Annotated in this window: 94 protein-coding genes and 3 pseudogenes; 51 read left to right on the top strand and 46 right to left on the bottom strand. The window is 71.9% G+C overall.

The window, feature by feature from the left end:
* The first annotated feature begins 193 nt into the window (after positions 1–193).
* The 3 genes from ACIQRW_RS03325 to ACIQRW_RS03315 all read left to right on the top strand — a co-directional run bounded on the left by ACIQRW_RS03325 (position 194) and on the right by ACIQRW_RS03315 (position 1,179).
* Complete coding sequence (locus tag ACIQRW_RS03325; protein WP_403753715.1) at positions 194–373, top strand: hypothetical protein; 180 nt, start codon at positions 194–196, stop codon at positions 371–373.
* Positions 374–448: 75 nt separating this feature from the next.
* Positions 449–916, top strand: a complete 468-nt coding sequence (locus ACIQRW_RS03320) for a DUF3618 domain-containing protein (RefSeq protein ID WP_403753712.1) — start codon at positions 449–451, stop codon at positions 914–916.
* Entirely contained in the window at positions 913–1,179 is a 267-nt protein-coding gene (locus ACIQRW_RS03315; RefSeq protein ID WP_403753709.1) for a DUF4235 domain-containing protein, read from the top strand. Before ACIQRW_RS03320 ends, ACIQRW_RS03315 begins: the two co-directional genes overlap by 4 nt.
* 31 nt (positions 1,180–1,210) lie before the next feature.
* Here ACIQRW_RS03315 and ACIQRW_RS03310 read toward each other — a convergent pair whose 3' ends face one another.
* Positions 1,211–1,741 carry a MarR family winged helix-turn-helix transcriptional regulator gene (locus ACIQRW_RS03310; protein WP_403753706.1) on the bottom strand — a complete coding sequence of 177 codons (531 nt, stop codon included), beginning with the start codon at positions 1,739–1,741 and terminating at the stop codon, positions 1,211–1,213.
* Between the two features lie 157 nt (positions 1,742–1,898).
* On the opposite strand from ACIQRW_RS03310, the gene ilvA reads away from it, so the two are divergent.
* The 4 genes from ilvA (at position 1,899) to ACIQRW_RS03290 (ending at position 6,007) form a co-directional block, all read left to right on the top strand.
* Positions 1,899–3,128, top strand: coding sequence for a threonine ammonia-lyase (gene ilvA / locus ACIQRW_RS03305; RefSeq protein WP_403753703.1), 1,230 nt, complete (start codon positions 1,899–1,901; stop codon positions 3,126–3,128).
* A 150-nt stretch (positions 3,129–3,278) separates the two neighbouring features.
* Complete coding sequence (locus ACIQRW_RS03300) at positions 3,279–4,301, top strand: ATP-binding cassette domain-containing protein (protein ID WP_403753700.1); 1,023 nt, start codon at positions 3,279–3,281, stop codon at positions 4,299–4,301.
* Positions 4,298–5,161, top strand: coding sequence for an ABC transporter permease (locus tag ACIQRW_RS03295; protein WP_403753697.1), 864 nt, complete (start codon positions 4,298–4,300; stop codon positions 5,159–5,161). Before ACIQRW_RS03300 ends, ACIQRW_RS03295 begins: the two co-directional genes overlap by 4 nt.
* A 30-nt stretch (positions 5,162–5,191) precedes the next feature.
* A complete protein-coding gene (locus ACIQRW_RS03290) occupies positions 5,192–6,007 on the top strand; it encodes a DUF899 domain-containing protein (RefSeq protein ID WP_403753694.1) in 816 nt (271 codons plus the stop codon).
* Between the two features lie 173 nt (positions 6,008–6,180).
* On the opposite strand, the gene greA is transcribed toward ACIQRW_RS03290, so the two are convergent.
* Together greA and ACIQRW_RS03280 are read right to left on the bottom strand one after the other, a co-directional pair.
* Entirely contained in the window at positions 6,181–6,678 is a 498-nt protein-coding gene (gene greA, locus ACIQRW_RS03285; RefSeq protein WP_403753691.1) for a transcription elongation factor GreA, read from the bottom strand.
* A 183-nt stretch (positions 6,679–6,861) separates the two neighbouring features.
* On the bottom strand, positions 6,862–7,278 hold the full coding sequence (locus tag ACIQRW_RS03280) for a DUF4307 domain-containing protein (protein WP_403753688.1): 417 nt from the start codon (positions 7,276–7,278) through the stop codon (positions 6,862–6,864).
* A 214-nt stretch (positions 7,279–7,492) separates the two neighbouring features.
* Between ACIQRW_RS03280 and mca the strand changes: the two genes are divergently transcribed.
* A complete protein-coding gene (mca, locus tag ACIQRW_RS03275) occupies positions 7,493–8,374 on the top strand; it encodes a mycothiol conjugate amidase Mca (protein ID WP_265599659.1) in 882 nt (293 codons plus the stop codon).
* A 1-nt stretch (position 8,375) separates the two neighbouring features.
* Positions 8,376–8,615, top strand: a complete 240-nt coding sequence (locus ACIQRW_RS03270) for a hypothetical protein (RefSeq protein WP_403753685.1) — start codon at positions 8,376–8,378, stop codon at positions 8,613–8,615.
* A 184-nt stretch (positions 8,616–8,799) separates the two neighbouring features.
* Here the strand turns inward: ACIQRW_RS03270 and ACIQRW_RS03265 are convergent, their stop codons facing one another.
* The 8 genes and pseudogenes from ACIQRW_RS03265 to ACIQRW_RS03230 form a co-directional block, all read right to left on the bottom strand.
* Positions 8,800–12,021: a tetratricopeptide repeat protein gene (locus ACIQRW_RS03265; RefSeq protein WP_403753682.1), complete on the bottom strand. Its 3,222-nt coding sequence runs from the start codon at positions 12,019–12,021 to the stop codon at positions 8,800–8,802.
* Between the two features lie 249 nt (positions 12,022–12,270).
* Positions 12,271–13,722 (bottom strand): CBS domain-containing protein, encoded by a 1,452-nt coding sequence (locus ACIQRW_RS03260; protein WP_403753680.1) that lies wholly within the window; start codon positions 13,720–13,722, stop codon positions 12,271–12,273.
* Positions 13,723–13,887: 165 nt separating this feature from the next.
* A complete protein-coding gene (locus ACIQRW_RS03255) occupies positions 13,888–14,454 on the bottom strand; it encodes a Uma2 family endonuclease (RefSeq protein WP_403753677.1) in 567 nt (188 codons plus the stop codon).
* A 299-nt stretch (positions 14,455–14,753) separates the two neighbouring features.
* Complete coding sequence (locus tag ACIQRW_RS03250; RefSeq protein ID WP_403753674.1) at positions 14,754–15,161, bottom strand: type II toxin-antitoxin system VapC family toxin; 408 nt, start codon at positions 15,159–15,161, stop codon at positions 14,754–14,756.
* Positions 15,158–15,421 (bottom strand): hypothetical protein, encoded by a 264-nt coding sequence (locus ACIQRW_RS03245; protein WP_403753671.1) that lies wholly within the window; start codon positions 15,419–15,421, stop codon positions 15,158–15,160. Before ACIQRW_RS03245 ends, ACIQRW_RS03250 begins: the two co-directional genes overlap by 4 nt.
* Positions 15,422–15,605: 184 nt before the next feature.
* Positions 15,606–15,929 (bottom strand): annotated as a pseudogene (locus ACIQRW_RS03240) (hypothetical protein); the annotation flags it as partial.
* Positions 15,922–16,227: pseudogene (locus tag ACIQRW_RS03235) on the bottom strand (purine phosphorylase); the annotation flags it as partial. The pseudogenes ACIQRW_RS03235 and ACIQRW_RS03240, both read right to left, overlap by 8 nt.
* A complete protein-coding gene (locus tag ACIQRW_RS03230) occupies positions 16,228–16,971 on the bottom strand; it encodes an NrtR DNA-binding winged helix domain-containing protein (RefSeq protein WP_403753670.1) in 744 nt (247 codons plus the stop codon).
* A 183-nt stretch (positions 16,972–17,154) separates the two neighbouring features.
* Between ACIQRW_RS03230 and ACIQRW_RS03225 the strand changes: the two genes are divergently transcribed.
* Positions 17,155–19,176: a thioredoxin domain-containing protein gene (locus ACIQRW_RS03225; protein WP_403753667.1), complete on the top strand. Its 2,022-nt coding sequence runs from the start codon at positions 17,155–17,157 to the stop codon at positions 19,174–19,176.
* 69 nt (positions 19,177–19,245) lie between these two features.
* On the opposite strand, the gene ACIQRW_RS03220 is transcribed toward ACIQRW_RS03225, so the two are convergent.
* Positions 19,246–19,938 (bottom strand): hemolysin III family protein, encoded by a 693-nt coding sequence (locus tag ACIQRW_RS03220; protein ID WP_403753665.1) that lies wholly within the window; start codon positions 19,936–19,938, stop codon positions 19,246–19,248.
* Positions 19,939–20,161: 223 nt separating this feature from the next.
* Here ACIQRW_RS03220 and ACIQRW_RS03215 point away from each other — a divergent pair, with 223 nt between their 5' ends.
* Entirely contained in the window at positions 20,162–21,988 is a 1,827-nt protein-coding gene (locus ACIQRW_RS03215; RefSeq protein WP_403753662.1) for a phosphoenolpyruvate carboxykinase (GTP), read from the top strand.
* Positions 21,989–22,145: 157 nt separating this feature from the next.
* Here ACIQRW_RS03215 and ACIQRW_RS03210 read toward each other — a convergent pair whose 3' ends face one another.
* From ACIQRW_RS03210 to ACIQRW_RS03180, 7 genes and pseudogenes are all read right to left on the bottom strand, one after another.
* Positions 22,146–22,802 (bottom strand): hypothetical protein, encoded by a 657-nt coding sequence (locus ACIQRW_RS03210; protein ID WP_403753659.1) that lies wholly within the window; start codon positions 22,800–22,802, stop codon positions 22,146–22,148.
* A gap of 22 nt (positions 22,803–22,824) precedes the next feature.
* Positions 22,825–24,445 (bottom strand): annotated as a pseudogene (locus ACIQRW_RS03205) (substrate-binding domain-containing protein).
* Positions 24,442–25,677, bottom strand: coding sequence for a toxic anion resistance protein (locus tag ACIQRW_RS03200; RefSeq protein WP_403753655.1), 1,236 nt, complete (start codon positions 25,675–25,677; stop codon positions 24,442–24,444). The pseudogene ACIQRW_RS03205 and the gene ACIQRW_RS03200 overlap by 4 nt, the downstream one beginning before the upstream one ends.
* Before the next feature lie 66 nt (positions 25,678–25,743).
* On the bottom strand, positions 25,744–26,832 hold the full coding sequence (locus tag ACIQRW_RS03195; protein ID WP_403754397.1) for a hypothetical protein: 1,089 nt from the start codon (positions 26,830–26,832) through the stop codon (positions 25,744–25,746).
* 158 nt (positions 26,833–26,990) lie between these two features.
* Positions 26,991–27,389 (bottom strand): hypothetical protein, encoded by a 399-nt coding sequence (locus tag ACIQRW_RS03190; protein ID WP_403753652.1) that lies wholly within the window; start codon positions 27,387–27,389, stop codon positions 26,991–26,993.
* A 101-nt stretch (positions 27,390–27,490) separates the two neighbouring features.
* Entirely contained in the window at positions 27,491–28,702 is a 1,212-nt protein-coding gene (locus tag ACIQRW_RS03185; protein ID WP_403753649.1) for a pyridoxal phosphate-dependent aminotransferase, read from the bottom strand.
* A gap of 343 nt (positions 28,703–29,045) precedes the next feature.
* Positions 29,046–29,858, bottom strand: a complete 813-nt coding sequence (locus ACIQRW_RS03180) for an arylamine N-acetyltransferase (protein WP_403753646.1) — start codon at positions 29,856–29,858, stop codon at positions 29,046–29,048.
* Between the two features lie 179 nt (positions 29,859–30,037).
* Here ACIQRW_RS03180 and ACIQRW_RS03175 point away from each other — a divergent pair, with 179 nt between their 5' ends.
* The 3 genes from ACIQRW_RS03175 (at position 30,038) to ACIQRW_RS03165 (ending at position 31,950) form a co-directional block, all read left to right on the top strand.
* The gene (locus ACIQRW_RS03175; protein ID WP_403754394.1) at positions 30,038–30,385 is read left to right on the top strand and encodes a hypothetical protein; all 348 of its coding nucleotides are present in this window, start codon (positions 30,038–30,040) and stop codon (positions 30,383–30,385) included.
* 134 nt (positions 30,386–30,519) lie between these two features.
* Positions 30,520–30,954 (top strand): winged helix-turn-helix transcriptional regulator, encoded by a 435-nt coding sequence (locus ACIQRW_RS03170; protein ID WP_403753643.1) that lies wholly within the window; start codon positions 30,520–30,522, stop codon positions 30,952–30,954.
* A gap of 135 nt (positions 30,955–31,089) precedes the next feature.
* Positions 31,090–31,950 carry a serine protease gene (locus ACIQRW_RS03165; RefSeq protein ID WP_403753640.1) on the top strand — a complete coding sequence of 287 codons (861 nt, stop codon included), beginning with the start codon at positions 31,090–31,092 and terminating at the stop codon, positions 31,948–31,950.
* Here the strand turns inward: ACIQRW_RS03165 and ACIQRW_RS03160 are convergent.
* Complete coding sequence (locus ACIQRW_RS03160; protein WP_403753638.1) at positions 31,857–32,783, bottom strand: TetR/AcrR family transcriptional regulator; 927 nt, start codon at positions 32,781–32,783, stop codon at positions 31,857–31,859. The two genes, ACIQRW_RS03165 and ACIQRW_RS03160, sit on opposite strands and share 94 nt — an antisense overlap.
* 85 nt (positions 32,784–32,868) lie before the next feature.
* On the opposite strand from ACIQRW_RS03160, the gene ACIQRW_RS03155 reads away from it, so the two are divergent.
* On the top strand, positions 32,869–33,717 hold the full coding sequence (locus ACIQRW_RS03155; protein WP_403753636.1) for a siderophore-interacting protein: 849 nt from the start codon (positions 32,869–32,871) through the stop codon (positions 33,715–33,717).
* A gap of 16 nt (positions 33,718–33,733) precedes the next feature.
* Here ACIQRW_RS03155 and ACIQRW_RS03150 read toward each other — a convergent pair whose 3' ends face one another.
* Both ACIQRW_RS03150 and ACIQRW_RS03145 read right to left on the bottom strand, forming a co-directional pair.
* Positions 33,734–35,365, bottom strand: a complete 1,632-nt coding sequence (locus tag ACIQRW_RS03150; RefSeq protein WP_403753633.1) for an amidohydrolase family protein — start codon at positions 35,363–35,365, stop codon at positions 33,734–33,736.
* Between the two features lie 51 nt (positions 35,366–35,416).
* On the bottom strand, positions 35,417–36,754 hold the full coding sequence (locus tag ACIQRW_RS03145) for an alanine racemase (RefSeq protein WP_403753630.1): 1,338 nt from the start codon (positions 36,752–36,754) through the stop codon (positions 35,417–35,419).
* Positions 36,755–36,888: 134 nt separating this feature from the next.
* On the opposite strand from ACIQRW_RS03145, the gene ACIQRW_RS03140 reads away from it, so the two are divergent.
* The 5 genes from ACIQRW_RS03140 to ACIQRW_RS03120 all read left to right on the top strand — a co-directional run bounded on the left by ACIQRW_RS03140 (position 36,889) and on the right by ACIQRW_RS03120 (position 42,397).
* Positions 36,889–38,073: a sugar kinase gene (locus tag ACIQRW_RS03140; RefSeq protein WP_403753627.1), complete on the top strand. Its 1,185-nt coding sequence runs from the start codon at positions 36,889–36,891 to the stop codon at positions 38,071–38,073.
* Positions 38,070–38,828, top strand: a complete 759-nt coding sequence (locus ACIQRW_RS03135) for an IclR family transcriptional regulator (RefSeq protein ID WP_007460289.1) — start codon at positions 38,070–38,072, stop codon at positions 38,826–38,828. Before ACIQRW_RS03140 ends, ACIQRW_RS03135 begins: the two co-directional genes overlap by 4 nt.
* Before the next feature lie 6 nt (positions 38,829–38,834).
* Positions 38,835–39,245 (top strand): RidA family protein, encoded by a 411-nt coding sequence (locus tag ACIQRW_RS03130; protein WP_018490109.1) that lies wholly within the window; start codon positions 38,835–38,837, stop codon positions 39,243–39,245.
* 246 nt (positions 39,246–39,491) lie between these two features.
* Entirely contained in the window at positions 39,492–40,967 is a 1,476-nt protein-coding gene (locus tag ACIQRW_RS03125; RefSeq protein ID WP_403754391.1) for a GntP family permease, read from the top strand.
* A gap of 119 nt (positions 40,968–41,086) precedes the next feature.
* Complete coding sequence (locus ACIQRW_RS03120; protein WP_403753624.1) at positions 41,087–42,397, top strand: Nramp family divalent metal transporter; 1,311 nt, start codon at positions 41,087–41,089, stop codon at positions 42,395–42,397.
* Between the two features lie 133 nt (positions 42,398–42,530).
* Here the strand turns inward: ACIQRW_RS03120 and ACIQRW_RS03115 are convergent, their stop codons facing one another.
* A complete protein-coding gene (locus ACIQRW_RS03115; RefSeq protein WP_403753621.1) occupies positions 42,531–44,255 on the bottom strand; it encodes a chitinase in 1,725 nt (574 codons plus the stop codon).
* A gap of 753 nt (positions 44,256–45,008) precedes the next feature.
* Here ACIQRW_RS03115 and ACIQRW_RS03110 point away from each other — a divergent pair.
* The 16 genes from ACIQRW_RS03110 (at position 45,009) to ACIQRW_RS03035 (ending at position 60,411) form a co-directional block, all read left to right on the top strand.
* Complete coding sequence (locus tag ACIQRW_RS03110; RefSeq protein ID WP_403753618.1) at positions 45,009–45,875, top strand: hypothetical protein; 867 nt, start codon at positions 45,009–45,011, stop codon at positions 45,873–45,875.
* A 266-nt stretch (positions 45,876–46,141) separates the two neighbouring features.
* Positions 46,142–46,849, top strand: a complete 708-nt coding sequence (gene cpaB / locus ACIQRW_RS03105; RefSeq protein WP_403753615.1) for a Flp pilus assembly protein CpaB — start codon at positions 46,142–46,144, stop codon at positions 46,847–46,849.
* Positions 46,850–46,856: 7 nt separating this feature from the next.
* Complete coding sequence (locus tag ACIQRW_RS03100; protein ID WP_403753612.1) at positions 46,857–48,170, top strand: CpaE family protein; 1,314 nt, start codon at positions 46,857–46,859, stop codon at positions 48,168–48,170.
* A 3-nt stretch (positions 48,171–48,173) separates the two neighbouring features.
* On the top strand, positions 48,174–48,707 hold the full coding sequence (locus ACIQRW_RS03095) for a TadE family protein (RefSeq protein ID WP_403753609.1): 534 nt from the start codon (positions 48,174–48,176) through the stop codon (positions 48,705–48,707).
* Complete coding sequence (locus ACIQRW_RS03090) at positions 48,704–49,111, top strand: TadE/TadG family type IV pilus assembly protein (protein WP_403753606.1); 408 nt, start codon at positions 48,704–48,706, stop codon at positions 49,109–49,111. The genes ACIQRW_RS03095 and ACIQRW_RS03090 overlap by 4 nt, the downstream gene beginning before the upstream one ends.
* Before the next feature lie 101 nt (positions 49,112–49,212).
* Positions 49,213–50,550, top strand: a complete 1,338-nt coding sequence (locus tag ACIQRW_RS03085; protein WP_403753603.1) for a CpaF family protein — start codon at positions 49,213–49,215, stop codon at positions 50,548–50,550.
* 10 nt (positions 50,551–50,560) lie between these two features.
* Positions 50,561–51,505: a type II secretion system F family protein gene (locus tag ACIQRW_RS03080; protein WP_403753600.1), complete on the top strand. Its 945-nt coding sequence runs from the start codon at positions 50,561–50,563 to the stop codon at positions 51,503–51,505.
* A 54-nt stretch (positions 51,506–51,559) separates the two neighbouring features.
* Positions 51,560–52,447 carry a DUF5936 domain-containing protein gene (locus tag ACIQRW_RS03075; RefSeq protein WP_403753597.1) on the top strand — a complete coding sequence of 296 codons (888 nt, stop codon included), beginning with the start codon at positions 51,560–51,562 and terminating at the stop codon, positions 52,445–52,447.
* A gap of 133 nt (positions 52,448–52,580) precedes the next feature.
* The gene (locus ACIQRW_RS03070) at positions 52,581–54,011 is read left to right on the top strand and encodes a histidine kinase (protein WP_403753594.1); all 1,431 of its coding nucleotides are present in this window, start codon (positions 52,581–52,583) and stop codon (positions 54,009–54,011) included.
* Positions 54,012–54,037: 26 nt separating this feature from the next.
* Positions 54,038–55,072, top strand: a complete 1,035-nt coding sequence (locus ACIQRW_RS03065; RefSeq protein ID WP_403753591.1) for a response regulator — start codon at positions 54,038–54,040, stop codon at positions 55,070–55,072.
* A gap of 204 nt (positions 55,073–55,276) precedes the next feature.
* A complete protein-coding gene (locus ACIQRW_RS03060) occupies positions 55,277–55,507 on the top strand; it encodes a Flp family type IVb pilin (protein ID WP_403753589.1) in 231 nt (76 codons plus the stop codon).
* On the top strand, positions 55,507–56,115 hold the full coding sequence (locus ACIQRW_RS03055) for a pilus assembly protein TadG-related protein (protein WP_403753586.1): 609 nt from the start codon (positions 55,507–55,509) through the stop codon (positions 56,113–56,115). Before ACIQRW_RS03060 ends, ACIQRW_RS03055 begins: the two co-directional genes overlap by 1 nt.
* A 34-nt stretch (positions 56,116–56,149) precedes the next feature.
* Entirely contained in the window at positions 56,150–56,767 is a 618-nt protein-coding gene (locus ACIQRW_RS03050) for a hypothetical protein (protein ID WP_403753583.1), read from the top strand.
* A gap of 8 nt (positions 56,768–56,775) precedes the next feature.
* Complete coding sequence (locus ACIQRW_RS03045; protein WP_403753580.1) at positions 56,776–57,423, top strand: OmpA family protein; 648 nt, start codon at positions 56,776–56,778, stop codon at positions 57,421–57,423.
* A 346-nt stretch (positions 57,424–57,769) separates the two neighbouring features.
* On the top strand, positions 57,770–59,368 hold the full coding sequence (locus ACIQRW_RS03040) for a hypothetical protein (protein WP_403753577.1): 1,599 nt from the start codon (positions 57,770–57,772) through the stop codon (positions 59,366–59,368).
* A gap of 125 nt (positions 59,369–59,493) precedes the next feature.
* Positions 59,494–60,411 (top strand): aldo/keto reductase, encoded by a 918-nt coding sequence (locus ACIQRW_RS03035; protein ID WP_403753574.1) that lies wholly within the window; start codon positions 59,494–59,496, stop codon positions 60,409–60,411.
* Between the two features lie 30 nt (positions 60,412–60,441).
* Here ACIQRW_RS03035 and ACIQRW_RS03030 read toward each other — a convergent pair whose 3' ends face one another.
* Positions 60,442–61,350, bottom strand: coding sequence for a haloacid dehalogenase type II (locus tag ACIQRW_RS03030; protein WP_403753571.1), 909 nt, complete (start codon positions 61,348–61,350; stop codon positions 60,442–60,444).
* 64 nt (positions 61,351–61,414) lie between these two features.
* Positions 61,415–63,748 (bottom strand): hypothetical protein, encoded by a 2,334-nt coding sequence (locus ACIQRW_RS03025; protein WP_403753568.1) that lies wholly within the window; start codon positions 63,746–63,748, stop codon positions 61,415–61,417.
* 268 nt (positions 63,749–64,016) lie between these two features.
* Between ACIQRW_RS03025 and ACIQRW_RS03020 the strand changes: the two genes are divergently transcribed.
* Together ACIQRW_RS03020 and ACIQRW_RS03015 are read left to right on the top strand one after the other, a co-directional pair.
* Positions 64,017–64,610 (top strand): hypothetical protein, encoded by a 594-nt coding sequence (locus ACIQRW_RS03020; RefSeq protein ID WP_403754388.1) that lies wholly within the window; start codon positions 64,017–64,019, stop codon positions 64,608–64,610.
* 87 nt (positions 64,611–64,697) lie between these two features.
* Positions 64,698–65,897, top strand: a complete 1,200-nt coding sequence (locus tag ACIQRW_RS03015; RefSeq protein ID WP_403753565.1) for a hypothetical protein — start codon at positions 64,698–64,700, stop codon at positions 65,895–65,897.
* Between the two features lie 29 nt (positions 65,898–65,926).
* On the opposite strand, the gene ACIQRW_RS03010 is transcribed toward ACIQRW_RS03015, so the two are convergent.
* Positions 65,927–66,331: a DUF192 domain-containing protein gene (locus tag ACIQRW_RS03010; RefSeq protein ID WP_403753562.1), complete on the bottom strand. Its 405-nt coding sequence runs from the start codon at positions 66,329–66,331 to the stop codon at positions 65,927–65,929.
* A 104-nt stretch (positions 66,332–66,435) separates the two neighbouring features.
* On the opposite strand from ACIQRW_RS03010, the gene ACIQRW_RS03005 reads away from it, so the two are divergent.
* The 3 genes from ACIQRW_RS03005 (at position 66,436) to ACIQRW_RS02995 (ending at position 68,976) form a co-directional block, all read left to right on the top strand.
* Positions 66,436–67,461 (top strand): prepilin peptidase, encoded by a 1,026-nt coding sequence (locus ACIQRW_RS03005; RefSeq protein ID WP_403753559.1) that lies wholly within the window; start codon positions 66,436–66,438, stop codon positions 67,459–67,461.
* An 80-nt stretch (positions 67,462–67,541) separates the two neighbouring features.
* Positions 67,542–68,381, top strand: coding sequence for a class I SAM-dependent methyltransferase (locus ACIQRW_RS03000; RefSeq protein WP_403753556.1), 840 nt, complete (start codon positions 67,542–67,544; stop codon positions 68,379–68,381).
* 148 nt (positions 68,382–68,529) lie between these two features.
* Complete coding sequence (locus tag ACIQRW_RS02995; protein WP_215111852.1) at positions 68,530–68,976, top strand: hypothetical protein; 447 nt, start codon at positions 68,530–68,532, stop codon at positions 68,974–68,976.
* Positions 68,977–69,187: 211 nt separating this feature from the next.
* Here the strand turns inward: ACIQRW_RS02995 and ACIQRW_RS02990 are convergent, their stop codons facing one another.
* Complete coding sequence (locus ACIQRW_RS02990) at positions 69,188–70,378, bottom strand: winged helix DNA-binding domain-containing protein (RefSeq protein WP_403753553.1); 1,191 nt, start codon at positions 70,376–70,378, stop codon at positions 69,188–69,190.
* A gap of 359 nt (positions 70,379–70,737) precedes the next feature.
* Positions 70,738–71,787, bottom strand: a complete 1,050-nt coding sequence (gene mgrA, locus ACIQRW_RS02985; RefSeq protein ID WP_403753551.1) for an L-glyceraldehyde 3-phosphate reductase — start codon at positions 71,785–71,787, stop codon at positions 70,738–70,740.
* 262 nt (positions 71,788–72,049) lie between these two features.
* Here mgrA and ACIQRW_RS02980 point away from each other — a divergent pair, with 262 nt between their 5' ends.
* From ACIQRW_RS02980 to ACIQRW_RS02965, 4 genes are all read left to right on the top strand, one after another.
* A complete protein-coding gene (locus ACIQRW_RS02980) occupies positions 72,050–72,811 on the top strand; it encodes an isoprenyl transferase (RefSeq protein ID WP_073741104.1) in 762 nt (253 codons plus the stop codon).
* Between the two features lie 393 nt (positions 72,812–73,204).
* Positions 73,205–74,527: a PhoH family protein gene (locus tag ACIQRW_RS02975; RefSeq protein ID WP_403753548.1), complete on the top strand. Its 1,323-nt coding sequence runs from the start codon at positions 73,205–73,207 to the stop codon at positions 74,525–74,527.
* A 389-nt stretch (positions 74,528–74,916) separates the two neighbouring features.
* Entirely contained in the window at positions 74,917–75,630 is a 714-nt protein-coding gene (locus tag ACIQRW_RS02970) for a transglycosylase SLT domain-containing protein (RefSeq protein WP_403753545.1), read from the top strand.
* A gap of 166 nt (positions 75,631–75,796) precedes the next feature.
* A complete protein-coding gene (locus ACIQRW_RS02965; protein WP_403753542.1) occupies positions 75,797–77,197 on the top strand; it encodes an AI-2E family transporter in 1,401 nt (466 codons plus the stop codon).
* Between the two features lie 76 nt (positions 77,198–77,273).
* Here ACIQRW_RS02965 and ACIQRW_RS02960 read toward each other — a convergent pair whose 3' ends face one another.
* Both ACIQRW_RS02960 and ACIQRW_RS02955 read right to left on the bottom strand, forming a co-directional pair.
* Complete coding sequence (locus ACIQRW_RS02960) at positions 77,274–77,807, bottom strand: alkyl hydroperoxide reductase (protein WP_030561341.1); 534 nt, start codon at positions 77,805–77,807, stop codon at positions 77,274–77,276.
* A gap of 12 nt (positions 77,808–77,819) precedes the next feature.
* A complete protein-coding gene (locus ACIQRW_RS02955; RefSeq protein WP_007452441.1) occupies positions 77,820–78,374 on the bottom strand; it encodes a peroxiredoxin in 555 nt (184 codons plus the stop codon).
* Positions 78,375–78,507: 133 nt separating this feature from the next.
* Here ACIQRW_RS02955 and ACIQRW_RS02950 point away from each other — a divergent pair, with 133 nt between their 5' ends.
* Positions 78,508–79,494 carry a hydrogen peroxide-inducible genes activator gene (locus tag ACIQRW_RS02950; protein WP_403753538.1) on the top strand — a complete coding sequence of 329 codons (987 nt, stop codon included), beginning with the start codon at positions 78,508–78,510 and terminating at the stop codon, positions 79,492–79,494.
* A 68-nt stretch (positions 79,495–79,562) separates the two neighbouring features.
* On the opposite strand, the gene ACIQRW_RS02945 is transcribed toward ACIQRW_RS02950, so the two are convergent.
* From ACIQRW_RS02945 to ACIQRW_RS02925, 5 genes are all read right to left on the bottom strand, one after another.
* Positions 79,563–81,950, bottom strand: a complete 2,388-nt coding sequence (locus ACIQRW_RS02945) for an ABC transporter permease (RefSeq protein ID WP_403753535.1) — start codon at positions 81,948–81,950, stop codon at positions 79,563–79,565.
* Positions 81,947–82,633, bottom strand: coding sequence for an ABC transporter ATP-binding protein (locus tag ACIQRW_RS02940; RefSeq protein WP_097964847.1), 687 nt, complete (start codon positions 82,631–82,633; stop codon positions 81,947–81,949). The genes ACIQRW_RS02945 and ACIQRW_RS02940 overlap by 4 nt, the downstream gene beginning before the upstream one ends.
* Positions 82,630–83,154, bottom strand: coding sequence for a PadR family transcriptional regulator (locus tag ACIQRW_RS02935; protein ID WP_403753532.1), 525 nt, complete (start codon positions 83,152–83,154; stop codon positions 82,630–82,632). Before ACIQRW_RS02935 ends, ACIQRW_RS02940 begins: the two co-directional genes overlap by 4 nt.
* Positions 83,155–83,278: 124 nt before the next feature.
* Positions 83,279–83,563, bottom strand: a complete 285-nt coding sequence (locus tag ACIQRW_RS02930; protein WP_403753529.1) for a hypothetical protein — start codon at positions 83,561–83,563, stop codon at positions 83,279–83,281.
* On the bottom strand, positions 83,560–84,531 hold the full coding sequence (locus tag ACIQRW_RS02925; RefSeq protein WP_403753526.1) for an SPFH domain-containing protein: 972 nt from the start codon (positions 84,529–84,531) through the stop codon (positions 83,560–83,562). The genes ACIQRW_RS02930 and ACIQRW_RS02925 overlap by 4 nt, the downstream gene beginning before the upstream one ends.
* A gap of 239 nt (positions 84,532–84,770) precedes the next feature.
* Here ACIQRW_RS02925 and ACIQRW_RS02920 point away from each other — a divergent pair, with 239 nt between their 5' ends.
* Complete coding sequence (locus ACIQRW_RS02920) at positions 84,771–87,005, top strand: transglycosylase domain-containing protein (protein WP_403753523.1); 2,235 nt, start codon at positions 84,771–84,773, stop codon at positions 87,003–87,005.
* 68 nt (positions 87,006–87,073) lie between these two features.
* Here ACIQRW_RS02920 and ACIQRW_RS02915 read toward each other — a convergent pair whose 3' ends face one another.
* The 3 genes from ACIQRW_RS02915 to ACIQRW_RS02905 all read right to left on the bottom strand — a co-directional run bounded on the left by ACIQRW_RS02915 (position 87,074) and on the right by ACIQRW_RS02905 (position 91,609).
* Positions 87,074–88,981 (bottom strand): ATP-binding SpoIIE family protein phosphatase, encoded by a 1,908-nt coding sequence (locus ACIQRW_RS02915; RefSeq protein WP_210933612.1) that lies wholly within the window; start codon positions 88,979–88,981, stop codon positions 87,074–87,076.
* A gap of 384 nt (positions 88,982–89,365) precedes the next feature.
* Positions 89,366–90,052, bottom strand: coding sequence for a DUF402 domain-containing protein (locus ACIQRW_RS02910; RefSeq protein WP_403753520.1), 687 nt, complete (start codon positions 90,050–90,052; stop codon positions 89,366–89,368).
* Between the two features lie 141 nt (positions 90,053–90,193).
* Complete coding sequence (locus tag ACIQRW_RS02905) at positions 90,194–91,609, bottom strand: class II fumarate hydratase (RefSeq protein ID WP_403753517.1); 1,416 nt, start codon at positions 91,607–91,609, stop codon at positions 90,194–90,196.
* Between the two features lie 105 nt (positions 91,610–91,714).
* On the opposite strand from ACIQRW_RS02905, the gene ACIQRW_RS02900 reads away from it, so the two are divergent.
* A complete protein-coding gene (locus tag ACIQRW_RS02900) occupies positions 91,715–93,268 on the top strand; it encodes a ricin-type beta-trefoil lectin domain protein (protein WP_403753514.1) in 1,554 nt (517 codons plus the stop codon).
* Positions 93,269–93,327: 59 nt separating this feature from the next.
* Here ACIQRW_RS02900 and ACIQRW_RS02895 read toward each other — a convergent pair whose 3' ends face one another.
* The 7 genes from ACIQRW_RS02895 to ACIQRW_RS02865 all read right to left on the bottom strand — a co-directional run bounded on the left by ACIQRW_RS02895 (position 93,328) and on the right by ACIQRW_RS02865 (position 109,568).
* Complete coding sequence (locus ACIQRW_RS02895; RefSeq protein ID WP_403753511.1) at positions 93,328–95,958, bottom strand: amino acid adenylation domain-containing protein; 2,631 nt, start codon at positions 95,956–95,958, stop codon at positions 93,328–93,330.
* A gap of 46 nt (positions 95,959–96,004) precedes the next feature.
* Positions 96,005–96,805, bottom strand: a complete 801-nt coding sequence (locus tag ACIQRW_RS02890) for an SDR family oxidoreductase (protein WP_398069345.1) — start codon at positions 96,803–96,805, stop codon at positions 96,005–96,007.
* A gap of 155 nt (positions 96,806–96,960) precedes the next feature.
* Positions 96,961–97,695 carry a thioesterase II family protein gene (locus ACIQRW_RS02885; RefSeq protein ID WP_403753508.1) on the bottom strand — a complete coding sequence of 245 codons (735 nt, stop codon included), beginning with the start codon at positions 97,693–97,695 and terminating at the stop codon, positions 96,961–96,963.
* A 69-nt stretch (positions 97,696–97,764) separates the two neighbouring features.
* Positions 97,765–99,066, bottom strand: a complete 1,302-nt coding sequence (locus tag ACIQRW_RS02880) for a M18 family aminopeptidase (RefSeq protein WP_403753505.1) — start codon at positions 99,064–99,066, stop codon at positions 97,765–97,767.
* Complete coding sequence (locus ACIQRW_RS02875; RefSeq protein ID WP_403753502.1) at positions 99,063–104,921, bottom strand: MupA/Atu3671 family FMN-dependent luciferase-like monooxygenase; 5,859 nt, start codon at positions 104,919–104,921, stop codon at positions 99,063–99,065. Before ACIQRW_RS02875 ends, ACIQRW_RS02880 begins: the two co-directional genes overlap by 4 nt.
* Complete coding sequence (locus ACIQRW_RS02870) at positions 104,918–108,175, bottom strand: type I polyketide synthase (protein ID WP_403753499.1); 3,258 nt, start codon at positions 108,173–108,175, stop codon at positions 104,918–104,920. Before ACIQRW_RS02870 ends, ACIQRW_RS02875 begins: the two co-directional genes overlap by 4 nt.
* Positions 108,120–109,568 (bottom strand): MFS transporter, encoded by a 1,449-nt coding sequence (locus ACIQRW_RS02865; RefSeq protein ID WP_403754385.1) that lies wholly within the window; start codon positions 109,566–109,568, stop codon positions 108,120–108,122. Before ACIQRW_RS02865 ends, ACIQRW_RS02870 begins: the two co-directional genes overlap by 56 nt.
* Before the next feature lie 82 nt (positions 109,569–109,650).
* Between ACIQRW_RS02865 and ACIQRW_RS02860 the strand changes: the two genes are divergently transcribed.
* Positions 109,651–110,652 carry a LuxR C-terminal-related transcriptional regulator gene (locus ACIQRW_RS02860; protein ID WP_403753496.1) on the top strand — a complete coding sequence of 334 codons (1,002 nt, stop codon included), beginning with the start codon at positions 109,651–109,653 and terminating at the stop codon, positions 110,650–110,652.
* A 61-nt stretch (positions 110,653–110,713) separates the two neighbouring features.
* Here the strand turns inward: ACIQRW_RS02860 and ACIQRW_RS02855 are convergent, their stop codons facing one another.
* Complete coding sequence (locus ACIQRW_RS02855; protein ID WP_397920413.1) at positions 110,714–112,384, bottom strand: fumarate hydratase; 1,671 nt, start codon at positions 112,382–112,384, stop codon at positions 110,714–110,716.
* Between the two features lie 194 nt (positions 112,385–112,578).
* Here ACIQRW_RS02855 and ACIQRW_RS02850 point away from each other — a divergent pair, with 194 nt between their 5' ends.
* Positions 112,579–113,271 carry a DUF1707 domain-containing protein gene (locus ACIQRW_RS02850; RefSeq protein ID WP_403753493.1) on the top strand — a complete coding sequence of 231 codons (693 nt, stop codon included), beginning with the start codon at positions 112,579–112,581 and terminating at the stop codon, positions 113,269–113,271.
* Between the two features lie 184 nt (positions 113,272–113,455).
* Positions 113,456–113,830: a WhiB family transcriptional regulator gene (locus ACIQRW_RS02845; RefSeq protein ID WP_403753490.1), complete on the top strand. Its 375-nt coding sequence runs from the start codon at positions 113,456–113,458 to the stop codon at positions 113,828–113,830.
* The last annotated feature ends 237 nt before the right edge of the window (positions 113,831–114,067 follow it).

The following is a 114,067-nucleotide window of genomic DNA, read 5'->3' as shown; positions in this document are numbered from 1 at the left end:
CACGGAATCGGTTGTTTTCCGCCCCGATTTCAGGGAAGTCGGGCAACCTGCACCAGGTCGGTTCACGAGCCTCGTCGATCGACTCCGGCGCTGAGGATTTTTCCGTATCGAGGCCTACTTTTCCCGATGCCGGGCACCCGGATTTTCCCGATGCCGGGCACACGGACGAACACGACTCGAAGGAGCAACTCCCATGCTGGGTATAGCAGCCGCAGTTCTGTTCTTCGTCGCATTCCTTATCAACGCTGCCGACATTTCCACCAACGACGTGTTCGCGTCGGGCAATGTGATGCTGATCGGCCTCGCGCTCCTCGCCCTGCACGTCGCGGGCGTGGGCGCCGGAAGCAGGATCGGCGGCTCGCGCAGGCGCTGAGGCACCCGCAGGCACCACGGCCCCGGCCCAGCCCCGGCCCCCGGGAGAAGGCACACCGACGGAGAAGGCACACCGATGAACGACGCATCGCACGACAACACGGGCACGCCCACCCCTGAGGAACTGCGCGAACAGATGGAGCGAACGCGCGACAAGCTCGGGCAGACCGTCGAGGCGCTCGCGGCGAAGGCCGACCTCACGGGGCAGGCGAAGGACGAGGTCGCCGCGGTGCAGGAGCGGGCCGCCGGGAAGGCCGGGACGGCATCCGGCCGCATGCGCCACCTGACGGAACAGGCCGCGCAGCGGGTGAAGGACAGGACACCCGACGCCGTGCTGGAAGAGACCGCGCGGGTCACCGCGCAGCTGCGTGAGCGTACGGTGCGCGCCGGTCAGTACGCGGCGGTGAAGGCTCCCGATCCTCTGCGGGAAAGGGCGGAGCGAGCCGCGACGGCTGTCCGCGCCAACCGCGCCCCGCTCCTCACGGGCAGTGCCCTGCTGGTCGCCTTCCTGCTGGTACGCCACAGCCGCGGACGCAACCGATGAAGGGGACCAAGATCGCCTACAAGCCGGTCGGCCTGGTCCTGGGTGCTGTCAGCGGGATGATCGCGGGCGCCGCCTTCAAACAGACGTGGAAACTCATCGAGGGCGAGGGCGACGCGCCCGACGCTCTCGACGAGGGCCGCTCGTGGCGGCAGATCCTCCTCGCAGCCGCCGTACAGGGGGCGATCTTCTCCGTGGTCAAGGCCGCCGTCGAACGCTCGGGCGCCCAGGTGACCAGGCGCGTCACGGGCACCTGGCCGGCGTGACCCCCGGGGCTGGCCGCCGCCCGCGCCCCCGTCAGTCGGTCCCCGGCGGCTGGTACGCGGCCTGCCGGGCGGCCAACGACCCGTTGAAACGGGTGAGCAGGGCGCAGAACGTGTCCCGCTCCTCCTGCGACCAGCCGTCCGTCACCTGGGACATCAGCTCGCGCCGCGAGGCCCGGACCTCTTCCAGCCGGGCCTGACCGCGCGGCGAGAGCTGGAGCACCACGGCCCGGCCGTCCTCCGGATGCGACGTGCGCTTCACCAGACCGGTGTCGACGAGCGGCGCGACCTGTCGCGTCACCGTCGAGGAGTCGATGCCCATCCCGGCCGCCAGCGCCTTGACGCCCATCGGACCTTCCCGGTCCAGCCGGTTCAGCAGCAGGTACGCCGCCCGGTCCATCGAGTTGCGGACCTGGCCGACACCGCCGAGGCGGGTCTGCTCGGCACGGCGGGCGAAGACCGCCACCTGGTGCTGGAGGGAGTCCAGCAGGCGGTCGGGGCCCGGGTGTTCGGGGGCGGCGCCCCCGGAAGGAGACGCAGCAGTCGTCATGTCCTGAGGGGGCATGGCCGGGGGCTCTCTTCGTGCGGTGTCGGATGGGTGGGGGACAGAGTACGCGGCCCCGGGGCAACGCGTACCAGTGCCGCACAAACCTGCGGACACCACCGCAGGCCGCCATGAGACAAGTCCGCCGCGCCCGCTCGGAGCTGCAAGACTTGCGGACATGAGCTTCCGCGCGACCGCCCGCCACCCGGCCCTGATCCTCGACGACGTCCGGGGTGCGCAGAAGATGCTGTCCGGGGTGGCGCGGGTGACCGCCCTGGAGGGCAGCCGCCATCTGACCGAGCTGGTCGGCTCCCCGGTGCACCTCAAGTGCGAGAACCTCCAGCGCACCGGCTCCTTCAAACTGCGCGGCGCCTACGTCCGGATCTCCGGCCTCACCCCGGTGGAACGGGCGGCCGGGGTGGTCGCCGCCAGCGCCGGGAACCACGCCCAGGGCGTCGCCCTCGCCTCGTCGCTCCTCGGCGTACGCTCCACGGTCTTCATGCCCGTCGGGGCGCCCCTGCCCAAGGTCGCCGCGACCCGGGAGTACGGGGCCGAGGTGCGGCTGCACGGCCAGGTCGTCGACGAGACCCTCGCCGCCGCCGAGCGGTACGCGGAGGAGACCGGCGCGGTCTTCATCCACCCCTTCGACCACCCCGACATCATCGCGGGCCAGGGCACCGTCGGGCTGGAGATCCTGGAGCAGTGCCCCGAGGTCCGCACGATCGTCCTCGGCATCGGCGGCGGCGGGTTCGCCGCGGGCGTCGCCGTCGCGGTGAAGGCCCTGCGCCCCGACGTCCGGATCATCGGCGTCCAGGCCGAGGGGGCCGCCTGCTACCCGCCATCCCTGGCCGCCGGGCACCCCGTCTCGCTCGACTCCCCGACCACGATGGCCGACGGCATCAAGGTGGGCCGGCCCGGCGACGTACCGTATCGGCTGATCGAGGAGCTGGTCGACGAGGTCCGCACAGTCACCGAGGACGAGCTGTCCAGTGCGCTGCTGCTCTGCCTGGAGCGGGCCAAGCTGGTCGTCGAACCGGCCGGGGCCAGCCCGGTGGCAGCGCTGCTCAGCGACCCGAAGGCGTTCCGGGGGCCGGTGGTGGCCGTGCTGTCCGGCGGCAACGTCGACCCGCTGCTGATGCAGCGCATCCTGCGGCACGGGATGTCCGCCGCGGGCCGCTATCTGAGCCTGCGGCTGCGCCTCACCGACCGCCCGGGGGCGCTGGCCGCCCTGCTGGCCGCGCTGACCGTGGCCGACGCCAACGTCCTCGACATCAGCCATGTGCGCACCGACCCGCGCCTCGGCCTGACCGAGGCGGAGGTCGACCTGCATCTGGAGACCAAGGGGCCGCAGCACTGCGCGGAGGTCGAGGCGGCGCTGAGGGCGGCGGGCTTCCGGGTGATGGGCTGAGAAACCCGCCGCGGAAGGACTGATCGCGCCGTGGTGCGGCCGGGATGCGCCCGTTCACCGGGCGGTGGCGGCCCGCCGATCCTAGGATCGGAGCGGAAGGCCGCCACCGGCGACACCATCACCATCCGCGAGTGACGGGGGAGCCCCTCCATGCCAGGTGCGATCCACGCCGAAGGTCTGGTGAAGACCTTCGGCGACGTACGAGCCCTCGACGGCGTCGACCTCGACGTCCCCGAAGGCACGGTCCTCGGACTGCTCGGGCCCAACGGTGCGGGCAAGACCACCGCCGTACGGGTGCTGACCACGCTGCTGCGCCCGGACAGCGGCACCGCCGTCGTGGCCGGGATCGACGTACTGAAAAAGCCCAACGAGGTACGCCGCTCGATCGGGCTCTCCGGGCAGTTCGCCGCGGTCGACGAGTATCTGACCGGCCGGGAGAACCTCCAGATGGTCGGGCAGCTCTACCATCTGAGCGCCCGGGACGCGAAGGCCCGGGCGGGCGTCCTGCTGGACCGGTTCAACCTCGGCGACGCCGCCGACCGCACCGCCAAGACGTACTCCGGCGGTATGCGCCGGCGCCTCGACCTCGCGGCGGCGCTCGTCGTGTCGCCGCCCGTGATGTTCATGGACGAGCCGACGACCGGCCTCGACCCGCGCAACCGGCAGCAGCTCTGGGACGTGATCGAGGACCTGGTGGCGGGCGGTACGACCCTGCTGCTGACCACGCAGTACCTGGAGGAGGCCGACCGCCTCGCCCATGACATCTGCGTCATCGACCACGGCAAGGTCATCGCCCGCGGTACCTCCGACCAGCTCAAGGCCCGCACCGGCGGCGAGCGCGTCGAGGTCGTCGTGCACCGCCCGGACGAGATCGAGCGCGCCCGGTCCGTGCTGACCGCACTCGGCAAGGGAGAGGTCACCGTCGCCCAGCTCTCCCGCAAGCTGACCGCCCCGGTCAGCGGCGGGGCCAAGCTGCTGGCCGAGATCATCCGCGACCTGGACGCCCAGGGCGTGGAGATCGACGACATCGCCCTGCGCAGGCCCACCCTGGACGACGTCTTCCTCTCCCTCACCGGCCACGCCGCCGAGGTTCACGAGAACGGGGACGAGGAGCCCGACGGAGCGGTAGCGGAACGTTCCCCCGACCCCCGGAGCAAGGAGGACACCCGGTGAGCGAGATCGCCAAGGACGCCCCCTCGTTGCTCCCTCGCCCCGCCGGGGGCGTCACGCAGTCCGTGAAGGACTCCCTCGTCGTCGCCAAGCGGAATCTGATCCGGATGACCCGGATCCCCGAGATGGTGATCTTCGGACTGATCCAGCCGATCATGTTCGTGGTGCTCTTCACCTACGTTTTCGGCGGCTCCATCAGCATCGGCGGCTCGACCGACCCGCAGCTGTACAAGGAGTTCCTGATGGCGGGCATCTTCGCCCAGACCGTCACCTTCGCCACCGCGGGCGCCGGCGCCGGCATCGCCGACGACATGCACAAGGGGCTCATCGACCGCTTCCGGTCGCTGCCCATGGCCCGGGGCGCGGTCCTCACCGGACGGACGCTCGCCGACCTCGTCCAGACCACGCTCACCCTCGTCGTGCTCGCGGGAGTCGCCCTGATCGTCGGCTGGCGCACCCACGAGAACATCGGCAAGGTGATCTGCGGCTTCCTGCTGCTGCTCCTTCTCGGCTACGCGTTCTCCTGGATCGGCGCCCTGATCGGCCTGTCCGTGCGCACCCCGGAGGCGGCGACCTCCGGCGGCCTGATCTGGCTGTTCCCGCTGACGTTCATCTCGAACGCCTTCGTGCCGGTCACCGGCATGCCGACGTTCCTCCAGCACGTCGCCGAGTGGAACCCGTTCAGCGCCACGGTGGCCGGGGCCCGCGAGCTCTTCGGGAACACGATGCCGGGCGTGCCGCAGTCCGTCACCGGGGCCTGGCCGATGGAGCACCCGATCCTCGCCTCGGTCATCTGGTCGGTGCTGATCATCGTGGTCTTCCGCACCCTCGCGGTCCGCAAATACCGCTCGGCCGCCGTCTGACGCCCGCCACGTGACACCACGGAGGACACCATGACCAGCGCACCGGACGACCCGGCCACCGAGCTGCCAGGTGCCCCGCCCGTCGTCGACCAGGCCACCTGGCAGGCCGCCCGGGACGAGCTCCTGGCTCGGGAGAAGGCCCACACCCGCCAGGGCGACGCGCTCGCCGCGGCCCGCCGCCGGCTGCCGATGGTGGAGGTCGACGGGACGGTCGAGGTCGTCGGACCCGAGGGCCCCGTCCCCTTCCTGGACCTCTTCCAGGGCCGCCGGGAGCTCGTCGTCTACCAGCACATGTGGTACGACGGCGCACCGCACCAGGGCCAGTGCGAGGGCTGCACCGACGCGGTCTGGCACATGAGGGACGCCGTCTACCTCAACGCCCGGGGCGTCTCGTTCGCCGTCCTGACCACGGCCTCCTGGGACGAGGTGGCCGCCTACACCGCGTTCATGGGCTACACCCAGCCCTGGTACTCGGTGCGCGGCCTGGACGCGCCGATCGGCGGCGAGATGGGACACCTCGCCTGCTTCCTGCGCGAGGGCGGGCGCGTGTTCCTCACCTACTCCACGACCGGCCGCGGAATCGAGTCGGCCAACGGCTCCTTCGGCCTGCTCGATCTGACGCCCTACGGCCGCGGCGAGGCGTGGGAGGACCGGCCCGAGGGCCGGCCCGCGATCGGACGGGTCCGCGACGGCTATCCGGGCGAGGGCGGCCAGGTCTGCTGGTACTGGCGCACCGACGCGGACGGGACCGCGAGCTGGGGCCCGGCCAGCCGCCCCACCCCGCAGTGGACCCGCCCCGGCGTGACGCCCGAGGAGACCCTCGGCCGCACCGGCGACTGCTCCTGACCCGGCCCGCGGGAACGGCCCGGGTGCGTACGGCGGCCGGTGACGCGCGGGAGCCCCGGCCGTCCGACGTGCACGAAGCGCGGGAGCCCCGGCCGTACGACGTGCACGACGCGCGGGAGCCCCGGCCGTCCGTGGCCGGGGCTCCCGTGTCGTTCCGTCGTGATGCGGCCGGATCAGCCGGTGTAGGGCTTCGCCGCCAGGATCTTCACCGAGGCCGTCTTGCCGTTCGGCAGCTCGTAGTCCGCGTCGTCGCCCGTCCGCTTGCCGTTGACGCCGAGGCCGAGCGGGGACTGCGGGGAGTACGTCTCGATCTCCGTGCTGGCGTACTCACGGGAGGCGAGCAGGAAGGTCAGCGTGTCGCTCTCATCGCCGTCGAAGGCGATCGTGACGACCATTCCGGGCTCGACCACGCCGTCGTCGGCCGGCGCCTCGCCGACCTTCGCGTGCTCCAGGAGCTGGGTCAGCTGGCGCACCCGCAGCTCCATCTTGCCCTGCTCCTCCTTGGCCGCGTGGTACCCGCCGTTCTCCCGGAGGTCACCCTCCTCACGGGCCGCCGCGATCTTGACGGCGATCTCCGTGCGCGCGGGACCAGACAGGTACTCCAGCTCGGCCTTGAGCTGGTTGTACGCCTCCTGCGTGAGCCAGGTGACGTTTTCGCTGGTCTGGGTCACAGGTGCTCCTCGTCGGTGCTGGGAATACAAAGCATCGCCCTACCCAGAAGCATGTGCTTCTCCGGGTGGGCGAAACCACGAGCCTAACAATTCCGCAGGAAAAGGGGGAGAAGGTAAACCGTCACACCCCTCAACCGGCCGATGTGACCCGTATCGTCGCAGGTCACAGGGGTGCGACAGGAATCAGCCGGTCGGGCCGTCGTCGGCGGTGCAGCCCATCGGCTCGACCGCGGTCGCCCTGGACCGGGTCACCACGGTCACGACCTCGTCGATCCGGTCCTCGGCCCGGTCGAAGCGGACCTCCTTGCGGCCCACCTCGGAACCGTCCTCGCTGAGCGCCCGCACCAGGCAGTAGCCGTGGCCGTCGCGGTCCTTGCGAACCTCCAGGTGGACATCGGCCCGGGCGTCGGAGACGACCTTGAACTTGATCATCTCGGCGCTGATGCCCTGGCCGCCGACGTAGTCGAAGCCGATCCACCCGATCACGCCGAGCAGGGCGACGCCCAGGACCGATCCGACGATCTTCAGCTTGCGGTCCGCACGCTGATCCTCGGTCCGGCCGTACCGCCCCTCGGGCAGGGCCTCACGAACCGTCGTCATGATCGTTCCCTCCGGACCGGGCATCGAGGAATTTTCCGGCCCCTCGTTCAGTCACTATAGAAGCCGCCCGCCCGGCGTCCGACCGCGCCCCATATCGATGCCGCGCGGGCGCGGCACCTCTTGAGACAGAGACCCGGACCGGCTTCGACAGCGACCCGGATCGACCTGACCGACCCATGATCGACCAGAGCGACCAATGACTGAGGATCGAGCTTTGACTGAGCAGCTGCGACTGATGGCCGTTCACGCCCACCCCGACGACGAGTCGAGCAAGGGCGCGGCCACCATGGCCAAGTACGTGTCCGAGGGGGTGGACGTGCTGGTCGTGACCTGCACGGGAGGCGAGCGCGGCTCCATCCTCAACCCGAAGCTCCAGGGCGACGCGTACATCGAGAAGAACATCCACGAGGTGCGCAAGAAGGAGATGGACGAGGCCCGGGAGATCCTGGGCGTCCAGCAGGAGTGGCTCGGATTCGTCGACTCCGGGCTGCCCGAGGGCGACCCGCTGCCGCCGCTGCCCGAGGGCTGCTTCGCCCTGGAGGACCCCGAGGTCGCCGCAGGACGCCTGGTGGCGAAGATCCGCGCGTTCCGGCCGCAGGTCATCACCACGTACGACGAGAACGGCGGCTACCCGCACCCCGACCACATCATGACGCACACGATCTCGATGATCGCGTTCGACGGTGCGGCCGACGCGGAGCGGTTCCCGGAGGACGAGTTCGGCCCCGTCTGGGAGCCGAAGAAGCTCTACTACAACCAGGGCTTCAACCGGCCGCGCACCGTCGCCCTGCACGAGGCGCTCCTCGCCCGGGGCCTGGAGTCCCCGTACGGCGAGTGGCTGGAGCGCTGGGAGGAGTTCGAGCGCGTGGAACGCACGCTGACCACGCACGTTCCCTGCGACGAGTTCTACGAGATCCGCGACAAGGCGCTCATCGCGCACGCCACGCAGATCGACCCCGAGGGCGGCTGGTTCCGGGTCCCGATGGACATCCAGCGCGAGGTGTGGCCCACCGAGGAGTACGAGCTGGCGAAGTCTCTGGTCGATACCTCCCTCCCCGAGAGCGACCTCTTCGCGGGCATCCGCGACAATGCCTGATATGTACGCGACCCAGGCACTGACGCACCTCGTCCCGCTCGCCGCCGAAGAGCTCGACAAGAACAAGGTCACCCCCGGCGTCCTCGGCTTCCTCGTCTTCGCGGCGCTCGCCGTCGGCGTGTGGGCCCTGATGAAGTCGATGAACCGCCACATGGGCAAGGTCAACTTCGAGGAGGCCCCCGACCCGGACGCGGTGGCCGCCGAGCCCGCCGCCGACGGGGCGGCAGCACCCCGGAAGTAACCCGCGCCGGGGCCGCGCGTACGGGAAGGGCGTCCGGCCCCGGTGACGGACGCCCGTCGGCCCGTGACCGGACGGGCGCCGGTCTCCGACGCCCGTCCGCGAAGGTCTGTCCGCGCAGGTCCGCCCGGTCATGCCCGCCCGGTCACGCCCGTGTCGTGACGGGCGTGCCGTCACGGGCGTGTCGTCAAGGTCGGGCCGGCTCCGCCGTGACGCCCATGATCTGGCCGGCGGCGCGGGTCGGGGTCAGCCCGAGCCGCCACGCCTGCCAGCCGTCCTCCAGGTCCACGCCCCGCTCCAGCGCCACCGCGAACGCCGCCGCGGACTGCTCCAGCTTGCCGTCCCGCGCCGGATGCCGGCCCTCGATCAGCTCGGCCAGCTCCTGCTGCGCCACCACTGTGCCCACCTCGATGCCCCCGGGCGAGGCGTACGGCAGCAGCGTGCAGCGCAGGAACCGGGCCCAGTCGCCGCCCCGCGCGTCCCCGTACGAGGCGAACAGCTCCGCCGCCTCCCCGCACAGCTCCAGGGCCTGCGGCGCACGCCCGTTGCCCGCGTCGATCAACGCCAGCTCCACGCATGCCCACGCCTCCCCGTACGGCACCTTGATCCGCCGGAAGTCGGCCCGCGCGTCCATCAGCAACTGCCGGGCGAACCCCGAATTGCGCAGGTTGCCCGTCTGCGCGGCCCGCTGGTCCCGGGTCACCCGGCCCGAATGGTGCCGGGCGCACGCCAGCCCGTACACGTCCCGCATCCGCGAGAACATCGTGCGGGACCGCTCCAGCTCACGCACCGCCTGATCGGTGTCCCCCTCCTCCTCCAGCGCCTGCCCCAAGTAGTACAGGGTCCAGGCCTCGCCCCGCGCGTCCTCGTTGTCCCGGTGCCGGTCCAGCGCGTCGCGCAACTGCTCCAGGGCGGCCGCCGGATCGCCGTCCAGCAGCCGGGCCCGGGCCAGCTGGGTGAGCGCCCACGCCTCGCCGCGTCCGTCGCGGGTGCGCCCGTACAGCTCCAGGGCGATGTTCAGCGCCTCCTCGGCCGGGGCGACCTCGCCGGTCCGCAGCCGCACCTGCCCCAGCTGGAACTGCGTCCAGGCCTCACCGTGCAGCGACTCGCCCTCCCGGTGCAGCCGCAGAGCGTCGGCCAGCAGGGTCAGGGCCCGCGCCAGATCGCCCCGGTCGCGCTCCACGGCCGCCAGGGCGTGCAGGGTCCAGGCCCGGTCCTCCGCCTGCGCCTCGGACGACTGGAGCGCCAGCGCCTCGCCGAGCCGGGCCGCCGCCTCCGTCAGATTGCCCTGGTGGTGCAGGGTGATGCCGAGCGAGCACAGCGCCAACGCCTCGCCCGCGTCGTTCTGCGCCTCGTGGTACAGCCCGACGACGGAGGACAGCGTGGTGCGGGCCTTGTCCAGCTCGCCGAGCTGCCGGGCCGCGATACCCGTACGCCACTGCACCGACCGCCCCAGCAGCCCCTGGTCCACGGCCTGCGTCAGCTCGCTGATCTCACCCAGGCGGTACAGGTCGCCGCGGAGCAGGCAGTAGTCGCACAGGGCGCCCAGCAGATGCAGCACCGTCGCCTGGTCGACGCCCTCCGCGTGCCGCAGCGCCGCCGTGATGAAGCTCGACTCGTCGTCCAGCCAGCGCAGCGCCGAGTCCAGCGAACCGAAACCGTGCGAGCCGAACTGCCCGGCGCGGGTCGACATCTTCCCGTCGACCATCCGGATCACCGCGTCGGCCAACTCCGCGTAGTTCGTCAGCAGCCGCTCCTGCGCCGCCGCCCGCTCGGCCGGCTCCTCCTCGTCCAGCAGCCGGGCCAGCGCGAAGGCCCGCACCAGATCGTGCAGCCGGTAGCGCGACCCCCGTACGCGGGTGAGCAGCCCGGCCCGGGTCAGCACGGTGAGCAGCCGCTCCGCCTCCTGCTCGTCCGCCGCGAGCAGCGACGCCGCCGCTGCCGCCCCCAGGCTCGCCCGGCCCGCCAGCGCGAGCCGCCGCAGCAGCCGACGGGCCTGATCACCCTGGTCGGTGTAGCGCAGCCACAGCGCCCGCTCCACCGGGCCCACGGGCCCGTACGCCCCCAAGTCCTCCGCCAGTGTGTGCCGACTGCGCGCCCCCAGCGCGGAACCGGCCGCCCGCAGCGCCAGCGGCAGCCCGCCGCACAGCTCCACGACGGCGTCCGTGGACGGGTAGTCGTAGGGCCCGGCCTCCTCTTCCTCGGCGACCTCGCGCAGCAGCTCCTCCGCGCCCGCCGCGTCCAGCGGGCCGACCGGCAGGTGGTGCACCCAGGCCGGCAGGTCCTCGGGCAGCTCCAGCGGCTCCCGGGCGGTGACGATCACCAGACTGTCCGAGCGCTCCGGCACCAGGGCGCGGACCTGCCCGGCGTCCGTCGCGTCGTCGAGCACGATCGTGACCGGCGTCCCCGTGAGGTGCTGGTGGTACAGCTCACCGAGCCGCCGCACCTGCTGCTCGGCCGAAGCGCCTTCCCTGAACAGCAACTGCTCGCGCGGCGCGCCCAGCCGGTTCAACAGGTGCAGCAGGGCGTCCCGGGTCGGCAGCGGGCTCTCCCCGGCCACCTGGCCACGCAGATCGACCACGCACGCACCCCGGAACTGGTCCTTGAGCGCATGGGCGGCCCGCACCGCGAGCGCCGTACGCCCCGCCCCCGGCTCACCGTGCAGCACGACGACGGTCGGCCGGGTCCGCGTCGAGGCGCGGGCCGCGTGCACCCACTGGGCGATCTGCGCCAGCTCGGCCCGCCGCCCGGTGAACGGCCCCTCCGCCTTGGGGAGATGCCCGAAGGACTGCTCCAGCACCACCCGGGTGCGGGCCGCCGCGCTGCGGTCCCCGCCGCGCGACTGCCGCCCCACCGGGGCGGTCTGCTTCTTCGGGGTGCGCGCGGCGGGCGTCAGCATGCGCTGCTGGTCCAGGTACGGGCGGATGCCCCGTACCTCCAGGGCGGACAGCCACTGGAGGCGCAACTGCTCGGCCCCGCCCGGCTGTCCGGCCGCTCCGGCGCGGCGGTGGGCGGCCGGCCAGTGCGAGGCGGTCGCCTTCGCCACGGTCGTCGCCGTGCCGGCCACCGCGACGGCCGCGCCCGCGCCGAGCGCCAGGCCGGTGTTCGCGCCGAGCGCCAGATCCGCCCCGAACGCGGCAGCAGCGGCAACCCCCGTCACCAGCAGCGGCGTTCCGAGTGTCGCTCTGCTGAAGCGCTCCGAGAGCGGGCGCTCTCCCGCCGCCACCGAGTCCAGCGCCCGTGTGTACGCGGCGTACTCCTCGCCCGCGCTGGCGGCCATGGTGTCGAGCGCGGCCCGCGCCCGCGACATCAGCGCACCGGCATCGGTCCGTCCGCCGGTGCGCCGCGTCTCCTCCTCCACGGCGCGCACCAACAGCCTCTCGGCTTCCGCCCGATGGCTGTCCCGCATATGTGTCCCCCTCCGAGTGCCGCGCTCCGGACCTCGGGTTCCGGAGCGTCGGGTACCAAGCGTCAGATACCAAGCGTCGGGGTCAAGTGTCCTGCGTGGCGCGCCCCGGCGCGAGGGGCGCAGGGCAAGGGGAGAGTCAAGCCGCGGCCGGACGGCTCACCCCTGCGGCTCGCCGCCGCCCTCCTCCTGGTCCTCCACCGGGAGGCCCAGAACGACGCGGGTTGTCCCGGTGCGGCCGACAGCCTCGCCTCATCCCCCGTAGTTGCGCAGCAACTCGATCATGTGGCGGAGCTTCGGAATGGCGTCATCGCCAACCTTGTCCTTGTCGTTGAAGTGCATCAACTCGTTGCGGACCGCGCGCAGTTCATCGAGGTGAGCAGTGAAGGAATTGCGGTCCAGCGGCCAGCCGAGCCTGTCCCACTGCTTCGGATTGCTCAGCACCCGTTGGTAGTCGCCGTAGGACATCTGGCCGAAGGAGGTGAGGCCGCGGAGTCCCTCCGGATCACAGAGCTTGATCACTTCCGCAAGGTCGATGCCTTCCGAGATGATCCGACGCAGTTGCCGGTCGAGATCACCGATGAGCAGGAACGGCCTGGCCGTGGCACCGTATTCGGCTGCCACGTCGGCGATCGTGATGATTCCGGCGATCTGGTTCGTCTGGTCCCGCACCAAGAGGAAGCCGTGCTGCTCCAGATAGGGGAGAACATCGATCAGGTGGTCGGCGTAGCTGACGGCGTGGGCCTTGACGATGGCCCGGGTAAATGGAGCATTGCTGTCCGTGTGACGAGCCAGGGCCACGGATTCCCAGGTGACGGCCCCCTGAAGATTCCGCGTTCCTTGCAGGACGGGCAGCTGCGAGTACCCGTTGAGCTGCATCTTGGTGAAGACTTCCTCGAAGCTCGCCGATGAGGTGACCGACACGACTCCCCGGAGCGCCGAGGGCAGGTTGCCGACCGTCTGCCCCTGGATCGGTTCGCCTTTGTCCTCCTCATCGGAGGCGGCGGGTCCCGCCGCGCGGGTCGTCCTCGGCGTCTCTGTCTCTGTCGGCGCCTGCTGCTCGGGCGGCCCCTCCTCTTCAGCGACGTCCTCCGGGTCCACGGACGGCCCGGTCAAGGTGACCCGGTCGTCGATCCCCACGGCTGCGAAGTCCGGCATGGTGGACAGGCCGTGGTTGGCCAGCTCGGTGGCTATCTGCTCGCTCACCAGGTAGCCGCGGCGGGACGCTCCCCACCAGTCCAGCAGGTCGCGGACGGTGAGGGTGACGGGAGTGCCCGCGTCGGCCTGCTTCCGAGCCTCTTTGAGCCTGGCGTGCCGAGCCGCGGAGCTGTCCCCCGCAGGGCCGCTGTGAAGAGGTGGCTCCGCCACTGAGTCCAGGAGCTCCTGTCTCAGGATGTCCAGCAGGGCGCCGTTCTCCAGTTCCCAGGCGGTCCATCCGTCGTAGGGGCCCCGCCCAGTGGCTGCCGCAGCCGCAGTGGAAGGGGACTTGAAGCGGCGTCCGTCACTCAGTTCGATCCTGCCGTCTGCGGTCACCTCGGCGAGATGCACCTCCCCGGATCGCCTACGCGGGAAAGCGAGCCGTGTGCCTGCCTTCAGCAGCCCGACGGCAACGAGGTCGGAGACCAGGACCCGGCGCCCTTCGAACAGATAGGAGGCTCGCCCCAGAGGTTCTTCCGTACCGTCGCCCTGCGCGGAATCAGTCATCAGTCTCTCCCCCGGTGCGGTCCTGCCTCAAGACCTCCCGATCATCGCAGAGGCGGACTTCGTGGCGCCGGGTACGCCTCTCTCCGCTGATGTCACCGTACGAAGAACCTCGCACGGGCCCAGTGGCCCTGCGGATGCTCGCGCGCCGAACGAGTACGTCGTTCCTCACAACGTCCCGAGGTCGACGGCGACGGGGAAGGGCGCGGCGGCGTTGATCGCACCGGTGAACATCTCGCCGTCCCGGTACGCCTTGGTGGCAGGATCGAGAACGTAGGTGTAGACGATCGGGACACCCGTCGCGGCCTGCTCGATCCGCCAGTAGAAGGGGATGCCGGCCTTGGCGTACTGATCCACCTTCACGATGCGGTCCGTGGTCTCCGATCCGGGCGACACGACCTCGACGACCAGGAGTACGTGCTCGGGGCGGGTGGGCGTGAGGTCGATCGTTTCCGACTGGTAGACGATGACGTCAGGACGGCGGTTGGTGAGCGGAACGTCCTGCAGGCGGACGTCGAAGTCCGTGTCGGCGTTCCAGTCCGGGCCCGCAGCCGCGTCCAGGGCGTTGGCCAGGATGCGGGCCAGCCGGTTGTGGCGCTTGGAGGCGCTCGGGCTCACGACGACCATCCCGTCCACGATCTCGATGCCGGCGCACTGCTCCGCGGACCAGGAGTCGTACTGCTCCGCGCTGATCTGCGTATGCATCCACGCGGGCGCCACCATCTCGGCGGTCATGGTGTACCTCCTTCGAGAGGCCTCGGCAGGTCCGGCGCTGCTGCGCCAAGCGTACTGTTCCGAGGCGCCGGGCTGCCCGACTCGGAAGGGAAGGAGCCGCCCACCATGTCATGGCGCATAAGTGCCATTCGGCCGAGTGAGGTGGGCGCGTCAGTGTTTCACCGGTCGTGGCAGACGCTCTGAGAGGCTGGGCGTATGAACCGGTCGGCTGGTGTGAGCTCGCCTTATCTCCTCCAGCACGCCGGCATCCCCGTCGGCTGTTGGCTGTGATCGCCCGAGGCGGGATGTGGCCGTGCTGCCTATACGTCTCTGATGATCACGCGCTTACCGCAGAGCTTGGACCAATCGTCACGGTCGGAGGTCAGAACGATCGCGGGGGCCGGGACGCGGAGCGCGAGCGCGGCGACGAGGGCGTCGATCGCGTACTTGCGCCCATGCAGCCCGCCTGCGTCCTGAAGCAGCGCCACGGCGGTCAGGGAGTCCTCCTGGGTGACCGGTTCCACCCGCAGTCGGGAGAGCACCCACGTCAACCGCGCAGGATCGGTCTTGCCGTGTACGGCTTCGACGATGGTCAGCGCAGACACGAGGACGGGAACCCCGACCTGCCGGGATGCCTCGATGCGAGCCGCCATGCCGCGGTCGTTGCGCAGGAGCAGGGAGAGCGCCTCGGAGTCGAGCACCAGCGAGCGGGCCGACTGCTCCTTCACGCGGCGCCCCGCTCCGTGTTCTCGTCCGCGAACAGCTCGCGACGTGCGGCTTCGATCTCCTGCTCCGTGAGCGCGCCGTGCTCTTCTTCGTGGGCCGCGACGATCTCAGCGAGCCCGTCCATGGCGAGCTGGTGCCTGACAGCCTCGGTGACGTAGCCGGAGAGCCCCCGGCGGCCGGTCCTTGATCGGACTTCACTGACCAGCTCGGAAGGCATGGACACGGAGATGTTCTCAGTGACTCCCGAACGATTCTGCTTCATGGGATCAGTGTAAGACCATCTCTATTACATGCGCGAGATCGTCCGTGTACCCGCCGGACTGACGGCCGGCGGAGGCATCGCCGGAACCGCTGAAAGTCACTGTCCGGACCTAGGGCATGTTCGGCGGAAGCGCCGCCTTCGATCGAGTGATCAGATCGGAGCTCGCCCTGCGGCAGGGCAAGTGCTACGCCTCCGCACGGCGCAGGAACTGCCAGCCCAGCGCTGCCAGGGTGAGCGTCTGCACAAGTGAGGTGAGCACGAGTAAGAGGTGAACGGTGGGGGAGGACCAGAACGCGATCATGCAGACCATGGGCAGGATCAGAAACGTGAACAGGTCCACTGCTGTCTGAAGCCGCTTACGCATGGCGCGGCCCGCAACATCGCGGTTATAGACCTCCCACCCGAACAATGCGCCCCTGGCAGAGGCGAGTTCCCCCAGACGCGGCCCCAGCCGATCGCGGACGTAGCAGCCGATCGCCGAGATCTTCTCGTCATTGACCAAATAGGTGTGACGCCACAACCACGTCACCCAGCCTGGTGGCGTCCCATAAGGCGCCGGCGACCCCAACGAACAGCGCGGCCGCCGGCGAGAACTCCTGAATCGCGCGTTCGGCGATCACTGCGGCGGAGTGGTTTCCTTTGCTTGTCAGGCCAAGTGCGACACGGCACGACGTACCCTGCACGGTTCCCACTTCGAACCGGGTGCCACGCTCGTGGAGGTGCGCCTGCGGGCTCGCCAGCTTCTGGCGCACGGCCTGGTACTCGAGATTGAGGGCGGTGAGAATCACCACCGGGCCTTTCGGCATCTATTCCTCTTCCCCGTTCGGGTTCTCTTCCGTAGCGGACGGCGCGGGTTGGATCAGCGGTGGGAACAGGACGGTTTTTGGACCGGCCCGGTACAGCCGTGCCGGTCGCCCGCCCGTGCTCCTGCGGTCCGTCCCGACGGGAATGATGAATCCCTTCGCGGCTTGGACCTTCCGGTAGAAATTGCGAGTGTCGAGTTCGGTGCCCCAGACTGCCTCGTACACCTGTTGCAGCTCTGCGATGGTGAACTCCTCCCCGCAGAACGCCGTGGCCAGCGACGAGAACTCAAGCTTGGTACGGGCGTGTTCGATCCCGTCCGTGGCGATTCGACGGTGGTCGAAGGCGAGTTCCACCTCCCCCGACAGCACGGCTTCCGCGGGAACCCAGGAGGCATCGGTGGCATCCGTTCCCGCGACCGGGTCGGGTAGCCCTGGTGCGATCGCCAGGTGCGCCACGGAAACGACTCGGCCCCGGGGGTCGCGATTCGATTCTCCGTACACGGCCAACTGCTCAAGGTGTACCCAGCTGGATGCCAGGGCTGTTTCCTCGTTCAGTTCGCGGTGGGCGGCATCCAGGATCTCCTCGCGATCGTGGTTCAGGAATCCTCCGGGCAGGGCGGGCATGCTTCGGAAGGGGTCTTCACCCCGCTCCACCACGAGCACGTGGAGGCGGCCCTCCCGCAGCGTCAGGATCACGAGATCGACCGTCAGCAGTACAGGGGGCGGTGACCACGCGTCATCTTGCATGCTGTGTAAGGTACCTCAGTTATTGTCAACTTCACAATAAGGGGTGTGTGGTGCTTGCTGTCGCGCTCGACTCCGCAGTCCCGGTGCGGGTGATGGGGCTTCGCGGGCCGACCGGTTGGAACTGACTCCGCCAGTGCGTTCGGGTTTCGGGGTTCCCGCGGCCGGTGCTGCGATACTGCCCGCATGGTGAACCGCCTGGCCGATGCCATGTCCCCGTACCTCCTCCAGCACGCCGACAATCCCGTCGACTGGTGGCCCTGGTCGCCCGAGGCGTTCGAGGCGGCCAGAGAGCGGGATGTGCCCGTGCTGCTCAGCGTTGGGTACGCCAGCTGCCACTGGTGCCATGTGATGGCGCACGAGTCGTTCGAGGACGAGACCGTCGCCGCCTACCTCAACGCGCACTTCGTGCCCGTGAAGGTCGACCGGGAGGAGCGGCCCGACGTCGACGCCGTCTACATGGAGGCCGTCCAGGCGGCGACCGGGCACGGCGGGTGGCCGATGACCGTCTTCCTCACGGCGGACGCCGAACCCTTCTACTTCGGGACCTACTTCCCGCCCGAGGCCCGGCACGGCTCGCCCTCCTTCCAGCAGGTCCTGGAAGGTGTGGCGGCCGCCTGGACCGACCGGCGGGAGGAGGTCGCCGAGGTCGCCGGGCGGATCGTCGCGGATCTGGCGGGGCGTTCGCTGGTGCACGGTGGTGACGGGGTGCCGGGGGAGCAGGAGACCGCGCAGGCGCTGCTCGGGCTGACCCGGGAGTACGACGAACAGCACGGCGGGTTCGGGGGCGCGCCCAAGTTCCCGCCGTCCATGGTGGTGGAGTTCCTGTTGCGGCACTACGCCCGTACGGGGTCGGAGGGGGCGCTTCAGATGGCCGCCGACAGCTGTGCGGCGATGGCCCGGGGCGGGATCTACGACCAGCTCGGCGGGGGCTTCGCGCGCTACTCCGTGGACCGGGAGTGGGTGGTTCCGCACTTCGAGAAGATGCTGTACGACAACGCGCTGCTCTGCCGCGTGTACGCCCATCTGTGGCGTACCACCGGGTCGGACGAGGCCCGGCGGATCGCCCTGGAGACCGCCGACTTCATGGTGCGGGAGCTGCGGACCGCCGAGGGCGGCTTCGCCTCCGCGCTGGACGCGGACAGCGAGGACGCCGACGGCAAGCACGTCGAGGGCGCCTTCTACGTGTGGACGCCCGCCCAGCTCCGTGAGGTGCTGGGCGAGGAGGACGCCGCCTTCGCCGCCGCGTACTTCGGGGTGACGGAGGAGGGGACGTTCGAGGAGGGGTCCTCCGTGCTCCGGCTGCCGGGGGAGGCGGGGCCCGTGGACGCCGCCCGGGTCGCGGACGTACGGGCCCGGCTGCTGGCGGCCCGTGCGGAGCGGCCGCGCCCGGGGCTGGACGACAAGGTGGTCGCCGCCTGGAACGGGCTCGCCATCGCCGCGCTCGCCGAGACCGGAGCGTACTTCGACCGGCCGGATCTGGTGGAGCGGGCCACCGAGGCCGCCGATCTGCTGGTCCGGGTGCATCTGGGCGAGGTGGCCCGGCTGACCCGCACGTCCAGGGACGGGCGTGCCGGCGACAACGCCGGGGTGCTGGAGGACTACGGCGACGTCGCCGAGGGCTTCCTCGCCCTGGCGGCGGTGACCGGGGAGGGCGCCTGGCTGGAGTTCGCCGGGTTCCTGCTGGACATCGTGCTGGAGCAGTTCACCGGCGATGGCGGGCAGCTCTACGACACCGCCCACGACGCCGAGCAGCTCATCCGCCGGCCCCAGGACCCCACCGACAGCGCCACCCCGTCCGGGTGGACGGCAGCCGCCGGTGCGCTGCTCTCGTACGCCGCGTACACCGGGTCCGAGGCCCACCGGACGGCTGCCGAGGGTGCGCTCGGTGTGGTGAAGGCGCTGGGGCCGCGCGTGCCCCGGTTCGTCGGCTGGGGCCTCGCGGTGGCCGAGGCGCTGCTGGACGGGCCCCGTGAGGTCGCCGTCGCCGGGCCCGTCGGCGGGGAGCTGCACCGTACGGCGCTGCTGGGGCGGGCCCCGGGCGCGGTGGTCGCGGCCGGCGAGGGCCCGGGGGCGGGGGCCGAGTTCCCGCTGCTGGTGGACCGGCCGCCGGTGGGCGGGGAGCCGACCGCGTACGTCTGCCGCCACTTCGTGTGCGACGCGCCGACGACCGATGCCGGTGAGCTGGCGGGGAAGCTCGGGGGCTGAGCGCCGTCGTGGACTGCGGTGAGGGGCCGGTAGCCCGTGCGGCCGGCCCCTCGGTCGTCGGCGTACCGACTATCCGTGCTGGTACGCCACCATCGAGATGCCCACGTAGTGCGTGACGAAGGCCGCCAGCGTCAGCGAGTGGAAGACCTCGTGGAAGCCGAACCAGCGCGGCGACGGGTTCGGCTTCTTGATCCCGTAGATCACGCCGCCCGCGCTGTACAGCAGCCCGCCGACCACGACGAGGACCAGGACCGCGATGCCGCCGGTCCGCATGAAGTCGGGCAGGAAGAAGACCGCCGCCCAGCCCATCGCGATGTAGCACGGGGTGTAGAGCCAGCGCGGCGCGCCGACCCAGAACACCCGGAAGGCGATGCCCGCCGCCGCGGCCGCCCAGACCGCCCACAGCAGGGGCCGGGCGGTGGACTCGGGGAGCAGGAGCAGCGTCAGCGGCGTGTAGGTGCCCGCGATGATCAGGAAGATGTTCGCGTGGTCCAGGCGGCGGAGCACCGCCTCGCCCCGCGGCCCCCAGGTGCCGCGGTGGTAGACCGCGCTGACGCCGAACAGCAGACAGGCGCTGAGGACGTAGACGCCGCAGGCGATCCGGGCCACCGTGCTGTCGGTCAGGGCGATCAGGGTGATCCCGGCGATCACCACCGCTGGGAACATTCCGGCGTGCAGCCAGCCGCGCATGCGCGGTTTGGCGGGGACGGGGTCGAGTACGACGGGGCCCGGGGTCTGCGCGCTAGCGGCGGCGTCAGTCATATCCGCATGCTACCTACGCCACCGTAAGTAGTGGATTTGGGGCGCAAATGAGTGGCGATGCTCACGTGTGAGCCCCCCTGGACATATGGGCGGAACGGTCGGATGATCAAATGAGTGCAGTCGGCACCGGATGAGCGCCAGGGGATTTCGAAGGGTACGAAGCATCCGGGTCGCAGCCCCCACGGGGCCTTCAGACAACTGACACCCTCAACTAGGAGCGATCGTGGCGCGCGACATCGCGGCTCCCCTCACTGTCCCCACCCACCACCAGGAGCTGGTCTCCTGGGTCGACGAGATCGCAGCGATCACCCAGCCGGACCGGGTGGTCTGGTGCGACGGCTCCGAGGCCGAGTACGAGCGCCTGTGCGGGGAGCTCGTGGCCAAGGGCACGTTCACCAAGCTGGACGGGATCAAGCGGCCGAACTCGTACTACGCCGCGTCCGACCCGAGCGATGTCGCCCGCGTCGAGGACCGTACGTTCATCTGCTCCAAGGAGGAGAAGGACGCGGGTCCGACCAATCACTGGAAGGACCCCGCCGAGATGCGGGCCATCTTCACCGGTGCGGACGGTGTGTTCCGTGGGTCCATGCGCGGTCGCACCATGTACGTCGTGCCCTTCTGCATGGGGCCCGTCGGCTCGCCGCTCTCCGCGATCGGCGTCGAGATCACCGACTCCGCGTACGTCGCCGTCTCCATGCGCACCATGACCCGCATGGGCCAGGCCGTCCTGGACGAGCTGGGCACCGACGGCTTCTTCGTGAAGGCCGTCCACACCCTGGGCGCTCCCCTGGAGGAGGGCCAGGAGGACGTTCCGTGGCCCTGCAACACCACCAAGTACATCTCGCACTTCCCCGAGGACCGCGAGATCTGGTCGTACGGCTCCGGCTACGGCGGCAACGCCCTGCTCGGCAAGAAGTGCTACGCCCTGCGCATCGCGTCCGTCATGGCCCGCGACGAGGGTTGGCTCGCCGAGCACATGCTCATCCTGAAGCTGACGCCTCCGCGCGGTGAGTCCAAGTACGTCGCGGCCGCGTTCCCCTCGGCCTGCGGCAAGACCAACCTCGCCATGCTGGAGCCGACGATCCCCGGCTGGACCGTGGAGACCATCGGCGACGACATCGCCTGGATGCGGTTCGGCGAGGACGGCCGCCTCTACGCGATCAACCCCGAGGCCGGCTTCTTCGGCGTCGCGCCCGGCACCGGCGAGCACACCAACGCCAACGCCATGAAGACCATGTGGGGCAACTCCGTCTTCACCAACGTCGCGCTCACCGACGACGGCGACGTCTGGTGGGAGGGCATGACCGAGGAGGCGCCCGCGCACCTCACGGACTGGAAGGGCAACGACTGGACCCCCGAGTCCTCCACGCCCGCCGCCCACCCCAACGCCCGCTTCACCGTCCCCGCCGGACAGTGCCCGATCATCGCGCCCGAGTGGGAGGACCCCAAGGGCGTGCCGATCTCCGCGATCCTCTTCGGCGGTCGCCGCGCCTCCGCCGTCCCGCTGGTCACCGAGTCCTTCGACTGGCAGCACGGCGTCTTCCTCGGAGCCAACGTCGCCTCCGAGAAGACCGCCGCCGCCGAGGGCAAGGTCGGCGAGCTGCGCCGCGACCCGTTCGCCATGCTGCCGTTCTGCGGCTACAACATGGGCGACTACATGAACCACTGGGTCAAGGTGGGCGCCGACAAGGCCGACCAGTCGAAGCTCCCGAAGATCTACTACGTCAACTGGTTCCGCAAGAACGAGGCGGGCAAGTTCGTCTGGCCCGGCTTCGGCGAGAACAGCCGCGTCCTGAAGTGGATCGTGGAGCGCCTGGAGGGCAAGGGCGAGGGCGTCGAGTCCCCGATCGGCATCCTGCCGGCCAAGGGCGCGCTCGACACCGAGGGCCTGGACCTCTCCGAGGCCGACCTCGACTTCCTCCTCACGGTCGACAAGAAGGTCTGGCGCGAGGAGGCCGCCCTGGTCCCCGAGCACCTCAACACCTTCGGCGACCACACGCCCAAGGAGCTGTGGGATGAGTACCACGCGCTGGTGAAGCGCCTGGGCTGAGCCCGGCGCTCCCGCTGAACCCCGCGGCCGGGTCCGTCGGACATCCGCCCTGACCTGTGGGGCCGAACGACCCGCCGCGGTACGGGGCCTGTCCTCGCCGACAGCCCCGGAGGGCCTGTCCCCGACCAAGGACACCCTCCCGGCCCCCGGAACCCCCTCACGGTTCCGGGGGCCGCTCCTTCTCCGCGGGGGGCGTGCGCCGCAGACCGCCCACGCCCCCGCCCCGGTCCTCCAGGTACTTCGTGTGGGACCGCTGGCGCAGCTCCTCCGCCTCCCGCAACCCGTCCACCAGCTCCTGCGCCTCCCCGTGCAGCAGCGCCACCTGCCGCTCCAGCTCCTCCTCCGGAGCCCGCGCGCCCGGCGCGAGCCGCGTCCACCACCGGGTCCGCAGATACGCGTCGACGGACTCCGGAACGTCCCGGCGCACCGCCCGCGCCACCACGTGCACGCCCTCCGGATCGTCCGCCAGCGCCTCCGAGGCCCAGCCGGGGGCGAGCAGCCCGTCCAGCAGGCCGGTCAGCGCGGCGAGCCGTTCCGTCGCGGCGGCCGGCAGATCGACCCGGTCCAGATACGCCCGCAGGGTCACCAGGTCGGCCCGCAGTTCGTCCAGCCGGGACGACGGCTCCTCGAACGCGGGGGCGGGCGGCCGGGGCGGCGGGGCGAGCAGCGCGCCCGCCCCGTACAGCCCGCCGACCACCACCGGCCAGTACGGCCCCGCGAGCCCGGTGAAGGTGAGCGCGAGACCGCCGAGGGCCGCGGCGCCGCCGGTCAGATTCCGGGCCGACTCCAGATAGCCGACGGCCCGCGTCGCCACGGATCTCCCTCCGCCCGGGCCCCTACTGGTAGCCACGGATCTCCTCGAACGCCCCGTCCAGCGAACCGGGACCCTCCTCCTTCGTCCCGTCGAAGAGCCGGCCGCCGGTCAGTGAGGCGATCGACTCCAGCTCCGAGCGGTCGGAGTCGCCGAACACGATCGGGAACACCGGGGTGACCTGCCGGGCGGCGGGCAGCGCCCGGTAGAACGCCGCGAACTCCGCCGCCGACCGGCCCGCCGTGTTCTCGCCGTCCGTCATCAGCACGACGGAGGTGAACGCGGATTCGGTGTCCGGGCCGAGGTGGTCGTAGGCCGCGGCGAGCGACGAGTAGATCGCGGTGTCCCCCTCGGCCGTCAGCGCCGCGGCGTCCGCCCGGATCGCCGCGGGGCCCGCCTTCGGGTCCGCCGGGTCGACAATGTGCGTGCGGACCTGTTTGACGGTGGACCCGAACGGCAGCAGCGTGACCTGTTCACGCTCACGGAAGTCGCCGGTCAGCCCGTTCAGCGCGGACTTCAGCCGCTCCAGCCGCCCGCCCTTCATCGACCCGGAGGTGTCCAGCACGTACACGGTCCGCGACGGCCGCCGCAGCCGGTGCTCGTACGAGGACAGCAGCCCGTCCGCGACCGACCGCGTACCGGGGAAGGGCAGTTCGCGGCGCTGCTCGGGGGAGAGCGGATCGGCGGGGCGCGCGCCGGCGACGACCGGCCGGCGCAGGGTCCGCCCGGTGATGTCCCGCTGCACGGCGGTGGACCGGAAGTGCTCGGCCAGGGTGCGCACGGCGTCCCGGGCGTCGGGCGTGGCCCCGGTGAGGGCGCTCAGCGGGTAGTCGGCGGTCACCACCCCGTCGCGGGGGCGGATCACCGTCAGCCCGGCGCCGGTGTCCCGGTTCAGGGACAGCAGCACCGACTCGTAGTTGATCAGCGCGTCCACCGTGGAGCGCCGGGCGTACGCCGAGGCCAGCCAGCCGGAGGAGCCGGAGGTCAGCCGCTGCCCGGCGAAGAACTCCTTCAGCTTCGGCCCGGCCTCGCGGACATCGGCGTCGGTGAGCGCAGCCTGTGCGCCGGAGAGCCCGGACGCCACCGAGATCAGCGCGGCGAAACCGGAGTTGGAGCGGCTCGGGTCGGTCATCCCGTACGTCAGGTCCCCGGCCGCGACCGCCCGGTGGACCTGCGCCCAGCTGACCGCCCCGGCACCCCAGCCGAGCCGCCGTACGGTCTCGGGCCGCACCCCGAGGGCGACCGGAGAGGCCATCAGCGGGGTCTCGGAGGCGATCCGGCGGGCGGCCTCCGGGTCGAGCCGCAGATAGTCGTTGGACGACAGCCACACCGCGTCGAACGCCCCGTTCCGCCTTCCCGGACGCCAGGCGCTCCACGGCGTCCAGCGTGCCCGCCCAGGTGGGCCGCACGGTGATCCCGGTCACCTCGCGGGCCTTCTCCAACAGGGGTTCCATGTCGCTGAGTTCGCTGGAGGCCAGCACCCGGACGGTCCCCGTGCGGGGCCGCCCGTCGTCGCCGCCCCGGCCGGTGTCCCGCCCGCCGTCCCGGTCCGTCGTGCAGGCGGCGAGCGGGGCGATCAGGGCCGCGGCCAGCAGCGGGAGGAACGCGCGCCGGGCCAGGGGGCCCTTCCTCGGGCGGCTGTTCATGAGCGGCCCCCCTCCAGTTCCGGATCCGCCGCGCGGTTGCGTTCCAACCGGGCCCCGGCCTCCTGGAGTTCGGCGGTGAGCGACTCCACGGTGGCCGCCATGGCCCCGGTCGCCCGCGCCTTGTACGTGTCGATGGCGTCGAGCGTCGCGTAGATCTGCCCGAACGCGGTGCGCAGGGTCTCGACGCCGACCGCGGGGTCGGCCGCGATGCGCTGGATCTCCCCGCTCTGCGTGGCGAGCATCTCCGCGTTGCCCCGGATGAGGTCCTCGGTGGTCGAGCGCAGCACCTGCACCTGCTCGGTGACCCGGCGCTGGTTCTCCAGCGCCGAGGAGAGCATCACCGCGATCCGCAGCGCGGCCACGGTGGTGGTGGCCGCCCGGTCGACGCCCTTGATCAGCTCGTCGTTGTTGCGCCGTACGACGTCCATCGCCAGGTACCCCTGGGCGCAGACCGCGATCTGGGTCAGCAGGTCCTGGTGCTTCTGCCGCACGGGAAAGAGGACGTCGGCCCGCAGCGCGTCCGCCCGCACCGGGTCGCCCGCCGCCTCGGCCTCCGCGACGCGCCGTTCCACCACGCCGTCGAGGGCCTCGGTGAGCACCGCGTACTCCTGGAGCTTGCCCATGTACTCCCAGAGGCGGGTGCGCTCGGTGTGCAACGCGGCGTTGTCGCGGCGCAGTTCGTCCTGGCCGCCGCGGAGCGAGCCGACGATCCGGTCGAGAGTGCCCTTGGCGGAGGCGTACTTCGCGACGTGGTCGCGCAGCCGGCGCCCGCCCGGCAGCCGGGACAGCAGCCGGCGGGCCCCGCGCCCCGGGGTGTCGCGCGGATCGAGGTCCTCCACCGTGCGGCGCAGCTCGACCAGCGAGGACCCCACCCGGGCCGGGGCGTCGCCCTCGCCGGAAGCGAGCGCCCGGACGGTGCGGTCCAGCATCCGGTTGGACTGCTGGGCGGCGCCGCGGATGTCGCCCTGCCCGAGCGCGGCGATCTCGCCGACCCGGGCGCCGAATTCGGGGGAGCGGGCGTCGAGCCCGGCGAGCCCCTCGACGTACTCCTCGGCGCGCCGGACCAGGTCGGCGCGCACGGACTCCGCGACCGGGACGAGCCCGGCGGCCTGCTCGGCGCGGATGGGGGTGACGGGTGCGGGCGGGGTGAGCACGAGCGGGGTGGTCGGTGGGTCGTACGGCTGTCGAGGGTCCTGAGGCCCGGCGTTCGGGGGCCCGGCGTTCTGAGGCATGGTGGAGGTCTCCTGTGCTGCGGGTGCGATTCCGGGGAACAGGGCGTGCCGCGGGGCCGGGCGTCGTCAGCCGCGGGCCCGCCGTGCCATCGAGCGCAGCACCTCCGCGGTGGGCACGGGCGCCTGGCGTACGCCGGTCAGCCGCTGGTCGATGTAGGCGGTGTGGTCCGCGGTCGCGGTGATGAACTCGGCCGCCGCGCCCTGGGGCCGGAAGCCGTGCCGTACCGCCAGCTTCCGCAGCCCGGGGTCGGTGGAGAGCAGCTCGCCGAGCTCGCGGCCGTGCTCCGTCAGCGGTACGAGGGTGTGGTCGCTGGACACGGTGGTGTCCGGGTAGAGGATGACGAGGTCGCCGATCTCCTGCCGCTGACTGCTCATCAGGAGGGAGGCCACCTGCGACTCGTAGACCAGCACGAGGGGGTTGCCCACTCCGCTGATGAAGTCGCGGAACGGCGCGTCGCTGCTCGTCTGCTGCGCACCCTGCACCTGGACGAGCTTGCGCATGAGGGGAGCGGTGCGCTCCACGGCCTTCGCGTCCGTGGCGACCCGGCCGCCGTCGGCGACATAGGAGGCGGCGGCGAGGTAGAGGGCGCCGGAGTTGGAGGTGACGGGGTCGGTGCTCGTGATGAACACCGTGCCGCTCAACTCGGCGTGCCCGGAGGCCCCTTTGAGCTGCTGCCAGGTCCGGTCGTCCTCGGCCGCCGCGAGGTAGGGGCCCATGAGCAGTGTCCCCTGCGTGGTGAACTTCGACCCGTCGGCGGCCCGCAGCCGGGCCAGCCCGTTGTCCGCGAGGACCTCGGCAGCGTTGCGGTGGGCCACCACGACGAGCGGCGAGTAGAACGGTCGCAGCGGTCCGCCCTGGGCATCGGCTCCCCGACGCAGCTCATCGGCCGGGGCCTTGGAGCCGGGGAAGGCGAAGTCGTGGCCCTTCAGGGGCAGTCGGTCCATCGCCCAGGATCCGGAGGTCTCCGTTCGCACGGTGAACCCCTTGGCCGCGAGCGCCTTCACGGTGTCGGGGTCGGCGAAGAACTCGGCCTTCTCCGACCCGATCACCCCGCGCACGGTCTTCGCGGCGGTGCCGCTGTTCCCGCTGTCGCGGCCCAGGGCGACGGCCGCTGCCACACCGGCGATCAGCACGACCGCCAGGACGATTCCCACGATGCGTCTCACCTGCGCAGCGTGCTCGCGGAAACCCACATTCCGGGCCGAGTTGGGTGGACGGAAGATGAAGGGGTCATCCCAGAACGCAACGGCCCCGTCGCGGCAGGGCGGTGGCACCCGGTCCGCGCGCCTCGACGGCACGCGGACCGGGGCCGTCAGGGGGCGCCGACCAGCTGCCCGGAGAGGGCGGGGTCGGCGAGGGCCGCCGTGTGGGCGTCCATCCGTATCGCGGAGAGGATGGCGACGGTCGTGTCGGCGCGGGACGCAGCCACCAGCAGGGCGCGGCCCGCGAGGGCGTGGGCGCGGCGGTGGAGGACCGCGGGGGCGGCGTCGGTCAGGCCGGCGTGCCGGGCGGGCGGGGCGCCGCGCAGCCGGGCCACCTGCTCGGCGATCCGGTCGCCCGCCGTGGTGAGGCCCAGCTCGTCGGTGACCGCGAGGAGGGCGGCCAGGTGCCCGGCGAGCTGGATGTCCAGCTCCTCCTCGCGACTGCGGTGCGGAAAGTCCGCTCCGTCGGCCGGGGTGTGGACCGAGGGGCTGCGGATCGGCTCGTACATGGATGGCCTCCCGATGGTGCGTGGAACCATCCTACATTGGAATGAGTCTAAAGTTGTGCTTGATCCGGAAGGAGGGTGTTCCTGGAGGCCGGGACGCCCCCTCAAGGCTGGCCGTAACCGTCCAGGAAGGTACCGATCCGGGTCACCGCGTCGGTCAGGTCCTCGACCGTCGGCAGGGTGACGATCCGGAAGTGATCGGGCTCGGGCCAGTTGAAGCCGGTGCCCTGCACGACCATGATCTTCTCGGCCCGCAGCAGGTCCAGCACCATCTGCCGGTCGTCCTTGATCCTGTAGACCTTGGGGTCGAGCCGGGGGAAGAGATACAGCGCCCCCTTCGGCTTCACACAGGTCACCCCGGGGATCGAGGTCAGCAGGTCGTACGCCACATCCCGCTGCTCCAGGATCCGGCCGCCCGGCAGCACCAGGTCCTGGATCGACTGCCGCCCGCCGAGCGCGGTGGCCACCGCGTGCTGCGAGGGCATGTTGGCGCAGAGCCGCATGTTGGCGAGGATCGTCAGCCCCTCGATGTACGAGGTGGCGTGCGCCTTCGGTCCGCAGACGGCCATCCAGCCGGAGCGGTAGCCGGCCACCCGGTAGTTCTTGGAGAGCCCGTTGAAGGTCAGCACCAGGAGATCCGGGGCCAGCGCCGCCGTCGGGGTGTGGGTCGCGCCGTCGTAGAGGATCCGGTCGTAGATCTCGTCGGAGCAGACGATCAGGTTGTGCCGCCGGGCGATCTCGGTGAGACCGCGCAGCATCTCGTCGTCGTACACCGCACCGGTCGGATTGTTCGGGTTGATGATCACCAGGGCCTTGGTGCGGTCGGTGATCTTCCGCTCGATGTCCGCGAGGTCCGGCATCCAGTCGGCCTGCTCGTCGCACCGGTAGTGCACGGCCGTCCCGCCCGCCAGCGAGACCGACGCGGTCCACAGCGGATAGTCGGGAGCCGGTACGAGCACCTCGTCGCCGTCGTCCAGCAGCGCCTGCATCGACATCTGGATCAGCTCGGAGACGCCGTTGCCCAGGTAGATGTCCTCGACGTCGAGGTCGATGCCCTTGGTCTGGTAGTGCTGCATCACCGCGCGGCGCGCGGACAGCAGGCCCTTCGCGTCGCCGTAACCGTGCGCGCCCGCGACGTTGCGCAGGATGTCCTCGAGAATCTCCGGCGGGCACTCGAACCCGAACGCGGCTGGGTTGCCCGTGTTCAGCTTGAGGATGCGCTGACCGGCCGCTTCCAGCCGCATCGCCTCCTCCAGCACGGGACCCCGGATCTCGTAACAGACGTTGGAGAGCTTCGTGGACTGGATGACCTGCATGTCCGCGAGCTTACGGCGGCGTTTCGCGAGGTGCGCGGGGATTGCTCCCGGCGTACTCCCTCCGGGGCGCCTCCCCGCCCCGCCCCGTCTTCCATCGCCATGCCCGCCGCCGCCCCGGGCCGTGGGATCGCCCGGTCGGGGCGGCGTCGCGGCTTGGAAACGGGGCGTGGGCGGCCGGAACGGGTGAGATGCGCCACGCGGGGGACCGTACCGGAGCCCAGTGCCGAGCCCGGCCGGGCCAGCGCACCCGTTCCGGCGCCTCACTCCGGCCGTCACCGCTGTCACCCCAGCCGTCACCGCGGCCGACGTGTACCGACGCGCCCGTTCCGGCCGCCGGGGGGCGTCACTCCGGCAGCCGGACGCCCTCCGGGAGGCGGATGCCGAAGTCGTCCGCCAGGACACGCAGCGCCTCGTCGCCGTCCTTCAGCCGCCGCTCCTGGATCGTGCCGTCGTCGGCCGTCTCCACCAGGTCGAGCCCCGACAGTGCGAGGTGGGAGCCGATCCGGGTGCGCTGCGCGTACACCGCCTGCCGGAACGGTGAGCGCGGGTGCGTCGCGATGAACCAGTTGATCACCTCGTAGTCAGGCTTCTCGTACGGGTCCAGGGTGAAGTCGTACTGCGGCTCCCACGACCTGCCCCGGCCGGCCTGGAGCTCCCACAGCGGCAACGGACCGTGGTGCGGTGCGTGGACCAGTCGGTGGCGGCGCGGCACGTCGGACAGCTCGGCGCCCTCCACCAGCTCGATCGGCTCCAGCAGGGCGCCGGCCGCCCCGAACCCGACGTCCGCCAGATACGGGTGCGGCTCGCCCGTCACGTCCACCCGCATCAGCATGTGCGTACGGGGCCGGATGTCGCCCGGCGCGGCGCCCAGCACCACTCGGGCCGTCAGCGGCGTCACGGAGAAGCCGATCTGCCTCAGCGCGGCGGAGAAGAGGGTGTTGTGCTCGTAGCAGTAGCCGCCGCGCCCGCCGTGCACGAGCTTCGCCTCCAGGTCGTCGAGTGCCAGCGACGGGGCGGAGCCGAGGACGGCCTCCAGGTTCTCGAACGGGATGCCGATCAGGTGGGCGCGGTGCAGGGACCGCAAAACCTCCAGCGTGGGGCGGGGCTTTCCGGTCCAGCCGATGCGGGCGAAGTACGCGTCGAGGTCGAGAGTCATACGCCGACCGTACGCATCCGGGGCGCGGGCGCGCCTCCGACCGTGGACCTAAGTGCGCGAACGGACGGCCTCGGTCCCGGGACCGAGACCCCGGTCCGCGCAGGTGGCGGGAGGTGCGGCTCGCTCAGATCCTGCTCAACTCGGGTGAGAGCCGGGCCGGGCCGGGTAGCGGTGGTCATATGAGCATGTTCCGGAAGCCCCAGCCCCTCGCCGTACACGTCCTCCGAGACGCCCCCGATGTCGTCGCCGGGCTCCGGCGTGCGCTGGAGGCCGCCACGGACTCCGAGCGCCCCGGCCTGGAGCGCGCCCTCGTCCTGGCCGAGGACGCCGCCGCGCGCCCGGACGAGGAGCTGCGCGGCCGGTGGGTGCGACAGCGGCTCACCGCCGCCGGACACGACGGCCCGGCGGACTCGGTGGAGGCCATCAAGGTCCTGCGCCGGGCCGAACCCGGTCTGACGCTGCTCCAAGCGGTGACGTACGCCAAGGAGGCGGAGGCGGCGGAGACGGCGGAGGCGGCGGAAGCCTGAGGCGGGCTGGGCGGAAGCGGCATGGTTGTCGGACGTGCCGCTTAGGCTGGTCGAAGGTGCCGGGGGGCGACAAGTACCCACTGTGAAGTGGGTGGTTACCTCGCGGCCGACGACCAAGCAGGGGAGGGCGGACGATGCGGATCGTACGGAGGCCGGGGGCTTTCGTCTGCGGGATCGACGCGGCGATGGACGTGATCGGCGGCAAGTGGAAGGTGCTCATCCTGTGGGCGTTGAACGAGCGGACCTGCCGCTTCGGTGAGCTGCGCCGGGCCGTGACCGGGGTGACCGAGAAGGTGCTCAGCTCCCATCTCAGGGAGCTGGAGGACGACGGCATCGTGCACCGCGAGGTGTATGCCGAAGTGCCGCCGCGCGTGGAGTATTCGCTCACCCCGCTGGGCCTCTCGCTGAACGCCGCGCTGGAGCCGCTGGGGCAGTGGGGGCGCGACCACATCTGTCGCGGTGCGGAGGAGACCGGAGTCGATGCGGGAATCGGTGTCGCGGTCGATGCCGGAGTCGGCGCCGGGGCCTGTTGCGGGGCCGCTCCCGAGGGTGTGGTGGGGCTGAGATAGCGACCGCCGCGGTCGCGGCCGGAACCGGCCCCTTGTGCTGGGACCCCTTGTGATGGCCTGACATCTGCGCCAACATGCGCATGTCAAAAGCCGGAAGATCTCCGGCCCTTGGCATCACTGGAGGGGACCCCCCACATGAACAAGCCTCTCGTCGGTGCGTTTCTTGCTGCCCTGCTCCTGGGAGCGGGTGCCGCGCCCGTCGCCGCAGCCGCACCCGCGCCGCAGACACAGGAAGCCGCGCCCAAGGCCGACCCCGCCGCGAAGGCCGTGACCTTCGCCGGGACCGTCGCGCTCAGCAACTGCTCGGGCTCCGTCGTCCGTAGCCCCGACGCCGCCCCCACCGACCCCGCCCTCGTGCTCTCCAACGGGCACTGCATGGAGTCCGGCTTCCCGGGCCCCGGCGAGGTCGTGGTCGACCAGCCGTCCTCCCGGACGTTCACCCTGCTCAACGCCTCGGGCAGTGGTGTCGGCACCCTGAAGGCGAGCAAGATCGCGTACGGCACCATGACCGACACCGATCTCTCGCTCTACGAACTCACCAGCACCTACCAGCAGATCGAGGACAGCTACGGCATCCGGGCGCTGGAGCTGGAGACCGCCCACCCGACGGCGGGCACCGCCATCACGGTCGCCTCCGGCTACTGGAAGCGCACCTACAGCTGCGACATCGACGGCTTCGTCCACCAGCTCAAGGAGGGCCGGTGGACCTGGAAGGACTCGGTCCGCTACACCCCGGAGTGCCAGACCATCGGGGGTACGTCCGGCTCGCCGGTGATCGACGACGCCACCGGCAAGGTGGTCGCCGTCAACAACACCGGTAACGAGAGCGGCCAGGAGTGCACGGACAACAACCCGTGCGAGGTCGACGAGAACGGCGAGGTGACCGTCCGCGAGGGCATCAACTACGCCCAGCAGACGTACAACATGGTCCCGTGCATCGGGGCCGGCAGCACGATCGACCTCACTCGTGAGGGCTGCGCGCTGCCCAAGCCGTAACCGGAGCAACGGCAGTGGCCAACGGTGATTCCGGCGCGCGCCGCCTCGATCCCGTCCAGCAGCACCCCGAGCCCCACCCGGAACGCCTCCCGGGCCTCCCGCTCCGGATACGGCATGGCCTCCGCGCCCTCTCCCGTGCCCGGGTACGGCTCCACCGGCCCGTCCGCCTCCAGCCGGCTCACGGCGGGGAAGCGCTCCGCGAAGTCGGGGACCAGCTCCATCAGGGCCGCCGAGCGCGCCGCCCACCACTCCTCGTCGGAACTCCCGGTCGCCGCCGCGGCCAGCCGTGCGTCGGCCACCACCTGCGCCGACCCCCGTAGATACGGGTACAGGGTCCCGACCAGCCGCCGAAGCGACCCCGCCTCAAGACCGGTCGCCCGCAACAGGCCGACCAGCGTGTCCAGGCCCGCGTACTCGTGCGGCCCCAGTACCGGACGCGCCTGAGAGACCTGGAGCACCCAGGGGTGCCGGACGTAGAACTCCAGGATCTCCCCGGCCCAGGCGGTGAGCGCCGCCCGCCAGTCGGCCGGCTCCGGCCGGGCGGCGGGGAGTTCGGCGTGGACGGCGTCGTACATCAGGTCCAGCAGCTCGCTCTTGCCGGGGACGTAGGTGTAGAGCGCCATCGCCGTGCGCCCGAGCCGGTCGCCGACCGCGCGCATCGACAGGGCCCCCATCCCCTCCTCGTCCGCGAGCGCCACGGCGGCCGTCACGATCGCGTCGACGCTCAACCGGGGCTTGGGGCCCGGGCCGCCGCGCGTGGGGGGCGGGGTGTCCGCGCGCCACAGGAGGGAGAGGGAACGGCGCGGGTCGCCCTGCCCGGCGAAGACCACCACTTGCGACTCCTTACGGCGTAAACTAACGTCCGGCGGGTAATCCATTACGCCGTAAGGTATCAGCGTGGGAGAGAGGTCGGGCACGATGAGCCAGGCACTGCCGGTCACCTGTGTGCGGGTCACGGACGTCGATCGGATCACCCCCGGGACGGCCAGGATCGGCTTCACCGCCGAAGAACTGCCCGGCCTGCTGGAGGACCGCCCCGACCAGCAGCTGAAGCTCTGCCTGCCGCGCGCCGGGCAGACCGTGCCGCGGCTGCCGGAGCAGGGCGCGGACGACCCGTACGGCATGCGCTGGTACGAGGCGTTCCTCGCGATTCCGGAGGCGGAGCGGCCCTGGATGCGCAGTTTCACCGTCCGCTCCTACGACCGCGAACGCAACGTGATGACCGTGGACTTCGTGCTCCACGGCGACGGCGGCCCCGCCTCCCGCTGGGGTGCGGCGGCCCGGGCCGGTGACGTCCTCGGCATGGTCGGCCCGTCCTCCCTCTACGCCCGCCCGCTGCCCGCCGCCCGGCGGATGCTCCTCGCCGGGGACGAGACGGCGCTCCCGGCGATCGCCACGGTGCTGGAGGCGCTGCCCGCCGGAACCGGGGCCGTGGTCTTCGCCGAGGTGGCGGGCGCGGGGGAGGAGCGGGAGCTGCCGTCCGCCGCCGGTGGGTCCGAGGTCCGGTGGGTGCACCGGGACCGGGGCGGCTCCCTGGTGGCGGCGGTGCGGAAGGCGGGACCGGGGCTCGACGGGGTGGACGCGGCCTGGGTGGCGGGCGAGTCCTCCGCCGTCCGGGCGCTCCGCCGCCATCTGGTGGAGGAGCGCCGACTGCCCAAGGCCGCCGTCGAGTTCAGCGGCTACTGGCGCCGCGCGCTCACCCAGGACGACGCCCCCACCGAGGAGGACCTCGCCTGGGCGGCGGAACGCGCGGCGGACGCTTCGTAGACTTCGCGAAGAGCCCTCAGACGGCCCCCGCCCCGGACCCCGCTCCCCGGACCGCCCGGCCCGCCAGCACCGAGGTCCGCCTGCCGTCCTCGATGACGAACCGGCCGTCGATCAGCACATGCGGGACGCCGACCGGGAGCACGCGCGGCTCCTCGAACGTGGAGCCCGCCGCCACCGTCTCCGGGTCGAACAGCACCAGGTCCGCCCGGTAGCCCTCGCGCACCAGGCCCCGGTCCGCGAGCCGCAGCCGGGCGGCCGGGCGCGAGGTCAGATGGGCGACGCACTCCTCCAGCGAGAGGATGCCCAACTCCCGGACGTACCGGCCGAGATACTGCGGGAACGTGCCGTACGCCCGGGGGTGCGGCTTGTCGCCCTGGAGGATGCCGTCGCTGCCTCCGGTGTGCACCGGGTGCCGCATGATCTGCTGGACGTTCTCCTCATGGCCCACGTGCTGGAGGATCGTCGTCCCGAGCCGGTCCTCGGTGAGCAGCCGCTCTGCGGTCACCCAGGGCTCCTCGCCCCGCAGCGCCGCCGACTCCGCCACCGTGCGCCCCACGTACTCGGCCAGGTGCGGTGCGCCGACGCCGGAGATCTCGATGGTGTCCCACTCGATCGGCACGCCGTGGCAGCCGTCCGAGCCCAGCACCTCCAGGTGGTGCCGGATCCGCTCCGCGCTCTCCGCGTCCGCGAGCCGGGCGAGGATCGCGTCCGGCCCGCCCTCGCTCACCCAACTCGGCAGCATGGCCACCAGGGTGGTGCAGCCCGGGGTGTACGGGTAGGTGTCGAGCGAGATGTCGGCCCCGGCGGCGAGCGCCCCGTCGAGCAGGGCGAGGAGATCCGGCGCCCTGCCCTTGTTCACACCGAAGTTCATCGTGGCGTGGGCGAGATGCAGGGCGCACCCGGCGGTCCGGGTGAGCTGCACCATCTCCTCGTACGCCTCCAACGCGCCGGCCCCGTAACTGCGGTGGTGCGGGCAGTAGTAGCCGCCGTGGCGGGCCACCACCCGGCACAGCTCGGTGAGTTCGGCGTCGTCCGCGTACATCCCGGGCGTGTAGGTGAGGCCCGAGGACATGCCGACCGCGCCTTCCCGCATGCCCTGGTCCACCAGCTCCTTCATCCGGGCCAGTTCGGCGTCGGTGGCGGGCCGGTCGTCCCAGCCCACCGCGTACATCCGGACCGTGCCCTGCGGGATGAGGTAGGCGGCGTTGACCGCGATGCCCTGGCCGCCGAAGTTCCGGTCGAGGCGGTCCAGATAGCCGCCGACGGTCCGCCAGTCGAAGTCGATGTCGCTCCCGTCGCCGTTCCAGCCGGTGATGGAGCGCCGGACCTCGGCGAGGGTGCGGTCGTCGGCCGGGGCGTACGACAGCCCGTCCTGGCCCAGCACCTCCAGGGTGACGCCCTGTGCGGCCTTCGCGCTGTGGTCGGGGTCGCGCAGCAGCGCCAGGTCGCTGTGGGCGTGCATGTCGATGAAGCCGGGGGCGAGCGCGAGGCCGTCCGCGTCCACGGTCCGGGTGGCGGAGGGGCGGGGGCCGGGGGATCCCTCGGGGTGGATCTCGGCTATGTGGCCGCCGTCGAGGGCCACATCGGCGCGGTAGGAGGGGGCGCCGGTGCCGTCGACGACGAGCGCGTCACGCAGGACCAGGTCCATGGGTCGCCTTTCCGATCGGGGAGGGGGCAGGGATGTCTCGGGCCCGCGGCTCTAGAAGAACGTGCGGATGTAGTCGGTGACCGTGCCGTCCGCCGTGACCAGCGGGATCAGCTGCCACTTGTCGAAACTGGTGCAGGGGTGCGAGAGACCCATGCCGACCCAGTCGCCCACCTCCAGCTCCGTGCCCGCCTCCGTGCGCACCCAGGTGTGCTGGTCGGAGAGGCCGGTGACCGTGACCCCGGTGGCGGGCCGGACCGAGCCGTCCCGGCCGGAGCGGACCACCTGCGCCTCGGGCAGATCGAGGTCGTACGCCGCGTCCCGCTTGCCCGCGTTCAGGAACGCCTGCTCGCCGGAGGGGCGGGAGACGACCTGCGCCCAGAGGCGGAAGGCGGGCTCCAGCGCGCCCTCCTCGGGGACGCGGTTGAACGGGGTGAGGTGCTTGTAGTGCCCGTCGTCGTGCGAGACGTACGCCCCCGAGCGCAGCAACTTCAGCACCGGCAGGCTGAGTTCGGGGATCTCCGCGAAGACGTCCGCGACCGCGTCGAACCAGGCGCTGCCGCCCGCGCTGACGACGATCTCCTCGGCGCCGGAGAACCGGCCGGCCGCGTCGAAGTCGGCCGCGAGCCCGACGAGCCGCCGCAGCCACTCCCGTACGCGCTCCGGGTCGGCGTCCGGCACCTCGCCCTCGTACCCGGCGACGCCCACCAGCCGCAGCGAACCGGCCGCCGCCACCGCGTCGGCCACCGCCGCGCAGTCGGCCTCCGTGCGGGCCCCGGTGCGCGCGCCCTCGCCCGCGCCCAGCTCCACGACCACGTCGACCGGGCGGGTGGCGCCCGCCGCGCCGAGGGCCTCGTCCATCAGCTCGACGCCGCGCACGGAGTCGACGTAACAGACGAAGCGGAACTCCGGGTCGGCGCTCATCTCGCCGGCCAGCCAGCGCAGGGCGACGGCGTCGACCAGCTCGTTGGCGAGGAAGATCCGCCCGATCTCGTACGCCCGGTAGACCCGCGCCTGGTGCGGCACGGCGGCCGTGATGCCCCACGCGCCGCGCTTCAGCTGGTCCACGAAGAGCTGCGGGGACATGGACGTCTTGCCGTGCGGGGCGAACGCGAGGCCGTGGCGCTCGGCGTACGTCTCCAGGAGGTCGAGGTTGTGGGCCACCGACTCGGCGGAGAGGGCGAGGACGGGGGTGGTGAACCCGCCGGTGAAGAGGTTGCGCCGCTCGGCGGCCAGCGCCCCGACGGTCAGGCCCTCCGCGTCCGGCGGCAGGGCCTTGAAGCGGTGGTCGACGCGTTCGTCGGCGAGGCCGGACGCCAGGGACGCGGGGGAGGCGCCGGGGGCGGAAGGCGCGGGGGCGGCGGTGTGGCCGGTGGGGCGTTCGGCTGTCAAGGGGAGCTCCTCGAAGTTCGTTGCAACATATGCAACACCCATTGCGTATATCGCTCAACGCTGTCTAACATCCGAGCCGATGCCCGGTCAATGGTGACCACCGGCCCGCACGCCGATCAGCGAGGAGCCCTCCAGTGCCCGGACCCGCAGCAGGGACGGCCGACGCCGCCGCGAGCACCGATGTCGTCTGTCTCGGTGAGTCCATGGTGACGTTCCTGCCCTCGCAGCCCGGCCGCCTCGCCGACGTGCCCTCCTTCGGGCGCGGGATCGGCGGCGCCGAGTCCAACGTGGCCTGCGCGCTCGCCGCCGCCGGGCACCGGGCGGCCTGGGTCGGCCGGGTCGGCGCGGACGGCTTCGGCGACCACCTCGTCGAGACGATCGCGTCGTACGGGGTCGACACCTCGGCCGTCCGCCGGGATCCGGTCCGCCCAACCGGCATCTACTTCCGCACGGCCACGGATCGCGGGACCGACGCCCATGAGGTGGCCTACTACCGGGCCGGGTCCGCCGCCTCCGCGATGTCCCCGGACAACGTGCCGTACGAGGACCTCCTCGCGGGCCGCATCCTGCACCTGTCCGGGATCACGGCCGCGCTGTCCGCCGACTGCCTGGCGCTGCTGCGGGACCTGACGGCCGCGCGGCCGGGGCGCCCGCTGGTGTCGTTCGACGTGAACCACCGGCCGCATCTGTGGCGGGGCGGCGACGCGGACGCGTCCGTGCTGCTGGAGCTGGCCCGCCGCTGCGACCTGGTGTTCGTGGGGGAGGACGAGGCGGAGGAGGCGTGGGGGATCGTCGGCGCCGAGGCGATCCGGGCGGCGCTGCCGGAGCCGGCCGTGGTCGTCGTGAAGCGGGGGAGCGCGGGCGCGACGGTGTTCTCGGGGCCCCGCCCCGGACCCCGCTCCTCAAACGCCGGAGGGGCTGAGAACGCCCCGGCCTCGCGCTCCACGGAGGGCGGAGAGGCTGAAAGCGCCGCCGGAGCCGGATCGTCGGGTGCCGGAGGGGCTGGGTGTGACCCCGACACCGTCACTCTCGTCCCCGCCCTCCGTGTCGACGTCGTGGCCGCCGTCGGAGCGGGAGACGCGTTCGCCGCCGGGTTCCTCTCCGCCACCCTGCGCGGGCTGCCCGTGCGGGACCGGGTCCGGCACGGGCACCTCATGGCCGCCGCCGTCCTCACCGTCCCCGGCGACCTCACCGACCCGCCCGCCCGCGACCACGCCGACCGCCTCGCGGCCCTCGACGACGACGCCTGGGGGAGACTTCGTCTCGGCCCCGGCTGGACCGCAGCCGACCGGGCCCCCGAGGAGGTACGCACACCATGAGCCAGACCGTCGACCGGGCACTGAGCATCCTGCCGCTGCTCGCCCAGGGACCCGCCGACCTCGGCCAGGTCGCCGAGCGGCTCGGCGTCCACAAGTCCACGGCGCTGCGTCTGCTGCGTACGCTCCACGAGCACGGCCTCGTCTACCGCCAGGAGGACCAGCGCTACCGCCTCGGCGCCCGGCTCTTCGCGCTCGCGCAGGAGGCCGTCGAGAACCTCGACGTACGCGAGATCGCCCACTCCCACCTGGTCGCGCTGAACGACCGGTGCGGGCACACCGTCCACCTCGCCGTGTACGAGGAGCAGGAAGTCCTCTACATCGACAAGGTCGAGAGCCGCTACCCGGTCCGGATGTACTCACGGATCGGCAAGCCCGTCGCGATCACCGTCGCGGCCGTGGCCAAGCTGCTGCTGGCCGACCTCACCGAGCCCGAGCGGCGCGTCATCGCCGAGAAGCTCGACTACCCCATGTACACATCCCGTTCGACGCCCAACGCCGCCGCGTTCCTCAAGGAGCTCGCCGTCGTCCGCGAACAGGGATGGGCCACCGACCTCGGTGGCCACGAGGAGTCCATCAACTGCATCGGCGCCCCCATTCGCGGCGCGGACGGGCGGGTCGTCGCGGCCATGTCGGTGTCCGCACCCAATGTGGTCGTCACGGCCGAGGAACTCCTCACCCTGCTCCCGCTGGTCCGGCGCACCGCCGAGACCATCAGCCGGGAGTACTCCGGCACCACCCGACCCAAGAAAGCCTGATCAGCCATGACCGAGAAGACCGCCCTCACCCCCTCCACCCACACCGCGCCGCCCGCGAAGTTCTCGCACGGCGTGAAGAAGGGGAACATCCTCCAGGTCGCCGGCCAGGTCGGCTTCCTCCCCGCCGTGGAGGGCCAGGCCCCGACGCCGGCCGGTCCCACGCTCCGCGAGCAGACCCTCCAGACCTTCGCCAACGTCAAGGCGATCCTGGAGGAGGGCGGCGCGAGCTGGGACGACGTGATGATGATGCGCGTCTACCTCACGGACGTGGACCACTTCGCGGAGATGAACGAGATCTACAACACGTACTTCGCCGAGCAGAACCTCAAGGAGGCCCCCTCGGCCCGCACGACGGTCTACGTCGGTCTGCCCAAGGGTCTACTCATCGAGATCGACGCCCTCGCGGTGCTCAGCTGACCACCCGGGCCCGCTGACCACCTTGGTCAGGTGACCATCCCGGCCCGCTGGCCACCCCCGTCAGTTGACCACCCGGCCGCGCCGCCCCCCTCGGCCCGCCGACCCCCGTCCCCCTGATCGCAGGCCCCCGCTGATCGCTTCACCCCACCCGCAGGACCGCTCCAGCTCGCCGTACGGCACGGCGCCCCGCTCCCCGGGGGCGCCGTGCCGCGCTCCCCCCTGCCCTCCAGCACCACCGGAGTCCCCATGCTGCTCGCCGCCACCCCGCCGCCGGTCGAGGCACCACCGCACACCGGTGGCCTGCTCCTCCTGATCGACGGCACCGCCGGTCTGCTGACCGTCGCCGCCCTCGGCATCGCCCTCCTGCTCTTCCTGATCATCAAGGTCAGACTCCAGCCGTTCGTCGCCCTGCTCGCGGTCTCCATAGCCGTCGGCCTCGGCGCCGGGCTCTCGGTCACCGAACTCTTCGGCACCGTGCAGAAATCCGCCGCCGTCTCGGTCATCGAGTCCGGCATGGGCGGCATCCTCGGCCATGTCGCGATCATCATCGGGCTCGGCACCATGCTCGGCGCGATCCTCGAAGTGTCCGGCGGAGCAGAGGTGTTGAGCACGCGCCTGCTGAACGCCTTCGGCGAGAAGCGCGCCCCGCTCGCCATGGGAATGACGGGCCTCGTCTTCGGCATCCCGGTCTTCTTCGACGTCGGCATCTTCGTCCTCGCACCGATCGTGTACGCCGCCGCCAAGCGCTCCGGAAAATCGATCCTGCTCTACGCGATGCCGCTGCTGGCGGGCCTGTCGATGACCCATGCGTTCCTGCCGCCGCACCCGGGTCCGGTGGCCGCCGCCGGACTCTTCAACGTCTCGCTCGGCTGGGTCATCCTGATGGGCGTCGTCGTCGGCATCCCGTCGGTCATCGCCGCCTGGGCGTACGCCGCCTGGATCGGCAAGCGGATCTTCGTCGACGTCCCGCAGGACATGGTGGAGGCCGCCGAGGAGGCCAAGGCCGCCGTCGCCGCCGAACAGCGCGCCGCCGGGGTCACCCCGCACGAGAAGCCGGTCCCGCTCGGTACGGTCCTCGCGATCATCGGCACCCCGCTGATCCTGATCCTCGCCGCGACGTTCTCCTCCATCGCCCTGGACCCCTCCACGCTCCGCTCGGTCGTCGAGTTCTTCGGCAACCCGTTCGTCGCCCTGACGATCGCCCTGTTCCTCGCGTACTACCTGCTGGGCATCCGGCGCGGCTGGTCCCGCAAGTCCCTGGAATCGGTCTCCACGTCCTCGCTCAAGCCCGTCGGCAACATCCTGCTGGTGGTCGGCGCGGGCGGCATCTTCGGCGCGGTCCTCAAGGGCAGCGGCATCGCGGACGCGCTGGCCGACACCTTCAACGACGTCGGCCTGCCGGTCATCCTGCTCGCCTGGCTGATCTCGGTCGTCCTGCGCGTCGCCCAGGGCTCGGCCACCGTCGCGATCGTCACGACGGCCGGCATCGTGGTCCCGCTGGTCGAGGGCCAGGACCTGTCCCAGGCCCACCTCGCGCTGATCATCATGGCGATCTCGGCGGGCTCGATCTTCGCCTCGCACGTGAACGACGGCGGCTTCTGGATGGTGTCGAAGTACTTCGGCATCAGCGAGCGCGACACCCTGAAGTCCTGGACCGTCCTGGAGACGGTGCTCTCGGTCGCGGGCTTCGTCGTCGCGGCGCTGCTCAGCCTGGTCATCTGAAAGCTGTCCCGGACAGCCCTCAGCGAACCGGCACACATGGGGACGTCCCCCGTCCCCGTGTGTGCCGGTTCCGTGCGCACCCCTTGTGCTGTCCCGCCGATTGCGCTTCCTTGATCGGCATGGCGGAGACAAACGCAACCACAGGGACAGGGGAGCCGGCCTCCCGACCACGTAAGTCCAGCTGGAAGTACATCGGCCCCGGCATCGTCGTCGCGGCGACCGGGGTCGGGGCCGGCGACCTGGTCGCGACGCTCATCGCGGGCAGCAAGTTCGGATACACCCTGATGTGGGCGGCGGTGATCGGCTGCGTCGTCAAGATCTCGCTCGCCGAGGCGGCCGGCCGCTGGCATCTGGCGACCGGCCGGACGCTCTTCGACGGCTGGCGCAGCCTGGGGCCCTGGACCACGGTGTACTTCGCGGTCTACGTCGTGCTCTGGGGCTTCCTCTACGGGGCGACGGCGATGTCCTCCAGCGCCCTGCCCATCGTGGCGCTGTTCCCCGACGGTCCCGGACTGAAGTTCTGGGCGATCGTCACCGGGCTGATCGGGCTGGCCTTCGTCTGGTTCAACCGGTACGCCGTCTTCGAGAAGGTCATGACGGTCCTGATCGGCATCATGTTCGTGGTGGTCGTGTACGTGGCCGCCCGCGTCGTGCCGGACGTCGGGGCCTCGTTCGCCGGGCTGCTGCCCGTGCTCCCGGACGGCTCGCTCCTCTACACCCTCGGGCTGATCGGCGGCGTCGGCGGCACGATCACCATGGCCGCGTACGGGTACTGGGTCAACGCCAAGGGCTGGAGCAACTCCTCCTGGATGAAGGTGATGCGGCTCGACAACCGGGTCGCCTACATCACCACCGGGGTCTTCGTCGTGGCGATGCTCATCGTCGGCGCCGAGCTGCTGCACGCCTCCCAGACCGCCCTCACCTCCGGCGACCGGGGTCTGATCGATCTGGGCAAGGTGCTGGAGGACCGCTTCGGCGCGGGCACCGCCAAGCTCTTCCTGGTGGGCTTCTTCGCCACGTCGTTCTCGTCGCTGATCGGCGTCTGGCACGGGGTCAGCCTGATGTTCGCCGACTTCGTGGAGCGGTTCCGGGCTCCGGCGGCCGGTGCGGCGAAGACCGAGGAGCACGAGGGGCCGGACGTCGCCGAGCGCCGGCAGCGGTCGCTGCCGTTCCGCGCGTACCTCCTGTGGCTGACCTTCCCGCCGATGACCCTGCTCTGGCTGGACCAGCCCTTCGGCCTGGTCATCGCCTACGGGGTGCTCGGCGCGTTCTTCATGCCGTTCCTCGCCCTGACCCTGATCTGGCTGCTCAACTCCTCCCGTACGCCCGCGGAGTGGCGCAACGGATGGGTCAGCAACGGGATGCTCGCCCTGTCCGGGATGCTGTTCGTCGTGCTGTGCGTCCAGCAGGTGCGCGAACTGCCCTGGTGACCCGGTGACCCGGTGCCCTGGTGACCGGGTGCCCTGGTGACCGGGTGCCGTGGTGACCGGGTGGTCGCCGACGTAACGCCGCAGCGCCGCCGGGGGAGCGGCGGCGCTGTGGGTTCCGAGTGGTGCGGTGTCGTTACGGCAGGCTGCGGACGTGCGGCCCGACCGCCTTCGACCAGGCGAACCCGGCCGTCGCGTCCCAGTTCGTCGACCAGGTCATCGCACCGCGCAGCGACGGGTAGGTCCTGGACGGCTTGAACGAGCCGCAGTTGGTGCCCTTGGCGAGGCAGTCCAGCGCCGCGTTCACGATCGACGGGGCGACGTAGCCGCTGCCCGCGCCGCGAGTGGAGGCGGGGACGCCGATGCCGACCTGGGACGGGTCGAGGCCGCCCTCCAGCTGGATGCAGGCGAGTGCGGTGAGGAAGTCCACCGAGCCCTGCGAGTAGACCTTGCCGTCACAGCCGAGCATCGAACCGCTGTTGTAGTACTGCATGTTGACGACGGTCAGGATGTCCTTGACGTTGAGCGCCGTCTTGAAGTACTCGCCCGACGTCGACTGCATGTCGATGGTCTGCGGAGCCATCGTGAGGACCAGCCCGGGGCCCGCCTTGGCCGACAGCTGGCGCAGCGCCTTCGTCATGTAGGTGGCGTTGAGGCCGTTCTCCAGGTCGATGTCGACCCCGTTGAAGCCGTAGTCCTGCATCAGCGCGTACACCGAGTTGGCGAACGCGGTGGCGGAGGCGTCGCTGTCGACGCGGACCGTGCCCAGCTCGCCGCCGATCGAGATGATGACGTTCTTGCCGGCCGCCTGCTTGGCCTTGATGTCCGAACGGAACTGGGCGTCGGTGTAGCCGTTCAGCCCGGCGGTGTCCAGGTTGAAGGTGACCGCGCCCTGGGTCGCCGTGGCGTCCGCGAAGGAGACCGCGATGATGTCGTAGTCGGCCGGGACGTCGCTGAGCTTCTGGACGGCCGCGCCGTTGTTGAAGTTCTGCCAGTAGCCGGTCACCGCGTGCTTGGGCACGGTGGTCACCGGGCCGGTGCCGTTCTTGGCTGTACGGGCGCTGACGACGGCCGACTTGACCGACTCACCGGCCGCGTTGGTGGCGCTCACCGAGAACTGGTAGGCGGTGTCCGCGGTGAGGCCCGAGACGGTCGCCGAGGTTCCGGTGGAGGTGGTGGCCTGCACACCGTCCCGGTACACCTTGTAGCCCGTGGCGCCGGAGACCGCGTTCCAGGACAGGGCGACGGAGGACGTGGTCGTGGCACCTGCCGCGAGGCCCCCGGGAGCCGCCGGGATGACCGGGCCGGGCTCCTCGCCGCCACCGCCGTCGGGGCCGGTCACCTCGAAGTCGTCGGCGAGGTAGGCGGCCTGCCCGTACCAGCCGTGGGTGTAGACGGTGACCGAGGTGGTGTTCGCACCGGTCTTGAAGCTCGTGGACAGCTTGGTCCAGGTGGCGGAGCCCGGCGTCCAGGTGGAGACGTCGGTGGTTCCGGTGCCGCTCACACCGAGGTAGGCGTAGCCGCCCTGCACCCAGGAGCTGAGCGCGTACGTCGAGTTGGGCTTCACCTTGACGGCCTGCGAACACTTGGCGTTGTCCTGGCCGGCCGGGGTGGCCTTCAGCGCCGACGTACCGCTGCGCACGGGGGAGGAGACGACGGTGCCGCTGTTCCCGGCGCAGGTCCAGTTGGCTAGGCCCGACTCGAAGCCCGCGTTCTTGGCGTTGTTGACGTCGGCGGCCTGGGCGGTGCTGACGAGTCCGGTGACGGTCAGGGCCGCGGCCGCGATGACGGCCATGGTGCCGCCGAGGACGGGACGGGAGCGACGACGCCTTCTGCGACTGCTGCCTGCGGAGCGTTCCACTGGTTCCTCCGTGGGGAGTTGGTGGCCTGGCGGGGGTCGTGCAGGAGTGCCGGACGGACGACGGGCGGCCGGGGCTGCACGGGGTGGGCCGGGCGGAGCGGGGATGTCGTACGGCGGTTGTACGGGGGGTGGCAAGGCGGTGGTACCGGGGTGCTGAACCGGGGACGTTGAACACGGGGTGTCCGGCCGGGGGCGGTGGCCACCGCTTGGCGCATAAAACTGGTCCAGACCAATCAAGTTGTCAAGACCTCTGGCGGTAAAACGCCTTCAGCGAACGTGAGTACGAGGTCGTGCCGCGGGGTCGGCGGCAGGGGGCCCGAGGCTCCGGGGAGGGCGCCGGACCGGGGTTTTTCCCGCCGGGAACCGCCCCGCGCCCGCACATCGCCCCCCGCACGGGTGATCTTGTGGGCGATCTTGCGACGGTCACGGAAACGCCCTTACGAAAAGGAGGCCGGAACCTCGGAATCCAGTCTGACGTGCGCGAATGGATACGTGATCGAAAGCCGGACGCAGGCTTCGGTAACGCTCCGCAAGGACAGTTGAGTTGGGCGGAATCGATTTCGTCCCGTTTAGCACCCGGGCTCCGTAGAAACGGTGTTCGCATGATGCCGTACTGGTCTCCGATAACTGTTCTCTGCCTGGTGAGACGTGGCTAAAGTGCTGGGTCAGGAGCACGGAGCAGGAGCGATTGCGGCCGACGTCCCCACGTCGACCGGAGCCGAAACGGGGAAGAGCGTGCCGACCGCAATAGCAGTGACGAGCGCAGACCTGGTGCTGCCGCCCACCGACCAGCAGACGCCGACCGCCGCTCTGCTCCAGGCCCCCGAGGCCCAGGCGCTGGAGCTGGCGATCGGCGACATGCACCTGCTGCTGGAACAGCACGGGTACGTGATCGCCCTCTATCCCTCGGGCATCCGGCCCGAGCACGAACGTCGCCTCCACTCCATCCGCTCGGTGCTGGAGAGCGACCGGATCGCCCTGGTCAAGGTGGACCTCCCGCCCCTCGGCCTCGCCGTACTGGTGCGCCAGCTCCGTCAGTTGTCCATCTGCGACTTCAGCCCCGGGGTGGTCGCCTCCGCCGCCCGGCTGCTCTCGCACTACATCTACGCGGGTGCACTCCTCAACTCCGTCGCCCGGCTCGACCGGGTCCCGGTCAGCCTCAAGAGCCACGCCAAGTCCTGGGTACCCGGCTCCCAGTTCGCCGTGCTCGCCGGACCCGAGTCACAGCTGGTGAAGGTGGGCCCGACCGTCGAACCGCCGACGGGACCGGACTTTGGTACGCATCTTCTGGTCGCCAAAGGGAATCTGCAGTCGGACTGGGTACAGGAGACCCTCGCGCCCGCCTGGAAGGTCCAGGCCATTCACGACGCCACGGTCCCGTCCGACTCACCGCGCTGGTGGGGCACGGGAAAGCTGGTGGAGTTCGCCGCCCATCTCCCGGACCTCTCCGTGCTCTACCAGTTGGTCTCCTCCGTACGCCGGGAAAAGTGCCACTGGTGCGCCATGGAACTCATCGGCGACCGCTGCGCATTCTGTTCCGCTCCTCTCGCGGTTTCGGAGAACCGCGCGCTCCCCACCGGTGTCCTCCACCACGGGGCCGGCGAATCACCGGGCCCCTAGCGAGAACTCCCCTCCCCCCAGGACCCGCTCCTCCCGGTTCCTGCCCGCACTCCCCGTACTGGCTGGACTCCCCGCACTCCCCGCACTCCCCGCACGAGACCCTCCCCGCTCCGGTCGGCCCGCAGATGTAAGCGCGTAACCGCTCCACTTCGACCGCTCCACCGCTGCACCACAGATGTATGCGCGTAACCGCTGCACCGCACCGCACCGCTCTCTCTGTCCGCAGTCCGTCCCACGCATCCGATTCGAACGAGGTTGTCCGGACCATGAACTCCCGCCAGCGCCGCGGCGTGATACTCCTGCTCCTGTCGGTCCTGTGTGCCTTCGCGGCCTTCGCCGGCGTGCTCTCGGTGATCAGCGACGTCAACTCGAAGGTCGGACCCGAGGTGACGGCGTACCAGCTGAAGACCAACGTGGCTCCTTACACGGCCTTGAACAGCGGCCAGTTCGAGAAGATCAAGATGCCCAAACGCTGGCTCTCGGAGAACGCCGTGACCGACCTGCGAGAGGTCGAGTCGAAGATCGCGGTCACCGAGCTCCGCGAAGGCTCCCTGCTCCAGTCGGACATGATGGTCCGCAAGCCCGAACTCCGTGCCGGTGAGCAGGAGATCGCCATCATGATCGATGCCTCCACCGGTGTCGCGGGCAAGATCACACCGGGCGCGACGGTCAACATCTACGCCACGTTCGCCGGTGAGCAGCAGGGCGCCGCGGCCCAGTCCAAGGTCATCGTCGCCAACGCCAAGGTGCTGGACGTCGGCGAGCTGACCGCCCTGGACCCCAGCGCGGACGACCGGGGGACCCGGGCGACCGAGGCCGTGCCGATCACCTTCGCCCTGAACACGCTGGACACCCAGCGCGTCGCCTACGCCGAGTCCTTCGCGGAGCACGTGCGTCTCGCGCTCGTCGCCCCGGGCAGCGACGGCACCATCCGCCCGGGGGACCGCACCTACACGCTCGACAAGGACAAGTGAGGATGGGATGACCACCAGAATCCTCCCCGCCGTCGGTGACCTCGACGCGGCCCGCTCCGTCACCACCCTGCTCAGCCAGCTGCCCGACGCCGAGCCCGCGACCCCGGTCGGCGACTCCACCCAGCTCATCGACACCCTGGCCCGCCTCGCGGGCGAGGCGATCGACGAGCTGCCCGAGGTGGTGCTGGTCCACGAGCGGATCGGCCCGGTGCCGGCCCTGGAGCTGATCCGGGAGGTGTCGATGAGGTTCCCGTCCGTCGGCGTCGTCATGATCACCGCGGACGCCAGCCCGAGCCTCTTCGCCGACGCGATGGACTCCGGGGCGCGCGGCCTGGTCACCCTGCCGCTGAGCTACGAGGAACTGGCCAACCGCGTCCAGGCGGCCGCCCAGTGGTCCTCCGGCGTACGCCGCCACCTCACCTCCGCGAACGACGTCTTCACCGGCCCCGGCGGCACGGTGGTCACGGTCACCGGCGCGAAGGGCGGCGTCGGCGCGACCGTCACCGCCATCCAGCTCGCCCTGGCCGCTCAGGCGTCCGGCAACACGGTGGCGCTGGTGGACATGGATCTCCAGACCGGGGACATCGCCTCGTTCCTCGACGTCCAGTTCCGCCGCTCCCTGGTCGACCTCGCCCTGATCACCGACATCTCGCCCCGGGTGCTGTCGGACGCGGTGTTCTCCCACTCCACCGGCCTCGCCCTGCTCCTCGCCCCCGGCGAGGGCGAACGCGGCGAGGAGGTCAGCGACCGCTCGGCCCGCCAGATCGTCAGCGCGCTCCGCACCCGCTACGAGATCGTCGTCATCGACTGCGGCGGCCAGATGAACGGGGCCAACGCCGCGGCCATCGAGATGGCGGACGTGGCTTTGCTGGTCACGACCCCGGACGTGATCGCGGTGCGCGGCGCGAAACGCATCGTACGGATGTGGGAACGGCTCCAGATCCGCAAGGCCGAGGAGACGATCACCCTCGTCAACCGCTTCACCCGCAACACGGAGATCCAGCCGCCGCTGATCCAGAAGATCACCGGCACCCGGGTCGCCTCGGCGGCGATCCCCGCGAACTTCAAGGAACTCCAGGGGTCCATCGACTCCGGACGCCTGCACGAACTGGACGCCAAGAGCACGGTCAAGCAGGCGCTCTGGGGCCTGGCCGGAGAGCTCGGCATCGTCAAGGAGAGCGCGACGGCGAAGAAGAGCGGCAGCGCCCTGGTCAAGCGGCACAGCGGCGCTCCGAAGAACGACCGGGGCTCGATCGGACGCCCGCGCCGTCGGCGCGACGGCTCCGGCCGTGGCCTCGGAGACTCCGAGGGGACACGTTGAGCGATGACCACCACAAGGACGGCACGAAGCGGCATACGGGGGCGGATCACCGCCCTACGTGACCGCCGGTACGGGAACGGGTCGGGGGCCGGGAGCGGGAACGGAAACGACGCCGGCAACGGAAACGACGCCGGCAACGGCACCGGGTCCGGGAACCGGCAGCGGGACCGGGACCGGGACCGCGGACAGACCGCGATCGAGTTCCTGGGCATGACCCCCTTCATCATCCTGATCATGCTCGTGCTCTGGGAGTGCGCCCTGATCGGCTACACCTTCAGCCTCGCGGGCAACGCGGCCGACGTGGGCGCGCGCAAGGGCAGCGGGGCGGAGTACGGGGCGAGGGCGGCGTGCCGGGAAGGCGCCATGAAGGACCTCCCCGACGCCTGGGCGGACGAGGCGTCGGTGCGGTGCGGCGGCGGCAGCGGCCTGTACGAGGCCACGGTGAAGCTGAAGGTCCCGGTGCTGGTGCCGGGCCTGTTCGACCTCGACACCGAGATCACCGGAAAGGCCGGATCCCCGAGGGAGGATCAGCGATGACGACGCATCCGTACAGCGGGCGCACCCGTTTCGCACGCGCGAGGGGCGACCGGGGCCAGGTCGCCATGGAGTACCTCGGCTTCCTCCCCCTGCTGCTCCTCGTCGCGATGGGGGCCATCCAGCTGGGCCTGGCCGCGTACGCCGCCAACCAGGCGGGCACCGCCGCGCGCGCCGGAGCCCGTACGGAAGCCAGCGTGGACGCCCGGGGCAGCGGCCGGTCCAACGCCCGCGACGCCGTGAGCGACTGGGTGGAGGAGGGCGGATTCCGCTACCGCAAGAGCGGCGGCCAGGACATCACGGTCACGGTCCGGGTCAAGGTGCCCTCCGTCGTGCCGGGACTGGACGACTGGTGGGCCGAGCGGAGCACGACCATGCCCAACGAGAAGTCCCGGATCGGTTTCTGACCCCCCACCCCCACCCGCGCCCCCACCCCCGGCCCTGACCCGGGCCGGAACGGACCTTGCCGGACCAGCACCGTCCGCGAACACCGAGGAGAGCTACGCCGATGAGCCTGCGGGCACGCATGACCGCTCCTGAGGAACAGGGCGGGGCACGGGAGGACGGCCACATGGTGGCCACCTACCGGGCCAAGCTGCTGGAGGAGATCGACCTCGCGGAGATGTCCTCGCTGGCCGCCGCCGACCGGCGGGCCCGGCTGGAACGCGTCCTCGGCCACATCATCAGCCGCGAGGGCCCGGTCCTCTCCACCGTCGAGCGCTCGCAGCTGATCCGCCGCGTCGTCGACGAGGCGCTCGGACTCGGCATCCTGGAACCGCTCCTGGAGGACGCGTCCATCACCGAGATCATGGTCAACGGCCCCGACCAGATCTTCGTCGAGCGCAACGGCAGGGTCGAACAGCTCCCGATGCGCTTCGGCTCCCACGAACAGCTGATGCAGACCATCGAGCGGATCGTGTCGACCGTCAACCGCCGCGTCGACGAGTCCAACCCGATGGTCGACGCCCGCCTGCCCAGCGGTGAACGTGTCAACGTGATCATCCCGCCGCTCTCGCTGACCGGCGCGACGCTCACCATCCGGCGGTTCCCCCGCTCCTTCACGCTCCAGGAGATGATCGGCTTCGGTTCGCTGGACGAACAGATGCTGGTCCTGCTCGCCGGACTGGTGCAGGCCAAACTCAACATCATCGTCTCCGGTGCCACCGGCACCGGCAAGACGACCCTCCTCAACGCGCTGTCCGGACTGATCCCGAACATCGAGCGCATCGTCACCATCGAGGACTCCGCCGAACTCCAGCTCCAGCAGAGCCACGTGATCCGGCTGGAGACCCGCCCGGCGAACGTCGAGGGCAAGGGCCAGATCACCATCCGCGACCTGGTCCGCAACTCGCTGCGTATGCGCCCCGACCGCATCGTCGTCGGTGAGGTCCGAGGCGGCGAGTCCCTCGACATGCTCCAGGCGATGTCCACCGGTCACGACGGTTCTCTGGCCACCGTCCACGCCAACAGCGCCGAGGACGCGCTGATGCGTCTCCAGACCCTCGCCTCGATGTCGGAGGTCGAGATCCCCTTCGAGGCGCTGCACGACCAGATCAACAGCGCCGTCGACGTGATCGTCCAGCTCACCCGGCACGCCGACGGCACCAGGAAGATCACCGAGATCGCCATGCTCGACTCGCACGGCCGCGACCCGTACCGCATCGTCACGGTCGCGCGGTTCAACGCACAGCCGATGGCCCCCGACGGCCGCATCTACGGCGACTTCCAGTACCTCCCGCTGCCCCGGAAGCTCGCCGAGCGCCTCTACCTGGCCAGTCAGCCCATCCCGCAGGCGTTCGGCGTCGCCCAGTCCGCCGAACAGCTCGCCACCCGAGAGGCCAACTAGGTACCGAGCCATGGACAACGTCAACCTCCCCCTGGTCACCGTCGGCGTCACGCTGCTGGCCTGCGTGCTCGGCGTGATCGGCCTGCACGCCTACTCCGGCGGCAAGGCCGACCGCGACGCCCTCGTCGACCGGCTCTCCCACGTCGGGCAGATCCCGGAGACGGGCCGCCCCCGCCGCTTCAAGGGTTTCGACCGCAGACTGCGCGCCACCGCGCTCGGCCGGAAACTGGAGCTGAAGCTCGCGGCGACCGGCATGGACATCACGCCCGGCGAGTTCTTCGTCTACGCGCTCGTCGCGATGGGGGGGCTCTGGATGATCGCCTCCTCCATGCTCGCCGCGTTCTTCGGCCCGGTCGCCGCCCTGATCGGCCTCTGGGGCACCAACGCGTTCCTCAACTGGCAGCGGGTCAAGCGCACCGAGCGCTTCATCAACCAGCTCCCCGAGCTCTCCCGGATCCTCGCCAACGCCACCCAGGCGGGCCTGGCCCTGCGTACCTCGCTGTCGATGGCGGCCGAGGAACTGGAGAACCCGGCCGGCGAGGAGCTGGCCCGGGTCGCCAGGCGGCTGGCCGTCGGCGAGCCCCTGGAGGACGCGCTCAGCGAGCTGACCGACCGCCTGCCGTCCCGCGAACTCGTCGTCCTCGTCACCACGTTGGTTCTCTCCAACCGGGCCGGCGGTACGGTCGTCAGCTCGCTGCGCAACCTCACCGAGACCCTGGAGGAGCGCAAGGAGACCCGCCGCGAGGTCAAGACCCAGCTCTCCCAGGTCACCGTGACCGCCTACGCGGTACCCCTCTTCGGGATCGGCGCGATGCTGCTGATGAACGCGGTCATGCCCGGCGCGCTGGACCGCATGACGGGGGCGCTCTTCGGCCAGGTGGCGGTGGTCGTGTCCATCGTCCTCTACGCCATCGGGTTCGTCGTCATCCGCCGCTTCTCCCGTATCGATGTCTGAGACCAGGAACCAGCCGATGTCCGAGACCAGGAACCAGGAAGAAAGGGGACGGACATGGACCTACTGCTAGCCCTGGTCGTCGGCCTCGCCGTCTACGGGGCCATCCACGGAATCCGGATGTACCGGGCCGACGCCAAACTCCCCGGCGACCTGGCCATCGCCCTGGAGTCCGGGGCCTCCCGCACCAGCGCCGTCGGCTCCGGCATCGACCGCCTCGGCATCCGCTGGGCCCCCATGGTGCTGCGGATGATGGGCCCCAAAGCCGTCAACAAGAAGCGCCGCCAGATCGACCTGGCGGGCAACCCCGGCGGCCTCACCCTCGACCGCTACGCGGCCCGCCGCGCTGTCTACGGCGCGCTGGGCGTCCTCGGCGCGTTCTCGATGCTCCTGCGCGGCCAGCTGTTCCTGGCCCTCCTGATGGTCGCCTTCGGCCTGTTCTGGGTGGAGGCCGGGATCTGGTCGGCGATCCGGGTCCGCCGTGAGCACATCGAGCGAACCCTGCCGGACTTCCTCGACGTCCTGGCCGTCGTCGTCTCGGCCGGGCTCGGCTTCCGGCAGGCGCTGGACCGGGTCGCGGAGAAGTACGAGGGCCCCTGGTCGGACGAACTGCGCATCACGCTCCGGCAGATGGACATGGGCGTCAGCCGCCGCCAGGCCTTCGAGGAACTACGCAGACGCAACGACTCCGAACAGGTCGCCATGTTCGTCACGACGCTCCAGCAGGGCGAGGAGCTGGGCGCGCCGATCGTCGAGACGCTCATCCAGATCGCCAACGACATGCGCCGCACCGACGCCCAGAACGCCCGCCGCAAGGCGGCCAGGGCGGTCCCCAAGGCCACGTTCGCGGTGACCACGTTCCTCCTCCCGGGCACGCTGCTCCTCCTCACTGTCGGATTCGTGTACGGAGCCGACGTCGACCTCACGTCCCTCACGGGCGGATGACATGAACGATGGGCCGGGTGGGGACGAAGCCCGTACGTTCCGGAACACCCGCTGAAGCGGCCGGCCGGCCTTGAGGAGCACGAGCGTTACGGAGCACGAGCGTTACGGGGAATGAGACGGAGGTGACAGGCACATGGCATTCCAGCTCAGCGGAGCCCAGCCCGGACTGACGGCGGAGCTGACCCGCGCCCACACCGGCACCCCGGCCCGCCCGGCCTTCGCCATCCAGGTCAACGCCCTCCAGGCGATGTGCCGCCAGGTCTTCGGCTTCCGCCTGGCGATGATCGCGATAGCGACCCCGTACGCCATCAGCCACACCGCTCCCGGCCTGCCCACCTGGTTCATCGGCTCGGCGATCCTGGTCACCTTCATGGGCTCGTACCTGCTGTTCCGGGACTGGGAGCGGTTCGGCCCGGTGCTCCTGCGGCACCCCTGGCTCCTGGCCGTCGACGTGTTCTTCGGCGCGCTGCTGCTGATCACGGCGACCCCAGAATCGACCCTCGCGTACGTCACCGTCTGCACCCCGCTGCTGGCCGGCCTGGTCCAGGGCTGGCGCGGTGCGGCCGTCTTCGCGGCGCTCCAGGTGGTCATCGTCTTCGGCGTGTACGCGAGCGTTCCGAAGCTGGAGCCGGGCGGGGCGCCGGCCCTGCTCCTGCCCGGCTTCTGCGTGATCGCCGGGGCGGTCGGGGTCACCCTGCGCAATCTCCTCCTGCGCTTCGGGACGGCCACTCAGGCGCTCACCGAGACCCGGGCGCGGCTGGCGGTGAACGAGGCGGTGGAGGGCGAACGCACCCGCCTGGCCAGGGAGATGCACGACTCGGTCGCCAAGACCCTGCACGGCCTGGCCCTGGCCGCCGACGGACTGGCGGGCTCGGCCGGCCGCATGGACCCGCCCACCGTGAAACTCCAGGCGGAGCTGGTCGCCCGTGCCGCCCGCCGGGCCGCCGCCGAATCCCGGGAACTGCTCACCGACCTGCGCCGGGAGCAGGGCCTGGAGGGCGGCGTCGACCTGGTCGCGGAACTGGCGGCCCAGGCCCGGGACTTCACCGACCGACACCCGGTCACGGCCACCTTCCGCCGCCTCGCCGAGGAGACCCCGGTCCCGCCCGTGCCGCAGGCGGTCGCGCGGCAGCTCCTCACCGTCGCCTCCGAGGCCCTGGAGAACGCCCACCGCCACGCGGGCCCTTCGTACCTGATCGTCCTCGCCGGCGTGAAGGGCGACATGCTCCGCATCAGCGTGTACGACGACGGGCGCGGCCTCCCCGCCGGAACGACGCTCGACACCCTCCGCAGGGCCGGCCACTTCGGCCTTGTCGGCATGGTGGAGCGGGCCGCCTCCATCGGGGCCCGTATCCGGATCGGCCGCGGAAACGCGGAGAAGGGCACGGAGGTGCGGGTGGAGCTCCCCCTGGCGGCGCTGACGGGCCCGGCCGCAGGGGAGAACACGCCGTCGTCCTCCCCGCCCGCCCCCGCGCCGCCGTTCGCGCCGCGGACCTCACCACCGCTCTCACCACCGCTCTCGCCGTCGCTCGCGCCCGAGAACGTCACGACCCCCCACCCATGACCCCGACCCTGAGAGGAGGTCGCAGCATGTCGGACGATGTCTCCCCCGTGCCGAACCGCAACGGGGCGTCGGCCCACCACCACGCCCCCCGGTACACGTCGTCGCACATCCCGCTCGCCCAGGCCCCCGGCCCCGCCGGACAGCCCGGGCACCAGCACACTGCGATCCAGCACCCGACCGTGCCGACGACGCCCCCCGCGTTCGGAGGGCCCACCGCGTCCCCCTTCCCGCCGGTTCCCGCGGTTCCCGAACCGGCCCGGCTCCGGGTGGTGGTCGCGGACGACAACCCGGTGGTCCGGGCGGGCCTGGGCGTCCTGCTCTCGGGCCGGGCCGACATCCAGGTCGTGGCAGAGGCGGCGGACGGCCGCGAGGCCTACGAGAGGACGCTCCAACACCGCCCCGACGTGGTCCTGCTCGACGTCCGGATGCCCGGCGTGGACGGCATCTCGGCCCTGCCGCACCTGGTCGGCCTCGCGCCCGTGCTGATGCTGACGTACAGCCGCGAGAGCGAGATCGTCCACGAGGCGCTGCGCCTGGGAGCGGGCGGCTACCTGGTGCACGGAGAGTTCACGGCGGACCAACTGGTCCGTGCGGTGCGCGACACGAAGGACGGCCGCGCGAACTTCACCGCCACGGCCGCCGACGCCCTGCTGGCGCACATGCGACTGGGATCGGCTCCGCCCCGGGGCCCCCTGCCGGAGGGACTCGGCTCGGCCCTGACGGCGGCGCCCCTCCCCGTGCACCCTGCGCCACGCCCCCTCGAAACTTCGGAAAGTCTTTCGCAACTGCAACCTTCTGTGGGACAGTCTTCTCTGTCCGGGGGGTCGGTGCCCATCCCCAACAGGCAGCAGTACAAGCTGAGTTCGCGGGAGGTGGAGGTCATGGACCTGATTGCGTCCGGAATGAGTAATCAGCAGATCGCCGCCACCTGCTTCATCAGTGAGAAGACGGTCAAGAACCACATCAACCGCATCTTCACGAAGCTCCACAGCACCACCCGCAGCGAGGCGATCGCCCACTGGCTCGGCACCGCGCCCCGGGACCCCGGGCGGCAGCCATGACCGAGCGATCGCGCGACGAGGGGACCCAGAGAGCCTTTTGGGCCCGGGAATGGGCCCACGGGCCCTCTGGGACGGCGCCGGTTCCCGCCTATGTTTTTCACGTCGCCAACGGCACCGGCCGGGAGGAAGCCGGTATCGAGGGCGGCACCGCAGGAACGTGCGAGTCGGCCGGCAATCGGTCGGCCGAACCCGGAGGGGAACACCATGTCGGACATCACCCTGAAGACCGCCGTCCGCGTCAACGGCTGGGCCAACACCGCCGTCAGCAGCATCCAGAAGCGCTACGCGGCGAAGGACCGGGGACAGACGGCGTTCGAGTACCTGGGCATCATCCTGGTGGTCGTGGCGATCATCGGTGCGGTCGCCGCCTCGGACATCGGGGGCAACATCTCGGATCGTATCGACGGGCTGGTTACCTCCATCACCAATGGCTGATGCGTATGCGTCAACGCGGCGATGAAGGGCAGGCCTTCCCCATCTACGTAGTGATGGTGGCGGGCCTGCTCTTCCTCGCGTTAGCCTTCTTCGCTGTCGGCAAGGCCTCGGCCTTGCGCAACGGTTCCCAGGGCGCGGCGGACGCCGCCGCGCTGGCCGCCGCCCAGCAGGCACGTGACGACTTCGGGACCGGGTTCTACGCCTCGCTTCCCGGCAACACCTTGGACATCTTCCTGGGTGCACCCTTCGTTCCGCCCTGCTCGGAGGCGGAGCGGCTGGCCAACGCCAACGAAGCCGACATGACCCTCTGCGTGCCCAGGTACGGCTACCTGCGGGACACGATCAAGGTCAAGGTCAAGGGCCGTGATCCGGTGGACTCGCCGGTGCTCCCCGGTTCGGAGAGCAAGTTCGCCGAGGCCGAGGCCACCGCGCTCATCGAGTTCCGCTGCCCCAACCCGAAGGCCATCGACGCCAACAGTGACGGCGTCCAGGACCTTTTCATCTTCACGTGCCGGAACGGCAAGATCCTCGAGATCGCGCCCGGCAGCCCTCCACCGTGGAAGAGCGTGAGCACGACTCTCTTTGATGTGCGGTTGGTTGACCAGTGACAGCGAAGCGAACGACGAGTAGAGGAATCGGACCATGAGCATGCGGCGGACCACGACGACCAGAAGGGCGATGGCGGCTGTCTCGATGACGGCTGCCCTGGCCCTTGCTCTCGCCGGCTGTGGCGACGACGGAGGCGAGGAGCCCGGCGACGAGGGCTCCAGCGCCCCGTCCGCCCCGGCCAGCCCTTCCGCGGAGGACAAGGGCGAGACGCAGCAGGAGGACACGGCTGCGGGCGAGAACGTGGACCCGGACGTGAAGCTCGCGGAGACGCGCGGGGCGGGGGGAACCGTCCTGGTCATCAACGAGGTCAAGCGGGACGCCGGCGGATTCCTTACCGTCCAGGGCAAAGTCTCCAATGAGGGTGACAGGAGGGCGGCAACCACCTCTTGGTCCGGTTCAGAGGTGAACATCGTCAACAAGAACCCCAACTCGGTTGCCGGAGCGACCCTGGTGGACAAGGCGGGCAAGAAGCGCTACTACGTGCTCCGTGACACAGATTCACGGTGCTTGTGCACCACGGCGATCACGCCCATTGCTCCCGGCAAGTCTGCTCAGATCTTCATGCAGTTCCCCGCCCCGCCGCAGGGCACGACCGAGGTCGACTTCACTCTCCCGACCTTCGCCACCACCTCGCTGAAGATTTCTGGGTGAGTGCGGCCATGAAGACCACCAAGCGCCCCCGGGCGGCCCACACCGTGGGGCAGGCCGTCGCGGTCGCCGTGCTGATCGCCGGCACCACGCTGCTCGGAGCCTCACCCTCGTACGCCGACGACGGGCCGAGCGTCCCGCCCGGGACGGAGGCGACGTCGGAGCCGCCCGTTCCCGTCGACCCGAACGACCCGGACCTGAAGATGCCGGAGGGCGGCACCCTCGCCCCCGGCCGGGTCCTGGACATCGTCCAGGTCGTGGAGGACCTCGGCGGCGAGGAACGCCGCGAGGACAGCAACGCCGACATCAAGTTCGCGCTCCAGGCCGAAGTCCTCTTCGGCAAGGACAGCGCGAAGCTCGGTTCGGCGGCCAACGCCCGTATCGCCGCGATCGCCGCCGAGATCAAGAAGCAGAACGCGACCAAGGTCCGCGTCTTCGGCTTCACCGACAACCTCGGCTCCTCGGCCCACGGCGACGTCCTGTCCAAGCAGCGCGCCGACGCCGTGCACGGGGTCCTGTCGAAGGAGCTCGGCGCCACGATCACGTACGAGATCCGGGGCTACGGCGAGCAGTACCCGATCGCCAGCAACAGCAACGAAGAGGGCCGCAAGAAGAACCGCCGCGTGGAGGTCTCCTTCCCGCGCGGCGCGGGGTCCTGACCTCCTCCGCACCCCACGGGAGACGGCCCGGCCCGGCACGCGACGACCATCGTGTGCCGGGCCGTTCGTCGTCACGGCGGACGGCCCGCCCGGAGGCCCGTCAGGGCCGTAAACCGGCCACATCCTCTCCGAGCCCGTCACCCGAACGGCGGACCGTCGTTTGCGTTGTGGATCAAACACATCCCCTACGGACAAGAACACGGTGGGTCCGTCGTGCGGTCGGGCCGGAACCAGGACCGGCGGCAGGTGCGGCGGGGCGCAACGCGCCGTGCGCCACGGGCACATGCGTCAACGGGGGTGCCGAGGTGCACGGACGAACAGGCGTCGAGGAAGGGTGGAAGGGGTGATGGGTGTGGAGGCCCACGCGACGAACGAGCGGGTGACGGGACGCACATGGACGGTGCGGCTGGACCCTGTCGGCCGCGGCCGTGCGGACGTACGCGTCTCGTGCAGCCGCCCGGCCTGCGCCGCGCAGGTGCTGCCCTCCGCGGCCGTCGGCCGTACGGCGGCGGTCGAGCACCTCAAGGCCCACCTGCGCGCGGGCCCGGCCCCCCGCCCGTCGGCGTACTGCGCCTGTCGGGCCGCGGAATGCCACACCCACATCCGCCCCGCCGGACCGCGTGAGCGCCCCACGCCCTGGAGGTGCGGCGGCGCGGTCGTCCTGGCCGTCGTCACGGACCGGGAAGGGCGCTGGTGGCAGGTGATGGAGTGCTGCTCGCGCTGCGCGGCCGCGCATCCCACCGCGAAGATCGCCGCCACCGCCCCGGCCCCCGACCGGACGGCCCCTGCCAGCGCCTCCCGGGCCGCGGCGGTCCCCGCGCCGACGGTGTCGGCCGTCGGCCCCCACTTCTCGCACACCGCTTCCGGGGCTTACGGGGCAGCCGCCCCGCACGAGGTGCCGGCTCCCCGGTCCGAGAGGCCCCCGAGGCCGGCACGGCAGCGCGCCCGGCGGGGGAGGATCGCGCAGCGTTTCGTCCCGCACGACCTGCGGCCCGTCGCGCTGCGGGACGAACTCACCGAACTCGGCGAGCTCTTCCGCGCCTACCAGCAGCGCCCCGAACCCGACCTCGCGATGCTCGCCGACCTCCACGCCCGCAAGGCGAAGGCCTTCAGCGCCTGGGCCGAAGTCACCGCCGACACCGGACTGCGCCTCGACGCTCAGCGAGCCGAACAGGCCGCCGCTACCGCCCGTCTCCAGCATCTGCACCGCATCGGTGAGGCCCCGGAAGGCGAAGGGCCCGCTGTGGCCCGGCTGCTGACCGCGCCCGCCCAGTGGGATCACGCACGGGCCGTCCTCGCCCACGTGGCCGACCACGCGCCCCTGCCGGGGCCGGAGGCCCGCCTGCTGGTGGTGATGCTGACGCTGCGCACCGCGCAGTCCGGTACCGGCAACCTCGTCGGGCAGGACCTCAAGGGGCTGCCCCTGCCGGAACCCGAACACCTGGTGGAGCAACTGCTGGAGTGCGGCTGGCTGAAAATCGCCGGTACGGTCGACGAACTGATCGCCTCCCGCCCGGAGAGCCCCACCCGCATCGACGTGCCTTCCCTCACGCCCGACGAGAGCGACCCGGGCCCGTTCACCTTCGGCAGGAAGATGCGCCCCAAGCTCAGCGGCTGGGCCCAGCGAGTCGTCGGCGAGAAGAAGCTCCGCAAGGGCAAGACCACGGCCGACGCCCGCCTGCTCGCCCTGGCCCTGGCCACCGGCGTCACGGCCGACGGACGACTGGGGCCCGAGGGCGAGGGCCTCGGCGTGGAAGCCCTCTCCTCCTGGTGCGCCATCGCCCCCGGCGACCTCCGGGAGGTGGTGGACCGGCTGACCGCGGCGGACTGGCTGACGGAGGCGGCCCTCACCGACACCGACACCGACACCGACACCGACACCGACACCGTCCTCACAGGTCGGCTGACCGAACGCGTGCTCCCCCTCACCTGCCCGCTTCCCTGAGAAGCGGACGCCGAGGCGGAAGCGGAAGAGGGGACGCGGCCCGGAGCTTCGGCCCCTCCGATGTCCCCGCACCGCGTTCCGCTGAATCATTGCCAGAGCCACACCCGCCCGGAGATCATCCGGGCATGACATCAGAGACGATCACCGCCGCCGCCTCGGGCACCTGGACCCTGGGCGACCTCGTGGTCAACCGGATCGGGTTCGGGACGATGCGGTTGCCGCAGCAAGGCGAAGCGTTCGACGTCGACGCGGTGCCGGACGACCGGGACCGTGCGATACGGGTGCTGCGCCGAACCCGCGAACTCGGCGTGAACCACCTCGACACCGCCGCGTTCTACTTCTCGCGACTCCGCTCCGCCAACGAGCTGATCAACAGCGCGCTCGCCCCTTACCCCGACGACCTGGTCATCACCACCAAGGTCGGACCGTGCCGCGACTCATCGGGCGAGTGGCAGACCCACGCAACGCCGGGACAACTGCGCGGACAGGTGGAGGAGAACCTCCGGCAGCTCGGCCGCGACCTCCTCGACGTCGTGAACCTGCGTGTCGTGGGGACCGATTCGGTCGCCGAGCGGTTCGGGGCGCTGGCCGAACTGCGCGAGTCCGGGCTGATCCGTCACCTCGGCCTCTCCAACGTCGGCCCCGCCCAGCTCGCCGAAGCCCGCGCCATCGCACCGGTGGTCTGCGTGCAGAACAAGTACGGGCTCGGATCCCCGCCGGACCAGGACGCGTTTCTGCGGGCCTGCGGTGAGCAGGGGATCGCCTTCGTGCCCTTCTACTCCATCGCGGGCGCCGGCCGCGAGGCGGGCGCCTCCCCGGACGCCGACGGCGATGCGCTGCTCACCGTCGCCCGCGCGCACGGCGCGAGCACGGCGCAGATCCGGCTGGCCTGGTCGCTCCACCGCGGACCCCACGTGCTCGCCATCCCCGGCACCAGCAACCCGGACCACCTGGACGCCAACGTGGCCGCCGGCGCCCTGCGGCTGTCCGACGACGAACTGACCGCCCTGGAAGCCGTCCACCGGAACGGAGGCACGGGCTGACCGCCCCCGATCGACGGGCCCCCGCACCCCCTACGACACCCCGAGCTGCCCCGCCAGATCCGCCAGGCCCTCCGCGTACAGGTCGAACCGGTCCGAGGAGGAGGGCGGGTCGCCGACCGGGCGGGCCACATAGGCCGTGCGCAGGCCCAGCGCCTGCGCGCCGCGCAGGTCCCAGGCGTGGGCGGCGACCATCAGCAGGCGCTCCGGCGGCGCCCCGGAGCCGGTGACGGCCAGCCGGTAGACCGCCGGGTCCGGCTTGTAGGTGCGGGCGTCCTCGGCGGACAGCGCCTGGTGCCAACGCAGTCCGGCGTGGGCGTTCAGGCCCAGCAGCGCCGTCCGGCTCGCGTTGGAGAGGCCGATCAGCGGGAAGCGCCCGGCGATCCGGGCGAGCCCCGCCACGGTGTCGGGCCACGGCGGGAGGCGGCGGGCCGACCGGGCGAGCGCCTCCACCGCTGCCGGGTCCTGGACCCCGGCGGCCTCCGCGACGAGCCCGGCGGCCTCCCGGTCGAGGAGATCGCTGGGCAGGTAGGGCCGGTCGCCGTCGAGGACCCGGCGCTGCTCGCGCTCGATGTGCCGCTGCCACAGCAGCAGGAGCCGCTCGGTCCCGGCGGCGTCGGGGGCGTCGGGGGACGGGTCGGGCGCGCGGACGCCGGTGCGGAGTCCGGCAAGTTCGTCGACGGGCGCACGGATGCCGGTGCGGAGCCCGGCAGGTTCGTCGGCGGGCGCGCGGATGCCGGTGCGGGGTCCGGCAGGTTCATCGGCGGGCGCGCGGATGCCGGTGCGGAGTCCGGCAGGTTCATCGGCGGGCGCGCGGATGCCGGTGCGGAGTCCGGCAGGTTCGTCGAGAAGCGCGCGGATGCCGGCGCGGAGTCCGGCAGGTTCGTCGACGAGCGTGCCGAGTACGTCGAACACGACGGCGTCGATCTTCAGCTCTGCCATGGTGAGGGTCTCCTCCAAGGTGGGCGGCGGACCGAACAACACCACAAGCGCCGCATCCCATCCCCTACTTGACCGTGATCGACCCCACGAACGCGTCCAGGTCCTCCGCGTCGACCGCGTCCTTCACCGCGTTCAGGCGCACCACGAACGGAACGCCCTTGGAGTCCACGCCCGCGACCAGGACCCCGGTCATCGGGGTTCCCACGTTCGGGGTGTCGTCCTGGCCGTCCGCCGTGAAGTCGTAGTCGATCCGGCGGGCTTCGCGGGCCTCGCGCGCGTCGTCCGGGCCCGCCAGGCGGACGTCCTCCGTCGCCCTGCGGGTCGCGTTCATGCCGATGCCGGCGCCCGCCGCCGCTGCGGCCCCGGCCGCGTCGCTCACCCCGGTGGCGAAGTCCAGCTGGACCGAGACCATGCCGGTCCGGATGCCGTCCTTCTCCTGGAGTGCCACGGCCGCGTTGGCCTTGGCGCGCTCGCCCGCCGGCTGCTCCGCGTACCCCTCGCTCTCCGGATAGCCGACGCTCAGGCTGCCGGTGTCGTCGCTCTCGCCGGTGTACCGCAGGGAGCTGGACAGCCCGTCCTCGAACATCAGCTGCTGGAACGGGTCGTTGCCCTCCGGGCGGTTCTCCATGCCGTGGTCGCCGAAGAGGTACTCGAACGGGGCGGTGTTGTTCCCTGAGCCGTCCAGCCACTGTTCGGCGACGCCCCGCTCGGCCTCCGTGTCCGCGTCCGTGTCCTTGCCGAAGATGATCGAGTTCGTCACCACGTCGATGCCGGTGTCGCCCGAGGAGTCCGACGCGCTGCCCTTGCCGCCGCGCTTGTCCTGGCCGCTCTCGCCGTTGTCGCCGCCGACCTCGACCTTTCCGGAGGTCGAACCGCTCTCCACCGTCTGCGTCATGTCGATGCGGACGATCTTCCCGGTCTTCTGGTCGCGGGTGACGGTGATGGCGCCGGTGCGGTTCTGCTTGCCGCCGACGGTCCCCTTGACCGGGCCCACGTTTCCGCCGGCTTTGCCCTCCAGTTCGAGCTTGGCGGTGTACGTGTACGACTCGTTGCCGTTCACGTCGTCCCTGGTGATCGTCACCTCGGGCGAGAACTTCGCCTTGCCGCCCAGCTTCGCGCCGAGTTCTCCCTCGTCGCCGCCCTTCACGGAGAGGCCGCCGTCCGCGTAGGCGTTGAGGCCGACGGTCGAGTAGGAGATCTTCTTGTCGCCGATCTTCCTCTCGATCTCCTCCTTCTTCTCCGCCCACTTCATCGCGGAGTACCAGCCGCCGCCGTAGCCGCCGCTGTGCTTGGTGGAGGTCTCCCACATCTTCATTTCCTCGATGTCGTCCCGCATCTTCCGCGCCTCCTCCTCGCTCGCGAAGATCCAGGTGTCACCGTTGGTGATCTTGATGCCGCCGCCGATGTCGACGTCCGCCTTGCCGAGGCTCCCGAGCTTGACGCCCGGGGTGCCGGCGGTGGCCCCGGCGGACGCGGCGTCGGTGAACGTCATCGAGACGACCTTGTCCCTCCCGTCGACCGTGCCGTCGCCGTTCACATCGGTGCGCGCCTGCGAGACCTTCTGCTGGAAGCCGTACTCCTCGCCCCACTCGAACCAGCCGATCTTGACCTTGCCGCCCGCCGTGTCCGAGATGCTGGAGACCTGGCACATCTTGGGCTCGTAGTCGGCGTCCGTCCTCGGCTTCGCCTCGGGGTCCTGGCCGCCGGTGGAGCACGAGCCGCCGCCACCGGCCAGCGAGCTGATCGCGCACCGCAGGCGCTCCCCGATCTTTCCGCCGACCCCGGCCATCGCCATCGCGCCGATCAGCATGGTGACGAGGACGACGAGGCCCAGGTACTCCATCGCGGTCGCGCCGCCGTCCCGCCAGTTGTACGTGTAGCGGGGCGTCTCCGGGATGCGGGTGGCGCGCTCCTCCAGGAGCCGGTCGACGGCCACCCCCGACGCCGCACCGGCCGCCAGCGAGACGCCGGGCATGAGGACGCCCTCGATGCCGACGACGTCCCCGGCGACGGCGAAGCCGTACAGCAGCCCGGCCGGCGGTACGGCGAGGGCGGCGAGCAGGTACAGGACGCGGGAGGACTCGCGGTACTCCTCGGGGAGAATCCGGGCCGAGGCCAGGACCGTCAGGAGCGTCACGACGAGGGCGGGCAGATGGAGCAGGGCCAGCCGCCAGCCGAAGGACTCCAGACGCTCCTCCGTGCCCAGCAGATCGACCAGGACCCGGCTCATGACGAACCCGAGGGCGAGATAGACGAGGCCGCCGGTCACCCAGCTCCGGGTCAACGCGAAGAAGCGGCTGCCCCGGACGTGGCGTGGGGCGCCGTACCCCGCGAGGTCGTGGCGCCCCGACGGTATGTGGCCCGCGCTCCGGTCTCCCCAGCCCCCGCCACCGCTCACGGTGCACCTCTCCTCGACCCGCGCGTGTTGCCCGACGGCTGAGAGCGTACGGCCGAGAATCTGCCCCGGCTCGGGCCCCCGGCCCCAAACCCGGGCCCAAGTGCACGGTGCGGGAGCTGTGTTGCGGCGTGGCGCGCCGGCCGTTCCGCTTGGGGCCGCCCGTGGGCCCGTGGGCCCACGCCGCCCCGGCCGCGGCTCAGTACGCTCGGATGTGCCGGTGGTCGCCGACCACGACGCCGCGAAGAACCGCGATGGGGGTGGGGCGTCGATGGATGCCGGATTCTTCTACTCGTACCACCTGGGCTGGACCCGGCTGGACGCCCGGACCCTGCTGGGCGACCTGGAGGCCGAAGGGCTCCGCCCGACGCACCCGGTGTCCGGCCGCACCGTGCTCGTCAGTCTCGACTCCGCGTCCCTGGGCGCCCGTTCGCCCGTCACCCGCGAGCAGTTGCTGTCCATCGCCGGACTCCAGCGGCTCCGCGAGGTCGGATTCCGGTTGTGGACCGACGGGGGCCTCGACCTCCTGGTGCGCATCCGGCAGGCCCGGGCCGGCGTCGTCGCCGTGGAGTTCTCCGTGGGGGAGCTGCCCGAGCCGGAGCGGGAACACGCGGTGAGCGCCATCAGGCGGACCGTCGGACGGGCCTCCGTGCTCTGCATCGGCTTCGTCGTCGACCGGAGCGGGGCGACCGCCGCCACCGACTGGGACGGCGTCGTCATCGAGGGCGACGCGCACCTCCACTCCTGGCCGGACACCGTCGCCGTACGGGACGAGACCGCCGCCCGCCACCCGCAGCTGGCCGTCATGGACGGGATCGAGATGTCGCCGTGGAAGGTGTACGGGAACGAGGTGCTCGGCGTCTGAGCCGGGCCGCCGCGCACCCCCGGACACTCCCCGGGCCCCGGCCCCCGGTGCGGAGGGATGCCCGCCGCCGACGTCATAATCGGCCGTATGTCCGATCACCAGCTCCGCACCCGGCCGCCCGCCGGTCCGGCCCCGGGCCCCCGCACCCCCGGGTCCCGGGCCGCCGCCGCGCTCCGGGCCGCCGCGCCCGCGCTCGCGGTCTACGCCGGCGCCCGGGCCCTGGGGCTCCTGGCCTTCTGGGCAGCCGCGGCCGCCGCCGGGAAGGACCCCCTGGGGCCGCTCAGCGGACGCTGGGACTCCGTCTGGTACCAGCGCATCGCCGAGAACGGCTACCGCTACACCGCCACCCTCCCGGACGGCTCCGTCCACTCCGACCTGGCGTTCTTCCCCCTGCTCCCGGCCCTGGAGCGGTCCCTCTCCGAGGTGACCCCGCTCACCCTCGGCGGCGCCGGACTCCTGGTCGCCTGGACGGCCGGGCTGCTCGCCGCCTGGGGCATCTACGCCGTCGGCGCCCAGCTGCACGGACGGCGTACGGGTGTGGTGCTGGCCGCCCTGTGGGGGGTGTACCCGACGGCGTTCGTCCAATCGATGGCGTACACCGAGACCCTGTTCACCGCGCTCGCCGCCTGGGCGCTGTACGCCGTCCTCAAGGGCCGCTGGATCGTGGCCGGCGCGCTCTGCGTCCTGGCGGGGCTCACCCGGCCCACGGCGGCGGCGCTCATCGCGGCCCTGGCGATCACCGCGGCCGTCACCCTCGTACGGGAGTACCGCGACGAGCGCCGCGCCGGCCCGGTGCTGCGCCGCAACGCCCGGATGATCGCGGGCGTGGCGCTCGCACCGCTGGGCTGGCTGGCGTACGTGGTGTTCGTGGCCGTCCGCGAAGGCAGCCCGTTCGCCTACTTCGACGTCCAGGCGCAGTGGGGCAACAACATCGACGGCGGCCGCGCGCTCGCCGCCTTCATCGCCGGCCTCCCGTGGCCCGCCGCCCTCGGCCTCTGCGCGGCGCTCGGGCTGCTGGCGTGGCTGGTGGTGCTGTGCGTACGGCAGCGGCAGCCGCTCCCGGTGCTCGTCTACGCCCTCACGATCGTCGTCATCTCGCTGATCGGCGCCGGGTACTTCGGCTCCCGGCCGCGCCTGATGATGCCCGCGTTCCCCCTGCTGCTCCCGCCCGCCGTCGCCCTGCTGCGGCTGCGCACGACCGGGCGTACGGCCGCCGTCCTCACCGTCCTGGCCTGCGCGTCCGCCGCCTACGGGGCCTGGACCCTGCTGGGCGCGGGCCCGCCGTAGCCCGGCCCCAGCGGCCTCGCGCCGCGTTCTCAGGCTCCGGAACCCGACGCCCCGGGCGCCCCCGAGGCGGGGGCCGTCGCTCTCAGCTCCACCCGTACGCCCGGCCGCACCCCCCACCGCTCCATCGCCCCGGCCTCGGCCTCCACCACGTGCCGGGCCCGGAGCCGGGGCAGACCGAGGCGGCCGGGCCTCATCGTGCGGACGGCCAGGACCGTGAACTTCCGGTCCAGGTACGCCACATCGATGGGGAACCGCATCCGGAAGGTGTGCACGCTCCCGCACGGGGTGAGCATCATCGCCCCCTCGATCCCGTCCCGCCCGAGCAGTCCCTTGGTACGGGCCCGGTACGAGGCCGCTATCCGCAGCGGCACCTCCCGGGCCCCGGAGTCCGTGCCGACCGTGAGCGTCCCGTCGCCATCGCGCCATGTCCTCATGGGCACCGACCGTAGCCCCCGGCGGACCCGCCCGGGCCCGATACGGCCGCGCTTGGGTCCCCGGACCCAAGACCCCTGTTCCCACGGCCCATTAGGGTCGTTCCGTGGACGCCGTGCTGCTCGCCCTCGCCGCGGTCTGGGGTGCCGTCACCGGACTGCTGATCCCGCGTGCCGCCTACCGTTTCGCCGTCGAGCCGGAGGAGCGCTGGCGTACGGCGTGCCCCGCGGGGCATCCGCTCACCGGCCCGGTCCGGGGCTGGCTGGGACCGGCCCGGTGCGCGCCCTGCGCCGCCGCCCCGGGAACGCCGGCCGCGCCCGGGGCCCACACCGGCACGGGCCCCGAGACCGGCCTGCCGGGCGACGGCCGACCGGGCACCGGTCCCGGGGCCGCCCCCGCCGAAGCGAGCCGCGATACCGGACCCCCCGCCTCCGCCGAAGCGAGCCGCGATACCGGACCCCCCGCCTCCGCCGAAGCGAGCCGCGATACCGGGCCCCCCGCCTCCGCCGAAGCGAGCCGCGATACCGGGCCCCCCGGCTCCGCCGAGGCGAGCCGCGACACGGGAGCCGCCACTCCCGCCCCGTCCGCCGCTTACGCCCCCGGTGTCCTCGCCCCCCTGGTCACCGTGGTCGCCTGTGTCGCGCTCGCCGCCGCCACCGGGGCCAGGCCCGAGCTCATCGGATGGCTGGCGCTGACCCCCGTCGCCGTGCTCCTGGCCGTCGTCGACCGGCGGGTCCACCGGCTGCCCGACCCGCTGACCCTGCCCCTGGCGGCCGCAGCCGTCCTGCTGCTCGGCGGCGCCGCACTGCTCCCCGGGCACGCGGGGTCCTGGACCTCCGGCCTGCTGGGCGGCCTGGCCCTCGGCGGCTTCTACTTCCTGCTCTTCCTGATCAACCCGAACGGCATGGGCTTCGGCGATGTGAAGCTCGCCCTCGCCCTGGGCGTGGCCCTCGGCTGGTACGGCTGGACCGTGCTGTTCGTGGGCGGGTTCGCCGGGTTCCTGTTCGGGGCGGCGTACGGACTCGCCCTGGTGCTCCTGCGCCGGGCGGGGCGCAGGACCGGCATCCCGTTCGGCCCGTTCATGATCGGCGGGGCGCTGACCGGCCTGCTGCTGGGGGCCCTGGCCGGGTGAGAACGGGGCCCCTCGTGCGGGCGCCCGCACGGGCGCGGAATCCGTTCGCGTGCTCCGGGTCCGCCTGACACGATTCCCGTATGCCCGAACCATCCGAACCCGTCCCCGGCCCTGCCCCCGCTGCCGTCCCCGCCCCCCTCCCCTTCGACTCCCCGGCCTCCCGCGACCGGTTCGAGGCCCTCGTCGCCGAGGCCGACGCCGTGTCCGTGGACGGCTGGGACTTCTCCTGGCTGGAGGGCCGGGCCACCGAGGAGCGCCCATCCTGGGGGTACGCCCGCGCGATGGCCGACCGCCTCGGCCGGGCCCACGCCGCGCTCGACCTCCAGACCGGGGGCGGCGAGGTCCTGGCCGCCGCGCCGAAGCTCCCGCCGGTCACCGTGGCCACGGAGGCCTGGCCGCCCAACATCGCCCGCGCCACCGCCCTCCTGCACCCGCTCGGGGCGGTCGTCGTCGCCGACGCGGACGAGCCGCCGCTGCCCTTCGGGGACGCCGCCTTCGACCTCGTGGTCAGCCGCCATCCGGTCACCACGTGGTGGGAGGAGATCGCGCGGGTCCTCGCCCCCGGCGGCACGTACTTCTCGCAGCAGGTCGGCCCGGCCAGCGTCTTCGAACTCGTCGAGTACTTCCTCGGCCCCCAGCCGCCCGAGGTCCGCCGCGGCCGGCACCCGGAGGACGCGCGAGCCGCCGCGACGGCGGCCGGACTCGACGTGGTGGACCTGCGCTCCGAGACCCTGCGCACCGAGTTCCACGACATCGGCGCGGTGGTCTACTTCCTGCGCAAGGTTATCTGGATGGTCCCCGGCTTCACCGTCGAGCGGTACCGGCCCCAACTGGCCGCACTGCACCGGCAGATCGAGGCGGAAGGACCGTTCCGCGCCCGCACCGCCCGCTTCCTGATCGAGGCCCGCAAGCCCCGGTGACGGCGGCCGGGACCGGGTCGCCGGTCAACCCGCCTACCCCGTACGCCAGTTCAGCCTTGCCCCGGAGGCAACGGGATGGTGCGGGCGGCCGTCCTACTCGACGGGACGCACGCACAGCGAAGGGCACAGCGAAGGAGGGGGAGCGGTCATGACCCTGGAGAGGGAAGACTGCGCGGCGCCCGCGGGGCGCGCGCGGCACGGCAACGCCGACTGGCTCACGGGGGCCAGGATCACCGCCGTCCTCGGGGTCTACTACCGGCCCGAGGGCCGGGCGGGCGAGCCGGAGGCCGTCGAGTTCGTCCTCTCGGACGACCAGTCCGTCCTGCTGACCTGCGCCTCCGACCGGACGCTGCACGTCACCCCGGGCGCCTGGCCGAGGCTGCCCGACTGGTGCGTACCGGCGAGCCGGTGGCAGCACGCCCCGCCCGCCCTCCTCCCGCCGGTGCCTTACGGGGGAGCGTGGACGGTCGTGGGCACCCAGGAGCTGAGGGATGCCGGCGGGGAGGTGCTCCAGGCCGTCATCCGGTGCGAGGAAGGGGACTTCGTGGTGGTCGCCGGGGACACGATGGCAATCCGCTTCGAGCCCCGCCCCTGACCCGCGAGTCCCGCCCCTGACCCACGAGCCCCGCCCCTGACCCACGAGCCCCGCCCCTGACCCACGAGTTCCGCCGCTGACCGACGAGTCCCGCCCCTGATCCACGTGCCCCGCCGCTGACCGACGAGGCCCGCCCCTGACCCGCGCGCCCCGCCGTTGACCCGCACACGCCACGCACCCCCGTACACCCGAGTGAACCCGCCCCCGGCGCCTACGCGTGCGGCCCCACCGTCACCGGGCCGACCGTCAGTTCCGCCGTCCCCTCCATGATCGCGGCGACCCGTTCCACCTGCTCCTCCAGCGCGCGCAGCCCGGCCGGCGGCAGGGGCTCCAGCGGCTCCACCGTCACCGCGATCCGGCGGCCCGAGCGGCGCAGGTGCCAGACGCCGGCCACCGTGCCGTCCACCAACAGCACCGGGAAGTTCCCCGCCTGCCCGCCCGCGAGAGCCCGCTCGTACGCCGCCCCCGGGAACAGCCGCTCACGGGGCTGGGAGGCGATGGTGAACGCGTCGAAGTACGGGAGCAGGCGCACGCCGCGCACCGGTGACGCCGGGAAGTCCGTGTCGCCCGCGACCACCCACGCCGGACCCGCGTCCGCGAACATCACCTCCTCGATCGCCCCCGCCGCCGCCAGCGCGGCGAACTGTTCGGCCGCCCAGGGCTTCGGCGCGGCGAGCCAGCGGGCGAAGTGGGCGGAGGTGGCCGGCCCGTAAGCGCGCAGATACCGCTCGATCAGGGCGGCCGGCGCCCCGGGGCCGGGCAGCGGGGTGCACCCGGGGTTGGTGTACGTCGCCTTCCGCCCCCGGTTCGGGGCGTACACGAGGGCGCCGCGGTGGCCGGCCAGGTGCAGGACCTGCCGCCAGCGCGGCCACATCGTCTGGAATCCGGGCATCACCAGGTCCCCGGCCCACGGCCCGGTCCGCGCGACGACCTCCTCGGAGAGTTCGTCGATCGTGAGCTCCGCCCCGGTCAGCGCCTCCGCGACGGCCGCGACGACCGCCTCCACCTGGTCCGGGGTCATCCGGGCGTCCTTGGAGAAGGGGTTCTTGCCCGCCGGCACGGCGGACAGGGCCCCGGTCCACAGCGGCAGGTCCGCCGCGGGCAGCAGGTGGACCGTGCCGCGCGGTCCGAACGTCTTGACCAGGGTCCGGTCGGTCCACAGAGCCGTACGGACGTCCGTGCGGGTCAGTCCGTCCCCGCGCAGCCCCACGGACAGCTCGGCCGCCGACAGCACCTGGGCGTGCGCGCCGAGCATCGAGGCCACCGCCGCGCCGGGGGTGGCGATGGGCGACGTGGTGGCGGCACCCGGGTGGAGGTGCTGGCGGGCCAGCCTCCGGGCGTTCGCCCCGGTCCAGCTCACGGTCTCTGTCGTTGTCGCAGTCGCACGGGATCGCGTCGTCATGCCTCGAAGCTAGAGCCCTCAGAGGTCAGGTTCCGTCCTCTGTCGCGTACGGCGTCAAGCCGACGCCCTACCGCGACCCCTCGATCCCGGGGCCGATACCGGGGCCGGTACCGGGCGGCTCCGGGGCCCGACGGGCGTCCGCCGCCCTGCCCGGAGCGCAGTCCGGTGAATCCGGAGAGTAATTGTGGAGTGGCGCGGCACGCGGCAGTACTTACGAAGGGTTATGGTGGAAACCCCCCCTCGGGCCGGTCCGTATCCCCCCCCACGGACCGGCCCGTTTTTTTACGGGCCGACGGCGGCGCCGCGCGCCCCCGAGGCGCTCCCGTTCTTCCCGGTGCGCAGGCCCCGTCGAGCCGACGTCAGCTGCGACCGGCCCAGATGTTCGTGCCCGCCGTGTCCACGGCGAACGCATCGATCTCCTTCAGCTCGTCGGCGGTCAGCGCCGGGCCCGCGAGGGCCGCCACGTTCTCCTCCAGCTGCTTCACGCTCGACGCCCCGATCAGCGCCGAGGTCATCCGGCTGTCGCGCAGCACCCACGCGATGGCGAGCTGCGCGAGCGACTGACCGCGGCCGCGCGCGATGTCGTTGAGCCCGTTGAGCCGGCGGACCACCTCGTCGGAGAGCAGGCCCGGGTCGAGGGACTTGCCCTGGGTGGCGCGCGAGCCCTCCGGAATGCCCTTCAGATACTTGTTGGTGAGCAGGCCCTGGGCGAGCGGCACGAAGGAGATGCAGCCCATCCCGGCCGCCTCCAGGGTGTCGAGCAGCCCGTCGTCCTCGATCCAGCGGTTGATCATGGAGTAGGACGGCTGGTGGATCAGTGCCGGCACGCCCATCTCCCTGAGCAGCCCGGCCGCCTCGGCGGTCTGCTCCGCGTTGTACGAGGAGACGCCCACGTACAGCGCCTTGCCCTGCTGGACGGCGGACGCCAGGGCGCCCATCGTCTCCTCCAGCGGGGTGTGCGGGTCGAAGCGGTGCGAGTAGAAGACGTCGACGTGATCGAGGCCCATCCGCTTCAGGGAGGCGTCGAGCGAGGACAGCAGGTACTTCCGGGAGCCCCACTCGCCGTACGGGCCGGGGTGCATCAGATAACCGGCCTTGGTGGAAATGACCAGTTCGTCACGGTACGGAGCGAAATCCTGGGCGAAGAGCTTGCCGAAGTTCAGCTCGGCCGAGCCGGGCGGCGGGCCGTAGTTGTTGGCCAGATCGAAATGGGTGACCCCGAGATCGAAGGCGCGGCGCAGAATCGCCCGCTGGGAGTCCAGGGCCCGGTCGTCGCCGAAGTTGTGCCACAGGCCCAGCGAGAGGGCGGGCAGCTTGAGGCCGCTGCGCCCGGTCCGGCGGTACTCCATGGAGTCGTAGCGCGAACCGGCGGCGCGGTAGTGCAGGTCGGGGGAGAGGTAATCAGTCACGTTTCATTCCTTATCACGGAGTTGTGACAGACCGGGTTGGGCCCCCGTGACCCGATCGCAGTAATGTGGCGGCTTCGGGGAATGCCGATGTGCGGCGCGGCGAAGGCCCGCGTGGCCGTGCCAGTGGTAGGGGTGCGGACCGCCGAGGGATCGTGCGGGCGGCGCAGACCGTGCGGCGATCCCCCGCGGGGGACGGCCCCCGGACCCCCGGCGACGGGGAGGGCGGGCCCCGGGCCCGTACGGAACCGAGAGGGTGAACGCAGTGAACTTCCGCGACCTGGTGTACAGGCTCTACGCGCGCCGGGTGGGAGGCCGTCTGGACCACGACCAGGTGCCGAAGCACATCGGGGTCATCCTCGACGGCAACCGGCGCTGGGCCAAGGCGTCCGGCGGATCGGCCGTGCAGGGCCACCAGGCCGGTGCGGACAAGATCTCCGAGCTGCTCGGCTGGTGCAGTGAGACCGATGTCGAGGTCGTCACCCTCTGGATGCTGTCCACGGACAACTTCGACCGCCCCGAGCACGAGCTGAAGCCGCTGCTCGGCATCATCGAGAACACCGTGCGCAACCTCGCCGCGGACGGGCGCTGGCGCGTCCACCACGTCGGCACGCTCGACCTGCTTCCGCCGGAGACGCAGTCGGTGCTCAAGGAGGCGCAGGAGGCGACGTCCGACATCGACGGAATAATCGTCAATGTCGCGGTCGGCTACGGTGGCCGCCAGGAGATCGCGGACGCGGTGCGCTCCCTGCTCCTGGAGCACTCGGAGAAGGGCACGACCTTCGAGGAACTGGCCGAGGTCGTCTCCACCGACCTGATCTCCGAGCACCTCTACACCCGGGGCCAGCCCGACCCCGACCTGGTGATCCGGACGAGCGGCGAGCAGCGGCTCTCGGGCTTCATGCTCTGGCAGAGCGCCCACTCGGAGTACTACTTCTGCGAGGTGTTCTGGCCGGCCTTCCGCAAGGTCGACTTCCTCCGGGCGCTGCGCGACTACGCCGCCCGCCACCGCCGCTACGGCGCCTGAACACCCTCCTGCCGCCCGTTCGGCCGATGGCTCCTCTATATAGGGGAGCCATCGCGCGTGTACGCGTACGCAAGCGCGCCATCGCGCGTCCACCAGGACTTTTCCACACCGTGTCATATGCGGCGGCATGGCTTCGCGCGGAAAAGGGAATACCCCTGTCAGGTCGACGTCCGGTCATCAACCAGGCGGATGTCGCATCCAAGTGAGCGGTGCCAAGACCGCTCGCCCGGGAGGCCCTTTGCACACGAAGGACCGTAGACAGTCTGCGGCCGACGCGGTGGCCGTGGTCCGGCCCGCGCACAGGGGCCCGATCCCGGTCCGTCCTCTCCCTTCGGGAAGCTCCGCGACCGTCCGTCGCACTCCCCGACCTCGTCCGAGGGGGTACGTCCTTCCGTGGTGACCAGCAGCAAGCGCCGCATGCCCGACCGGCGTACATACGTTCTCGACACCAGCGTCCTGCTGGCCGATCCCGGTGCCATGGCCCGCTTCGACGAGCACGAAGTCGTGCTCCCGATCGTGGTGGTCACGGAACTGGAGGCCAAACGGCATCACCCCGAGCTCGGCTACTTCGCCCGGCAGGCCCTGCGCCTGCTGGACGACTTCCGGGTCCGGTACGGCCGGCTGGACGCCCCGATCCCGCTCGGGGATCTGGGCGGGACGCTCCGCGTCGAGCTCAACCACTCCGATCCCGGCGTCCTGCCCGCCGGCTACCGGTTGGGGGACAACGACTCACGGATCCTCGCGGTCGCACGCAACCTCCAGGCCGAGGGGTACGACGTCACGGTCGTCTCCAAGGACCTCCCGCTCCGTATCAAGGCCTCCTCCGTTGGCCTCCTCGCCGAGGAGTACCGCGCGGAGCTCGCCATCACGGACTCCGGCTGGACCGGCATGAGCGAACTGTCCCTCGCCGGGGAACAGATCGACCTGCTGTTCAGTGAGGAGACGCTGTACGTACCCGAGGCCGCCGAACTGCCCGTGCACACCGGTCTGGTCCTCCAGTCCGAGCGCGGCAAGGCGCTCGGCCGGGTGACGGCCGAGGGCAACGTACGGCTCGTGCGGGGCGACCGGGAGGCCTTCGGCATCCACGGGCGCAGCGCCGAGCAGCGGATCGCCCTCGACCTCCTCCTCGACTCCGACGTCGGCATCGTGTCGCTGGGCGGCCGGGCCGGCACCGGCAAGTCGGCGCTGGCCCTCTGTGCGGGCCTGGAGGCGGTGCTGGAGCGCCAGCAGCACAAGAAGGTGATGGTCTTCCGCCCGCTGTACGCGGTGGGCGGGCAGGAGCTCGGCTATCTCCCCGGCAGCGAGGCCGAGAAGATGAGCCCCTGGGCGCAGGCGGTCTTCGACACGCTCTCGGCGGTCGCCGGGCGCGAGGTCATCGAGGAGGTGCTCGGGCGCGGGATGCTGGAGGTCCTGCCGCTCACCCACATCCGCGGCCGGTCCCTGCACGACGCGTTCGTGATCGTCGACGAGGCGCAGTCGCTCGAACGGAACGTCCTGCTGACCGTGTTGTCCCGAATCGGGGCGAACTCGCGTGTCGTGCTCACCCACGACGTCGCCCAGCGGGACAACCTCCGGGTCGGCCGGTACGACGGAGTCGTCGCCGTCGTCGAGAAGCTGAAGGGCCATCCGCTGTTCGCCCACGTCACGCTCACACGGTCGGAGCGTTCGCAGATCGCCGCGCTGGTGACCGAAATGCTGGAGGAAGGCCACATCTGACACGCATGTCCCTTTGATGCCGCCCGGCGAGCCAAGGAGCTTAGCCGGGCGGCATTGTGCTGCGCCGTCATTTCCGAAAAGCCGAGGGGCCAAACGGGGTGTGACCTTTCCCACGCAAGACAGAATTGCCTCCCGGCGCTCCCGTCCGGCAGAGTCTTGCTTCCGTCAGGCCCCGCATACGGCACTTGGGCACCTCCAGAGGCGCCACGCACCACACAACTCAACACAAGACGCCCGTATGCCGCCCGCGAGCACCACGCGGCAGCCCCCTCACCGGGGTTGCCCATCGGGCCCGTGCCTCCCGTGACCCACGCAGTAGGGAGGCCAGTGTCAGGGGCACGAACGCGCCCGCGAGGTCACCTAAGCGGGCGATGCTGGAAGGACACCATGTGAGCCGGATCTCGGTCCGGGGGTTCGCCGTGGCATCCGCCACCGCGGTCACCACCGTTGGCGCCGTCGTAGGCGTTGCTGCGGGCGGCACACCTGCCGTCGACGACAACAACTTCGAGGCGGCCGCAGCCGACACCACGCTGCTCGCAGACATCCCCGCGGGCCAGCAGGCCCAGGTCCAGACCGCTTCGCTGACGCAGCAGGCCGATGCCCAGGCATCCGCCGCCGACGCCGCCGCGAAGAAGTCGGCCGAGGAGTCGGCCCGCCTCCAGGCAGCCAAGGACGCCAAGTCCAAGAAGCAGGCCGCCGAGGACCGGCTCGAGGCCGAGCGCGAGGCGGAGAAGAAGAAGAAGGAAGAAGCCGAGCGCGCCAGCCGTTCTTCCGTCCGCGACGCCGCCTCGTTCTCCGCGCAGGGCTCCTACAGCGTGGCCGACGTCAAGGCGATGGCCCGTCAGATGGTCCCCGCGGACCAGTTCCAGTGCTTCAGCAACATCGTGAACCACGAGTCGACCTGGAACTACCGTGCGAGCAACCCGTCCTCCGGGGCGTACGGTCTGATGCAGGCGCTCCCGGGTCACAAGATGTCGTCCGCCGGCGCCGACTGGCAGACCAACCCGGCCACCCAGATCAAGTGGGGCCTCAGCTACATGGACGGCCGTTACGGCAGCCCGTGCGGCGCCTGGTCCTTCTGGCAGGCCAACAACTGGTATTAGAGAGAGCGGGCGAAGTCCACGGACCGCCCTCTCGACCTCGCGAGGCCCCCCACCGTCCAGACGGTGGGGGGCCTCGCGCGTGTACGGTCGCATCCTGGCGGTCCCGGGAAGCGTTGGGAAACGCTGCGGAGCGCTGGGTGGCGAAGATGGGGGAAGGAAAGCAAGCATGTCGAAACTGCCGGGCTGGCTGGGCCGCTTCGGGTCCGAACTGACGGAACTGGGTGCGCGACTGGACGAGCGGCGGGCGCGCGCCGCCGCCGATGACGACGACGACCCCCTCACGGCGCGAGGGGCCCCCGCCGTCGCGGAGGACGACGCCGCCGGGCAGGTGCCCGCGCCGCCCTCGTACGCCCCCTCGGTCGCCGCCAAGCCGGATCCGGTGGCGGCGATCCCGTGGGGGATGCGGGTCGCCGCCGAGGCCGGCTGGCGCCTCCTCGTCCTCGCGGGGACGCTCTGGGTGCTGATGCGGGTGATCAGCGCGGTCCAGCTCGTGGTGCTGGCCTTCGCCGCCGCGCTGCTCGTCACCGCGATGCTCCAGCCGACCGTGGTCCGGCTCAAGCGGTTCGGGCTGCCCCACGGGCTCGCCACGGCCGTGACCGCCGTGCTCGGGTTCGTCATCATCGGACTGGTCGGCTGGTTCGTGGTGTGGCAGGTGATGGACAACCTCGACACGCTCTCCGACCGGGTCCGCGACGGCATCGACGAGTTGAAGCGCTGGGCGCTCGACAGCCCCTTCCACGTCACCGAGTCGCAGATCAACGACATCGCCAAGAACCTCAGCGACACCATCGGCACCAACACCGAGGAGATCACCTCCGCCGGGCTCCAGGGCGTCACCGTGATGGTGGAGTTCCTCACCGGGCTGCTGCTGGCGATGTTCTCCACGCTGTTCCTGCTCTACGACGGCCGGCGCATCTGGGAGTGGTCGCTCAAGCTGGTGCCCGCCGCGGCCCGCCCCGGGGTCGCCGGCGCCGGGCCGCGCGCCTGGCGCACCCTGACCGCGTATGTGCGCGGCACGGTGCTCGTCGCCCTGATCGACGCCATCTTCATCGGGTTCGGCCTCTACGTCCTCAACGTGCCGCTCGCCGTGCCCCTGGCCGTCTTCATCTTCCTGTTCGCCTTCATCCCGCTCGTCGGCGCCGTGGTCTCCGGGGCACTCGCGGTGGTCGTCGCCCTGGTCACCGAGGGGGTGTGGACCGCGCTGTGGGCGCTGGTGGTGGTCCTGGCGGTGCAGCAGATCGAGGGCCACATCCTGCAGCCGTTCATCCTCGGCCGCGCCGTCCGGGTGCATCCGCTCGCGGTGGTCCTCGCGGTGGCGACCGGCGGTCTGGTTGCGGGCATCGGCGGCGCGGTGGTCGCCGTACCGCTGGTCGCCGTGATCAACACGGTGGTCGGCTATCTGCGCTCGTACGGGGAACCGGGCGAGCGGGGCGGCAACCACGGGGCCACCGCCCTGTCCATGAGCCCGGCACACGCCGCGCCCGCGCCCCCGGGTCCGCAGGAACCGCCGGGTGAACCCGCGAGGGAGAACAAGCCTCCGCAGGAGAACAAGCCTCCGCAGGAGTAGGGATAGGAAAAGAAGAGCCCCGGGGACGGTCGGTCGTCCTCGGGGCTCTTCTCGTATCAGGGGTGGTGCGGTGTCACTACTCGGCGAGTACGGCCTCGGCGTCGAGGGTCACACCGACCGCCTGGATCACCGAAGCGACCTTGACGGCTTCCTGAATGGTCTCACGGTCCACGCCGGCCTTGCGCAGCACCTGCTCGTGGGAGTCCAGGCACTGGCCGCAGCCGTTGATCGCGGAGACGGCGAGCGACCACAGCTCGAAGTCGACCTTCTCCACGCCCGGGTTGCCGATGACGTTCATCCGCAGGCCCGCGCGGAGCGTGCCGTACTCCGGGTCCGACAGCAGGTGCCGGGTCCGGTAGAAGACGTTGTTCATCGCCATGATCGCGGCCGCCGACTTCGCCGCGGTGTACGCCTCGGCGGAGAGGTTGGCCTTCGCCTCGGGCTCCAGCTCGCGCAGCACCTTCGGCGAACGCGAGGCGATCGCGCAGGCCAGCACGGTGCCCCACAGCTGCTGCTTCGGGAGGTCGCTGTTGCCGATGACCGAGCCGAGGTTCAGCTTCAGGTCCTTGGCGAAGTCCGGTATGGCGGACTTCAGTTCGTCGAGAGCCATGTCGGTATCAGCTCACTCGCCCGAGAGGAGCGCGACCGGGTCGAGGGTGTTCTCGCCCTTGGTCCAGTTGCACGGGCACAGCTCGTCGGTCTGCAGGGCGTCGAGGACCCGCAGGACCTCCTTGGGGTTACGGCCCACGGAACCGGCGGTCACCATCGTGAACTGGATCTCGTTGTTCTGGTCGACGATGAAGACGGCGCGCTGGGCGAAGCCGTCCTCGCCCTCGATGCCGAGGTCGCGCATGAGCTCGTGCTTCGAGTCGGCCAGCATCGGGAAGGGCAGGTCGGTCAGGTCCGGGTGGTCCTTGCGCCAGGCGTGGTGCACGAACTCGGAGTCACCGGAGAAGCCGAGGACCTGGGCGTCGCGGTCCGCGAACTCCTCGTTCAGCTTGCCGAAGGCGGCGATCTCGGTGGGGCACACGAAGGTGAAGTCCTTCGGCCACGCGAAGACGATCTTCCACTTGCCCTCGTAGGTCTTGTGGTTGATCTGCTCGAACTCCTTGCCGCTCTCCAGCGAAACACAAGCAGTCAGGTCGAACTCGGGGAACTTGTCACCGACAGTGAGCACGCGCTCTCCTTGCAACGTCTGGAACTCCCCTTTTGGGGGCGTTCCTGAGGGTTGGACGAACTCCACCTTGGCACAGAGTGCATTGATCACGGAAATAGCTACACTCGGTCGAGATGATCGGAGGTGCCTATCAGTGGGCCAGGGTAATCAGGGCATACGCCCCAAGCAGTCCGGTAAGTCGGCCGGTAAGCAGCCCAGTCTTTCGCAGCTGCGCGCCTTCACGGCCGTGGCGGAGCATCTGCACTTCCGGGACGCGGCGGCAGCAATCGGGATGAGTCAGCCCGCACTCTCCGGAGCGGTGTCCACCCTGGAGGAGGCACTGGGTGTCCGGCTCATCGAGCGTACGACGCGCAAGGTGCTGCTCTCGCCCGCGGGAGAGCGGCTCGCGGTGCGGGCCGGGGCGGTGCTGGAGGCCGTCGCCGCGCTGATGGAGGAGGCGGAGGCGGTCCGGGCCCCGTTCACCGGAGTGCTCCGGCTCGGCGTGATCCCCACCGTCGCCCCGTATCTGCTGCCCACCGTGCTCCGCCTCGTCCACGAGCGGTACGTGGACCTCGACCTCCAGGTCCACGAGGAGCAGACCTCCTCACTGCTGGAGGGTCTCGCCGCCGGGCGGCTGGACCTGCTGCTGCTCGCCGTGCCGCTCGGCGTGCCGGGAGTCACCGAGATCCCGTTGTTCGACGAGGACTTCGTGCTGGTCATGGAGCAGGACCACTGGCTCGGCGGCCGGGCGGACATCCCGCGCGACGCACTGCGCGAACTGCCGTTGCTGCTCCTGGACGAGGGGCACTGCCTGCGCGACCAGGCCCTGGACATCTGCCGTGAGGCGGGCCGCACCGAGGGCGCGCCGGTGACCACGACCGCCGCCGGGCTCTCCACCCTGGTCCAGCTGGTGGCCGGCGGGCTCGGGGTGACGCTGCTGCCCCGGACCGCGGTGACGGTGGAGACCGGCCGCAACGAGGCGCTGGCCACCGGGTACTTCGCGGACCCGGCCCCCACCCGGCGGGTGGCGCTGGCGATGCGGACGGGATCGGCGCGGGGAGGCGAGTTCGAGGAGTTCGCGGGCGCCCTGCGCGAGGCGATGGAGCCGCTGCCGGTACGGCTGGTGGCGGAAGGCGCTTGAGAGCGTACGGACAGCCGGGCCCCCTGGGAACAGGGGCCCCGGCCGTCCGTACGCGGATCAGGCGGGTGTCACTCGGTGCGCAGTCCGTCCGGGCGCATCATGCGCCACAGCGGCGGCAGCGACAACAGCGTGACCAGCAGGATCAGCGCGCCCCCGACCCCCGCCATCGGCCAGAACAGCCACCAGTCGGAGATCTCCTTCTCGATCAGGTGGACGAGCATCGCCCCGAGGCCCAGACCGCCCGCGACCGCCACCGCCAGACCGAGCACCACCGGCACGGCGGTCTGCCACAGCACCGACCAGCCGAGCGTGGAGCGCCGGGTTCCGAAGGCGACCAGCACCGACAGCAGCCGCCTGCGCTCACGCAACTGCTCCAGCTGGGAGACCAGCATCGACAGGGCGATCAGCAGTAGCACCGCGCTCGCGCCCACCTGGAGCCCGGTCTGGATGCTGGCGTACTGGCGGTTGCGTTCCACCGATTCGATCGTGACGAAGCGCATCCCGGGGTCGATCCTGGCCGCCGTGTTGCGTACGTGCTCGGCGACGTCCGGCACGCTCCGGTCGACCCGGATCTGGGTGGTGATCAAGGCGTTGGGCAGCTTGCCCGCGTCGAGGGCGCCGATGGTGGCCATGATTCCCCAGTGGGGGTCGCCCATCGGGTCGGTGCGGCCCGTCACGGTCCGGGAGTCGGCGGGCAGCGTCCACCGCATCGGCTTCTTCCCGGAGCCGATCTCGACCACCTCGCCCTTGCGGGCGGTCTCGTCGACCCAGGCCGTCATGTCCTTGTCGTCCTTCGGGTGGACGACGAACGTGTCGCCGTCCGCGCAGGCGCCGATCCGGGCCAGCTCGCGCAGGGTCTCGCAGGTGCCGACGGTCAGCGAGGTGGTGGGCTGGACCTCGTCCTCGGCATAGTCGCCCGGCTTGGAGGCGTACGCCTCCACCGAGCCGATGACCACCTCCACGCCCTTGGTGGCACGGAACTGCTCGATGGCCGCGGTGGCCCCCTCGCCCGTGACGTTCTCGGAGTAGCCGGCGAACTGTGCCCGGGTGGGGTCCTGGCCCGTCATCCGGTTGAAGTCGGCGTTCATCGAGGCGAACAGCATCTGCAGGGCGATCGCCCCCGCCACCGCCACGGTGACCCCGCTGACCGCGCGGGACGCGGCCCCGCTGCTCAACTGGAGCCTGCGGGTGGCGAGCTGCCAGGGCACCGGGCCGCCGCGCAGCCGGTTCACACAGGACTCGACCAGCCAGGGCAGCAGCAGGGCGAGCCCGAACAGCACCAGCACGGCGCCCGCGGTGATCGGGAACGGGTTCACCGGGGCGTACTCCTCGACCCGGCCCCAGAGCGCGAGCACCACGAGACCCGCCAGCGGCACCGGCAGCCGCCACCACAGGCGGCGTCCCCGGTCGCGACCCCGGCGCACGACGCCGAGCGGCTCGATCACCACGGACCGCATCGCCACCAGGGTGACGAGGACGGCGGTCAGCGGCACGGCCGCCGCGATCAGCGACGCCAGCCGGAGGTCGGGCGCCAGGTCGGCCGGGAACGCGCTGACGTCCCAGATCTCCACCGCGCCGACGAACTGCCGGCCCACCAGGAAGAACGCCAGGCCGAACAGCAGCCCGAGCAGTGCGCCGAACAGCGCCTCCCCGGCGGCGATCCGCCGGGTCGTCCGGATGTCCGCGCCGACCAGGCGCAGCGCGGCCAGCCGTCGGTCGCGCCGGTCGCCGCCGAAGCGCACGGCGGTGGCGATGAAGATTGCGACCGGCGCCAGCAGCACGACGCAGACCATGATGACGAGCACGATCAGCAGGGGCGGGAGGGGGTCGCCCTGGCGGTCGTCGCCGTACGCGGCGACCCGGTGGCCGCCGTTGGCCGGCGTCAGGGTGTCGCTGCCCGCGTAGTAGAGGAGTTCATTGGGGGAGCGCAGCCCCGCATCCCCGATCGTGCCGGTGATCTCGTACGACAGCCGCTCCCGCAGCAGCTCGTTGCCCGGCTCGTCGAGCAGCTCCCGCAGGGCGGGGGAGACGACCATCGTGTCCGGCGCGGGGAAGCGGTCGACCCCCGGCGGCAGGACGGGCTTCGAGCCGTCGGGGCGCATCAGATAGCCCTCGACGGTCCGGTCGTGGTACTCGGTGGTCGTGTTGATCCGCAGCACCGAGCTGTCCGACTTCGCGGCGTTCGCGTCGGGCGAGTCGGAGATCCGGGCCTCGCTGCGGGCCTGCTCGCGCGCGTTCCGCTCGTCGAGCAGATGCGGTACGGAGGAGGCGAGCAGCAGCAGGGCGACGCCGAGGCCGACGCCGACGGCGGTCAGCAGCGTACGGATCCAGCCCTCGCGGCCCCCGGCGGCGGCGAACCGGATGCCGAGACCGAGGTCGCGGAGGGTCACCGCGCCCCGCGAGGGCGCCGGCGGACGCGGTGGCGCCACGGGTCGCCTTTCTTCGAGCAGCGTCATACGGCGTGCTCCATGTCGCGGGCCCGGCCGTCGCGCACGGTGACGTCACGGTCGGAGTAGGCGGCGACGCGGGCCTCGTGGGTCACCAGGACCACGGCGACGTTGGCGGAACGGGCGGCCTCGGTGAGCAGCTCCATCACCCGCTCGCCGTTGAGGGAGTCCAGCGCACCGGTCGGCTCGTCGGCGAAGATCACCTTCGGCGACGCGGCCAGCGCACGGGCCACGGCGACCCGCTGGCCCTGCCCGCCGGAGACCTCGCCGGGGCGCTTGGCGCCGAGGTCGTCGACCTCCAGGCGCTCCATCCACTCCAGGGCGGTGCGCTCGGCGGCCTTGCGCCTGACGCCGTTCAGCCGCAGCGGCAGGGCGACGTTCTCCACACAGGTCAGCTCCGGGACGAGCTGGCCGAACTGGAAGACGAAGCCGAAGTCGCTGCGCCGCAGGGCGCTGCGCTCGGCGTCCGACATCGCGGACAGCTCGCGGCCCGCGTAGGTGATGGTGCCGGAGTCGGGCGTGATGATCCCGGCCAGGCAGTGCAGCAGGGTCGACTTGCCGGAGCCGGAGGGGCCCATCACGGCGACGACCTCGCCGGGGTGCACGGAGAACGACGCGCCGTCCAGGGCGGGCGTCGAGCCGTAGGTCTTGCGCAGATCGTGCGCGGCGAGAAGGGAGCCTTCGGGAATCACGGAGCCACCACCTTGGCGAGCTGGTCGACACGGGCGGAGGTCAGTTCCAGCCAGCGCAGATCGGCTTCCAGGTGGAACAGGGCGTGGTCGCAGATCAACTGGTCGGCGAGGTCACCCTGACGTTTGCGGTCGGTGAGGATACGCATCATCCGCAGGTGCGCCGAGCGCTGGGTGTCCAGCAGATCGGCCGCGCTGCGGCCGGTCAGGAGCGCCAGGACGACCTTGGTGTAGAGCGTCGACTGGAGGTAGGGCTCCGGCTTCTCCGGCTGGGCCAGCCAGTGCGAGACATCGGTGATCCCGGCGTCGGTGATGGCGTACCGCTTGCGCTCGGGGCCTCCTTCGCTCTCGACGCCGTCGACCTCGACGAGTCCGTTCTTCAGGAGCCGGGACATCGTCGAATAGACCTGGCCGTAGTGGAGCGGGCGGTCCTGGCCGAACTTCTCGTCGAAGGTCCGCTTCAGGTCGTAGCCGTGTCGGGGGCCGGACTCCAGGAGCCCGAGGAGGGTGTGACCGATAGACATGAGAGGAACTGTACACGGTGTGTATACCTACCGTGTATACGCGTCCGGAAAGCGACCCCGGCCCTTGGGGCGGACCGGGGTCGGGGTGCTACGGGTCGTCCTGGATATCGGCTCCGGGCGGGGGCTACGGTGTGCTCGCCCCGGACTCCGGCGGGGTTTCCGGCCCCTCCGGCGGCTGTTTGGGCGGCCGCCCCCGGCGGGCGATCGGACGCGCGGCCCCCGGCAGCCGGCCCGCCTCCGCGAGCGCCCGCCGCAGCAGGAACTCGATCTGCGCGTTGGCGCTGCGCAGTTCGTCGGAGGCCCAGCGGGCGAGTGCGTCGTGCACCGCGGGGTCCAGCCGCAGCAGCATCTGCTTGCGCTGCCGCGACCGGGACGGCGGTGTCCGCCGGGGAGGCGTCTGGTCGGTCACTGGTAGAGGGAGCCCGTGTTGAGGACCGGCTGGGCCGCGCGGTCACCGCACAGCACCACCATCAGATTGCTGACCATGGCCGCCTTCCGTTCGGAGTCCAGCTCCACGATGTCCTGCTCGGCGATCCGGGCCAGCGCCATCTCGACCATGCCCACCGCGCCCTCGACGATCTGCTGGCGGGCCGCGACCACCGCGCCGGCCTGCTGGCGCTGGAGCATGGCGGAGGCGATCTCGGGGGCGTACGCGAGGTGGCTGAAGCGCGACTCGATGATGAGGACGCCCGCGGCCTTCACCCGGGCGGTCAGCTCGACGGCCAGCTTCTCGGTGATCTCCTCCGCGTTGCCGCGCAGCGAGAGGCCGTCCTCCTCGTGGGCGTCGTACGGGTACTCGATGGCGATGTGCCGCACCGCCGCCTCGGTCTGGGTGGCGACGAACTCCAGGAAGTCGTCGACCTCGAAGAGGGCCTGGGCGGTGTCCTCGACCTTCCAGACGACGATCGCGGCCAGCTCGATCGGGTTGCCGTAGGCGTCGTTGACCTTGAGGACGGCGGTCTCGTGGTTGCGGACGCGGGTGGAGATCTTGCGGCTGGAGGTCAGCGGGTTGATCCAGCGGAGCCCGTCGGCGCGGATGGTGCCGACGTACCGGCCGAAGAGCTGGATCACCCGGGCCTCGCCCGGAGCGACCATCTTCACACCGCTCATACAGAAGAACGAGGTGATCACCAGGAGCACCCCGACGATGAAGAGCGGGACGCCGACCGCGTTGTTTCCGCCCGCCCCGATCACCCCGCCGATGATGGCGAGGCCGACTCCGGCGAACACCCCGACCACGGTCAGGAGCAGGCCGACGCCGCCCGGGATGGAGTGCGCCGTGACCTCCCTGACCTGGGGTGCGGGCATATCGGGGGCATCGATCGCGAGGTCGTCGGCCGGTGTGCCCGGGCGGTGGTCGTCGTGCTGTGCGGTCATGGGATCCCCCGTTCGGCGCGGTCTCGCACCGCGCTAGCAATGTGATTACACATTAATGACTTTCGCAACCTTGTCCACCCCTGGGGAGTCGGTTCCTAGGGAACGGGTGCTGATTCTCACGTCCGTAAAAGACCGGATCGCTTGTCTTTTGTCCCCGTCGGCGGTGTTAGCTGGCAGGTCTGAGCGAACTGAGGAAACCGAGCGAGCCGGTCGAGCAGAGAAGCGGGAGCAACACACCAATGGGTCGAGCGGATGCGCGACGAGCCCAGGCGCGGGAGTCGCGCAGGGGCCAGAAGAGCGGCGGCATACGCAGACTCTTCACGTGGAAGAAGCTGCTGGGCGCGGTCTTCGGGATCGTCCTGCTGGGCATGGGGGCCTTCGGGGCGCTCTATGTGTACGTCGACGTCCCCGCCGCCAACGCCATGGCGGAGCGGCAGAGCAACGTCTACCAGTACAGCGACGGCTCGGTCCTCGCCCGGACCGGCAAGGGCGTCAACCGCCAGATCGTCGACCTGGACGAGGTACCCAAGAAGGTGCAGCACGCCTTCGTCGCCGCCGAGAACAAGTCCTTCTACAAGGACCAGGGCGTCGACCTCAAGGGCACCACCCGCGCCCTCCTCAACACCGTCAGCGGCAAGGGCAAGCAGGGCGGCTCGACCATCACCCAGCAGTACGTGAAGAACTTCTACCTGACGCAGGACCCCACCGTGAGCCGCAAGCTCAAGGAACTGGTGATCTCGCTCAAGATCGACCAGCAGAAGTCCAAGGACGAGATCCTCGCCGGGTACATCAACACCGCCTACTACGGGCGCGGCGCGAGCGGCATCCAGGCCGCCGCCCAGGCGTACTACGGCATCGACGCCAAGGACCTGAACGCCTCGCAGGGCGCCTACCTCGCCTCCGTCCTCCAGGCCCCCAGCCAGTACGACTGGAACTCGGCCACCGACACCGGCAAGAAGCTGGTCAAGGAGCGCTGGGCCTACACCCTGCGCAACATGGTCGAGATGAAGTGGCTGACCGAGTCCGAGAAGGCCGGCCTGGAGTTCCCCGTCCCCCAGAAGCCCAAGCCCGCGCAGGGCATGGAGGGCCAGGCCGGCTATCTCGTCGAGGCCGCCAACAAGGAGCTGGAGAAGCAGGGTGTCTCCGCCGAGGACCGCGACGCGGGCGGCTGGACCTTCACCCTCACCGTCGACAAGAAGCGCCAGAAGGCGCTGGAGAAGTCGGTGGACGACCAGCTGGAGTCCAAGCTCGACCGCGAGGGCAACAAGGTCGACGCCACCGTCCAGGCCGGCGCCACCTCCGTCGACCCGAAGACCGGCAAGGTCGTCGCCCTGTACGGCGGCGAGGACTACATCAAGCACTACATCAGCAACGCCACCCGCCAGGACTACCAGCCCGCCTCCACCTTCAAGCCGCTGGTGCTCGCATCGGCCCTGGAGAACGAGTCGAAGACGCAGGACGGCAGCCTGATCGGGCTCAACACCATCTACGACGGCACCAGCAAGCGGCCGGTCGTCGGCAGCGACACCCCGTTCGCCCCGCAGAACCAGGACGACCGCAGTTACGGTCCGGTCTCCGTCCAGAAGGCCTTGAACAGCTCGGTCAACTCCGTCTTCGCGCAGATGATCGTCGACGTGACGCCCGCCGCCGTGAAGGAGACCGCGCTCGCCCTCGGCGTACCGGACAAGAACTTCCCCGAGCGCCCCGCCGTCACCCTCGGCACCATGAACGCCTCGACCTGGGACATGGCCGGCGTGTACGCCACGCTCGACAACCACGGCCGGAAGGTCACCCCGCACATCCTCCAGTCCGCCGAGCACCGCGACCGCACGGTGAACGCCGAGAAGCCCAAGCGGGAGCAGGTCATCAGCCGCGCCTCGGCCGACACCGTGACCAAGGGGCTCACCGGGGTCGTCGACGCCGGTTCCGGGGGCGCGGCCAACAGCCCCGCCTACGACGCGGCGGCCAAGACCGGCACCTCCGAGGACAACAAGTCGGCCTGGTTCGCCGGGTACACCCCGGAGCTGACCACGGTCGTGGCCCTCTTCGGCGAGGGTGACGGCGGCCGTAAGCAGGTCTCCCTGACCGGTACGGCCAACTCCGGCCGCGCCAGCGGCAGCGGCTTCCCGGCCAGGATCTGGGCCGACTACACCCTCGGCGCCCTCGGCGGCGGGTCCGACAAGACGTTCGACCTCCAGGACGTGGAGCGCGGCGAGGTGCCCGCCCCGCCGACGCCTTCCGAGACGCCCTCCGAGGAACCCACCCCGTCCGAGGAGCCGACCCCGTCGGACACCCCCTCCGAGACGCCGAGCGGGACGCCCAGCGACACCCCGTCGTCGTCGACGCCTCCGCCCTCGCCCAGCAGTACGCCTCCCACCACGCCCCCCACGAGCCCGGAGGTGCCGCCCCAGCCCGGGGAGGACGACGGCCGGCCGGGCGAACGGCCGGGCGGCAACGGACTGCTCGGACAGTGAGGCCGTGACGACAGGAGGGGCGGGCCCGCGGGCCCGCCCCTCCTGTCATGCCGCCCGCGGCGGGCTCCTCACTGCCCCCGGGTCGCCATCTCGAACCAGACGACCTTGCCCGTCGAAAGACGTGTCGCCCCCCACCGCCGGGCGAGCCGGTTGACCAGGAACAGCCCACGTCCACCCTCGTCCGTCTCCCGCGCCCGGCGCTGCCGGGGCAACTGCGGGGAGTCGTCGCCGACCTCGCAGCGCAGGATGTCGGTCCGCAGCAGCCGCAGCGTCACCGGCCGCTCCGCATAGCGCACCGCGTTGGTGACCACCTCGCTGACGAGCAGCTCCACCTCGTCGGCCAGGTCGTCAAGACCCCAGCGGCTCAGCGCCCGCCGGGCCAGTCGGCGGGCCCGGCCCGGAGCCGCGTCCTCCGGCTCCAGGTACCAGTACGCCACGTCGCTCGGCGCGATCCCGTCGAAGCGGGCGGCGAGCAGCGCGATGTCGTCGTCCCGGTCACCCGGGCCGAGCATGTCCAGCACGTCGTCGCAGAGGGCCTCCAGCGGCGGCGAGTGGTCCGGGCCGGTGAGCTGCGCGGTCGCCGCGAGGCGCTCCCGCAGCTGCTCGATGCCCGTCCACACGTCCCGCAGCCGCGACTCCACCAGACCGTCGGTGTAGAGGAGCAGCGTGGCGCCGGCCGGGGCGTCCAGCTCGACGGCCTCGAAGTCGACGCCACCCACCCCGATCGGGGCGCCCGGCGGCACCACCAGCACCTCGGCCCGCCCGCCCAGGTGCAGCAGCACGGGCGGCGGGTGTCCGGCGTTGGCGATGGTGATCCGGTGCGCGACCGGATCGTAGACCGCGTACAGGCAGGTCGCCATCCGGTCGCTGCCCAGGCGCTGCGCCTGCTCGTCCAGGTGGTGCAGGACCTCCTGCGGCGGCAGGTCGAGCTGCGCCAGGGTCTGCGCCGTCGTCCGGAGCTGGCCCATGATCGCCGCCGACGTCATGGAGTGGCCCATCACATCGCCGACGACCAGGGCGACCCGGCTGCCGGGCAGCGGGATCGCGTCGTACCAGTCGCCGCCGACCCGGGCCGTCTCGGCCGCCGGGAGGTAGCGCGAGGCGAGCCGGACGCCGGTGGGCTGGGGGAGCGAGTCGGGCAGCATCGTGCGCTGCAACTCGTCGGCGATATAGGCCTCGCGCCCGTACAGCACGGCCTTGTCGATGCCGAGCGCGGTGTGCGTCGCCAGTTGCGCCGCGACCAGCAGATCGCTGGCCTCGAACGGGGTGCGCTCGGTGCCGCGCACGAAGACCGCGGCCCCGATGACCCGGCGCCGGCCGCGCAGCGGGGCGAGGATCGCCCGGTGCCCGGTGGGGACGGACCGGCCGGGGCCGAGCAGCTCCGGCAGGGCGGCCCGCGCCGCCGCGGAGTCGCCGAAGACCGGCCGCACCCCGCGCAGCACCTCGGCCAGCGCACCGCCCGCCCGCACCTCGCACAGCTCGGCGGCCGGCATCAGATCGGCCTGCGGGTCGAGGATCAGCGGACGCAGCCGCTCGGTCTCGGAGCCGGACGCCTCGCCGCCCTCCTCGTCGCTGACGCGCAGCCGGTCGCTGCGGCGCAGCCGCAGGACGAACGGGCTCACCGGGCGTTCGTCGCCCACCGGGAGCGGGTCGCGCAGATAGACCAGGATCGCGTCGGAGAACGTCGGCACGCTGGCCCGGCACAGCCCGAGGACGATCTCGTCCAGGTCTATGCCCCGGGCGATCCGCCGGGTCGCCGCGCCGACGAACCGCAGCCGGTCGCCCTCGCGGCGGGTGGCCGCCTGCGCCTCGGCGACGGCGGCCGCTCCTGGACCCGGGTTCGGCGCGGCGGCCGGAGCCGGGACCGCGGCAGCGGCGGCCGCGGCCGCGGCGTCCTGCTGCCGGGGCCGGGTGCGCTCCTGCTGCCGGGCCGCCAGAGGCTGCCGGCCTTCGTGGGAGGTGGGGTGCTCCGTCACGCGTGGGATTCCGTCCGTCCGGGCCGGTTGTATGAGGCAGTCACCTCGTGGGGCGCTACTGTGCCCCGGCAAGCGCGGGAAGAACAACGGCTGTCACCGGATGCCCCCGATGAAGGGGCCGAAACCGAGCGCCGCGGAGATGGCCGACAGGCGACCCCGACGGCGGCGCACGCGGCGAGAGGGCAGCGGACAGCGTGCACGTCTCCACCCCCTCGTAGTGGCTCCCGCGACCGAGCGGAACGTCCGGGTCCGTGGCCCGTCGCTCCGCACGACCGGTGTGGTGACTTGTGGTCAGTTCCGGTGTGGTGCCCGCTGGTTGCGGCGATCAGCCCTCCGTACGACCGGACCTGCCGACCGGACCGTCCGAAGGGTCTCTCCAGGGTCTCACGACGGCATACGGGCAGGGGTGCGGTCCCAGTCATCCGGCAGCGGCGGCACCTGCCACCGCGGATCGGGCCGCCAGTGCTCCCAGCCGTCCCGGAACGGAGCCCCCCACCCGGTGATCACCTCGACCGCCGCGCGGCCCGCCTCCCGGACCCGGGCCGCGGTCTCCCGGTCCATCAGACCGACCTGCTGAGCCTGGGCGAACTCGTCCTCGTCGAGCCATTTCCAGCTCCGGTCGGGGTTCACGGAGATGTCGAGAAAGTGATCCTCGGAATCCACCCCTCCGGACCACCGGGTCCGGGGCTCCTCCAGATTCACGTACCAGTTGCGGAACAACCAGCCCCGGTCCCAGAACAGCCACACCGACCACGGGTCCCCGGGCCTGGCCAGCTTCAGCACACCCGAGCCGAACCAGGTCGAGCGGGCCGTGGTGCGCGGCGCTGTGTAGCGGGTGGCCAGCGGTTCGGCGTGCACCTGGGTGCCGTCGGCCAGCACCGGCCGCACGCATTCGGTGCCGGGCGCCATCCAGACGGCGAGCAGCTCGTCGGTGTCCTGGACGACGGTCACCGGACGGCAGATGTGCACGGGCGGGGCGCCGGCCGTCCGGTGGGCCCGGCCGTTGTCGCGGTAGCGCCAGAGGATCTGGTCCCCCGGCGCCCAGCGTGCGTACTCTCCCGTACCTGTCATGGAGAGATCTTACGGAGCGCTCCCACCGGCCCGCTGCGACTCAGGTCACCCGGTCCCGATCTGCCGGACACCCGCAGGTCTCACGGGGCACTCCCGGGCGTCACCGCAACCCCAGGTGTCACCCGGCGCCCCGCCCCGCGCTCACGGGCGCGTCATCCGCAGCACGTCCAGCGCCTCGTCGAGCTGCTCCATCGTCAGGTCGCCGCGCTCGACGTAGCCCGAGGCCAGGACCGTCTCGCGGATCGTCGTCCCGTCCTTGAGGGACTTCTTGGCGACCTTCGCCGCCTCCTCGTAGCCGATGTACTTGTTCAGCGGGGTCACCACGGCCGGCGAGGACTCGGCGTAGGCGCGGGCCCGCTCCACGTCGGCGGTGATGCCGTCGACCGTACGGTCCGCGAGCAGTCGGGAGGCGTTGGCCAGCAGCCGTACGGACTCCAGCAGGTTCTTCGCGATGACCGGGAGCATCACGTTCAGCTCGAAGTTGCCCGCGGCGCCGGCCGTGGCGACCGTCGCGTCGTTGCCGGTGACCTGGGCGGCGACCATCAGGACCGCCTCGGGGATCACCGGGTTGACCTTGCCCGGCATGATCGACGAGCCGGGCTGGAGGTCGGGCAGCGCGATCTCGGCGAGGCCGGTGCGCGGCCCCGACGCCATCCACCGCAGATCGTTGGAGATCTTGGTCAGGGACACGGCGATGGTCCGCAGCTGGCCGGAGGTTTCCACGAGCCCGTCCCGCGCGCCCTGCGCCTCGAAGTGGTCGCGGGCCTCGGTGAGCGGCAGCCCCGTCGCGTCCGCGACCTCCGCGATCACGGCGGCGGAGAAGCCGGGCGGGGTGTTGATGCCGGTGCCCACCGCCGTACCGCCCAGGGGCAGTTCGGCGAGCCGGGGGAGGGAGGCGCGCAGCCGCTCCACGCCGTAGCGGATCTGTGCCGCGTAGCCGCCGAACTCCTGGCCGAGGGTGACCGGGGTGGCGTCCATCAGATGCGTACGGCCCGACTTCACGACCTCCGCGAATTCGGCCGATTTCCGCCCCAGGGATTCCGCCAGGTGGTCCAGGGCGGGGATCAGGTCGGCGGTGACGGCGGCGGTGGCGGCGATGTGGATGGAGGACGGGAAGACGTCGTTGGACGACTGGGAGGCGTTCACATGGTCGTTGGGGTGGACCTCGCGGCCGAGGCGTTCGGTGGCGAGGGTGGCGATCACCTCGTTGGTGTTCATGTTCGACGAGGTGCCCGAACCCGTCTGGAACACGTCGACCGGGAAGTGCTCGTCCCAGCGGCCCGAAGCGACCTCGGTGGCGGCCTCCTGGATCGCGGCGGCGATGTCCGGATCCAGTACCTTCAGCTCGGCGTTGACCTTGGCCGCCGCGCCCTTGATCCGGGCCAGCGCCTCGATGTGCGCCCGCTCCAGACGCTGCCCGGAGACGGGGAAGTTCTCCACCGCCCGCTGGGTCTGGGCGCGCCACTTGGCGCCCGCGGGGACCTTCACCTCACCCATCGAGTCGTGCTCGATCCGGAACCCGCTGCCACCGGGCGTGTCATCTGACGTGTCGACCATGGTGTTTAAACCTCCTGAAAAAGATGAGCACTTCTCTTGTTCTATGTATTCCCAAGTCGCCTACCGACCAGTAAATACCGGGGGTAACCACTACCGGGAGGCGCAATGAGGCGCACCAGCACCAGACTTCGAGGGCTCGGAAGCCTTCGCCGGCTCCGCTGTACGGTCGCGGCCGCCGTCGCTCTCGCGGCCGCCGTCGGCGGTATGGCCGCCGCCGGACCCGCGGGCGCGACGGAGTCGGGTACCAGCTCTATCGCATCCACCCCTCTCCCGCCCGCGCTGGAAGCCGTCCGGGCCGCCGAGGCCACCCAGCTGTACGGGAGCCCCGCCGAGCGGCCGCTCGGCGACCGCAAGACCGGGCTGATCTCGCTCGGCGACAGCGAGATCTCCGGCGAGGGCGTCGGCACCTACGACCCCGGCACCAACGGGCCGGACAACTGGTGCCACCGCTCACCGGACGCCGCCATCCACCGCACGGGCATCGCGGCGGACGTCACGTACAACGTCTCGTGTTCCGGCGCCTATACCGGAAACATCAAAATCGGCGGAAACAAGCAGTACGCCGACGAGCTGGTGCAGAGCGACAGCCTCGCGATCAAGGCCCGCAACACCCGGATCAAGATGATCGTCCTGGTCGCCGGGGCCAACGACGACCTCCAGTTCGGTCCGGTCATGACCGACTGCGTGGTCCGCTACATCAGCCTCCAGGGGCCCTGCGAGCCGAAGTACGCGGGCGGCTGGCAGGCCCGCGTCGACGCGCTGGTCCCCAAGGTCGAGCAGACCGTCCGCGACCTGCGCACCGTCATGACGGGCGCCGGGTACCGGGACGGCGACTACCGGCTCGTCCTGATGGGCTACCCGAGCCCCATCGGCCCGGACTTCCGCGACAACCCGAAGTTCCCCGGCAAGCTCGTCTGCGGCGGACTCGGCTACGACTCCGACACCGTCTGGGGCCGCAACACCGCCGTGCCCGCCTTCCAGGTCGGCATGCGCAAGGCCGCCGCCGCCACCGGAGCCTCCTACCTCGACAACTCGCGGCTCTTCCACGGCCGTGAGGTCTGCACCGAGAGCCCCTGGGCCCGCGGCCTCTACATCGACCTGAGCAAGCCGGGCCTGCCCGACGAGAACTCCGTCCGGCAGTCCTTCCACCCCAACGCGGCGGGCCACCGGGCCTTCGCCTCCTGCCTCACCCAGCTGTACGACTCCGGGCTGCGCGAGGCGAGCTGCGCCGACCCCGCGAGCACGGGGAACCCGGTCCTGACGGGAGCGGCCTTCGACGACCTGTTCGTTCCGCTGAAGAACGAGGCGACCGGGGCCTGTGTGGACGTGCCCGCCTCGGTCACCCGTAACGGCACCGCGATCGGCGGCTGGGACTGCCACGGCGGGCGCAACCAGAACTGGTGGTACGACGCCGGTACGCAGACGGCCCGCACCGCGCTCAGCCACGACCGCTGCCTGGACGTGCCGGGCGCCGAGTACGACGCCGGCGCCACGCTCGTCGTGTGGGACTGCTCGGGCGCGGCCAACCAGAAGTTCGTCCGGCAGGCGGGCACCGTCCGCCCGGCCGCCGCGACCGGCCTGTGTCTGACGCTGGCGGGGGCCAAGGACCCGCTCAAGCTCCAGACGTGCGACGGCGGCGCGAACCAGCGCTTCGTGTAGCCACCGCGTGCGAGGGGGCGGCCGCCGGGGTGCGGTCGCCCCCTCGTCATGCCCCTCTCTCACGCCTCCCGGGCCAGCGCTTCGGAGAGTGCCCCCAGCGTCGGCGTCAGATACAGCTGCCGCAGCGGAATGCCGGGCAGCCCGCGCTCCCGGGCGAGCGTGCCGATCCGGATCGCGTACAGCGAATTGCCGCCCAGGTCCCAGAAGTCGTCGTCCGGGCCGATCTCCTCGACGCCGAGGACGTCCCGCCAGATGGCGGCGAGGACGCCGGCGGGGGCGGTGGCGGGTGCGGTCTCGCGGGGCGGTGCGGCAGGGGCCCGGCGCGCTCCGGGCGGGGGCAGCCGGGCCGGGTCCAGCTTGCCGTTCGCGGTGAGGGGGAGGGCCGGCAGCACGGTCACCGTCGCGGGCACCATGTGCGGGGGAAGCAGCCGGGCCGCCCTCTCCCGTACGGGCCCGGCGTCCTCGCCCGCCCCCGGGGCCGGGACCACATACGCGTCGATCCGCACGGCCGCCGCGTCCCCGCCCCCGCCGCCCGTCACGGTGACCGCGGCCGCCGACACCGCCGGGTCCTCCAGCAGCACGTGCCGGATCTCGCCCGGCTCGATCCGGAAGCCCCGCACCTTCACCTGGTCGTCGATCCGGCCCAGGTGCTCCAGCGTTCCGTCGGGCAGCAGCCGCCCCAGGTCGCCGCTGCGGTAGAGCCGCCCGGCCGGGTCCAGGGGGTCCGGGACGAAGCGTTCGGCGGTCAGGGCGGGCCGGTTCAGATAACCCAGCGCCACGCCCGCCCCACCCACATGGATCTCCCCGAGCGCACCCGGCGGCACCGGCCGCCCGTACGCGTCCAGGACCCGGACCGACCAGCCCGGCAGGGGCCGCCCCACCGACCGGGAACCGGCGAGTGCCTCGCGGCGGGTCACCGTGGCCGCCGTGACATGGACCGTGGTCTCGGTGATCCCGTACATGTTGACCAGCCGGCAACGGTCCTCCGGATGCCGGTCGAACCAGCCCAGCAGCGGGCGGGTGTCCAGCGGCTCGCCGCCCAGCACCACCAGCCGCAGGGCGGACAGATCACCGCCCGTCCGGTCGGCCGCCGCGAGCTGGGTGAACGCCGAAGGGGTCTGGCTCAGCACGCTCACCCGTTCCCGGACCAGCAGCGCGTGGAAGTCCTCCGGCGAGCGCGAGGTCCAGTGGTCCACGAGGACCAGCCGGCCGCCCGTCAGCAGCGCCCCCCAGATCTCCCACACCGAGAAGTCGAACGCCGCCGAGTGGAAGCACGTCCAGGTGTCGTCGGGGGAGAGGCCGAAGTCGTCGCGGACGGCGTCGACCAGGGCCGTGACGCCTGCGTGCGGGACGAGGACCCCCTTGGGGCGGCCGGTCGAGCCCGAGGTGTGGATGACGTACGCGGGGGCGCCGGCCTGCCGCCGTTCCGCGGCGGGGCGGGGCGGGTGGCCGGTCAGGACGGCCGGGTCCTCGACGGTCAGCCGGACCCCGGCGTCCTTCGCGGTGCGCTCACGCCGGTCCGCCGGATGCTCCGGATCCAGCGGTACGTAGACCGCGTCCGCCTTCAGGACGCCGAGCACCACCGCCACCAGGTCGGCTCCGCGGGGCAGGCAGAGCCCCACGAGATCGCCGGGACGGACGCCATGGGCGTACAGACCGTCGGCGAAATCCTCGGCCCGGCCGTTCAGTTCGGCGTACGAGAGGGTGGCGGGCCCGGCGGTGAGCGCGGGGGCGTCCGGGCGGGCGGCGGCCTGGGCGGCGAAGGCCTCGTCGACGCGGAGGGTGAGGGAGGCGGGAGGCTTCCGTGTTGCCCCGAGCATCAGTTGCTCGGTGGACTCCGACGCGCTCAGCGGATCCAGTTCCCGGAGCGGTGTGTTGAGTGGACGGCTCAGCAACTGCTGCCGCACGCCCTCCACTTGATGAGCCGGTACGGGGAGTCCGTCCGGGCCGGTCGGCAGCGTGACCGGTCCGTCCCCGTCGCCCCCCACCAGACCGACCGCAGGCGGTTCCCCCGCCGGCGCCAGGCCGAGCGCAAGCGGTTCCTCGGCCGCCACCAGACCGAGCGCGGGCGGTTCCTCGCCCTCGGCCGGGACGAGCGGTTCGGTGGTGAGCAGATCGGCGACCGTCCGGCCGGGCGACAGGTCCGCCGTGAACACCGCGTACCCGTCGAGCGCCCCCAGCGCGTAGGGAGGCCGGTCCCGGGCCGGTACGGGGACGGCGACGCGCACCGAGGCCGCGCCCGTGTACCGCCCGGCGGTGAGCGCGAGCGCGGCGGCGAGCCGCCGGGTCTCCTCGTCCACGCGCAGGTCCGGGGGGAGCGGCCCGCCGTGCGGCGTCACCGCGTCCGGCGGCACCTCGCCCAGCAGTACCCGGGCGACGATCCGCAACGAGTGGGCGTCCAGCGCGGCTGCGTCGGCGGTCAGGACGGCCTCGGGAGCGTGCCCGTCCGCGTACCGCAGCAGCACCGCGCGCAGCCGGTGGCCGGGTGCGACCGGGCGGCGGGCCTCGGCCGCGCGCCGCCGGGCGGCGGCGTCGGACCCGGCCGGGGCGGGCACGGTCTCCGTCCACAGCCGGGGGCTGCGCTCCCCGGGCCACCACAGCTCCGCCGCCGTCGCGAGGGCGGCGGCGAGCGCGGTGTCGGTGAGGGCCGGCGGCAGGCGGACCGTCAGGGCGTGATGGGCAGGCGGCACGTGCACAACTCCTCGTCCAGGGAAGGGAAACGGCTGATGCGGGCGGTCAGCGGGCGGTGAACCCGCCGTCCACGGCGACCACACTGCCGGTCACCTGCCGGGACTCGTCCGAGGCCAGCCAGAGCACCGCGTTCGCCACATCGTCCGGCTCCACCAGCGCGTTCATCGGCTGGTCCCGGACGAACGCGGCCCCGTGCTCAGCGACCGGCACCTCCAGCGAGCGGGCGATCTCCGCCAGCATCCGGCCCTCCATCGCCTCGTCGTCCCGCACCGAGCCCGGACACACCGCGTTGACCCGGACCTTCCGGGGCGCGTAGTCCAGGGCCACCGCCTTCGTCAGGCCGACGAGGCCGTGCTTGGCCGCCACGTACCCCGCGAAGTGCCGGTAGCCCACCAGGCCCGCCGTCGAGGCGATGTTGACGATCGAACCGGACCCCTGAGCGACCATCCGGCCGCCGACCGCGCGGATCGCCCGCCACGCACCGCCCAGATCCACATCGATCATCAGCTGCCACTCGGCCTCGGTGATCTCGTGCGCCGGGCGGCCCGAAGGGGCGGCGATGCCCGCGTTGTTGACCAGGACGTCGATCCGCCCGAAGCGCTCCTCGGCCGCCTCCGCCGCCGACTCCAGCGCCGCCAGGTCCCGGACGTCGGCCTGCCGGGTCAGCACGGCGGACCCCGCCTCGCGGCAGAGCCGCCCGGTGTGCGCGAGCTGCGAGGCCGAACCGAGCGGATACGGCACCCCGGGCAGTTCGCCCGCCACGTCCAGCAGCACCAGGTCCGCACCCTCGCGGGCGAAGGCCAGCGCACAGGCCCGGCCGAGACCGCGCGCCGCTCCCGTGATCAGCGCCGTCCGCCCGGCGAGCCGGGCCCCGCCACCGGCCGAGGGCCCCGCACCAGCGCCACCGGCCGAGGGCCCCGCACCACCGCCGTCGGTCACCGGCCCCTGGCCGCCGTCACCGCCGCTGCCCGTCACCGGCCCCTCGCCGTCGCCGCCGCCCGTCACCGGCCCCTCGCCGCGCGCACCTCGGCGGCCACCAGCTCCAGCAGCTCGCCCGGCCGCTCGGTGAGATACATGTGCCCGCCGGCCGGCTCGGCCACCGTCAGCCTCCCCGTCGTCACCCGACCCCACTCGGCGGCCTCCGCCGCCCCGACCAGGGTGTCCTCCCGCCCCCGGACGGAGATGACCGGGACACCCAACAGCCTTTCCGTGGACGGCACATACGTCTCGTGGAGCCGGACGTCCGCCCGGAGCGTCGGCAGCAGCAGCTCCCGCATCTCCGGGTCGGCCAGCGCCGGGTGGTCGTACCCGGCGAACGCCCGGACCCGGGCGGCGAACTCCTCGTCCGGCAGCCCGTCCGCCCGGTCCGTGCGCGGCGTCCAGGGGCCGGGCGCACCGCTGACCACGAGCGCGGCCAGCCGGATCTGCCCGCCCGACCGCTCGATCCGGTGCGCCAGTTCGTACGCGAGGACCGCGCCCATGCTGTGCCCGAACAGCACGACCGGGCCGCCGCTACCGTCCTCTTCACCGAGGGCCGCCGTCACCTGCGCGTACGCGTCGTCGACGGCCGGGGCCGCCGAGGTGTGGGCGGGCTCGGGGAACCGCTTCTCGCGGCCCGGCAGCGACACCGGGAGGATCCGCAGACCCTCCGGGGCCAGCTTCTGCCAGGGCGTGAAGAAGGAGGGACCCGCCCCGGCGAAGGGCAGGCAGATGAGGACGGTCTCTTCGTCGGCCACGGTCGTTCCTGTTCTCTTCTCTTCTGTTCTTCCGGATGCCGCGCCTGTCGGTGGGGCCGGGCGGGCCTGTCAGTCCCCGACCATGATCGTGGTGAGGATCGCGGCGAGATAGCCCGGGTCGCGCACCCCGCACAGCTCGCGCGCCGAGTGCATCGACAGGCCGGGCACCCCGACGTCCACCGTGGTCACGCCGAGGCGGGCCGCCGTGAGCGGGCCGATCGACGTACCGCAGGGCATCGCGTTGTTGGAGACGAACGGCTGCCAGGGAGCCCCGGCCCGCTCGGCCGCCGCCGTGAACACCGCGAAGCCGGTGGAGTCGGTGGCGTACCGCTGGTTGACGTTCACCTTGACCGTCGGGCCGCCGTTGGGGATCGGGCGGTGGTCGGGGTCGTGCCGCTCCGCGTAGTTGGGGTGCACCGCGTGCGCCATGTCGGCGGAGACGCAGAACGCGCCCGCCAGCGCCCGCGACCAGTCCTCGTCGCTGCCGCCGCGCGCCGACACGGACCGCGACAGGATCCGCTCCAGCAGCGGGCTCTGCGCACCCGTCTCGGAACCGCTGCCGACCTCCTCGTGGTCGAAGGCGGCCAGCACCGGTACGAAGGAGGGCTGCGTGGCCCCCGTCGCCGCGTCGACCAGAGCGGTCACCCCGGCGTGCACCGAGACCTGGTTGTCCAGCCGGGACGCCACCACGAACTCCTGGTCCACGCCCAGGTATCCGGGCGGCTGGACGTCGTGCAGCATCAGGTCCCAGCCCAGCACGTCCGCCGGGTCCTCCCCGGCGGCCGAAGCGACCCGGCGCAGCAGCTCGCCCTCCCGCGGGTCGCCCAGCGCCCAGATCGGCGCTATGTGCCGCTGCCGGTCCAGGGCCACGCCCTCGTTCACCGAACGGTCCAGATGAATGGCCAACTGGGGCACCCGCAGCAGGGGTTCGTCGATCTGTACGAGCCGGCTGCGCGGGGTGCCGTCGGAGCCCCGCAGGGCGAGGCGGCCGGAGATGCCCAGATCCCGGTCGAGCCAGGTGTTCAGCGGGACCCCGCCGTAGATCTCCACACCGATCTGCCGCCACCCCGAAGTCCCGGTGTCCGGTGCCGGTTTGATCCGCAGGTTCGGGGAGTCGGTGTGGGTGCCGACGATCCGGAACGGGGTGTGGGCGGGCGCACCCTCGGGGACGTACCAGGCGATCAGCGCACCGGCGCGGCTGACGAAGCAGCCGCCGGTCGCCCCCGTCCAGTCGTCCGTGCCGCGCAGTTCGCGGAACCCGGCCTTCTCCAGACGCTGGGCCGCACTGGCCACCACGTGGTACGGGGAAGGGCTGGCGGCGATGAAGGCGAGCAGGTCGTCGGTGTGGCTGCGGTGGGGGGCCGGAGTCATACGGCGTCCGCCTTTCCGGTGTTCGGCAGTGACTGGGAGGGTGACGGTCCGCCGGGCTGGTCGGGCCCGGCGCTGGCGTCCCCGGCTGAGCCTCCGGAGCCTCGGCCCGGTGGCCCCTGCCGGGGGCGCTCCCCGAGGAGTTCCCGCACCGGCCGGTCGGGCCGGGCGCTGAACTCCGCGAGCAGGTCGGTGTACGACGCGAGAAGGTCGTGGGCGGTCGTGTGGTCCCACAGGTCGGTGGAGAATTCCAGGAACGTTCGATAACCCTTCGCGGGGTCCCGGCGCGGCGCAAGTCCGAAGCACAGTTCGCTGCGGGAAAGCGGCGGTGCCAGATCGGCCACCTCGACCCGGAGCCCGGGGATCTCGATGTCCGTGTCTACGGAGTTCTGGAACGCGAGGACGTGCGGAACCCGGTCGGGGACGCTGACAGAGCCAGCGTCCCGCATCGCCTGCATGATGCGCGCGGTGGGCAGCACATGCGCCATGGCTCCGAGCGCGCCCGCGCCCGTACGGACCGCGAGCTCCGCGCAGGTCTCGTCAAGATTGGCTGAATCCAGTCGTACGCGGACCATCACCGCGGTGGACGTCATCGCCACGAGCGACTCCGAGGCGGTGCCCTCGCGGTTGGCGTACGGCACGCTCAGCAAGGTGTCCTCCTCTCCCGACAGCCGGGCCAGGAACACCCCGAGGGCCGCCGCCGCGACCGCGAACGGGGTGGTGTGCCGTTCGGCCGCCAGCTTCTCCACCGCCGCCCGCACCTCGCCCGTCGCGACCCCGCGCACGGTGTCCCCGTGCCCGCTCAGCTTCTGCGGGCGCGGCCGGTCCGTCGGTACGGGGACGGCGGACGGCACCCCGTCCAGGTAACGGGCGCAGAACGCGGCCCGCTCCGCCTCGGCGCCGGGATCGTGCCGCTCCCCCTGCCACCGGGCGTACCCGGGCGCCTGCATCGCCGGATCGGGCAGACCGTGCGGGACGCCCGCGGCGGCCGCCGTGTAGAGCGCGGCGATCTCCGCGAGCAGCACGGACAGCGACCAGCCGTCGGCGCAGACATGGTGCAGGACGAACATCAGCTCCCAGCGGTCCTCCTCGACCCGCAGCAGCCGCGTCCGGGGCTGGAGCGACCGCCCCAGGTCGAAGGGGGCCGCCGCGTCGGCCCGGCACAGGGCGTCCGCCCGGGGCCGCCGCTCGTCGGCGGGCAGCCCGGTCAGATCCTCCACCGGCAGGGCCACCGGCTCCGCCGCCAGCACCTCCTGCCACCACGGCCCGTCCGGCGCCCCTTCCTGCGCGAACCTGGTCCGCAGCCCGTCGTGCCGGGCGACCAGCTCGGTCACGGCCGATCGCAGGGCCGCCGGGGCCAGCGCCCCGGTGAACGTGATGCGCGTCGGTACGTTCCACACGGCGGGGTCGGGCATGGCGTGGTGCCCGGCGATCATCCGGGCCTGCTGGTCGCTGACGTGGGCGCGGTCGACGACGGCCACGACGTCGGTCTCCGGTCCGCCCGTCTCCGGGCCTTCCGTCTCCGACCCGTCCGTCTCCGGGTCGCCCGCCAACTGCTCGGTCATGGCCCGCAGGGTGGCGTCGGCGAAGAAGTCCGCCAGCGGGTAGTCGACGCCGAGCGTGTCCCGGACCCGGTTCACCAGGCGGATCGCGGCGATCGAATTGCCCCCCAGGTCGAAGAAGTTGCTGTCGGCGGCGAAGCCCGGCCGGCCGAGGACGGACTCCCAGACCTCGCGGAGCAGCACGGCGGTGTCGGAGACCGTCCGCGTGCCCGGCTCGGTCGTGGCGCCCGGCTCGGTCGTGCCCGCTCCGGCCGCCGTGTCCGGTGAGGCGCTGCTCTCCGAGCCCGTCCCGCCCGGCCCGTCCGGCCCCTCCGCACCTTCCTCGACCGGGTCCGACATCGCGTCCAACCGCCGTTCCAGCTCGGCGAGATACCCCTCCGCCGTCGCCGCGTCGAACAGATCCGCGTCGTAGCGCAGCCGCAGCCGCAGGCCCCCGTCCTGAACGTGGGTGGCCATCAGAGCCAGCTCCAGCGGTGCCGACTCCGTCCCGGCCGCCACGCCCTCGGCCCGCAGGCCGGGCAGGTCGATTCCGGCCAGCGCCGCCCGGTCGAGGTCGACCGAAACGGTCACCAGCGGGCGCGGATTCCCCGGGTCCGGATGGACCGCCGCCAGGAGCGCGTCCAGGTCCACCCCACTGTGCTCGTCCGCCGCGAACAGCGCCTGCCCGGTGGCCCGTACGGCCTCCGGCGGCGAGGTCGCGTCGGTGGCGGACAGCGGCAACGGCAGCAGCGCCACATGGAACCCGACCGTGCCCGCCGTCGCGGGTGGCCGCCGCCCGAACGTCGTGCCCAACAGGAACGCGTCCTGCCCCGACCGCCGTCGCAGCACCAGCTGCCAGGCCGTGCACAGCGTGGCGAAGAGGGTCACGCCCTGCTGCCCGCTCCACTCCCGCAGCCGGTCGGCCCGCTCCCGGCCCACGGTCCGGGCCACCGCACCGCCGCGCCCCGCCACCCGGCGACCGCGCGGCCGGTCCGTGGGCAGGACCAGCACCGGCGGCCGGTCGCCCAGCAGCTCGCGCCACCAGGCCAGGTCGGCCGCGTCGGCCGGGTGCTCGGGGGCTCCGACGGTCGTCCCGGCGGGACGGTCGAAGACCGGCGGACGTCCGGCGCGGGCCGCTGTGTACAGCTCCTGGAGGTCCCCGGCGATCAGCGCGGCCGAGTGCGCGTCCGTGATGATGTGGTGCGTACCGAGGACCAGGACATGATCGTCCTCGGCCAGCCGCAGCAGCCGAGGGGTGAACAGCGGCCCCGCGGCCAGGTCGTAGGCCCGGCCGCTCTCCTCGGCGAGCAGTGCCCCGATCGCGCCCTCGGCGTCCTGACCCCGGGCGTCGGTCACCGTCAACGGGATGCGGAGCCCGTTCCGCACGACCTGGACGACGCCCGTCTCCTCCTCGGCCCGGAACACCGTGCGGAGCCCCGCGTGCCGCTCGACCAGGCCGTCCACCGCCGCCCGCAGCGCATCCACGTCCAGCGGACCGCGCAGCCGTACGGCCCCCGTCTCGTTGTACGCCGCCGGGTTCTCCATCAGCTGCGCGGCCAGCCACAGCCGCCGCTGCGCCGAGGTGGCGGGCGCGACCGTGTCCTCGGGCCGGGCGTCGCGCTCCTTCGTCCGGCGGCGCAGCACGTCCAGGCGCTCCAGCCCCGACCGCAGCCGCTCCCTGTCCATCCCGAAGTCGACCAGCGCGGCGATCTCGTCCACCCCGGCCCCGTGCAGCGCGTCGACGAACGGGGCGACGCTCGAAGGCGTGCCGATCAGGGCCCGCCGGTCGCAGTAGCGGTCGTACGCGCGACGGAACAGATAGTCCAGGTCCTCCTCGCCCGCCGCCGCCACGTCCTCGCGCCGGGACCCCGCGGCGGTGGCCGCCGAGCGCATCAGCAGCGAGGACCGCAGATACCGCACCATCGGCTCCAGCGCCTCGGCCCGGGCGGTGGCATGGTCGTCGCCGAGATACGTGTGCACCAGCACCGTCACCCGCCCGGCCGCCGGGTCGAGCCCGCACTCCGCACGCGTACGCCGGTAGTGCGCGATGTTCGCGGCCAGCTCGTCCACGGTCTGGCTCATCAGGTTGGTGACGACCCCGAGGTCGCGCCGGGCCGCCTCCTCGTACGACGCCCGCTGCCCCGAGGTGGCCAGGAAGAACGGCGGCTCCTCCTGCACCGGGCGCGGCCGGATCCGGATCTCCGCCTCCGCGCCCTCGCCGGTGCGCCGCCGTACCGCCTCCCCGCGCCACAGCCGGCGCACCTCGTCGAGGTGGTCGAACGCGATCCGCCGCCGGTCCGTGAACCGGTCCGGGTGCAGGGCGAAGTCCCGGGAGTGCCAGCCGGTGGCGCAGCCGATGCCGACCCGGCCGCCGGAGAGGTTGTCCACCACCGACCACTCCTCGGCGACCCGCACCGGATCGTGCAGCGGCAGCACGACCGAGCCGGCGTTGATCCTGACGCTCCCGGTCTCCCGGGCCACGGCGGCGGCGAGCACGGCGGGGTTCGGGAAGATGCCGCCGAAGGAGTCGAAGTGCCGCTCGGGCAGCCAGACGGAGGAGAAGCCGTGCTCGTCGGCGAAGTGCGCGGTCTCCAGGACGGTGTCGTACGCCTGAGGGGTGCCGGTCTTGTCGGACTCGCCGGTCTGGTCCGTCTCCGGATAGTCGCCGAAGAAGTAGATGCCGAAGTCGGGCGCGGGACGCCGTACTTCGGCGCGCCGCACGGTGGCCGGCCGGGTGGACCGGGGGAAGAACCCACCGTCGCGCAGCTCGCGCAGCGATCCCTCCACCGCCTCCGCGACGCGGTTCACGTCCTCCTCCGTGTGGGCGGTGGAGAGGTAGAAGCTGCGCCACTCCCATACGTATATGCCGCGCAGTTGGAGGTGGTGGTAGAGCAACTCCAGGTCGGCGCGGTGCCGGAAGCGGAACATCGAGCCGAAGTGGGCTAGCTCCAGGGGGAATTCCTCGTCGCGGAAGAACGTGTTGAGCCGGTCGGCGAGCGCCTGGGTGCGGGTGTTCAGCCCGCTCTGGAGGCCGGGCCCCCGCTCGGTGAGGTGGGTGAGCACCGCGCGGGCCGCCGCCATCGACAGCGGGTGCTGCATATACGTTCCGCCGATGAACGTGGTCTCGCGGGAGGGGCCGCCGGGCTCCCCGTACCGCCAGAACCCGCCGTCCACCCCGTCGAGCAGATCCGCCCGCCCCGCCACCGCGCCGATCGGGAAGCCCGCCCCGAGCGCCTTGCCGTACGTGGCGAGGTCCGGCACCACCCCGAAGTGCTCCTGTGCGCCGCGCGGGTGGGGGCGCAGCCCCGTCAGCATCTCGTCGAAGAGCAGCACGATGCCTCGACGGGCGGTGAGTTCGCGCAGCGAGCGGACGAACTCCACCGGCCGCAGGCCCGGGTTGCGGCACTGCACGGGCTCGACGAGCACGGCCGCGATGCTGTCCCCGAGGGCGTCGATCGTCTCCAGGGACTCCTGGGCCCCGTACTCCAGCACGATCAGCTCCGCCACCGCGCTGGCCGGGATGCCCCGGGAGACGGGCACGGCGTGCTGCCCGGGCCCGCCCGGCCGGCCGAGGACGGAGTCGATGTGCCCGTGGTAGGAGCCCCGGAACATGACGACCTTGTCGCGCCCGGTCGCGGCGCGGGCCAGCCGGATCGCGGCCGAGTTCGCCTCCGTACCGGACGAGGCGAAGGCGACCCGGTCCAGGCCGGTCAGCGAGGCGAGCAGGGCCGCGGCCTCCCCCGTGTCGGGGGACCGGGGGCCGAAGCGCAGCCCGTCGACGAGGTGGCGGCGCACGGCGTCGGTGACGGGCTCCGCCTCGTGGCCGAGGAGGAGCGCGCCGAACCCCATGGTGATGTCGGTGTAGGTGTTGCCGTCCACGTCGGTGAGCCGGGAGCCGTGCGCCGAGCGGGCCGCGACCGGGTAGAGCATCTCCTTGGTGGCGTCCCGGAACCCCACGACGGCGCGGCTGTCGGCGAGCACCGAACGGTGCCGCTGGGCCAGCTCCTTGGAGGTGCGGGTGCGCTCGGTGAACCGCCGGACCAGGGAGGCGGTGTGGGCCCGCTGGGCCTCGTCGGCCCCCGCCCCGGCCATCCCGCCCGCCGCGTCCACGACGAGACGGGGGCCGTGGGCGGCCTCCCCGACGGTGGGCTTCGTGTCCTCCGCCGGGACCTGGCGGCGGGCCTCCGCGAGCCGGGCGGTGAGCGCGCGGGACAGCTCCGCCGCCCGGGCCACGGCCTCGGCGGCCGCTTCGGCGGCGGCGGTGGCGGCGTCCGTCGCGGTCACGGGCTCGGCCGATCCGGGTATCCCCGCGCTCATCGGCCGTCCGTCCCCATGGTGCGGGCGGCCAGCAGGGCGACGGCCTCGGAGAGCTGGGTGAGCATCGTGGCCTGGGTCTCGGCCAGTTGGCGCAGCTGCTCGGAGAGTGCGGCGACCTCGGCCCGGGTGGCGTACACGGGGCCTTCGGCGGCAGGCACGGGGGCGGGCGCGGGCGCCGGCGCGGGCACTGCCACGGGTGCGGGCACCGGCACGGGGGGCGGCTCCATCGCTGCCGTCGGCGGGGGAGTCCGCCGCCCGGCTATCAGCGCCGCCGTCAGCCGGGGCGTGCCCGCACCCTCCAGGACCTCCCGCATGCTGATCTCCGTGCCGAACTCGGCCTCCAACTGCCGCACCATTCCGATGAGCTGGAGCGAGTCCGCGCCGAGGCCGACGAAGGTGCGGTCGGCGGCGACCTCGTCGGGCCGGTGGCCGAGATGGCGCGCGGTCAGCTCCAGCACCCTGTCCAGTACGGCCTGTTCGGTCATGCGGTCCTCCGTGGAGCGTGGGGATGAGTGAGCGGCCCCGCCGGTCGGCGCGGGCAGCTCCGCGAGCGAGGTGGGTGGTACCGGGGGTGTGTACGGGGCCGGGCCCCTCCAGTGCGACCGGCGCTGGAAGGGGTACGTGGGCAGCCGCACGCGCCGGCCGCCGCAGCGGTCGAGCAGCGCCGCCCAGTCCACCCCGGCCCCGGCGCAGTGCAGCGCGGCCACCGCCCGCTCCCACTGCCGCGTCGGTACGCAGACCGCGTCCGGCAGCGACCGGCGGACCAGGCCCGTCAGCACGGCGGACGGGCCCAGCTCCAGCAGCAGCGGGGACCCGGTCAGCCGGTCCAGGACGGCGGCGAAGTCCGCCGTGCGGCGGGCCTGGGCGACCAGGTACGCGGCGTCCGGCCGCCACCCGGCGGGGTGGACCGTGCCGTCGATGCCGTCGACGAACTCCGTGTGCGACGGCCGCAGTTCCGCCTTGTCGGCCAGCACCCGGAAATCCTCCAGCGCCGGGTCGAGCAGAGCCGTGTGGAACGCCCGGTCCACCGCCAGCACCTCATACGCCTCGCCCCGCGCCGCCAGCAGCGCCCGTGCCGCGTCCACCGCCTCCGGCGGGCCGCCCAGCACATGGTGCGCGGCGCCGTTGACCACGGCGAGCTCAAGACCGGGGACGGTGGCCAGCAGCTCCCGCATCCGGGGCCGGGGGACGAACGCGGAGACCATCGCGCCCGGGGCCGCCCGCTCCAGCATCAGCCGCCCGCGCCCGCACACCAGCCGCATCGCGTCCTCGGTCTCCAGCGCCCCGGCCACGCACAGCGCCGCGTACGCGCCGACGCTGTGGCCGGCCACCCGGGCCGGGGTGATCCCGAGCCGTTCCCACAGCCGGGCCTGGGCGATCTGGAGGGCTAACAGGGCGGGCTGCGCGAAGGCGGTGTCCCACTGCTCGGGGCCCCGTCCGCCGACGATCCGGTCCAGGAAGTCGTCCCGTCCGGTCTCCTCCGCGTACACCCGGGCGCAGGCATCGAGCACCTCGGCCACGACCGGGAAGCGCGCGGCGAGTTCCGTGCCCATGCCCGGATGCCCGCCGCCCTGGCCGCTGAAGAGGAACACCGGCCGCCGCTCCCGTACGCCGTCGGCGACCCCGGTCGTGTATGCCTCGCCCTGCGGGGCCCCCGACAAGTACGCGTCGAGACCGGCCACCGGGTCCGTGCCCGTGACGACCAGCCGGTGCGGCAGGTGCCGCCGCCCGAGGGCGGTGGTGGTCAGCAGATCGGCGGGGGAGGGGGGCGACCCGTCCGCCAGGTGGTCCCGCAGGGCGGCGGCGTACGTCCGGAGCGCGTCCCCGTCCGCGGCCGAGAGCGGCAGCAGCGCGGGCACGGGGGCGTCGTCCTGCGCCGAGGCCGTGTGCGCGGTCTCCGGCGCCTGTTCCAGGATCACATGAGCGTTCGTACCGCCCATGCCGATGGAGTGCACACCGGCTCGCCGCGTCCCGGCCAGCGGCCAGGCACTTTCCCGTACCGGCAGCAGGAACGGGCTGTCGTCCACCGCCAGCGCCGGGTTGGGCCGGGAGAAGTTCACCAGCGGCGGGACCACCCCGTGCCGCAGCACCTCGACGGCCTTGATCAGCCCCGCGAGCCCCGCCGCGCTGTCCAGGTGGCCGATGGCCGGTTTCGTCGAGCCGAGCGCGCAGAAGCCGGTCCGGTCGGTGTGCGCGCGGAACGCCTCGGTCAGGGCCGCGAACTCGATCGGGTCGCCCTTCAGCGTGCCCGTGCCGTGCGCCTCCACATAGCCGATCGACGCCGCGTCCACGTCCGCCGCGCGCAACGCCCCGAGCACCGCGTCCCGCTGCCCGGCGACCCCGGGGGCGGCGAACCCCCCTCTTCCCGGGCCGTCGCCGGTCGCCTTGTCCGAGCCGTCGTTGGTGACCGCCGAGCCCAGGATCACCGCGTGCACGGTGTCGCCGTCGGCCAGCGCCCGTGCCAGGGGCTTGAGGAGGATGGCGGCGGCCCCGTTCCCCCCGACCGTGCCGTCCGCGTCCGCGTCGAAGGCCCGGACCGTGCCGGTGGGGGAGAGGGTGGAGCCCTTCACCGGGACCTGGCCGGTGACTTCCGGCAGATGCAGGGCGGCGGAGCCCACCAGCATCAGCTCCGCATCCCCGGCGCGCAGCGCCTGGCAGGCCAGATGGACCGAGACGAGAGCGCTGGAGCAGGCCGTCGAGACGGTCAGCGCGGGTCCGGTCAGGCCGAGCCGGAAGGCGGCCCGGGTGGCGGTGAAGTCGGGGTAGTTGCCGACCTGGACCTGCTTGGCGGTCATCCAGTCGCCTGAGCCGGCCTCCGCCGCCAGGTTCTCCGCCAGATAGCTGTGCAGCGAGTACAGGCGGTAGCCGGAGCTGCCGTACACCCCGATCCGCAACGAGCCGCCGTCGCCGCCCGCGTAACGGTCCTCGCCGCCCGCGTAACCCCCGTCCTCCAGGGCGTGGAAGCAGCACTCCAGGAACAGCCGCTGCTGCGGATCGGTCAGCTCCGCCTCCCGCCCGCTCATCCCGAAGAACCCGGCGTCGAAGCCGTCCACCTCCGCCAGGAGCGCGCTCGCCCCGCCGTAGCCCGGTCGCTCGTACTCCGCCGCCGGTACCCCCGCCGCGGCGAACTCGGCCCGGGTGAAACGGCGTACGTGGCCGGTCCCCGCCCGGATGTCGCGCCAGTACGCCTCGGGGGTGTCAGCCCCCGGAAACCTCAGCGCCGTCCCGATCACCGCGATCCGGTCGTCCCTCAACGGCTTCTTCCTTTCGCAGCCCCGCACGCCCCGCACGCCCCGCACGCTCCGCCCGCCGCACTCCCGCCACCCTCAGCAGGAACACCACGGCGACGACGATGGCGGCGCCATGGGACCAGCCCACCACGGCCAGCGGGGAGAACCGGTCGAGGGCCGCCGCCACAAGGATCATGCCGACGCCGAAGCCGAGGTTCTCGAAAGTGGCCGAAAGACCGAAGGCATGGCCGCGCAACGTGGCCGGAAGTGTCTGGAGATGCGAGGTGTACGCGACCTCGGTGAGACCGTCCGCGGCCCCCGCGATCAGCGCGATCACCGCCGTCACGGCCAGCGGGAAGCCGGCGAACGCCGCGATGAACGCCGCCGACATCACCACCGTGCCGTAGCCGAATCCGAGCGCCCCCACCGAGCGTCCGGTGCGCTGCGCGTACCGCTGGATCACCTGCTGGGCCCCGATGTTGCCGAGCGCCCACACGCACCAGAACGCGCTGACGAACACCGCGGGATTCGACGCGTCGAGCGAGGTGGAGTAGATCGGCAGCGCCGCGTTGTGGGACGACGAACCGAACGCGTCGACCCCGCGCAGGGCCACCATCAGGCCCATCCCGGGGGCGGCGGCGAGCGCGAGGAAGGCCACGGGCCGCCAGCGCCTGCCGCCCTTCGCGGACGCGGCGCCCGAGGCGTCCTTCTCGGCCCCGGAGCCCTCGGCGGCTGTGCCACCCGCACCCTTGGCGTCCCCTCCCTTGCCGTCCGCTCCCTTGCCTCCGGCGATCGGCAGCAGGGCCACCGTCACCGCGCAGGCCACGAACGTCGCCATGTCGACAACGAACGCTGCCGTGTACCCGACGAGGGACACCACCACGCCGGCCGAGGCGAACCCCGCCACCATGGCCAGCGAACGGCCGGTGATCGAGAGGGAGTTCGCCCAGGCCCTGCGGTCCTCCCCGACCATCTCCGGGATCGAACTGCGCAACGCCACCATGAACAGCGTCCCGCACGCCCCGATCACCACCGAGACGGCCATCAGCGCCCCGGTCAGCAGACCGTCCGGCGCCAGGATGAGCACCAGCATCACGGCGCCCTGTCCGACATTCGCCCACAGCATGATGTTTTTCGCGCTGAAACGGGCGAGCAGACCGCCCACGACCAGACCGGCGACGAATCCGGAGGCGAGCCGCACCGCCATGAACAGCCCCATGGCCAGCGCCCGGCCCGTCGTCTCGTAGACGAAGAGATTCAGCGCCACCATATTCAGGAAAGTGCCGTAGGAAGACACCGCGTATCCGGCGACGAGGAATCGAAAACGCCGCTCGGAGACCGCGGTATCCCGGGCCTCCCGGAACCTCCGGGCACCGCCGTCCGCCTCGTCCGCCTTCGGCCCGTCCGCACTGCCCATTCCAGATGTCACCGGGACATACTCGTCGAGCACGGACGCCGGACGGGGGACTCCCGATTGCACAAAGGTAATCTGCATCCTTGTGAAGGACGATCATTCCCCCTCACCGGTATGTGATTGCCGTGAATCACCCTCGGACCGGTCGATACCGGAACAACCCTGCGAGGCGGCGCTCGCGGCCTATCGCCGTGCGCTGACGGAGGGCTGCCTCCCGGCCGGCGCCGCACCCCCCTGCCTGCGGTCCCTGCACCTGATGGTGGCCGACCAGGAATCACCCGGCTACCTCATCCCCGTACCGCCGGAGACCGCCTCGTTCGCCGCGCTCGCCCCGATCGAGGAGGCGATCGTCGAGCAGCGCCGCACCCTGCGCTCCGCCCGCGCCACCCTCGCCGCCTTCGAGGGGCTCTACACCGAGATGCACCGGCAGGAACGCCCCGCCCTCACCCGGCTCTCCGGCACGGCCGTCATCGGCAAGGCCCTGGACGCCGGGGTCAGCGGCTGCCGCGCCGAGGTCCGTACCGCCCACCCCGGCGGCGGGCGCCCCGCCCACGTCCTGGAGCAGTCGCTCCCGCGCGACCTGGGCAACCTGCGCCGCGGCATCCGGCAGCGCACCCTTTACCAGCACACCGTCCGCTCGGACCGCACCACGCTCGCCTACATCGAGCAGGTGACCGCCGAGGGCGCCGAGATCAGGACCCTGGCCGAGGTCGCCGACCGGTTCATCGTCTTCGACCGGGACCTCGCCCTCATCCCGTTCTCCGACGAACCGCACACCGCCCTGCGCGTCCAGCACCCGTCGCTCGTCCGCTTCCTGGTCCGCCACTTCGACGAGGCGTGGTCCCGCGCGGTCCCGGTCCGCCCCGAACGCGCGCCGCTGCGCACCCCCGTCGTCACCTCCGACCTCCAGCGCACCATCCTCCAGGCCGTCGTCAACGGCGAGACGGACGCCGCCATCGCCCGCCGGATCGGCATGAGCCGCCGCAGCGTCGCCGAGCACATGCGCAAGGTCTCCGAGCAACTGGGCAGCAACAGCCGGGCGCAGCTGGGGTATCTGGTGGCGACATCGGGCCTGCTGGACGGCTGAGAACGCGCGGGAGGGCCCGTCCGCGCGGACAGGCCCTCCCGGTCACGTCTACGGGGCGGGGTCAGCCGAGACCCGGCCCCCGCACCGGAATGCTGGTGAACGTCGGAGCCGGGGCGGGCTCGGTGAAGAAGTCGTTGCCCTTGTCGTCGACGACGACGAACGCGGGGAAGTCCTCGACCTCGATGCGCCAGACCGCCTCCATGCCGAGCTCCTCGTACTCGACGACCTCGACCTTCTTGATGCAGTCCTGGGCGAGACGGGCCGCGGGGCCGCCGATCGAGCCGAGGTAGAAGCCGCCGTGGGAGCCGCAGGCGTCGGTGACCTGTTTGCTGCGGTTGCCCTTGGCGAGCATCACCTTCGAGCCGCCCGCCGCCTGGAACTGTTCCACGTACGAGTCCATCCGGCCGGCCGTCGTCGGGCCGAAGGAACCGGAGGCGTACCCCTCGGGCGTCTTCGCCGGGCCCGCGTAGTACACCGGGTGGTCCTTCAGGTACTGCGGCATCTCCTCGCCCGCGTCCAGCCGCTCCTTGATCTTGGCGTGCGCGATGTCGCGGGCCACGACCAGCGGGCCGGTCAGCGAGAGCCGGGTCTTGACCGGGTACTTGGTCAGCTCGGCCAGCACCTCGTCCATCGGCCGGTTGAGGTCGATCTCCACGACGTCCCCGCCCGCCCCGTCGAGGTGCTCGTCGGTGGTGTCGGGGAGGAAGCGCGCCGGGTCCTTCTCCAGCTGCTCCAGGAAGACGCCCTCGGCGGTGATCTTCGCGGTGGCCTGGCGATCGGCCGAGCAGGACACGGCGATGGCGACGGGCAGGGACGCCCCGTGCCGGGGCAGCCGCACCACGCGCACGTCGTGGCAGAAGTACTTGCCGCCGAACTGCGCGCCGATCCCGATCCGCTGCGTCAGCTCGAAGACCTTCTCCTCCAGCTCCTTGTCCCGGAAGCCGTGCCCGGTGGGCGAGCCCTCGGCGGGCAGCTCGTCCAGGTAGTGCGCGGAGGCGTACTTGGCGGTCTTCAGCGCGAACTCCGCCGAGGTGCCGCCGACCACGATCGCCAGGTGGTACGGCGGGCAGGCCGCGGTACCGAGCGAACGGATCTTCTCCTCCAGGAACTTCATCATGGAGGCCTCGTTCAGGACGGCCTTCGTCTCCTGGTAGAGGAACGACTTGTTGGCCGAGCCGCCGCCCTTCGCCATGAAGAGGAACTTGTACGCGCCGCCGTCGGTGGCGTACAGCTCGATCTGGGCCGGGAGGTTGGAGCCGGTGTTCTTCTCGTCCCACATGGTCAGCGGGGCCATCTGCGAGTAGCGCAGGTTGAGCTTGGTGTACGCGTCGTAGATCCCGTGCGACAGGGCCTCCTCGTCACCGCCCTCGGTCAGCACGTTCTGCCCGCGCTTGCCCATGACGATCGCCGTACCGGTGTCCTGGCACATCGGCAGCACGCCGGCGGCGGCGATGTTCGCGTTCTTCAGGAGGTCCAGCGCCACGAACTTGTCGTTGGAGGACGCCTCCGGGTCGTCGACGATCCGCCGCAGCTGCGCCAGGTGGGCCGGGCGCAGGTAGTGCGAGATGTCGTGCATCGCCTCGGCGGCCAGGGTGCGCAGCGCCTCCGGGGCGACCTTGAGGAACGTCCGGCCGTCGGCCTCGAAGGTGGAGACACCCTCGGCGGTCACCAGACGGTACGGCGTGGTGTCCTCCCCCAGGGGGAGCAGATCGGAGTACGCAAACTCTGCCATGACGGCCATTCCTCACTCGGCGACGGCGGCTGACCTCCGTCGGGCAGCGCATCCACCAGGGTAGAGCGCCGCCCCCGGGAGGATGCTGTGAGGTAAGGCTCACCTGGATCCCGCCCCCGGGAGGCGGGTGCGGGGCCGGGGCACGCCGGTTGGAGGGGTAGTCGCGATCTATCGCGTTTGGGTACGCTGGGGCGGTGGACCTAGAGAAGCAGCCCCAGCAGCCCGTCGCGCCGGCCGCCCGGCCGCCCGCCGAAGCCCTGGACGGCGATGGCATCCGCGCCTCGGACGCCGACCGCGACCGGATCGCGGACATCCTGCGGGAGGCGATGGCCGAGGGCCGTCTGACGGCGGACGAGCACGCGGAGCGGATCGACCTGGTCTACCGGGCCAAGACCGTCGGCGAACTCCAGCCGCTGGTCCGGGACCTGCCCGCCGCCTCCCCTTCCACGGCCCGCCCGGACTCCGAGCCGTACGCCTACGGCCCGGAGGCCCCCGACGGCCCCGCGGACAATCTCGTCGCGGTCTTCAGCAGCGCCAACCGCAAGGGCCGTTGGCGGGTCGGCGGCCGGACGAACGCCTTCGCGCTCTTCGGCAGCGTGGAGATCGATCTCACCGAAGCGCTTTTCGGCCAACGCCTCACCGTTATCAATGCGACGTCCATCTTCGGCAGCGTCGACGTCCGGGTGCCGGAGAACATTTCCCTGCGCGGCAGCGGCACGGGTGTCTTCGGTAGCTTCGAAGTGCGGACGCTCGAATCGCCGGACCCGGAAGCACCGGTCGTCGTGGTCAACGGCTATTCCGTGTTCGGCAGCGTGGAAGCCAGGCCGAAGCGGGGCAAGTTCGTCGCGGACCTCCAGCAGCGGCTGCGCAAACATCTCGGCTACTGAATACGGTGGAGCGCACGACATACGGCGGGGCGCACGACCTCCGGTAATCGGCCATAAAGCCGCGGGGGCGCATTGCGGTGCGCCGCGCGCTGGTGCCACTCAGTGCATAGGCGTACGCACAGCGGGTAGGGAGTGCTGCATCGACTCTCGCTCGCGAAGCCGTAGCCGTCGTCAGGAGTAGACCGTGCTGCATCCGCCGCATCAGCCTCTGCAGGTCGCCGCCGTTCCGGCCCAGCGCACCCCCGCCCGGGAGGACGACGCGGGCCCCTGGCATTCCGACGCGGCCTGCCGCCGCGACGAGGCCGGCCTGTTCTTCGCCCCGTCGAAGGAGCCGACGGCTGCCCGGCTGGCCCGCGAGGAGGCCGCCAAGCGGGTCTGCGCCCGGTGTCCGGTCATGGTGGAGTGCCGGGAGCACGCGCTGATGCAGCCCGAGCCGTACGGGGTGTGGGGCGGGCTCACCGCCGCCGAGCGCCGGGTGGCGCTGGCCCGGCGGCGACGGCGGGACATCGAGCTCACGGCCGCCGCGACGACGTCGGAGCACATAGCGGCGGCGGGCTGAACGAGTCCCCGCCCGCGGAATTCGCGCACGTACGGGGGGAGGGGTGGGGGGGGGGGGGGGGGGGGGGGGGGGGGGGGGGGCCGGGCGCCGGGGGGGGGGGGGGGGGGGGGGGGGGGGGCCGCGGGGGGGGGGGGGGGGGGGGGGGGGGCGCCTGAAGAGGAGGGGTCCGCCGTAGGCGGCGTCGATGTGGAGTTCGGCGCCGTGGGTGGCGCAGAGGTCGGCGACGGCGTCGAGGGG

Source organism: Streptomyces sp. NPDC091287 (genome assembly GCF_044768525.1).
In the GTDB taxonomy this organism is placed as follows: domain Bacteria; phylum Actinomycetota; class Actinomycetes; order Streptomycetales; family Streptomycetaceae; genus Streptomyces.
This window is presented reverse-complemented; position numbering and strand designations above follow the sequence as displayed.

What these genes read in the sequence shown, in the direction of transcription:
- ACIQRW_RS03325 (WP_403753715.1), top strand. Translation starts at nt 194, where the DNA reads ATGCTGGGTATAGCAGCCGCAGTTCTGTTCTTCGTCGCATTCCTTATC.
- ACIQRW_RS03320 (WP_403753712.1), top strand. Translation starts at nt 449, where the DNA reads ATGAACGACGCATCGCACGACAACACGGGCACGCCCACCCCTGAGGAA.
- ACIQRW_RS03315 (WP_403753709.1), top strand. Translation starts at nt 913, where the DNA reads ATGAAGGGGACCAAGATCGCCTACAAGCCGGTCGGCCTGGTCCTGGGT.
- ACIQRW_RS03310 (WP_403753706.1), bottom strand. Translation starts at nt 1,741, where the DNA reads ATGCCCCCTCAGGACATGACGACTGCTGCGTCTCCTTCCGGGGGCGCC.
- ilvA (WP_403753703.1), top strand. Translation starts at nt 1,899, where the DNA reads ATGAGCTTCCGCGCGACCGCCCGCCACCCGGCCCTGATCCTCGACGAC.
- ACIQRW_RS03300 (WP_403753700.1), top strand. Translation starts at nt 3,279, where the DNA reads ATGCCAGGTGCGATCCACGCCGAAGGTCTGGTGAAGACCTTCGGCGAC.
- ACIQRW_RS03290 (WP_403753694.1), top strand. Translation starts at nt 5,192, where the DNA reads ATGACCAGCGCACCGGACGACCCGGCCACCGAGCTGCCAGGTGCCCCG.
- ACIQRW_RS03280 (WP_403753688.1), bottom strand. Translation starts at nt 7,278, where the DNA reads ATGACGACGGTTCGTGAGGCCCTGCCCGAGGGGCGGTACGGCCGGACC.
- ACIQRW_RS03270 (WP_403753685.1), top strand. Translation starts at nt 8,376, where the DNA reads ATGTACGCGACCCAGGCACTGACGCACCTCGTCCCGCTCGCCGCCGAA.
- ACIQRW_RS03265 (WP_403753682.1), bottom strand. Translation starts at nt 12,021, where the DNA reads ATGCGGGACAGCCATCGGGCGGAAGCCGAGAGGCTGTTGGTGCGCGCC.
- ACIQRW_RS03260 (WP_403753680.1), bottom strand. Translation starts at nt 13,722, where the DNA reads ATGACTGATTCCGCGCAGGGCGACGGTACGGAAGAACCTCTGGGGCGA.
- ACIQRW_RS03255 (WP_403753677.1), bottom strand. Translation starts at nt 14,454, where the DNA reads ATGACCGCCGAGATGGTGGCGCCCGCGTGGATGCATACGCAGATCAGC.
- ACIQRW_RS03245 (WP_403753671.1), bottom strand. Translation starts at nt 15,421, where the DNA reads ATGAAGCAGAATCGTTCGGGAGTCACTGAGAACATCTCCGTGTCCATG.
- ACIQRW_RS03230 (WP_403753670.1), bottom strand. Translation starts at nt 16,971, where the DNA reads ATGCAAGATGACGCGTGGTCACCGCCCCCTGTACTGCTGACGGTCGAT.
- ACIQRW_RS03225 (WP_403753667.1), top strand. Translation starts at nt 17,155, where the DNA reads ATGGTGAACCGCCTGGCCGATGCCATGTCCCCGTACCTCCTCCAGCAC.
- ACIQRW_RS03220 (WP_403753665.1), bottom strand. Translation starts at nt 19,938, where the DNA reads ATGACTGACGCCGCCGCTAGCGCGCAGACCCCGGGCCCCGTCGTACTC.
- ACIQRW_RS03200 (WP_403753655.1), bottom strand. Translation starts at nt 25,677, where the DNA reads ATGCCTCAGAACGCCGGGCCCCCGAACGCCGGGCCTCAGGACCCTCGA.
- ACIQRW_RS03190 (WP_403753652.1), bottom strand. Translation starts at nt 27,389, where the DNA reads ATGTACGAGCCGATCCGCAGCCCCTCGGTCCACACCCCGGCCGACGGA.
- ACIQRW_RS03185 (WP_403753649.1), bottom strand. Translation starts at nt 28,702, where the DNA reads ATGCAGGTCATCCAGTCCACGAAGCTCTCCAACGTCTGTTACGAGATC.
- ACIQRW_RS03180 (WP_403753646.1), bottom strand. Translation starts at nt 29,858, where the DNA reads ATGACTCTCGACCTCGACGCGTACTTCGCCCGCATCGGCTGGACCGGA.
- ACIQRW_RS03175 (WP_403754394.1), top strand. Translation starts at nt 30,038, where the DNA reads ATGAGCATGTTCCGGAAGCCCCAGCCCCTCGCCGTACACGTCCTCCGA.
- ACIQRW_RS03170 (WP_403753643.1), top strand. Translation starts at nt 30,520, where the DNA reads ATGCGGATCGTACGGAGGCCGGGGGCTTTCGTCTGCGGGATCGACGCG.
- ACIQRW_RS03165 (WP_403753640.1), top strand. Translation starts at nt 31,090, where the DNA reads ATGAACAAGCCTCTCGTCGGTGCGTTTCTTGCTGCCCTGCTCCTGGGA.
- ACIQRW_RS03155 (WP_403753636.1), top strand. Translation starts at nt 32,869, where the DNA reads ATGAGCCAGGCACTGCCGGTCACCTGTGTGCGGGTCACGGACGTCGAT.
- ACIQRW_RS03150 (WP_403753633.1), bottom strand. Translation starts at nt 35,365, where the DNA reads ATGGACCTGGTCCTGCGTGACGCGCTCGTCGTCGACGGCACCGGCGCC.
- ACIQRW_RS03135 (WP_007460289.1), top strand. Translation starts at nt 38,070, where the DNA reads ATGAGCCAGACCGTCGACCGGGCACTGAGCATCCTGCCGCTGCTCGCC.
- ACIQRW_RS03130 (WP_018490109.1), top strand. Translation starts at nt 38,835, where the DNA reads ATGACCGAGAAGACCGCCCTCACCCCCTCCACCCACACCGCGCCGCCC.
- ACIQRW_RS03125 (WP_403754391.1), top strand. Translation starts at nt 39,492, where the DNA reads ATGCTGCTCGCCGCCACCCCGCCGCCGGTCGAGGCACCACCGCACACC.
- ACIQRW_RS03120 (WP_403753624.1), top strand. Translation starts at nt 41,087, where the DNA reads ATGGCGGAGACAAACGCAACCACAGGGACAGGGGAGCCGGCCTCCCGA.
- cpaB (WP_403753615.1), top strand. Translation starts at nt 46,142, where the DNA reads ATGAACTCCCGCCAGCGCCGCGGCGTGATACTCCTGCTCCTGTCGGTC.
- ACIQRW_RS03100 (WP_403753612.1), top strand. Translation starts at nt 46,857, where the DNA reads ATGACCACCAGAATCCTCCCCGCCGTCGGTGACCTCGACGCGGCCCGC.
- ACIQRW_RS03095 (WP_403753609.1), top strand. Translation starts at nt 48,174, where the DNA reads ATGACCACCACAAGGACGGCACGAAGCGGCATACGGGGGCGGATCACC.
- ACIQRW_RS03090 (WP_403753606.1), top strand. Translation starts at nt 48,704, where the DNA reads ATGACGACGCATCCGTACAGCGGGCGCACCCGTTTCGCACGCGCGAGG.
- ACIQRW_RS03085 (WP_403753603.1), top strand. Translation starts at nt 49,213, where the DNA reads ATGAGCCTGCGGGCACGCATGACCGCTCCTGAGGAACAGGGCGGGGCA.
- ACIQRW_RS03080 (WP_403753600.1), top strand. Translation starts at nt 50,561, where the DNA reads ATGGACAACGTCAACCTCCCCCTGGTCACCGTCGGCGTCACGCTGCTG.
- ACIQRW_RS03075 (WP_403753597.1), top strand. Translation starts at nt 51,560, where the DNA reads ATGGACCTACTGCTAGCCCTGGTCGTCGGCCTCGCCGTCTACGGGGCC.
- ACIQRW_RS03070 (WP_403753594.1), top strand. Translation starts at nt 52,581, where the DNA reads ATGGCATTCCAGCTCAGCGGAGCCCAGCCCGGACTGACGGCGGAGCTG.
- ACIQRW_RS03065 (WP_403753591.1), top strand. Translation starts at nt 54,038, where the DNA reads ATGTCGGACGATGTCTCCCCCGTGCCGAACCGCAACGGGGCGTCGGCC.
- ACIQRW_RS03060 (WP_403753589.1), top strand. Translation starts at nt 55,277, where the DNA reads ATGTCGGACATCACCCTGAAGACCGCCGTCCGCGTCAACGGCTGGGCC.
- ACIQRW_RS03055 (WP_403753586.1), top strand. Translation starts at nt 55,507, where the DNA reads ATGCGTATGCGTCAACGCGGCGATGAAGGGCAGGCCTTCCCCATCTAC.
- ACIQRW_RS03050 (WP_403753583.1), top strand. Translation starts at nt 56,150, where the DNA reads ATGAGCATGCGGCGGACCACGACGACCAGAAGGGCGATGGCGGCTGTC.
- ACIQRW_RS03045 (WP_403753580.1), top strand. Translation starts at nt 56,776, where the DNA reads ATGAAGACCACCAAGCGCCCCCGGGCGGCCCACACCGTGGGGCAGGCC.
- ACIQRW_RS03040 (WP_403753577.1), top strand. Translation starts at nt 57,770, where the DNA reads ATGGGTGTGGAGGCCCACGCGACGAACGAGCGGGTGACGGGACGCACA.
- ACIQRW_RS03035 (WP_403753574.1), top strand. Translation starts at nt 59,494, where the DNA reads ATGACATCAGAGACGATCACCGCCGCCGCCTCGGGCACCTGGACCCTG.
- ACIQRW_RS03030 (WP_403753571.1), bottom strand. Translation starts at nt 61,350, where the DNA reads ATGGCAGAGCTGAAGATCGACGCCGTCGTGTTCGACGTACTCGGCACG.
- ACIQRW_RS03020 (WP_403754388.1), top strand. Translation starts at nt 64,017, where the DNA reads ATGGATGCCGGATTCTTCTACTCGTACCACCTGGGCTGGACCCGGCTG.
- ACIQRW_RS03015 (WP_403753565.1), top strand. Translation starts at nt 64,698, where the DNA reads ATGTCCGATCACCAGCTCCGCACCCGGCCGCCCGCCGGTCCGGCCCCG.
- ACIQRW_RS03010 (WP_403753562.1), bottom strand. Translation starts at nt 66,331, where the DNA reads ATGAGGACATGGCGCGATGGCGACGGGACGCTCACGGTCGGCACGGAC.
- ACIQRW_RS03000 (WP_403753556.1), top strand. Translation starts at nt 67,542, where the DNA reads ATGCCCGAACCATCCGAACCCGTCCCCGGCCCTGCCCCCGCTGCCGTC.
- ACIQRW_RS02995 (WP_215111852.1), top strand. Translation starts at nt 68,530, where the DNA reads ATGACCCTGGAGAGGGAAGACTGCGCGGCGCCCGCGGGGCGCGCGCGG.
- ACIQRW_RS02990 (WP_403753553.1), bottom strand. Translation starts at nt 70,378, where the DNA reads ATGACGACGCGATCCCGTGCGACTGCGACAACGACAGAGACCGTGAGC.
- ACIQRW_RS02965 (WP_403753542.1), top strand. Translation starts at nt 75,797, where the DNA reads ATGTCGAAACTGCCGGGCTGGCTGGGCCGCTTCGGGTCCGAACTGACG.
- ACIQRW_RS02960 (WP_030561341.1), bottom strand. Translation starts at nt 77,807, where the DNA reads ATGGCTCTCGACGAACTGAAGTCCGCCATACCGGACTTCGCCAAGGAC.
- ACIQRW_RS02945 (WP_403753535.1), bottom strand. Translation starts at nt 81,950, where the DNA reads ATGACGCTGCTCGAAGAAAGGCGACCCGTGGCGCCACCGCGTCCGCCG.
- ACIQRW_RS02935 (WP_403753532.1), bottom strand. Translation starts at nt 83,154, where the DNA reads ATGTCTATCGGTCACACCCTCCTCGGGCTCCTGGAGTCCGGCCCCCGA.
- ACIQRW_RS02925 (WP_403753526.1), bottom strand. Translation starts at nt 84,531, where the DNA reads ATGACCGCACAGCACGACGACCACCGCCCGGGCACACCGGCCGACGAC.
- ACIQRW_RS02920 (WP_403753523.1), top strand. Translation starts at nt 84,771, where the DNA reads ATGGGTCGAGCGGATGCGCGACGAGCCCAGGCGCGGGAGTCGCGCAGG.
- ACIQRW_RS02910 (WP_403753520.1), bottom strand. Translation starts at nt 90,052, where the DNA reads ATGACAGGTACGGGAGAGTACGCACGCTGGGCGCCGGGGGACCAGATC.
- ACIQRW_RS02905 (WP_403753517.1), bottom strand. Translation starts at nt 91,609, where the DNA reads ATGGTCGACACGTCAGATGACACGCCCGGTGGCAGCGGGTTCCGGATC.
- ACIQRW_RS02900 (WP_403753514.1), top strand. Translation starts at nt 91,715, where the DNA reads ATGAGGCGCACCAGCACCAGACTTCGAGGGCTCGGAAGCCTTCGCCGG.
- ACIQRW_RS02880 (WP_403753505.1), bottom strand. Translation starts at nt 99,066, where the DNA reads ATGACTCCGGCCCCCCACCGCAGCCACACCGACGACCTGCTCGCCTTC.
- ACIQRW_RS02875 (WP_403753502.1), bottom strand. Translation starts at nt 104,921, where the DNA reads ATGAGCGCGGGGATACCCGGATCGGCCGAGCCCGTGACCGCGACGGAC.
- ACIQRW_RS02865 (WP_403754385.1), bottom strand. Translation starts at nt 109,568, where the DNA reads ATGGGCAGTGCGGACGGGCCGAAGGCGGACGAGGCGGACGGCGGTGCC.
- ACIQRW_RS02855 (WP_397920413.1), bottom strand. Translation starts at nt 112,384, where the DNA reads ATGGCAGAGTTTGCGTACTCCGATCTGCTCCCCCTGGGGGAGGACACC.